The organism is Sphingomonas sp. PP-CC-1A-547, from assembly GCF_003610375.1.
Lineage (GTDB): Bacteria > Pseudomonadota > Alphaproteobacteria > Sphingomonadales > Sphingomonadaceae > Sphingomonas.
In genome coordinates this window covers 112570-226554 of the sequence record NZ_RAPZ01000011.1, presented here as the reverse complement: position 1 = coordinate 226554, position 113985 = coordinate 112570, and the positions used below count along the sequence as shown (strand labels likewise).

The 113985-nt window shown below is 65.8% G+C and carries 105 protein-coding genes and 1 pseudogene (2 of these 106 cut by a window edge); 57 read left to right on the top strand and 49 right to left on the bottom strand.

All coding sequences use genetic code 11. The features are described 5' to 3' along the window. On the top strand, positions 1–328 hold the end of the coding sequence (locus C8J39_RS07290; RefSeq protein WP_120299908.1) for a glycoside hydrolase family 130 protein. It extends 968 nt beyond the left edge of the window; only the last 328 of its 1296 coding nucleotides appear in the window; the start codon falls outside the window, past its left edge; its stop codon occupies positions 326–328. A 159-nt stretch (positions 329–487) separates the two neighbouring features. Here the strand turns inward: C8J39_RS07290 and C8J39_RS07285 are convergent, their stop codons facing one another. Next, positions 488–1075 carry a cysteine hydrolase family protein gene (locus C8J39_RS07285; protein ID WP_120299907.1) on the bottom strand — a complete coding sequence of 196 codons (588 nt, stop codon included), beginning with the start codon at positions 1073–1075 and terminating at the stop codon, positions 488–490. An 82-nt stretch (positions 1076–1157) separates the two neighbouring features. Here C8J39_RS07285 and pncB point away from each other — a divergent pair, with 82 nt between their 5' ends. Both pncB and C8J39_RS07275 read left to right on the top strand, forming a co-directional pair. Then, positions 1158–2462, top strand: coding sequence for a nicotinate phosphoribosyltransferase (pncB, locus tag C8J39_RS07280; protein ID WP_120300453.1), 1305 nt, complete (start codon positions 1158–1160; stop codon positions 2460–2462). A gap of 155 nt (positions 2463–2617) precedes the next feature. Continuing rightward, positions 2618–5545 (top strand): TonB-dependent receptor domain-containing protein, encoded by a 2928-nt coding sequence (locus C8J39_RS07275; RefSeq protein WP_120299906.1) that lies wholly within the window; start codon positions 2618–2620, stop codon positions 5543–5545. 152 nt (positions 5546–5697) lie between these two features. Here the strand turns inward: C8J39_RS07275 and C8J39_RS07270 are convergent, their stop codons facing one another. Continuing rightward, positions 5698–6036 (bottom strand): DUF2794 domain-containing protein, encoded by a 339-nt coding sequence (locus tag C8J39_RS07270; protein WP_056051400.1) that lies wholly within the window; start codon positions 6034–6036, stop codon positions 5698–5700. Between the two features lie 13 nt (positions 6037–6049). Next, on the bottom strand, positions 6050–6742 hold the full coding sequence (gene epsC / locus C8J39_RS07265; RefSeq protein WP_056057758.1) for a serine O-acetyltransferase EpsC: 693 nt from the start codon (positions 6740–6742) through the stop codon (positions 6050–6052). A 162-nt stretch (positions 6743–6904) separates the two neighbouring features. Here epsC and C8J39_RS07260 point away from each other — a divergent pair, with 162 nt between their 5' ends. Next, positions 6905–7672 (top strand): sulfite exporter TauE/SafE family protein, encoded by a 768-nt coding sequence (locus C8J39_RS07260; RefSeq protein WP_056052944.1) that lies wholly within the window; start codon positions 6905–6907, stop codon positions 7670–7672. Between the two features lie 115 nt (positions 7673–7787). Here the strand turns inward: C8J39_RS07260 and C8J39_RS07255 are convergent, their stop codons facing one another. Together C8J39_RS07255 and C8J39_RS07250 are read right to left on the bottom strand one after the other, a co-directional pair. Next, positions 7788–8306: a carboxymuconolactone decarboxylase family protein gene (locus tag C8J39_RS07255; RefSeq protein ID WP_056051403.1), complete on the bottom strand. Its 519-nt coding sequence runs from the start codon at positions 8304–8306 to the stop codon at positions 7788–7790. 130 nt (positions 8307–8436) lie between these two features. Next, positions 8437–8982: a peroxiredoxin gene (locus C8J39_RS07250; RefSeq protein ID WP_055879693.1), complete on the bottom strand. Its 546-nt coding sequence runs from the start codon at positions 8980–8982 to the stop codon at positions 8437–8439. Positions 8983–9130: 148 nt separating this feature from the next. On the opposite strand from C8J39_RS07250, the gene C8J39_RS07245 reads away from it, so the two are divergent. The 3 genes from C8J39_RS07245 to C8J39_RS07235 all read left to right on the top strand — a co-directional run bounded on the left by C8J39_RS07245 (position 9131) and on the right by C8J39_RS07235 (position 11715). Beyond that, entirely contained in the window at positions 9131–10033 is a 903-nt protein-coding gene (locus C8J39_RS07245; RefSeq protein ID WP_056057748.1) for a hydrogen peroxide-inducible genes activator, read from the top strand. 243 nt (positions 10034–10276) lie between these two features. Beyond that, a complete protein-coding gene (locus tag C8J39_RS07240; protein WP_056489292.1) occupies positions 10277–10909 on the top strand; it encodes a fasciclin domain-containing protein in 633 nt (210 codons plus the stop codon). Between the two features lie 134 nt (positions 10910–11043). After that, a complete protein-coding gene (locus tag C8J39_RS07235; RefSeq protein WP_107954014.1) occupies positions 11044–11715 on the top strand; it encodes a fasciclin domain-containing protein in 672 nt (223 codons plus the stop codon). A 112-nt stretch (positions 11716–11827) separates the two neighbouring features. On the opposite strand, the gene C8J39_RS07230 is transcribed toward C8J39_RS07235, so the two are convergent. From C8J39_RS07230 to pgsA, 3 genes are read right to left on the bottom strand one after another with little or no spacing between them, the layout of a single operon-like run. After that, entirely contained in the window at positions 11828–12277 is a 450-nt protein-coding gene (locus C8J39_RS07230; protein WP_120299905.1) for a molybdenum cofactor biosynthesis protein MoaE, read from the bottom strand. After that, entirely contained in the window at positions 12274–12531 is a 258-nt protein-coding gene (moaD, locus tag C8J39_RS07225) for a molybdopterin converting factor subunit 1 (protein WP_120299904.1), read from the bottom strand. Before moaD ends, C8J39_RS07230 begins: the two co-directional genes overlap by 4 nt. A gap of 2 nt (positions 12532–12533) precedes the next feature. After that, a complete protein-coding gene (pgsA, locus tag C8J39_RS07220) occupies positions 12534–13085 on the bottom strand; it encodes a CDP-diacylglycerol--glycerol-3-phosphate 3-phosphatidyltransferase (RefSeq protein WP_056489286.1) in 552 nt (183 codons plus the stop codon). Positions 13086–13199: 114 nt separating this feature from the next. On the opposite strand from pgsA, the gene C8J39_RS07215 reads away from it, so the two are divergent. Further along, the gene (locus tag C8J39_RS07215) at positions 13200–14525 is read left to right on the top strand and encodes an MFS transporter (RefSeq protein WP_120299903.1); all 1326 of its coding nucleotides are present in this window, start codon (positions 13200–13202) and stop codon (positions 14523–14525) included. Positions 14526–14662: 137 nt separating this feature from the next. Here the strand turns inward: C8J39_RS07215 and C8J39_RS18715 are convergent, their stop codons facing one another. Continuing rightward, the gene (locus C8J39_RS18715; RefSeq protein ID WP_165895150.1) at positions 14663–14827 is read right to left on the bottom strand and encodes a hypothetical protein; all 165 of its coding nucleotides are present in this window, start codon (positions 14825–14827) and stop codon (positions 14663–14665) included. Between the two features lie 195 nt (positions 14828–15022). On the opposite strand from C8J39_RS18715, the gene C8J39_RS07210 reads away from it, so the two are divergent. Together C8J39_RS07210 and C8J39_RS07205 are read left to right on the top strand one after the other, a co-directional pair. Continuing rightward, positions 15023–16141, top strand: coding sequence for a DUF47 family protein (locus C8J39_RS07210; protein ID WP_056057730.1), 1119 nt, complete (start codon positions 15023–15025; stop codon positions 16139–16141). A 195-nt stretch (positions 16142–16336) separates the two neighbouring features. Then, positions 16337–17335, top strand: coding sequence for an inorganic phosphate transporter (locus C8J39_RS07205; protein ID WP_056057726.1), 999 nt, complete (start codon positions 16337–16339; stop codon positions 17333–17335). A gap of 111 nt (positions 17336–17446) precedes the next feature. On the opposite strand, the gene C8J39_RS07200 is transcribed toward C8J39_RS07205, so the two are convergent. Further along, positions 17447–17893 carry a phasin family protein gene (locus C8J39_RS07200; RefSeq protein ID WP_056057723.1) on the bottom strand — a complete coding sequence of 149 codons (447 nt, stop codon included), beginning with the start codon at positions 17891–17893 and terminating at the stop codon, positions 17447–17449. A gap of 131 nt (positions 17894–18024) precedes the next feature. Between C8J39_RS07200 and C8J39_RS07195 the strand changes: the two genes are divergently transcribed. The 7 genes from C8J39_RS07195 to C8J39_RS07165 all read left to right on the top strand — a co-directional run bounded on the left by C8J39_RS07195 (position 18025) and on the right by C8J39_RS07165 (position 27091). Beyond that, on the top strand, positions 18025–19326 hold the full coding sequence (locus tag C8J39_RS07195; RefSeq protein ID WP_120299902.1) for a UDP-glucose/GDP-mannose dehydrogenase family protein: 1302 nt from the start codon (positions 18025–18027) through the stop codon (positions 19324–19326). A gap of 64 nt (positions 19327–19390) precedes the next feature. Next, entirely contained in the window at positions 19391–20005 is a 615-nt protein-coding gene (locus tag C8J39_RS07190) for a TetR/AcrR family transcriptional regulator (protein WP_120299901.1), read from the top strand. A gap of 311 nt (positions 20006–20316) precedes the next feature. Continuing rightward, on the top strand, positions 20317–20715 hold the full coding sequence (locus tag C8J39_RS07185; protein ID WP_107953860.1) for a hypothetical protein: 399 nt from the start codon (positions 20317–20319) through the stop codon (positions 20713–20715). Beyond that, positions 20712–21989, top strand: coding sequence for an efflux RND transporter periplasmic adaptor subunit (locus tag C8J39_RS07180; RefSeq protein WP_404969320.1), 1278 nt, complete (start codon positions 20712–20714; stop codon positions 21987–21989). Before C8J39_RS07185 ends, C8J39_RS07180 begins: the two co-directional genes overlap by 4 nt. Before the next feature lie 135 nt (positions 21990–22124). Continuing rightward, a complete protein-coding gene (locus C8J39_RS07175) occupies positions 22125–25301 on the top strand; it encodes an efflux RND transporter permease subunit (protein WP_107953858.1) in 3177 nt (1058 codons plus the stop codon). Positions 25302–25311: 10 nt separating this feature from the next. Then, entirely contained in the window at positions 25312–26724 is a 1413-nt protein-coding gene (locus tag C8J39_RS07170) for an efflux transporter outer membrane subunit (RefSeq protein ID WP_120300449.1), read from the top strand. Positions 26725–26815: 91 nt separating this feature from the next. Further along, positions 26816–27091, top strand: a complete 276-nt coding sequence (locus tag C8J39_RS07165) for a hypothetical protein (RefSeq protein WP_120299900.1) — start codon at positions 26816–26818, stop codon at positions 27089–27091. A 21-nt stretch (positions 27092–27112) separates the two neighbouring features. Here C8J39_RS07165 and C8J39_RS07160 read toward each other — a convergent pair whose 3' ends face one another. Beyond that, positions 27113–27370 (bottom strand): hypothetical protein, encoded by a 258-nt coding sequence (locus C8J39_RS07160; RefSeq protein ID WP_056489263.1) that lies wholly within the window; start codon positions 27368–27370, stop codon positions 27113–27115. Between the two features lie 131 nt (positions 27371–27501). Here C8J39_RS07160 and C8J39_RS18710 point away from each other — a divergent pair, with 131 nt between their 5' ends. After that, positions 27502–27660 (top strand): hypothetical protein, encoded by a 159-nt coding sequence (locus tag C8J39_RS18710; protein ID WP_183037951.1) that lies wholly within the window; start codon positions 27502–27504, stop codon positions 27658–27660. Between the two features lie 48 nt (positions 27661–27708). Then, complete coding sequence (locus C8J39_RS07155; protein WP_120299899.1) at positions 27709–28755, top strand: beta-propeller fold lactonase family protein; 1047 nt, start codon at positions 27709–27711, stop codon at positions 28753–28755. Here the strand turns inward: C8J39_RS07155 and C8J39_RS07150 are convergent. From C8J39_RS07150 to C8J39_RS18705, 7 genes are all read right to left on the bottom strand, one after another. Continuing rightward, positions 28752–29027, bottom strand: a complete 276-nt coding sequence (locus C8J39_RS07150; RefSeq protein WP_107953852.1) for a hypothetical protein — start codon at positions 29025–29027, stop codon at positions 28752–28754. The genes C8J39_RS07155 and C8J39_RS07150 overlap by 4 nt on opposite strands. A 133-nt stretch (positions 29028–29160) precedes the next feature. Continuing rightward, the gene (locus tag C8J39_RS07145; protein ID WP_107962793.1) at positions 29161–30705 is read right to left on the bottom strand and encodes a DHA2 family efflux MFS transporter permease subunit; all 1545 of its coding nucleotides are present in this window, start codon (positions 30703–30705) and stop codon (positions 29161–29163) included. A gap of 271 nt (positions 30706–30976) precedes the next feature. Beyond that, positions 30977–32140, bottom strand: coding sequence for an efflux RND transporter periplasmic adaptor subunit (locus tag C8J39_RS07140; protein ID WP_120299898.1), 1164 nt, complete (start codon positions 32138–32140; stop codon positions 30977–30979). Continuing rightward, entirely contained in the window at positions 32137–33546 is a 1410-nt protein-coding gene (locus C8J39_RS07135; RefSeq protein ID WP_120299897.1) for an efflux transporter outer membrane subunit, read from the bottom strand. The genes C8J39_RS07140 and C8J39_RS07135 overlap by 4 nt, the downstream gene beginning before the upstream one ends. Further along, positions 33543–34013: a MarR family winged helix-turn-helix transcriptional regulator gene (locus tag C8J39_RS07130; RefSeq protein ID WP_120299896.1), complete on the bottom strand. Its 471-nt coding sequence runs from the start codon at positions 34011–34013 to the stop codon at positions 33543–33545. Before C8J39_RS07130 ends, C8J39_RS07135 begins: the two co-directional genes overlap by 4 nt. 404 nt (positions 34014–34417) lie before the next feature. After that, positions 34418–37822 (bottom strand): autotransporter outer membrane beta-barrel domain-containing protein, encoded by a 3405-nt coding sequence (locus C8J39_RS07120; RefSeq protein WP_243649765.1) that lies wholly within the window; start codon positions 37820–37822, stop codon positions 34418–34420. A 224-nt stretch (positions 37823–38046) separates the two neighbouring features. After that, positions 38047–38196, bottom strand: a complete 150-nt coding sequence (locus C8J39_RS18705; RefSeq protein WP_183037950.1) for a hypothetical protein — start codon at positions 38194–38196, stop codon at positions 38047–38049. A gap of 131 nt (positions 38197–38327) precedes the next feature. Here C8J39_RS18705 and C8J39_RS07115 point away from each other — a divergent pair, with 131 nt between their 5' ends. Next, on the top strand, positions 38328–38678 hold the full coding sequence (locus tag C8J39_RS07115; RefSeq protein WP_120299895.1) for a hypothetical protein: 351 nt from the start codon (positions 38328–38330) through the stop codon (positions 38676–38678). A 204-nt stretch (positions 38679–38882) separates the two neighbouring features. Then, positions 38883–41567 (top strand): aconitate hydratase AcnA, encoded by a 2685-nt coding sequence (gene acnA / locus C8J39_RS07110; RefSeq protein WP_056051495.1) that lies wholly within the window; start codon positions 38883–38885, stop codon positions 41565–41567. A gap of 554 nt (positions 41568–42121) precedes the next feature. On the opposite strand, the gene mtnP is transcribed toward acnA, so the two are convergent. The 9 genes from mtnP to C8J39_RS07060 all read right to left on the bottom strand — a co-directional run bounded on the left by mtnP (position 42122) and on the right by C8J39_RS07060 (position 50792). Next, the gene (mtnP, locus tag C8J39_RS07100) at positions 42122–42994 is read right to left on the bottom strand and encodes an S-methyl-5'-thioadenosine phosphorylase (RefSeq protein ID WP_120299893.1); all 873 of its coding nucleotides are present in this window, start codon (positions 42992–42994) and stop codon (positions 42122–42124) included. Beyond that, the gene (locus C8J39_RS07095) at positions 42991–44382 is read right to left on the bottom strand and encodes an amino acid permease (protein ID WP_120299892.1); all 1392 of its coding nucleotides are present in this window, start codon (positions 44380–44382) and stop codon (positions 42991–42993) included. Before C8J39_RS07095 ends, mtnP begins: the two co-directional genes overlap by 4 nt. Before the next feature lie 306 nt (positions 44383–44688). After that, positions 44689–45042 (bottom strand): iron-sulfur cluster assembly accessory protein, encoded by a 354-nt coding sequence (locus tag C8J39_RS07090; protein ID WP_060523833.1) that lies wholly within the window; start codon positions 45040–45042, stop codon positions 44689–44691. A gap of 112 nt (positions 45043–45154) precedes the next feature. Then, complete coding sequence (locus C8J39_RS07085) at positions 45155–45616, bottom strand: SUF system Fe-S cluster assembly protein (protein WP_056057670.1); 462 nt, start codon at positions 45614–45616, stop codon at positions 45155–45157. Then, positions 45613–46827: a cysteine desulfurase gene (locus C8J39_RS07080; protein ID WP_120299891.1), complete on the bottom strand. Its 1215-nt coding sequence runs from the start codon at positions 46825–46827 to the stop codon at positions 45613–45615. The genes C8J39_RS07085 and C8J39_RS07080 overlap by 4 nt, the downstream gene beginning before the upstream one ends. Continuing rightward, positions 46824–47897, bottom strand: coding sequence for a SufD family Fe-S cluster assembly protein (locus C8J39_RS07075; protein ID WP_120299890.1), 1074 nt, complete (start codon positions 47895–47897; stop codon positions 46824–46826). Before C8J39_RS07075 ends, C8J39_RS07080 begins: the two co-directional genes overlap by 4 nt. A gap of 2 nt (positions 47898–47899) precedes the next feature. After that, positions 47900–48643 (bottom strand): Fe-S cluster assembly ATPase SufC, encoded by a 744-nt coding sequence (sufC, locus tag C8J39_RS07070; protein WP_120299889.1) that lies wholly within the window; start codon positions 48641–48643, stop codon positions 47900–47902. Positions 48644–48742: 99 nt separating this feature from the next. Further along, positions 48743–50233: a Fe-S cluster assembly protein SufB gene (gene sufB, locus C8J39_RS07065; RefSeq protein WP_060523826.1), complete on the bottom strand. Its 1491-nt coding sequence runs from the start codon at positions 50231–50233 to the stop codon at positions 48743–48745. Between the two features lie 130 nt (positions 50234–50363). Continuing rightward, positions 50364–50792 carry an SUF system Fe-S cluster assembly regulator gene (locus C8J39_RS07060; protein WP_120299888.1) on the bottom strand — a complete coding sequence of 143 codons (429 nt, stop codon included), beginning with the start codon at positions 50790–50792 and terminating at the stop codon, positions 50364–50366. A 298-nt stretch (positions 50793–51090) separates the two neighbouring features. Here C8J39_RS07060 and C8J39_RS07055 point away from each other — a divergent pair, with 298 nt between their 5' ends. The 3 genes from C8J39_RS07055 (at position 51091) to C8J39_RS07045 (ending at position 55968) form a co-directional block, all read left to right on the top strand. Beyond that, positions 51091–52119, top strand: coding sequence for a quinone-dependent dihydroorotate dehydrogenase (locus C8J39_RS07055; RefSeq protein WP_120299887.1), 1029 nt, complete (start codon positions 51091–51093; stop codon positions 52117–52119). Between the two features lie 164 nt (positions 52120–52283). Then, the gene (ggt, locus tag C8J39_RS07050) at positions 52284–54020 is read left to right on the top strand and encodes a gamma-glutamyltransferase (RefSeq protein ID WP_183037949.1); all 1737 of its coding nucleotides are present in this window, start codon (positions 52284–52286) and stop codon (positions 54018–54020) included. Positions 54021–54183: 163 nt separating this feature from the next. Next, positions 54184–55968, top strand: coding sequence for a long-chain fatty acid--CoA ligase (locus C8J39_RS07045; RefSeq protein WP_120299885.1), 1785 nt, complete (start codon positions 54184–54186; stop codon positions 55966–55968). 337 nt (positions 55969–56305) lie between these two features. Here the strand turns inward: C8J39_RS07045 and C8J39_RS07040 are convergent, their stop codons facing one another. Continuing rightward, complete coding sequence (locus C8J39_RS07040; protein WP_120299884.1) at positions 56306–59215, bottom strand: pitrilysin family protein; 2910 nt, start codon at positions 59213–59215, stop codon at positions 56306–56308. Positions 59216–59513: 298 nt separating this feature from the next. On the opposite strand from C8J39_RS07040, the gene C8J39_RS07035 reads away from it, so the two are divergent. The 15 genes from C8J39_RS07035 to C8J39_RS06965 all read left to right on the top strand — a co-directional run bounded on the left by C8J39_RS07035 (position 59514) and on the right by C8J39_RS06965 (position 71664). Further along, a complete protein-coding gene (locus tag C8J39_RS07035; RefSeq protein ID WP_120300447.1) occupies positions 59514–60251 on the top strand; it encodes an aspartyl/asparaginyl beta-hydroxylase domain-containing protein in 738 nt (245 codons plus the stop codon). 98 nt (positions 60252–60349) lie between these two features. Continuing rightward, the gene (locus tag C8J39_RS07030; protein ID WP_165895156.1) at positions 60350–61375 is read left to right on the top strand and encodes a patatin-like phospholipase family protein; all 1026 of its coding nucleotides are present in this window, start codon (positions 60350–60352) and stop codon (positions 61373–61375) included. Between the two features lie 152 nt (positions 61376–61527). Next, positions 61528–62100: a NifU family protein gene (locus tag C8J39_RS07025; RefSeq protein WP_093398839.1), complete on the top strand. Its 573-nt coding sequence runs from the start codon at positions 61528–61530 to the stop codon at positions 62098–62100. After that, on the top strand, positions 62100–62693 hold the full coding sequence (locus C8J39_RS07020; protein ID WP_120299882.1) for a malonic semialdehyde reductase: 594 nt from the start codon (positions 62100–62102) through the stop codon (positions 62691–62693). Before C8J39_RS07025 ends, C8J39_RS07020 begins: the two co-directional genes overlap by 1 nt. A gap of 114 nt (positions 62694–62807) precedes the next feature. Then, on the top strand, positions 62808–63425 hold the full coding sequence (gene tsaB / locus C8J39_RS07015; RefSeq protein WP_120299881.1) for a tRNA (adenosine(37)-N6)-threonylcarbamoyltransferase complex dimerization subunit type 1 TsaB: 618 nt from the start codon (positions 62808–62810) through the stop codon (positions 63423–63425). Continuing rightward, positions 63425–63913, top strand: a complete 489-nt coding sequence (locus C8J39_RS07010) for a GNAT family N-acetyltransferase (protein ID WP_120299880.1) — start codon at positions 63425–63427, stop codon at positions 63911–63913. The genes tsaB and C8J39_RS07010 overlap by 1 nt, the downstream gene beginning before the upstream one ends. A 74-nt stretch (positions 63914–63987) precedes the next feature. Further along, positions 63988–64410 carry a Fur family transcriptional regulator gene (locus C8J39_RS07005; RefSeq protein WP_056047123.1) on the top strand — a complete coding sequence of 141 codons (423 nt, stop codon included), beginning with the start codon at positions 63988–63990 and terminating at the stop codon, positions 64408–64410. 79 nt (positions 64411–64489) lie between these two features. Beyond that, complete coding sequence (locus tag C8J39_RS07000) at positions 64490–65128, top strand: 1-acyl-sn-glycerol-3-phosphate acyltransferase (RefSeq protein WP_120299879.1); 639 nt, start codon at positions 64490–64492, stop codon at positions 65126–65128. A 298-nt stretch (positions 65129–65426) separates the two neighbouring features. Then, the gene (gene miaB, locus C8J39_RS06995; protein ID WP_120299878.1) at positions 65427–66743 is read left to right on the top strand and encodes a tRNA (N6-isopentenyl adenosine(37)-C2)-methylthiotransferase MiaB; all 1317 of its coding nucleotides are present in this window, start codon (positions 65427–65429) and stop codon (positions 66741–66743) included. Positions 66744–67126: 383 nt separating this feature from the next. After that, the gene (locus C8J39_RS06990; RefSeq protein ID WP_056057614.1) at positions 67127–68131 is read left to right on the top strand and encodes a PhoH family protein; all 1005 of its coding nucleotides are present in this window, start codon (positions 67127–67129) and stop codon (positions 68129–68131) included. A 48-nt stretch (positions 68132–68179) separates the two neighbouring features. Continuing rightward, positions 68180–68437, top strand: a complete 258-nt coding sequence (locus C8J39_RS06985) for a type II toxin-antitoxin system VapB family antitoxin (protein ID WP_120300446.1) — start codon at positions 68180–68182, stop codon at positions 68435–68437. After that, the gene (locus C8J39_RS06980) at positions 68434–68829 is read left to right on the top strand and encodes a type II toxin-antitoxin system VapC family toxin (RefSeq protein WP_120299877.1); all 396 of its coding nucleotides are present in this window, start codon (positions 68434–68436) and stop codon (positions 68827–68829) included. Before C8J39_RS06985 ends, C8J39_RS06980 begins: the two co-directional genes overlap by 4 nt. A 9-nt stretch (positions 68830–68838) precedes the next feature. Continuing rightward, the gene (gene ybeY, locus C8J39_RS06975) at positions 68839–69348 is read left to right on the top strand and encodes an rRNA maturation RNase YbeY (protein WP_120299876.1); all 510 of its coding nucleotides are present in this window, start codon (positions 68839–68841) and stop codon (positions 69346–69348) included. Between the two features lie 8 nt (positions 69349–69356). Next, positions 69357–70256 (top strand): hemolysin family protein, encoded by a 900-nt coding sequence (locus C8J39_RS06970; RefSeq protein WP_120299875.1) that lies wholly within the window; start codon positions 69357–69359, stop codon positions 70254–70256. A 79-nt stretch (positions 70257–70335) separates the two neighbouring features. Further along, positions 70336–71664 carry a sorbosone dehydrogenase family protein gene (locus tag C8J39_RS06965; protein WP_120299874.1) on the top strand — a complete coding sequence of 443 codons (1329 nt, stop codon included), beginning with the start codon at positions 70336–70338 and terminating at the stop codon, positions 71662–71664. 211 nt (positions 71665–71875) lie between these two features. Here C8J39_RS06965 and C8J39_RS19285 read toward each other — a convergent pair. Beyond that, positions 71876–72072, bottom strand: a pseudogene (locus C8J39_RS19285) (DUF2007 domain-containing protein). Further along, positions 72069–72629, bottom strand: a complete 561-nt coding sequence (locus tag C8J39_RS06955) for a pyridoxamine 5'-phosphate oxidase family protein (protein ID WP_120299873.1) — start codon at positions 72627–72629, stop codon at positions 72069–72071. The pseudogene C8J39_RS19285 and the gene C8J39_RS06955 overlap by 4 nt, the downstream one beginning before the upstream one ends. A gap of 49 nt (positions 72630–72678) precedes the next feature. Here C8J39_RS06955 and C8J39_RS06950 point away from each other — a divergent pair, with 49 nt between their 5' ends. Both C8J39_RS06950 and C8J39_RS06945 read left to right on the top strand, forming a co-directional pair. Beyond that, a complete protein-coding gene (locus C8J39_RS06950) occupies positions 72679–72924 on the top strand; it encodes a type II toxin-antitoxin system CcdA family antitoxin (RefSeq protein ID WP_056047063.1) in 246 nt (81 codons plus the stop codon). Next, positions 72925–73221 carry a CcdB family protein gene (locus C8J39_RS06945; RefSeq protein ID WP_120299872.1) on the top strand — a complete coding sequence of 99 codons (297 nt, stop codon included), beginning with the start codon at positions 72925–72927 and terminating at the stop codon, positions 73219–73221. On the opposite strand, the gene tldD is transcribed toward C8J39_RS06945, so the two are convergent. Together tldD and C8J39_RS06935 are read right to left on the bottom strand one after the other, a co-directional pair. Further along, a complete protein-coding gene (gene tldD / locus C8J39_RS06940) occupies positions 73218–74645 on the bottom strand; it encodes a metalloprotease TldD (RefSeq protein WP_120299871.1) in 1428 nt (475 codons plus the stop codon). The genes C8J39_RS06945 and tldD overlap by 4 nt on opposite strands. 18 nt (positions 74646–74663) lie before the next feature. After that, complete coding sequence (locus C8J39_RS06935) at positions 74664–74897, bottom strand: zinc-finger domain-containing protein (protein WP_093398825.1); 234 nt, start codon at positions 74895–74897, stop codon at positions 74664–74666. Between the two features lie 273 nt (positions 74898–75170). On the opposite strand from C8J39_RS06935, the gene C8J39_RS06930 reads away from it, so the two are divergent. From C8J39_RS06930 to C8J39_RS06920, 3 genes are all read left to right on the top strand, one after another. Continuing rightward, a complete protein-coding gene (locus tag C8J39_RS06930; RefSeq protein ID WP_120299870.1) occupies positions 75171–76109 on the top strand; it encodes an ABC transporter ATP-binding protein in 939 nt (312 codons plus the stop codon). Beyond that, positions 76106–77683 (top strand): L-aspartate oxidase, encoded by a 1578-nt coding sequence (gene nadB, locus C8J39_RS06925; RefSeq protein ID WP_120299869.1) that lies wholly within the window; start codon positions 76106–76108, stop codon positions 77681–77683. The genes C8J39_RS06930 and nadB overlap by 4 nt, the downstream gene beginning before the upstream one ends. A gap of 118 nt (positions 77684–77801) precedes the next feature. Continuing rightward, positions 77802–78914, top strand: coding sequence for a serine hydrolase (locus C8J39_RS06920; RefSeq protein WP_120300445.1), 1113 nt, complete (start codon positions 77802–77804; stop codon positions 78912–78914). Positions 78915–79104: 190 nt separating this feature from the next. Here the strand turns inward: C8J39_RS06920 and C8J39_RS06915 are convergent, their stop codons facing one another. From C8J39_RS06915 to hflK, 5 genes are all read right to left on the bottom strand, one after another. After that, the gene (locus C8J39_RS06915; protein ID WP_120299868.1) at positions 79105–80349 is read right to left on the bottom strand and encodes a M20 family metallopeptidase; all 1245 of its coding nucleotides are present in this window, start codon (positions 80347–80349) and stop codon (positions 79105–79107) included. A 171-nt stretch (positions 80350–80520) separates the two neighbouring features. Then, entirely contained in the window at positions 80521–82164 is a 1644-nt protein-coding gene (locus tag C8J39_RS06910) for a helicase HerA-like domain-containing protein (protein WP_120299867.1), read from the bottom strand. A gap of 110 nt (positions 82165–82274) precedes the next feature. Then, the gene (locus C8J39_RS06905) at positions 82275–83831 is read right to left on the bottom strand and encodes a Do family serine endopeptidase (protein ID WP_120299866.1); all 1557 of its coding nucleotides are present in this window, start codon (positions 83829–83831) and stop codon (positions 82275–82277) included. A 114-nt stretch (positions 83832–83945) separates the two neighbouring features. After that, positions 83946–84812, bottom strand: coding sequence for a protease modulator HflC (hflC, locus tag C8J39_RS06900; protein WP_243649762.1), 867 nt, complete (start codon positions 84810–84812; stop codon positions 83946–83948). Then, positions 84809–85942, bottom strand: coding sequence for a protease modulator HflK (gene hflK / locus C8J39_RS06895; protein WP_056057565.1), 1134 nt, complete (start codon positions 85940–85942; stop codon positions 84809–84811). The genes hflC and hflK overlap by 4 nt, the downstream gene beginning before the upstream one ends. Before the next feature lie 70 nt (positions 85943–86012). Here hflK and C8J39_RS06890 point away from each other — a divergent pair, with 70 nt between their 5' ends. The 4 genes from C8J39_RS06890 to C8J39_RS06875 all read left to right on the top strand — a co-directional run bounded on the left by C8J39_RS06890 (position 86013) and on the right by C8J39_RS06875 (position 88323). Next, entirely contained in the window at positions 86013–86963 is a 951-nt protein-coding gene (locus tag C8J39_RS06890) for an Mrp/NBP35 family ATP-binding protein (protein ID WP_120299864.1), read from the top strand. Positions 86964–87061: 98 nt separating this feature from the next. Then, positions 87062–87493 (top strand): CoA-binding protein, encoded by a 432-nt coding sequence (locus C8J39_RS06885; RefSeq protein WP_120299863.1) that lies wholly within the window; start codon positions 87062–87064, stop codon positions 87491–87493. Between the two features lie 55 nt (positions 87494–87548). Further along, positions 87549–87884 carry a hypothetical protein gene (locus C8J39_RS06880; RefSeq protein WP_120299862.1) on the top strand — a complete coding sequence of 112 codons (336 nt, stop codon included), beginning with the start codon at positions 87549–87551 and terminating at the stop codon, positions 87882–87884. A 10-nt stretch (positions 87885–87894) separates the two neighbouring features. Next, complete coding sequence (locus C8J39_RS06875; RefSeq protein WP_120299861.1) at positions 87895–88323, top strand: hypothetical protein; 429 nt, start codon at positions 87895–87897, stop codon at positions 88321–88323. Between the two features lie 267 nt (positions 88324–88590). Here the strand turns inward: C8J39_RS06875 and C8J39_RS06870 are convergent, their stop codons facing one another. After that, positions 88591–89880 (bottom strand): homoserine dehydrogenase, encoded by a 1290-nt coding sequence (locus C8J39_RS06870; RefSeq protein WP_120299860.1) that lies wholly within the window; start codon positions 89878–89880, stop codon positions 88591–88593. 91 nt (positions 89881–89971) lie between these two features. Between C8J39_RS06870 and C8J39_RS06865 the strand changes: the two genes are divergently transcribed. Beyond that, the gene (locus tag C8J39_RS06865) at positions 89972–92719 is read left to right on the top strand and encodes a [protein-PII] uridylyltransferase (RefSeq protein WP_120299859.1); all 2748 of its coding nucleotides are present in this window, start codon (positions 89972–89974) and stop codon (positions 92717–92719) included. Between the two features lie 182 nt (positions 92720–92901). On the opposite strand, the gene C8J39_RS06860 is transcribed toward C8J39_RS06865, so the two are convergent. The 4 genes from C8J39_RS06860 to C8J39_RS06845 all read right to left on the bottom strand — a co-directional run bounded on the left by C8J39_RS06860 (position 92902) and on the right by C8J39_RS06845 (position 99886). Then, on the bottom strand, positions 92902–95814 hold the full coding sequence (locus C8J39_RS06860; RefSeq protein WP_120300444.1) for a TonB-dependent receptor: 2913 nt from the start codon (positions 95812–95814) through the stop codon (positions 92902–92904). A 560-nt stretch (positions 95815–96374) separates the two neighbouring features. Then, entirely contained in the window at positions 96375–96905 is a 531-nt protein-coding gene (gene infC, locus C8J39_RS06855) for a translation initiation factor IF-3 (RefSeq protein WP_031396176.1), read from the bottom strand. A gap of 98 nt (positions 96906–97003) precedes the next feature. After that, on the bottom strand, positions 97004–98995 hold the full coding sequence (gene thrS / locus C8J39_RS06850; protein WP_120299858.1) for a threonine--tRNA ligase: 1992 nt from the start codon (positions 98993–98995) through the stop codon (positions 97004–97006). Between the two features lie 75 nt (positions 98996–99070). Then, positions 99071–99886: an LD-carboxypeptidase gene (locus tag C8J39_RS06845; protein WP_120299857.1), complete on the bottom strand. Its 816-nt coding sequence runs from the start codon at positions 99884–99886 to the stop codon at positions 99071–99073. Positions 99887–99938: 52 nt separating this feature from the next. Here C8J39_RS06845 and murC point away from each other — a divergent pair, with 52 nt between their 5' ends. The 7 genes from murC (at position 99939) to C8J39_RS06810 (ending at position 104868) form a co-directional block, all read left to right on the top strand. Continuing rightward, the gene (gene murC, locus C8J39_RS06840) at positions 99939–101333 is read left to right on the top strand and encodes a UDP-N-acetylmuramate--L-alanine ligase (protein WP_120299856.1); all 1395 of its coding nucleotides are present in this window, start codon (positions 99939–99941) and stop codon (positions 101331–101333) included. 24 nt (positions 101334–101357) lie between these two features. Next, a complete protein-coding gene (locus C8J39_RS06835) occupies positions 101358–101612 on the top strand; it encodes a DUF6356 family protein (protein WP_120299855.1) in 255 nt (84 codons plus the stop codon). 177 nt (positions 101613–101789) lie between these two features. Further along, the gene (locus C8J39_RS06830) at positions 101790–102194 is read left to right on the top strand and encodes a hypothetical protein (protein ID WP_120299854.1); all 405 of its coding nucleotides are present in this window, start codon (positions 101790–101792) and stop codon (positions 102192–102194) included. Next, a complete protein-coding gene (locus C8J39_RS06825; protein ID WP_120299853.1) occupies positions 102191–102394 on the top strand; it encodes a helix-turn-helix transcriptional regulator in 204 nt (67 codons plus the stop codon). The genes C8J39_RS06830 and C8J39_RS06825 overlap by 4 nt, the downstream gene beginning before the upstream one ends. 1 nt (position 102395) lies before the next feature. Further along, positions 102396–103325 carry an alpha/beta fold hydrolase gene (locus C8J39_RS06820; protein ID WP_120299852.1) on the top strand — a complete coding sequence of 310 codons (930 nt, stop codon included), beginning with the start codon at positions 102396–102398 and terminating at the stop codon, positions 103323–103325. 20 nt (positions 103326–103345) lie between these two features. After that, a complete protein-coding gene (locus tag C8J39_RS06815; protein ID WP_120299851.1) occupies positions 103346–104101 on the top strand; it encodes an alpha/beta fold hydrolase in 756 nt (251 codons plus the stop codon). Beyond that, positions 104098–104868 carry a hypothetical protein gene (locus tag C8J39_RS06810; protein ID WP_120299850.1) on the top strand — a complete coding sequence of 257 codons (771 nt, stop codon included), beginning with the start codon at positions 104098–104100 and terminating at the stop codon, positions 104866–104868. The genes C8J39_RS06815 and C8J39_RS06810 overlap by 4 nt, the downstream gene beginning before the upstream one ends. A 45-nt stretch (positions 104869–104913) precedes the next feature. On the opposite strand, the gene C8J39_RS06805 is transcribed toward C8J39_RS06810, so the two are convergent. Next, entirely contained in the window at positions 104914–106023 is a 1110-nt protein-coding gene (locus C8J39_RS06805; protein ID WP_120299849.1) for a fatty acid desaturase, read from the bottom strand. Between the two features lie 177 nt (positions 106024–106200). On the opposite strand from C8J39_RS06805, the gene C8J39_RS06800 reads away from it, so the two are divergent. Next, entirely contained in the window at positions 106201–107352 is a 1152-nt protein-coding gene (locus C8J39_RS06800) for a GNAT family N-acetyltransferase (protein WP_120299848.1), read from the top strand. A 449-nt stretch (positions 107353–107801) separates the two neighbouring features. Here the strand turns inward: C8J39_RS06800 and C8J39_RS06790 are convergent, their stop codons facing one another. The 6 genes from C8J39_RS06790 to C8J39_RS06765 form a co-directional block, all read right to left on the bottom strand. Next, positions 107802–108590 (bottom strand): transporter, encoded by a 789-nt coding sequence (locus C8J39_RS06790; RefSeq protein ID WP_120300443.1) that lies wholly within the window; start codon positions 108588–108590, stop codon positions 107802–107804. Further along, a complete protein-coding gene (gene xth / locus C8J39_RS06785; protein WP_056057510.1) occupies positions 108587–109357 on the bottom strand; it encodes an exodeoxyribonuclease III in 771 nt (256 codons plus the stop codon). Before xth ends, C8J39_RS06790 begins: the two co-directional genes overlap by 4 nt. Before the next feature lie 7 nt (positions 109358–109364). Continuing rightward, positions 109365–109703, bottom strand: a complete 339-nt coding sequence (gene erpA, locus C8J39_RS06780) for an iron-sulfur cluster insertion protein ErpA (RefSeq protein ID WP_120299846.1) — start codon at positions 109701–109703, stop codon at positions 109365–109367. Between the two features lie 192 nt (positions 109704–109895). Further along, positions 109896–110666 carry a M23 family metallopeptidase gene (locus C8J39_RS06775; protein ID WP_243649760.1) on the bottom strand — a complete coding sequence of 257 codons (771 nt, stop codon included), beginning with the start codon at positions 110664–110666 and terminating at the stop codon, positions 109896–109898. Positions 110667–110935: 269 nt separating this feature from the next. Further along, positions 110936–111388, bottom strand: coding sequence for a peroxiredoxin (locus C8J39_RS06770; protein WP_120299845.1), 453 nt, complete (start codon positions 111386–111388; stop codon positions 110936–110938). A 1-nt stretch (position 111389) separates the two neighbouring features. Then, positions 111390–113985 carry the 3' portion of a bifunctional [glutamine synthetase] adenylyltransferase/[glutamine synthetase]-adenylyl-L-tyrosine phosphorylase gene (locus C8J39_RS06765; RefSeq protein WP_243649759.1) on the bottom strand. It continues 80 nt past the right edge of the window, so 2596 of the gene's 2676 nt are visible here — the last part of the coding sequence; its start codon lies off the right edge, out of view; it ends in the stop codon at positions 111390–111392.

Genomic DNA, 113985 nt, shown 5'->3' with positions numbered 1-113985 from the left:
GGAGTTCATCCAGATGGGCAATTGCGGATCCCCGATCGAGATCGACGAAGGCTGGCTGGTGCTGACCCACGGCGTCGGCAGCGTCCGCAATTATTGCATCGGCGCATGCCTGCTCGACAAGGCCGACCCGACCAAATTGCTCGCGCGGATGACTGATCCGCTGATCGTGCCGAGCCCGGCCGAGCGTGACGGTTATGTGCCGAACGTCGTGTATAGCTGCGGCGGAATCGTCCATGATCGCACGCTGTTGCTACCGTTCGGCGTGGCGGACAATTTCGCCTCGTTCGCGACGGTGGATGTCGGGCGGCTGCTTGCGGCGATGGCGTGAAGGCCCTCGCTGATCCTCCCCCGCTAGGGGGAGGTGGCTGAGACTTGTCAGACGGAGGGGGAGGACACGGAGCGACAGTTTGCTCTTACCTCCCCTCCGTCACCTTCGGTGCCACCTCCCCCTGGCGGGGGAGGATCGTTCGCCCAGCGCTACATCAGGTCAGACGACGAGTATCTTGCCGGCAAAATTCTCGCCCGCAACCGCGTCGATCTGTCGCTCGATACCGCGCGTGAGGCCCGCCGGCACGGTCACCACGAAACCCCGCGCGAGCAGGCCTTCAACGGCCCAGCGGACGCAGTAATCCGCCGCGACACCGATCACCGTGACCTCCGTAACGCCACTTGCCGCCAACGCCGAGAAGAAAGCCTCGCGCTCAATAGTCGGCCGCTCGGCATTCCGCGCATCCTCGATCACCAGACCCGGCTCGGCCCACATGTCGAACACGCCCTTCTCGATCCGCCACGCCGGGATCGCCGGGTCGACCGACGCGACGTCGAGCATGTTGCCCCACCCTTTCGTGCCCCGCACGCAGTGGATCGGAAACATCTGCGCCTCGGGAGACGCGGCGTAGGTCTCGACGAAATGCGTGTCGAACGTGAACAGGACGCCGGCAACCTCGTCAGGCGTGAGAGCCGACAGCCACGCCTGCATCGGCGCGACCAACTCTTCCGCCCCCGCCACGCTCAGCGCGCCCTCGCCCGCCATGAAATCCCACTGCGTATCCACCACGACCACGAACCGCGTCATCGCCCGTCTCCTTTGCCCACTGCTTGACACAAACGCGTCTTCTCGGACACCCGGCCCCTACGCAACGCAGGAGCCCATGCGCATGGCCGTGACCGATATCGCCACCCGGACGTACAATCACAATTTCCGGCTCGATCCGATCGTGCGCAGCCTGCTCGATACCGATTTCTACAAGCTGCTGATGCTGCAGATGATCCGGCAGGTGTATCCCGACGTCAGCGCCACTTTCGCGCTGATCAACCGGACGAAGACGGTGCGGCTGGCGGAGATCGTCGACGAGGCCGAACTGCGCGCGCAGCTCGATCACGCGCGGACGCTGCGGTTCGCGAAGAAGGAGCTGATCTGGCTCGCCGGCAACAGCTTCTACGGTAGACAGAAGATGTTCGGGCCCGAGTTCCTCGCGTGGCTCGCCGAGTTCCAGTTGCCTGCCTACGACCTGCGGAAGGTCGACGGGCAGTATGAACTGCATTTCGAGGGCCCGTGGACTCACACGACGATGTGGGAGATCCCTGCACTGACCATCATCAACGAGCTGAAGTCGCGCGCCGCGCTGCGTGATCGCGGCCGGTTCGCGCTCGACATCGTCTACGCACGCGCCAAGGCGAAACTGTGGGAGAAGGTCGAGCGGCTGCGCGAACTGCCCGACCTCGTGCTGTCGGACTTCGGCACGCGGCGGCGGCACGGGTTCCTGTGGCAGCGCTGGTGCGTCGAAGCGCTGAAGGAAGGGCTTGGCGACCGCTTCATCGGCACCTCGAACGTGCTGCTCGCGATGGACGCCGACCTGGAGGCGATCGGCACTAACGCGCACGAACTGCCGATGGTGACCGCCGCGCTGGCCGACAGCGACGCCGAGCTGGCCGAAGCGCCGTACCGCGTGCTCGAGCATTGGCGGCAACATTATAACGGCAATCTGTTGATTGCCCTCCCCGACGCGTTCGGGACGACCGCGTTCCTGCGCAACGCCCCGCACTGGCTGGCGGAGTGGACCGGCTTCCGTCCCGACAGCGCGCCGCCGATCGCGGGCGGCGAGCAGATCATCCGCTGGTGGGAGGAGCAGGGCGTCGATCCGAAGACCAAGCTGCTGATCTTCTCCGACGGGATGGACATCGACACGATCGAACAGACGTATCGCCATTTTCACGGCCGCGTGCGGATGAGCTTTGGCTGGGGGACCAACCTGACCAACGACTTCCGCGGCTGCGATCCCGATGGCGCGGCGGCGCTGGAGCCGATCTCGCTGGTCTGCAAGGTAATCGAAGCGAATGGCCGGCCGGCGGTAAAACTGTCCGACAATCCGGCGAAGGCGACGGGCGAACCCACGGAGATCGCGCGGTATCTGCGTGTGTTTGGGGAAGCGGATCGCGCCGCGGCACCCGTTTTAGTCTGATCACCTGCGTGTCCTGCGCGCAACACGCAGGACATATATCGCAACAAAATTGTCGCATCACGCAATCTTCCCTTGCTTCGTTACGCCCCTGAGCCATCATTCGCACACATAAGATAAGAGAGCGGATGTTTGCTGGGGCGCGGACAAGGGGAAAAATGTTGAAGCGTGGGATCAAGACGTTCACGGGCGCGAGCAAATATGCCGGCGCCAGCGGGTTGGCATTGGTGGCGATGCTCGCAGCGATGCCGGCCTTCGCACAAGCTGTGACGACACCGGCCGCCGAGGGCGTGCAGGCTGCCGACCCATCCGTAGACCAGGCTGGCGGAGATGAGATCGTCGTGACCGGATCGCGCATTCGCCGCAGTCCACTGGACCAGCCCTCCCCCGTCGTCACGGTCGATGCGCAGTCGATCCAGCGCACCGGGCTTTCGTCGGTCGCCGACGTCCTCCAGCGGCTGCCAAGCGCGGCCGGCGGGCTCAATTCGAAGGTCAACAATTCGGGTAACATCGGCAATCCGCCCGACGGCGGCGGCGTCGGTGCAGGGTCGGCCGAGATCGACCTGCGTTATCTGACGGCCAAGCGAACGCTGGTGCTGGTCGACGGCCTGCGCTTCGTCAACGGCGCATCGGCAAGCGGCATTCCCTCGACCGTCGATCTCAACACGATCCAGGTCGGCTCGATCGAGCGGATCGAAATCCTCCAGTCAGGCCAGTCGCCGCTCTACGGCTCGGACGCGCTGGCCGGCGTCGTCAACATCATCACCAAATCGCAGCAAAAGGGCCTCAAAGCGTCCGCGCAGTTCGGCACGTTCCGCCAGGGCGACGGCCATACGCAGGACTATAACGTCAGCTACGGCATCCAGGCGCCGCGGACGAGCGTGGTGTTCGGCGGCAGCTACGTGAAGCAGGAGGCGGTCAGCACGCGCGATCGCAGGATCTCGCAGTTTCCGAACCCCGGCCAGACAAGTTGCTCGGACGTCATTGGTGGCTGTTCGGGCGCTACCCCCAACGGATTCTTCCAGGTCGGTGGCCGGAACCTGACGCTGAAGTCCGCCCCCATCCTCGGGCGGCCACGCTACGACGCCGCCAATCCGACCGGCCCGAACAGCGATTTCAAGGAGTTCACCTCCGCCGACCGCTTCAACTTCTCGCCGTTCAACTATTTCCTGACCCCGTCCGAGCGCTACGGCTTTTTCGTCAGCGCCAAGCAGGAACTCACCGACAACGTGAACCTGCGCGTGAAGATGAACTACACGCGACGCAATTCGCAGAACCAGGCAGCGTTCCTGCCGCTGGTGATCGGGCCGGACGCTGGCAACGGCAACCTGCTCGACACTATCTCGGTCGATGCCACCAACCCGTATAATCCGTTCGGCTACACGCTGTCGGCGGGCGGCGCGGGCAATGGTCCGGCGAACTACTCGACGGTTCGCCGTCGCCTCGTCGAAGCGGGGCAGCGCACTTATTCGCAGACCGTCGACACGATGTCGGCGACCGCGACGCTCGACGGTTCGTTCAACGTCGGCAGCCATAAGTTCTACTGGGACGTCAACGCGGTCCTCGGCTTCAACGATGCCAAGCAGTTGTTCACCGGCAACATCAACGCGGCCAATCTGGCTCAGGCACTGGGCCCGGTCGCGAACTGCACCGGGGCATGCGTACCGTTCAACATCTTCGGCGGTGCAGGCTCGGTCACACCGGCGATGCTCGGCTTCATCGCGTTCGACGAGCGTGCACGCAGTTCGCAGAGCCTGGAGGACTATACCGCCAATATCTCGGGCGACCTGTTCGACCTTCCCGCCGGCGCCGTTGGTCTCGCCGCGGGCTATGAGCACCGTGTCCAATATGGCAGCTTCACGCCCGATCCGCTGATCACCGCAGGGCTCGGCGCGGATATCCCAGCGCAACCGGCGCGTGGGCACTTCAACTCGGACGAAGTCTATGCCGAGCTGCGGGTACCGCTGATCCACAATACGCCGCTCATCCAGTCGCTCGAGATCGGCGGCGCGGTGCGGCATTCGAGCTATTCGATCAGCGGCAGCAACACGACCTATACCGGCAGCGGCCTGTGGAAGCCGTTCAGCGACCTGCTGTTGCGCGCCTCCTATGCGCAGGGCTTCCGCGCGCCGAGCATCGGCGAACTGTTCGGCGCGGCATCGCGGTCCGACGCCGCGATCGACGATCCCTGCACCAACGTCGCCGGATCGCCGTTCCAGTCGTCCGCGACCGTCCGCGCCAACTGCATCGCCAACGGCGTTCCCGCGAACGGCAGCTATCAGGAGCCGAATGGCGGACAGCTGAGCGTGCTGACCGGCGGCAATGAGGCGTTGAAGCCCGAGACGTCGCGCACCTGGCTGTTCGGCGCGGTGTATGCGCCGAGCTGGGCACGGACCAGCGGGATCGCCAGCCAGCTGAGCATCGAAGGTAATTATTACGACATCAAGGTCGACGACGCGATCGCGGCGACCGACGCGACGCTGACGCTCAGCCGCTGCTCGCAGGCGGCGGACGCACTCAGCTGCGCGGCGATCTCCCGCACGCCCAACGGGATCATCTCGCGCATCAACGCGCAGTTGCAGAACATCGGCGGCATCCGCACCCGGGGCGTCGACGTGACCGCGGTCTATCGCTCGCCGCAGACCTCGGCGGGCACGTTCGGGCTTTCGCTCAACGGCAACATCCTGCTGAAATACGCCGAGAGCTTCCCGGCGACGGTCGGCTTCACCACCACCAACTATCAGGGCACGACACGCGGCTCGCCCGAGCAGTCCTATCCGAAGTTCAAGGGCAATGCGGTCGTCGATTGGGACATCGGCATGGCGCGCGCCTCGTTCACCGGCCGCTATATCAAGAGCGTGAAGGAAGCGGACGGCAAGACACTCGACAACACCTTCTACGGCGACGTGCAGGTTACGCTGGCGCCGGGCTGGCTGGAGAAACGGCTGGGGCTGACGATCGGCGTGAACAACGTCTTCAACCAGGATCCGCCAGCGTGCTTCAGCTGCACCGGGCCGAACTACGACCCGAGCACGTACGACGTCCCGGGGCAGTTCGGGTATGTCCGGCTGTCGTGGGGGCTTTGATCTAGCAGCATCCAGCCGCGTCGCCTTCTGCTCCCCTCCCTGAAAGGGAGGGGGCGGGGGTGGGTAGGTGTCCGTATCAGGCGATGCTAGCGGCACGAGCAGTCCTACCCACCCCCAACCCCTCCCTTCAAGGGAGGGGGGCAGGTTGCGGCTTAGTCTTCGACCAACTTCATGAAACGGCGCTCGACCGGGGCCAGCACCGGCCCCAGTTCATGCCCGCGCTTCACCACCGCACCGGCCTCGCCGATCAGCGCCCACATCCCCTGCTTGTTACGCAGCGACGGGCGTTTCTCGATCCGGAATTCGGGGCGTTCGGCGGCGCGGCGGAAGGCGGCGAAAACTGCCGCGTCCTTGCCAAGGTCGATCGCATAGTCGCGCCAATGGCCCGCTGCGACCATCCGGCCGTAGAGGTCGAGGATGCGGTTCAGTTCGAGGCGCTCGAAGCCGACCTGCGTCGCCTTGGACGGTGTGGGGAAAGGTACGACGCCCATCAGTTATCCACCATCATGCGCGGTCGCGGCGGTCCTCTGGATGCTCGTCGGCAAGCAGCGCATCGAGCCGCTTGCGCATCGTCTCCAGCTCGCAGCGCATGATCTCCATCTTCTGCGTCGCAGGATCGAACATCTCGCTGCAGGGCGTACCGTAGGGCACGAAGCGTGGCACCTCAGGCGCGTTGCCGCCCTCGATCGTCGTCGCGCGCGCGGGGATGCCTACCACCGTCGTGCCCGCCGGCACGTCACGCGTCACTACCGCGTTGGCGCCGACCCGCGAGCGCTTGCCGAGCGTGATCGGGCCGAGCACCTGCGCGCCCGAGCCGATGATCGCGCCGTCGGAGATGGTCGGGTGGCGCTTGCCCTGCACGCCGTTGTCGGGACTGGTGCCGCCGAGCGTGACGCACTGGTAGATCGTCACGTCGTCGCCGATCTCCGCGGTCTCGCCGATCACGACGAAGCCGTGGTCGATGAAGAAATTGCGGCCGATCGTCGCGCCCGGATGAATGTCGATCGCCGTCGTGAAGCGCGACCAGTGGTTGACGCAGCGCGCGAGGAAATAGAGCTTCGCCTTGTAAAGGCGGTGCGCGATGCGGTGATAGCCGAGCGCCCAGACGCCGGGGTACAGCATGATTTCGGCGCGCGAATGCGGGGCGGGATCGCGGGCGCGGATCGAATCCAGATAGGCCAGTAATCCGCTCGACATCCGCAGTCCCCTTCGCGATTTCCGTATCTAGGGTATCGAACGACCGATTTCCAGAACCGGGCGCAAGTGCAGCGTCGGCCTATCAGGATCGGGGTAAAGCCTATCTTTGTTGTGGGATAAGCCCGCGCGTTGCACTCTGCGCGCGATATTGAGGGGATGCCGATGTTCGACCTGACGACCTTGAGCTTCGAGACGCTCCTGCCCTTCATACTTGTCGGGTTCGCCGCGCAGATCGTCGATGGCGCGCTGGGGATGGCGTTCGGGGTGATTTCGAACACGCTGCTGCTGTGGGTCGGCGTGCCGCCGGCCGCGGCGTCGGCGGGCGTGCATACCGTCGAGACCTTCACCACCGCGGTGTCGGGGATCAGCCATGTGCTGCACAAGAACGTCAACTGGACGCTGTTCCTGCGGTTGATGATCCCGGGCGTGATCGGCGGCGTGCTGGGGGCGTACGTGCTGTCGAACATCGATGCGAGCACGGCGAAACCGTTCATCCTCGCGTATCTGACGTCGATCGGCGTGTACCTGCTGTACCGTGGGCTTCGCTATCCACCGAAGCAGAAGGAGCCGAAGATCGTCGAGCCGCTCGGGCTGGTCGGCGGGTTTCTCGACGCGGCGGGCGGTGGCGGCTGGGGGCCGGTGGTGACGTCGAACCTGCTGGTGCAGGGCGCATCGCCGCGCACCACGATCGGGACGGTGAATACCGCGGAGTTTTTCCTGACCGCGACGATCTCGGCGACGTTCATCACACAGCTCGGCTGGGCGGCGTTCACGCAGGCGACGGTCGGGCTGCTGATTGGTGGCGTGCTGGCAGCCCCGTTCGGCGCGATGCTGGCGAAGCGCGTGCCGGCCAAGACGCTGATGGTGCTAGTCGGCGTGATCCTGACGATCACCAGCCTCTTCGGCCTCTACCGCGCGATCTGGCACTGATCAAAATCCCCTCCCGCTTGCGGGAGGGGTCGGGGGAGGGCGTGCCAAATACGACGCCGTGCTTAAGGCCAGCCCCTCCCCTAACCCCTCCCACAAGTGGGAGGGGGACAGAGCGTCACAACGTCGCGTGGACCGTCGCAACCGCGGCCATAACCGCGCCGATGCGGACCGACGTCTGGATCGCTTCCGCCGTCACGCCGGCCTTCTTCAGGATCTGCTCGTGGCTGTCGATGCACATCCCGCAGCCGTTCATCGCCGACACGGCCAGGCTGAACAGCTCGAAATCGACCTTGTCGATGCCGGGCTGGCCGATCACGTTCATCCGCAACTTGGCGGGCATGTTGCGGTATTCCTGGTTCCCGGCGAGGTGCGTGAACCGGTAATAGACGTTGTTCATCGCCATCACCGCGGCCGCTGCGCGCGCTGCGTTGGCCGCCTCGGGCGAGAGTTTCGGCGCGCATTCGGCCTCGGCGGCCTCGACCAGCGGCTTGTAGCCCGAGCCGTGTGCGCACGTGAGCAGCAAGCCGTATTTGCGCTGATCGGTGAGGTGGGTCTCGTTTAGCAGCGAGCCGACGTTAAGACGGATGTCCTTGGCGTAGTCGGGCAGTTGCCCTGCGAATTCCTTGAGCGACATAGACTTTTTCCTTCTGCTCCCCTTCCGCCTGCGGGAGGGGTCGGGGGAGGGACTGGAGACAAAAAGAGAGGGCGGTCCGCGTGGACACGCCCTCCCCCAACCCCTCCCGCAAGCGGGAGGGGAGTTTCAGTTACGCAGCGAGCTGGAGGACGTCGTCGCCCTTGTTCCAGTTGCACGGGCAGAGCTCGTCGGTCTGCAGCGCGTCGAGCACGCGGAGCGTCTCGGCGGGGTTGCGGCCGACGTTCAGGCCGTTGACCTGGACCGCCTGGATGACGTTGTCCGGATCGATGATGAACGTCGCACGGAACGCGACATGCTCGTTCTTGTCGACGATGCCGAGCGCGTCGGCGAGCTTGGCGCCGTTATCCGCGAGCCACGGGAAGTCCGCGGCGGCAAGGTCCGCGTCCGACTTGCGCCAGGCGAGGTGGACGTGCGCGGTGTCGGTCGACGCGCCGATCAGCACGGCGTCGCGGTCCTCGAAATCGCCGCGGATGTCGCTGTAGCCGACGATCTCGGTCGGGCACACGAACGTGAAGTCCTTCGGCCAGTAGAACAGCACCTTCCACTTGCCGGGATATGCCGTCGTCAGGTCGAGCGTCTCGCCGGCGGGCAGCGCTGCGGTGCCCTGCTGGACGGGAATGGTCATCGAGGGGAACTGGTCGCCGATGGTCAACATGATGGAAGCCTCCTGGAAATAAACTTGGCTCCAGGCATCCTCAAGCGCGGCGGTTGTCCCGCTCGGTCGTTGTGCAATGCGGTATATGGGGGCTGGTGTAATCGATCCAACGCTCTATTTATCATCTGATGATCGATTGAGGCGATTAATGGCTGCGACCTACCTACCCACGTTGAAACAGTTGCAATATCTTGTTGCGCTGAAGGACCACGGCCATTTCGGACGCGCTGCGGAAGCGTGTTTCGTGACGCAATCGACGCTGTCGGCGGGCCTGCGCGAGCTGGAAACGCTGATCGGCGTGGTGCTCGTGGAGCGGACCCGACGAGTCGTGCGGTTCACGCCACTAGGCGACGGGATCGCCGACAAGGCGCGGCGCGTGCTGCGCGAAGCGGAGGAACTGGGCGACATGGCGCGCGCCGCCGGCCAGCCGCTTTCGGGCGACATGCGGATGAGCGTCATCCCGACGATCGCGCCGTTCATGCTGCCGAGAATCCTGCCGCGGTTGCGGAAGGACTATCCCGACCTGAAGCTGTTCCTCCGAGAGGAGCCAAGTGGTCCGGCGTGCGAGGGGCTGCACAATGGCCGCACCGACTGCGTGCTGCTGGCGCTACCCTACGCATGTGGCGAAGTGACGTCCGAGACGCTGTTCGAGGATCGACTGTTCGTCGCCTATCCGTCGGGCGAGGAGCCGACCGCACTGCCCGCGATCCCCGCGTCGGCGATCGACGAGACGCGGCTACTGCTGCTCGAGGACGGGCATTGCCTGAAGGACCATGCGCTCGGCGCGTGCAACCGGCCGGAGTTGCGTGCGGAGGCGACGATGCTGGGAACGTCGCTGCACACGATCGTCCAGATGGTCGACAATGGCCTTGGCATCACGATGCTGCCGGAAATGGCGCTGAAGGCGGGGATCCTCGACAACACCAACATCACAGCGAGGCCGCTCGACGAGAAGAATGCGGTGCGGCGGATCGCGCTCGTCTGGCGCCGCGCCAGTCCGCGCGAGAAGGACTTCCGGTTGATGGCAAAGGCGCTGGCCGACGTTCAGTAAGGTCGCACTTCTGCTCCCATCCCTGAAAGGGAGGGGTTGGGGGTGGGTCGGCCTCCGTATCGGGCAACGTGGGCGACACAATCCAGCCTACCCACCCCCTACCCCTCCCTTTCAGGGATGGGAGTCCGTTGCGGTCCGGGGGCCAGTCTTCCAAGCGCACCACCCCATCCCGAGATTGACACGCTTGCGCAACCAACTCGGCCTTCGATCGTATGTTTCCCAGTTCCCGCTGGAGATCGAACGATGTCGAAGACGCTTCCACTGCTGCTGATGACCAGCGCGCTGGCACTCGCCGCGTGCAGCGGCAAATCCAAGGACGACGTGGCCAGCGCCTCGACGACGCCCGCCAATCCCGCACTGGCGGTACCGAACGGGCCGCCCGCTGTCGCCAATCCGACCGTCGGCGGCGTGCCGATGATGGCGACGCGGACGATCGTCGACAACGCCTCGGCGGCGCCGAACCTGTCGACCCTGGTCGCCGCGGTGAAGGCCGCGGACCTGGTCGGCACGCTGTCCGGCCCCGGCCCCTTCACCGTATTCGCCCCGACCAACGATGCGTTCGGACGGCTCGCGCCGGGCATGGTCGACACCTTGCTGAAGCCAGAGAACAAGGCATCGCTGACCAAGGTGTTGACCTATCACGTCGTGCCGGGCGTCATCACTGCCGACGATCTGCGCCAGCGGATTGCTGCAGGCGGCGGCACCGCGACGCTGACCACGGTCGAGGGCGACCCGATCACGGCTACACTCGTCGGCGCAGTCATCGCGCTCACCGACGTCAACGGTAACAAGAGTTATGTAGAGACCGCAGATGTCCGCCAGTCGAACGGCGTCGTGCACGTCGTCAATGGCGTAATCGTCCCTAAACTGAGCTAAATCTGAGTTAGACAGGCTCGGTTCATCGTATAGTCGATACGGTCTGTCGGTCAAATAGTTGAGATTACCGCCTCGATCCCCAAATTCCACCGTTCAAGTTTCATCCGTCCCAATCACAATCTCTGGAGTTGCAGATGACTGTTAAGACCAACCTTATGATTGCTGCGGCAACGAGCCTGTTTATTGCCACGGGTGCGACTGCCCAGACGGCAGCGCCAACCGCGCCGCGGACTGCGGCACCGGCCGCACCGCAGACGGCGATGCCAGCGACGCCATCCACTCCGGCGGCACCTGGCACGGCGGTTGCTCCGCAACAGCCCGGCGCGCCCGTCGCCCCGACTGCTGCGGCAACGACGACCATTGCCGCTGCACTGCCGACGCTGCCGAACCGCGCGACGCTGGCGAAGCTGGTGACCGCCGCGAAGTTGCAGGCGACGCTCGCAGGCCCTGGCCCGTACACGCTGTTCGCGCCGAGCGACGAAGCCTTCACCCGCCTGCCCGCCGGTGCGCTCGACACGCTGTTGAAGCCTGAGTCGGCACCGACGCTTGCGACGATCATCAAGTATCACGTCGTCGCCGGTGCGCTGACCGCGGATCAGTTGAAGGCGCAGATCACTGCGGGCGGCGGCAAGGCCACGTTGACGACGCTGGCAGGCCAGCCTTTGATCGCAGGACTCGGGCCGAACGGAAACATCGAGTTGACCGACACGGCCGGTATCAAGTCGTATGTCGATACGGCGGATATCAAGGAGACGAACGGCGTCGTTCATCTCACCAACGGCATGAGTGTTCCGAAGCTCGGCTGATGCGACTGCGGGCCGCGATCCCATCCGGGAGCGCGGCCCGCACTACTTTGTTTCCCCGCGAAGGCGAGGATCCAGTCTGGGCTCCCGCCTTCGCGGGAGAACATTCTTTGGGTTAGCCCTTCGAGATATCCCAGCGTGCCGCGGCCGCGTGGTCGCCATCACGTGCTTCGACCCAGCTAGCTTCGATACCGCGCGTCTCGCGCTTCCAGAACGGCGCATCGGTCTTCAGCCGGTCGATTAGATACGCGCAGGCCTCGAGCGCGGCGCCGCGATGTGCCGCCGTCGCAGCGACGAACACGATCCGCTCGCCCGGATGCATCGGCCCGACGCGGTGTACGATGATCGCCGCACTCAGCGACCAGCGCTCGATCGCGCCCTCTGCCACCTTGAGCAGCGCAGCCTCGGTCGCGCCGGGATAATGTTCGAGTTCGAGCGTCCCCACACCGTCGTCAGCGCGTACCAGCCCGGTGAACGTCGCCACCGCGCCCGCCCCTGCCGCCTCGGCGCGCGTCATCTCGGCCGCGATATCGATCGGCAATTGCTGGACCGAGATATGGATCATCCGCCGGTCACCGGTGGGAAGATCGCGATTTCCTGCGCGCGACCGATCGGCGTATCGAGCGGCACGAAATCCTGATCGACCGCCGCGCGCAACCGCGAACGGTTCTCGAACGCTTCGGCGTGCCCGGAACTCGTTTCCGCCAGCCAATCGACCAGATCCGCCACCGTCACGACGCTTGCCGGCGGCTCGACCGACTCTTCGCCCGTGCCGATACGCTCACGCACCCAGGCGAAATACACCATTCGTACCGTCATGATCAGTCCATGTGCTTCAGGCCGACGCGGAGGTAATCCCACCCGGTCAGCAACGTAAGGACGGCCGCACCCCACAGCGCGACGATGCCGACGGTATGCACCCAGACCATTTCGGGCACGGAACCGCCAAGGATGATCCCGCCGAGCGACACGAGCTGCAAAGTCGTCTTCCACTTGGCCAGTTGCGACACGGGCACGGAGACCTGCACCTGCGCCAGGAACTCTCGCAGCCCCGACACCGCGATCTCTCGAAGAAGGATCACCAGCGCCGCAATCACGTGAATACCCGCGATATCGCGCGTGCCGACGAGGATGAGGATCACCGCCGCGACCATGATCTTGTCCGCGATCGGATCGAGGAAAATCCCCAATCGCGACACGGCGCCGCTCGACCGCGCGAGGTAGCCGTCGAAATAATCGGTGATGCCCATCAGGCAGTACAGCACGAAGGCGATGCCGTACCCTGCCTCCCAGTCGGGCCACCACAGGAACCAGACCAGTAGGGGCACCGCGACGATCCGCGACAATGTCAGGAGGTTAGGCAAGCTCAGCACCCACCACCCCTATACCGGTCGGTCGCGGGGCGAAACCGGTTTAACGTTGGCGTGCGGATGACGCTCGGCTAAGGGTTCGACACATTACCGCAACGATCAGGGCTATTTCCCGTCATGCTCAATGCCCTCGGGTTGCTGAAGCAACGTCGCTTCCTGCCCCTGTTCACCACGCAGTTTCTCGGCGCGTTCAACGATAATCTGTTCAAGACCTCGATGGTCCTGTTCGCGACCTATGCCGTCTTCAACGATCCGAAGATGGAGGCGAACTTCAACGCGCTGGCGACGGGACTCGGCATCCTACCGTTCTTCCTGCTGTCCGCGCTCGCCGGGCAATTGGCGGACAGCGAAGACAAGGCGCGGATCATCCGGATCGTGAAGACCGTCGAGATCGGCATCATGCTGCTCGGCGCGACCGGCCTGATGGTGGCACGCGCAGGGCATCCGTCGCTGGGCATCGGGCTGATGCTCGGCGCGGTGCTGTGCCTCGGCGTGCACTCGACGTTCTTCGGGCCGATCAAATACGCGATCCTGCCGCAGCATTTGAAACCGTGCGACGTGCTCGGCGGCACCGGGCTGGTCGAGGCCGGGACGTATCTCGCCATCCTTCTTGGCACGGTGACGGCAGGCTGGATCCCGATCGAGGGTGCGGCTGCCAGCGTGCTGGTTGTCGCGGTGATCGGTTGGTTCTCGGGGCGCCAAGTGCCGCCGGCACCGCGCGAAGGCCCGCCGTTGAAGCTCGACTACAACCCGTTCACCGCGTCGTGGCGGTTGATCAGCGCGACGCTGCACATCCCGCGACTGTTCCTCGCGATCGTCGCGATCAGCTTCTTCTGGACGATCGGCGCGGTGCTGATCATCGTCTTCCCGCCACTGGTAAAGAACGTGCTGACCGCCGACGAGCGAGTCGCGAGCTTCGTGATCGCGGTGTTCTCGGTCGGCGTCGCGATCGGTTCGGTGGTGATCAACTCGATGCTGCGTGGACGTATCTCGGCGAAGTTCTCGCCCGCATCGGTGATCGCGATGGGCGGCTTCGTCGTGCTGTTCTCGTTCCTCGCGCGCAACTGGACGCCGGCGGCTCCGGGGCATTATTACGATTGGGCCGGATTTATCCGTCAGCCAGGTGCGATCCCTGTGCTGGCCACGCTGCTGGCGATCGCGATCACCGGCGGGATGTTCGTCGTGCCGCTCTATGCGTTCCTGACGACCACCGTCGAGAAGGACCAGACCGCGCGCACCGTGGCGGCGAACAACGTCGTCAACTCGGGCGCGATGACGATCGGCTCGATCCTCGTCATCGGCATCACCGCGATGGGTGTCACGCCCGAGGACATGCTGTTTCTCGTCGCGGCTATGTGCCTCGTCTCGGCGTGGCTCGCGCAGAAGCTGCACCGGGCCTGCGACGACGACGCGATCGGGTGTCTGCCGACGCTTCGACACTGAAAATCCTCCCCCGCCAGGGGGAGGTGTCGCCGAAGGTGACGGAGGGGGAGGACACGGGACGGATGTTTTCCTTTCCTCCCCCTCCGTCTGGCAAGCCAGCCACCTCCCCCTGGCGGGGGAGGATCGACAGCTCAATCTCAGAAAATGAAGCTGTAGAAGCACGTGAAGAACGCGGCGAAGCTGAGCAGGAACAGCTTCACGTCCTGATCGTCGTTCCTCGCGCTCGCGATGACCGGTGGCGGCAGCGAACGGCGCATCGGATGGCGGGCGGCTTCGTTGGTGAGGACTAGGCGTCTGGTCATGATGCAAACGTTAACGTCGCGTTTACCAATTCGACCAGTGACAAAGGTGGTTAAGGTGACGGCGTCCGGCAATGGGACAGAAATGGACCCGCGGCGACGGTCCGAAAACTCTCCGCTGCGCCGCTATCCTTGCGTAAAAACCGGGTATAAGCTCGCGACTTTCCCCGCGATTTTGCGGGTGCGAGGACCCGGATCATCGAGCAGATCGGCGCACTTCCCTATGTAATCGACGAAGCCGGCCACGCTCGCGTGATGCTGATCACCTCGCGCGACACCGGGCGCTGGGTGATCCCCAAGGGCAATCCCATTGTAGGTCTCGCCAGCCACGAGGCCGCCGCGCAGGAGGCGTATGAGGAAGCCGGCATCCGCGGCATCCCCTGCCCCTCGCCTGTCGGACAGTTCGCGTACCGCAAACGCCGCCGCACCGGCCGCTACCGCGACATGATCGTCACCGTGTTTCCACTCGCATTCGTCGAGCAGGTGGAGGACTGGCCCGAGCGTCATCAACGCGACACACGCTGGTTTACGCTTGATCGCGCCGCGGAGGCTGTCAATGAGCCCGGCCTGAAGGCGCTGATCGCGGCCTTCCGTGAGCCGCCGATTCCGGCGTCGCTCGCGCAACGTATCTTACCCGTCGTGCGCACGAGTGCGAAAAGGAGAATTCCGATGCTGGGCTGGTTCCAGTCGCTGATGCCGAAGCAGGGGCGGTTCTTCGAACTGTTCGACGCGCATGCCGCGACTCTGGTCGCCGGTGCCGATGCGCTTGCACGGCTGCTTCACGGCGAAGGCTCGATCGAGGGTCAGATCGCCGAGATCGTCAAGCGCGAGCACGAGGCCGACGATATCACGCGCGAGGTTCTCCAGGACGTCCGCCGGGTGTTCGTGACGCCGTTCGACCGCAGCGCGATCACCGACCTGATCGGCGTTATGGACGACGCGATCGACCAGATGAACGGCACGGCCAATGCGATCGCGCTGTACGAAGTCACCGAGTTCTCGCCCCAGATGCGCGACATGGCCGGAATCATCGTCGAGGCCGCACGGATCACCGCGGAGGCGATCCCGCTGCTCCGCTCGCTCGGCACCAATGCAGGTCGGTTGCACGACCTGACCGCGCGGCTGATCCAGATCGAGGGTCATGCCGACGATATCCACGATACGGGCCTGCGCGCGCTGTTCCAGGCCTCGAAGATCAGTGCGGACCCGATGACGTTCATCATCAACCGCGAGATCTACAGCAGCCTGGAAAAGATCGTCGACCGCTTCGAAGACGTCGCGAACGAGATCCAGGGGCTGGTCATCGACCATGCTTGATGTGTCGTACGAGTCGCGACGCCCCAACGAAACGCCACCCCGGCGAAGGCCGGGGCCCAGTTGGGGGACGGCAATAACTGAGGGCGGTACGCTGTTACTGCGACCTCTCCAACTGGGCCCCGGCCTTCGCCGGGGTGGTGGAGTGGTTGAGAGAGCGGCGGTGCACCTTAACCGCGTTACCGCGGACGGCCGCGCATGATCCTCTCCCTCCCCCTCCTAATAGGGCTGATCGGCATCGCGCTGCTGTTCGACTTCCTGAACGGCCTCCACGACGCGGCGAACTCGATCGCCACCGTCGTCTCAACGCGCGTGCTGAAGCCGCAATACGCCGTCCTGTGGGCCGCGTTCTTCAACTTCATCGCGTTCGCGGTCTTCGGGCTCCACGTCGCGCAGACCGTCGGCACCGGGATCGTCCAGGCGCACGTTATCGATGCACAGGTGATCTTCGCCGCGCTGATGGGCGCGATCGCGTGGAACGTCATCACCTGGGTGCTCGGGATCCCGTCGAGCAGCAGCCATGCACTGATCGGCGGGCTGCTAGGCGCCGGCATCGCCAAGATCGGCTTCGGCGCGATCGTCTGGAGCGGCGTCATCAAGACCGTGCTCGCGATCTTCGCCTCGCCCGCGATCGGCCTGATGCTCGCGCTGGTTCTGGTGCTGATCGTTGCCTGGACGAGCCTCAAGCTCACCCCGCTCGGCGTCGACAAGCGTTTCCGCAAGCTCCAGCTGATCTCCGCCGCGCTCTACTCGCTCGGCCACGGCGGCAACGACGCGCAAAAGACGATGGGGATCATCGCCGTCCTGCTCTATTCACAAGGCCTGCTCGGCGGTGAGTTCCACGTGCCGCTCTGGGTCGTGCTGTCCTGCCAGGCGGCGATGGCGCTTGGCACGCTGTCGGGCGGCTGGCGGATCGTCCACACGATGGGCTCGAAGATTACCCGCCTCACCCCCGCACAAGGGTTCTGCGCTGAGACCGGCGGCGCGATCACGCTGTTCGCGGCGACCTTCTGGGGCATTCCCGTATCGTCGACGCACACCATCACCGGCTCGATCGTCGGAGTCGGCGCCGCGCGGCGCCTGTCCGCCGTCCGCTGGAACGTCGCGAGCAACATCGTCGTCGCTTGGACGCTTACTCTGCCCGCCGCGGGGCTGATCGGCGCCGGCACGTACTGGCTCGTCGGACTGTTCGTTTAAGCCGGAAATAGTTGAGGCTGATCCGCCGCCGCTCCGTCATAGTGTCGGAGCGGCGGCGTTCTTGCTCGTCCGTACGCCGCTCCACCGCAAAACGGGGAGCGGCGTATCGGCTTACTTGATCCCGCCGCCCTGCAACGGTGCGACCGCGTCCTTGCCGAACTTCATGATCAGCTCGCCGATCTCGCGTGCCTGGCTCATGCTTCGCTGGCTCTGCTCGCGTAGGTAATCGCCCTGGATCTTCATCACCTGTGTCAGGTCGCTGGCGCTCGCCGCCTCGCGCATCGCCGCGAAGGCCTCGCGCGCATTCTGCTCGGCCTGATCGATCATCGCCTTGCCGATCGTCGCGCCGCCCTCGGCAATCTTGCCGCCCGACTCCTTCATCGCCTCGCCTGCGCGCCGCGCCGGATCGACGACCTTCTCCGAGAACGCATCGCGCGCCTTCCCGGCATTCTCGCGCATCGCGTCCGCCGCGCCCTTGGCCGCATCCGCCGCGCGGTCGGTCGCCGCCTTGCTTGCGTTCGCACCGTCATCGACTGCCTGCTTGAAGTCGTCAGCCATCGTCTCTCTCCTGTTTTGCGATGCCATTTGGTCGAAGTTTCAACCGGTATGCTCCGCTTTGGTTGCGCCCGCCAGCTTGCACCCGCGCGCATTAGTCTCGATAGGTCGCGCGGCTTTTACGGGGAACGTCCATGCGCATCACGATGATCGGTTCTGGCTATGTCGGCCTGGTGTCCGGCGCCTGCTTTTCGGATTTCGGCCATGACGTGATCTGCGTCGACAAGGACCAGTCGAAGATCGATGCGCTGCATGCCGGCCGCATGCCGATCTTCGAGCCCGGTCTCGACCAGCTCGTCGCGTCAAATGTCGCCGCGGGGCGGCTGACCTTCACCACCGATCTCGCCAGCGCGGTCGCGGGCGCCGATGCGATCTTCATCGCGGTCGGCACGCCGTCGCGACGCGGCGACGGCCATGCCGACCTCAGCTACGTGTTCGCCGCCACCGAAGAGATCGCCGCTGCGGTGACCGGACCGACCGTGGTCGTGACCAAGTCGACCGTCCCCGTCGGCACCGGCGACCGAGTCGAGGCGATCTTCCGTGAAAAGCGTGCAGACGTCGACGTGGCGGTCGTCTCCAACCCCGAATTCCTCCGCGAAGGCGCCGCGATCGGCGACTTCAAGCGCCCCGACCGCATCGTCATCGGCACCGAGGACGAGCGCGCCAAGCAGGTGATGCGCGACGTCTACCGTCCGCTTTACCTTAACGAATCGCCGATCTTGTTCGTCGGACGTCGCACGTCCGAGCTGATCAAATACGCCGCCAACGCGTTCCTAGCGACCAAGATCACGTTCATCAACGAGATCGCAGACCTGTGCGAAGCGGTCGGCGCGGACGTGCAGGACGTGTCGCGCGGGATCGGGCTCGACAACCGGATCGGCAAGAAATTCCTCCACGCCGGGCCGGGCTATGGCGGCTCGTGCTTCCCCAAAGACACGCTGGCGCTGCTCAAGACCGCCGAGGATTACGACACCCCGGTCCACATCGTCGAAGCCGTCGTGAAGGTGAACGACAGCCGCAAGCGCGCGATGGGACGGAAAGTCCTACACGCGCTCGGCGACAATCCCCGCGGCAAGACGGTCGCGTTGCTCGGCCTCACGTTCAAGCCCAACACCGACGACATGCGCGACGCCCCCAGCCTCGCGATCGCGACCGCACTTGCGGACGCCGGCGTGACTGTCCGCACGCACGACCCCGAGGGCGTGGCGACCGCCAAGGCGATGATGCCCGACCTGGTCTACTGCACCGACGCATACGACGCCGCCGAGGGTGCCGACGCGGTCGTGATCGTGACCGAATGGGATGCGTATCGCGCGCTCGATCTCGCGCGGTTGAAGCGCGTGATGGCCGGGCCGGTGATGGTCGACTTGCGCAACGTCTATCAGCGCGCCGACGTCGAGCAGGCCGGGTTCGCCTACACCGCCGTCGGTCGGTGAGCGTCCCCGGCAACATATTCCAGTCACTGGACCTTTTGCGCGCTCTCACTATATACCGAACGGTATGAATAGGCTTTGCACGCTCACCGCCCCCAAGGGCCGCCCCCGCGAGTTCGATCTCGACCAGGCACTGGCGGGTGCGTTGCGCGTGTTCTGGCGTAACGGTTACGAAGGCGCATCAATGGCGGAACTGACCGCCGAGATGAAGATCACCAAGCCCAGCCTGTACGCTGCGTTTGGCAACAAGGAGGCGCTGTTCCACAAGGCGCTTGACCTCTACGAGCGCGAGAAGCTCGCCTATATGACGTCCGCGCTCGACGCGCCGACCGCGCGTGCCGTAGCGGAAAACCTGCTACGTGGTGCGTTGCAGATGCAGATGAGCACCTGCGACCCCAAGGGATGCCTGAGCGTCATCAGCAGCGTCGCGTGCAGTGCCGAAGCCGAGCCGATCAAGGCCGAGGTCGCCAAGCGCCGCGCGTCGTCCGAAGCCGCGCTCATGAAGCGGTTCGACGAAGCCAAGGCCGCGGGCGAGTTTCCCGAAGGCCTCGAGTCGCACGCGCTGATGCGCTACCTCTTCGCGATCATGCAGGGGCTGTCGATCCAGGCCGGCTCGGGCGCTAGTTGCACCGAACTCCAGCAGCTCGTCGAGACCAGCATGCTTATGTGGCCGACCAAATAGACACGGTTTCTACCGCGCCGCGGAAAAAAATACCGGCCGGTACAAAAGTCTTGTTGACTAGATGAACGCCAGGTTTATATACCGACTGGTATCGAAGCTCTCTCCTACTTCGGAGGGGGCAGCCGGGGACACCAACCCATGACCACGGTTCAAACCTAGGCTTCGGCCTGACTTTCGAAATTTCCAAGCGGGTAAGCGCGGCACGGTGATGTGCCGGCAACGACCGCGCACGCCTCGCGACCAGCTGACGTCGGTAGACCGTCCACCGCCGAAGGCCAGCGCTTGCCCAAGATCAAAAGGGGGACAATCCCATGGCTTATCTCGACCTCGACAACATGTTCGCTTCGCCCGTCACCAGCCGCACGCAGACGGTCGCCGCCCCAGCCCCGACCGGCTTCTCCGCGCTGGAATGGAGCGTCATCGCGCTCGCCAAGCGCGACACGCTGCGCAGCCTGTCCGGCCCGAGCCGCATGTCACGCGCAATGGGCAGCCTGTTCGGCCTGAGCACCGCGTCGCGGCTCGCCGATCCCCGGCTCGAGGCGTTGCGGCGGATGGCCGTATACGCCTGGCGCCGCGGCTTCGCGCTGCCGATGGCCGAGATCCAGGGCTTCCTCGCCGCCGGCTTTGCCGAGGCTCAGATCGAAACGCTCGTCGAGAGCGTTACCGGCATGCGCGTCGGCATCCAGCAGAAGCGGAGCATCGCAGCGTGAACCAACTTACCACGATCACGGCCGCAAACGACGCCGACGTCGTCGCGTCGCCGCCCGCGGACCGTCACCGACGGCCGGCCTGGCAGCGCGGCGCGATGGTGCTCGTGCCGATCGCGCTGCTCGGTGCGGTCGGCGTGAAGCTGTTCGATCATCCCGACGCGGCGATGGCGGCACCCCCGCCCGCCTCCGTCACGGTCGCGTCGCCGCTGGTGCGGCAGGTCAGCGAGTGGGACGATTATGTCGGCCGCTTCGCACCGAGCCGCACGGTCGAGATCCGTCCGCGCGTCGCGGGCGAAGTCACCGGCATTCATTTCCGCGACGGCGAGATCGTCAGCAAGGGGCAGTTGCTCTTCACGATCGATTCCCGTCCGTTCGCGGCTGCTCTGGCTGAGGCACATGCCAACGTCGCCAGTGCAAAGAGCGCTTTGTCGCTGGCTCGCACCGACCTTGGCCGCGCACAACGGCTGGTTGCCGATGAAGCGGTTTCGGCCGGCGAAGTCGACGCTTTGCGTGGCAAGCTCGAAGCCGCACAAGCCGCACTCGCCGCTGCGCAGGCTCGCGAGCGCGCCCGTGCTCTGGACGTCGGTTTCACGCAGGTTCGCGCGCCGATCGGCGGTCGCATTTCCGATCGCCGCGTCGATGCGGGCAACCAGGTCGCGGGCGGCGAGGGCACCGGCGGCACGGTGCTGACGACGATCAACGCGCTGGATCCGATCTACTTCACGTTCGACGGCTCCGAGGCGCTGTACCTCAAGACGCAACGCGCACGGCAGCCCGGCGCGACGCCGGCGGCGGTCGAGATCCAATTGCAGGACGAGACCGAGCATCGCTGGAAGGGCAAGCTCGACTTCACCGACAACGGCCTCGACCAGCGCTCGGGGACGATCCGTGGTCGTGCGGTCCTCGCCAACCCGGGGTATTTCCTGACGCCAGGGATGTTCGGCAACATGCGCCTCGCCAGTGCGGGAACGCGGCAGGCTCTGCTGGTACCCGACGACGCGGTGCAGACCGATCAGGCGCGGAAGGTCCTGCTGACGATCGATGCGAAGAACGTCGTGAGCCAGAAGCCGGTCGAACTCGGGCCGGTCGTCGATGGCCTGCGGATCGTGCGCTCGGGGATCGGGCCGAACGACCGGGTCATCATCCAGGGTACGCAGATGGCGATGCCGGGCGCGACCGTCGCGCCGAAGGTCGGCCGGATCGTGGTCGCCTCGGGTACGAGTGCGCCGGCGTCGGTCCAGCCGATCTCGGGTGAAGCCACCCTCGCGAGATAGACGCCACCCCGGCGAAGGCCGGGGCCCAATTGGGATAGCGTTTCGACTTAATCACTGCGGTTCGCCCAATTGGGCCCCGGCCTCCGCCGGGGTGGTGTTGGTGTGTGCCCGCGCCCCTCTACCGAGGAAATTCCCATGCGCTTCTCGCGCTTCTTCATCACCCGGCCGATCTTCGCAGGCGTGATCGCGGTGATCATCACGATCGTCGGTGCGATCGCCTACATGACGCTGCCGGTGTCGCAATATCCCGACATCGTCCCCCCCACCGTCACGGTCAGCGCGACCTATCCCGGCGCCTCCGCCGAGACGGTCGCCGAGACCGTCGCCGCGCCGATCGAGCAGGAGATCAACGGCGTCGACAACATGCTGTACCAGTCGTCGCAATCGACCGGCGACGGCAAGGTGACGATCACCGTCACCTTCAAGATCGGCACCAATCTCGACGCCGCGCAGGTGCTCGTCCAGAACCGCGTCGCGGTCGCCGTTCCCCGTTTGCCCGAGGACGTCCAGCGTCTCGGCGTGGTGACGCGCAAGACGTCGCCTGACTTCCTGATGGTGGTCAACCTCGTCTCGCCCGACAACTCGCTCGATCGCGGCTATATCTCCAACTACGCGCTGACGCAGGTTCGCGATCGCCTCAGCCGCATCGACGGCGTCGGCGACGTGCAGCTGTTCGGCGCACGCGACTATTCGATGCGCATCTGGATCGATCCCGGCCGTGCCGCCGCACTCGACCTCACCGCCGGCGAGATCGTCGCGGCGTTGCGTGCGCAGAACGTCCAGGTCGCCGCCGGCACGCTCGGCCAGCCGCCCTACGACAAGGGCAACAGCGCGTTCCAGCTCAACGTCGAGACGCAGGGTCGCCTGACCGATCCCAAGCAGTTCGCCGACGTCGTCATCCGCACCGACGCGCAAGGCCGCCAGGTCCGCGTCTCGGACGTCGCGCGTGTCGAACTCGGCGCGCAGGATTACGGCGCGAATACCTATCTCAGCGGCAAGCCCACGGTCATCGCCGCGGTCTTCCAGCGGCCCGGCTCGAACGCGCTCGGCGCGGCGCAGGCCGTCACCGCCGAGATGGAGTCGATGTCGAAGCGCTTCCCCAAGGGCCTCGAATACAAGGTCATCTACAACCCGACCGAGTTCATCGCGCAGTCGATCGACGCGGTGAAGCACACGCTCTTCGAAGCGATGGTCCTCGTCGTGCTTGTCATCCTCGTCTTCCTGCAGAAGTGGCGCGCAGCGATCATCCCGATCGTGGCGATCCCGGTCTCGCTGATCGGCACCTTCGCGGTGCTCGCCGCCGCCGGGTACAGCCTCAACAACCTGTCGCTCTTCGGCCTCGTCCTCGCGATCGGCATCGTCGTCGATGACGCGATCGTCGTGGTCGAGAATGTCGAGCGCAACCTCGAGCACGGGCTCTCCCCCTTGGAGGCGGCGCGCACGTCGATGGACGAAGTGTCGGGCGCGCTCGTCGCGATCGTGCTCGTGCTGTGCGCGGTGTTCATCCCGACCGTGTTCCTCACCGGCCTCTCCGGCGCATTCTACCGCCAGTTCGCGGTGACGATCTCGACCGCGACGATCATCTCGCTGCTTATCTCGCTGACGCTGTCGCCAGCGCTCGCCGCGATGCTGCTCAAGCCGACCGCCCCCGCCGACTCCGGCAACCGCCTGACCCGTACCGTGCGACGTGCCGGCGATGCCTTCAACCGCGGGTTCGAGCGGATGAGCGACAGCTATGCCCGCCTCACCGCGCGCCTAGTAACCGCGCCGCGCCGGATGATGATCGCCTATGCCGCGCTGATCGCGGTCACGGTCGGGGTGTTCACGATCACCCCGTCGGGCTTCGTCCCCGCGCAGGACCAGGGCTACTTCCTGACCGTCATCCAGCTTCCGCCGGGCTCGTCGGTCGAGCGCACCGATGCAGTGATGCAGAAGGTCGCGAAACGCATCCTGCCGCTCGCCGGCGTCAAGGGCGCGGTCATGCTCGCGGGCTTCGACGGCCCCTCGCAGACGCTCGCCCCCAACTCGGCCGCCGCGTACATCCCGCTGAAGAGCTTCGAGGAGCGCAAGAAGCTCGGCGTCACCCTCGCCAGCATCATGGCGGAATCGCAGAAGGCGACCGGCGACATCACCGAAGCGCGGCTGCTGATCGTCCCGCCACCGCTGATCCAGGGCATCGGTTCCGCCGGCGGCTATCGCCTGATGGTGCAGGATCAGGGCGGCCACGGTTACGCCGACCTCGGCAAGACGTCGTACGCACTGATCGGCCAGGCGAACCAGACCAAGGGTCTCGCCCAGATCTACACGTTCTTCGACACCGCCACGCCGCGCATCTTTGCCGACGTCGACCGCGCCAAGGCCAACCTCTTGGGCGTTCCACCCGAGCGCGTGTTCGAAGCGTTGCAGGTCTATCTCGGCTCGGCGTTCGTCAACGACTTCAACCTGCTGGGCCGCACCTACCGGGTCACGGCGCAGGCCGATGCGCCGTTCCGCAACACCACCGCGGACATTGCCAATCTGAAGACGCGCTCGAACTCGGGCCAGATGGTCCCGGTCGGCTCGGTCTCGACGTTCAAGGACAAGACCGGACCGTACCGCGTGGTCCGCTACAACCTCTTCCCCGCGGTCGAGGTCGATGGCGACACTGCCAAGGGCTATTCCTCGGGCCAGTCGCTGGTCGCGATGGAGAAGCTCGCCGATGCGTCGCTCCCGGCAGGCTACGCGCATGAATGGACCGGCATCGCCTATCAGCAGAAGGCAGCCGGCAGCACCGCCGCGCTCGTCTTCGGCATGGCGGTGGTGTTCGTCTTCCTCGTGCTCGCCGCGCAGTACGAGAGCCTGACGTTGCCGCTCGCGATCATCCTGATCGTGCCGATGTGCCTGCTCGCAGCGATGACCGGCGTGAACCTGCGGGGTATGGACAACAACGTCCTCACACAGATCGGCCTGGTCGTGCTGATTGCGCTGGCCGCGAAAAACGCGATCTTGGTCGTGGAGTTCGCCAAGCAGGCCGAGGAACAGGATGGCCTCACCCCGGTCGAGGCCGCAGTACGCGCGGCGAAGGACCGGTTGCGGCCGATCCTGATGACGAGCTTCGCGTTCATCCTCGGCGCGGTGCCGCTGGTGATCGCGACCGGTGCGGGTGCCGAACTCCGCCAGGCGCTCGGAACCGCGGTGTTCTTCGGGATGATCGGCGTGACCGGGTTCGGGCTGCTCTTCACCCCCACCTTCTATGTCGTCGCGCGAGCGCTGGCGCTGCGGTTCGAACGCCGCCGCCCAGCCCCCGCCGCGACTCTTCAGCCAGCCGAATAGGACCAGCATCATGAAGTCCGCCCTCCTCGCGAGCCTCTCGGCGCTGACGCTCGCCGCGTGCGCCGCCGGTCCCGACTATGTCGCGCCGATCACCCCACCCAAGGCGGCGGCATCGTTCGTTACCGCGAACGCTGCCATCGTAACCACGGCGCCCGACAACGACTGGTGGCGGATGTACCGCGACCCGGTCCTCGACGGCCTCGTCGCGGACGCGCTCGCAGCGAACACCGACCTGCGCGTTGCCGTCGCGCGGCTCGACAGCGCCCGCGCCTCCCTGCGCGGCGCGAAGACCGACCGCGAGCCGCAGGTGAACGCAGGCGCGAGCGGCAACTACGCTCGCACCTCGCAACTCCAGAACCTGCCCGGTCTCGACCGCGAGCGTGCCACCTACGACGTCGGCCTAGACGTCAGCTACGAAGTCGATCTCGCCGGCCGAGTCCGCCGCAACGTCGAAGCCGCCCGCGATGACGTCGGCGCCGCGCAGGCGGATACGGACGCCGTCCGCGTCTCGATCGTCGCCGCCACCACCCGCGCCTATGTCGATGCAGCGTCGTCCGCCGAACGTCTCGCCGTCGCCCGTCGGATCGTCGACCTGCTCGACAAGTCGAACACGCTGACCGGCAAACGCGTCGACGCCGGTCGTGCAGCCCGCCTCGACCAGGTCCGCATCGCAGCCCTGCGCGATCAGCGCGCCGCCAACATCCCGCAGATCGAAGCCGAGCGCCAGGCCGCACTCTTCCGCCTCGCCACGCTCACCGGCCGCACCCCGCAGGATCTGCCCGCAACCGCCGGCGCCCGCACCACCACGCCGCGCCTCGACCAGCCGATCCCAATCGGCGACGGTGCGGCGCTGCTCGCCCGCCGCCCAGACGTCCACGCCGCCGAACGCCGGCTTGCGGCGGCAACCGCGCGGATCGGCGTGCAGACCTCGCAGCTCTACCCGCAGATCTCGCTCGGCGGATCGATCGGCTCGACCGCGCTTAGCGTCGGCGACATCTTCACCGGCGGCCCAATCCGCTGGCTGCTAGGTCCGCTCCTCAACTGGTCGCTCAACCAGTCCGCCGCCCGTGCGCGCATCGCCGGCGCCGAAGCGGACTCGCGTGGCGCACTCGCCAATTTCGACGGCAGCGTCCTCACCGCACTCGAGGAAACCGAGACCGCGCTGTCCAACTACGCCCGCGAACTCGATCGCCGCACGCAGCTACAGTCCGCGCACGACAACGCCGCCACCGCCGCCCGCATCACCCGCGCCCGCCAGCGCGAAGGCCAGATCGACTTCCTCGACGTCCTCGACGCCGAACGGACGCTGGCCGACACGGACACGGACCTCGCCGCCGCCGACTCGCGGATCGCGGGGGCGCAAGTAGACCTGTTCCGTGCGCTGGGTGGTGGCTGGCAGGCGCCGAGCCGCCCCGCCGCATGAGGTAGATGCAGCCAGAAACGATACGTTAACAAACATAATGGTGTAAGGAGCGACTAAGATAGATCAAGTTTGACATCTGGCGGAATGCAGTATGACCGACGACATCGCACAGACGGATACGAACGCCGCAGCGTGGCGTGATCGGGCCACGTATCATGAAGACCGGGCTGCGCAGGAACGGGTACTTGCCGTTTCAGCCCGCTCGGACGCGGCCTATACCGCGCATCGGGTCCTGAGCGAGCGACATCTTCAACTCGCGGCGACCGCCGAACTGGTCGCCGAAATGCCGGATGCCGAACCACCGCAAAGCTCGTCGCTGGAGCAGACCGGCGACATGATCCGCCGGAGCTACGGTGATGCCGGATAGCAGCCCATCCGACCGGGAATGTCAGGCGATGTCGGCCTTGCCTAGGTTGATCTTGTCGTAGAGCGCCAGCAACGCGGTCACTTCCTCGACCACGGTCTCCTGCTCCGCCCGCCAGCGCGCGGTGGCGTCGTGCGACGGGATACCATCCTGCCCGTCATGCAGGGTAAACCCTTGGTCTATCAGCCAGATCGCGTCACTCGCCCGCGACCGCTGTCGTCGCAGGTGATAGACCCATTGCTCGATTATCCCCGAAGGTACCAGTCTATCCAGATCGCCCATGACGCCGCGGTAGGGCAACGCCGACGCCAATACCAGCCTTCGGAAATTTTGCCGCAACACACTCCTTCCGGGGAGGATTTCGAGATTAACCGTGTTGCGAAATCCGGCCGCAATATCGTGCGGCCAAAAGCATGGTAATGGATTTCCTCCCGCACCCTTCCGTGATCGAACGCCGGATGGACGACCAGTCCGTGCTCGAGATTCAGGCGCCAAACGCGATCATCGCGCGGATGCACGAAGAACTCGCTTTGCTGTACCGCGAGCAGTTGGTCGCGCTGATCGAGCGCTGATCTGAATTGGGATGCGATGCAGCACCGACCGCGGCTAGAAGCCGACGGATGCCCCGTCCCGACCCCCACCCCGACACCGCAAAATTCCTCTGGGTCGGCACCTATGCCGGCGGAGGCGGTATGGGCATCTATCCGCTTGATCAAATTGGCACGGTCGCCGCGCCCTACGCGGACGCACGCAACGCATCGTTCGGCACATATTCGTCGCGGTTCGATCTCCATTATCTAGTGGACGAGCAGGACGACGGCGCGCTCGGCGTCCACCGTCGCACCGCCTCGGGCTGGATCCGGCTAGCGCACGTCCCGGTTGGTGGCGCAGCGCCGTGCCACGTCGCGCTGGATCGCACGCGATCCTGCGTCGCGGTTGCGAACTACGCGAGCGGGACCGTCTCGCTGTTTCGGCTGGATCCACGGAGCGGCCTGCCGATCGGCCAGCCAACGGTGCACGCCAATGACGGCAGCGGCCCCGATCCCGAACGCCAGCAATCGCCGCACGCGCACTGGGTCGGGTTTGGTCTCGACAACCAATTCCTATATGTTGCGGATCTAGGCACCGACGAAGTGCTCGCGTTCGCATTCGACGCGGAACGGGCAACACTCGGAGAGCCGCACACGGCACTCAAGGCAGTGCCTGGATCAGGACCGCGCCACCTGTTTTTCCAAGAGCGTCATCCACGATCGGCGTATCTTATCTGCGAACTCGACAGCACGCTTCTCGCGCTCGACGTTCAAGGTCGCGATCTGAAGCCCCGCATGTCACTATCGACCCTCCCCGCAGGCTGGCACGGCGCGAACATCGTCGCGCACATCGGTGCCAATGCCGCGGGCGACCGCCTGTACGTCTCCAACCGCGGCCATGACAGCATCGCGGTCTTCGCGGTGAACGAAGGCGGCGATCCCACCCTCCTCCAGCATATCGCCAGCGGAGGCGTGTCGCCGCGCTTCTTCATGGTGTTGGAAGAGGAAAACCGAATGATCGTCGTCCACGAACGCGATCAGCGCGTGACGATGCTCGATATCCTGCCGGACGGGACGCTCGCCCCGACCGACTTCGCGGTGCACGTCCCCGGCGCCGCGTATGCCTTCGTCGCTTAGCTGACGCTGGCGATCAGCAGCGTCAGTTCGGTACGGACCGGGTTGTCGTCGATGCGGATCGGCTTCACGGCACGGCGCTTGACGGGATAGGACGCGCGCACGGCGTCGCACAAATCCTTGACCGAGACGCGCACGCACGCCCCTTCGTCGCAGACCAGGCGCGGCGTGCTGATCGACTGTATGCAGGTCGTCGGCGTACCGGCCCAGGCTGGCGCCGCGCTCGACAAAAGGCATGCGGCTGCGATCCGCAAAACGGTGTTCTTGGTCATCATGGTAGCTGGCCCCCCACAGGCAGTTGGTATCTGGTAAAGCGACCGTTAGGGGCGAAGTGGTTGCGATAACGTTTCAATCAGCGGGCAATCGTACGACGGCCCTCTTGTGGTAAGAAAACGACAACCGGAGCGATCAATCCGCTGCGATCGGGCCTTGCGGGGGGCTCGCGCGGCGCGTGAACCAGACGATGATCACCATCGCGAGGCACAGCCAGGCCGAGACGCGGAACAGGTCGGTCGACGCGAGCAGATACGCCTGCGCCACCATCTGCCGCGTGATCGCACCCGCCGCCTGCACGTCGGTCAGCCCCATCCGCGTCAGCGCACCCTGCGCCATCTGGTAGGGCGAACCGGTCCCGATCGCTTCCGACAACCGGCTCTGGTGGAGCGTCTCGCGGCGATCCCAGGCGGTCGTGATGATCGACGCGGCGAAGCTGCCCGAGGTTATGCGCGCAAAGTTCGAGATGCCCGTCGCCGACGGCAGCCGCTCCGCCGGGATACGGTCGAGCGAGATCGTCAGCATCGCGAGGAAGAACGTGCTCATCGCGATCCCCTGCACCATCAGCGGCAGCATCAAATCGTAGAAGCTCGCGCCCGTCGTATAGCCCGAGCGGAGGTAATAGGAGTAGCCGAACGACGCGAACGCCACCGTGGCGAGGATGCGCGCGTCGATCTTGCCGCTCAGTCGCGCGACGAACGGCGTCAGGATCACCGCCACCGCGCCCGATGGTGCGGCGACCAGCCCCGCCCAGGTCGCGGTGTAGCCGAGCTGCGTCTGCAACCAGAGCGGCAGCAGCAGCGTGTTGGCGAAGAACACAGCATAGCCCAAGCAGAACGCGATCGTGCCGATGGTGAAGTTGCGGCTCTTGAACAGCGACAGGTTCACCGCCGGGTTGGCGTCGGTCAGCTCCCAGATGATCCAGCCCACAAAGCCGATCGCGGCGACGACCGCGGCGATGACGATGCGGTCGGCGGCGAACCAGTCGTCGTTCTTGCCGAGATCGAGCACGATCTGCAGCGCACCGACCCAGATCACCAGCAGGATCAGCCCGACCTGGTCGATCGGCAGCTTCCGCGTCGGCGTGTCGCGCTTGCCGAGCTTGTTCCAGCACACGAACGCGCAGAACATCCCGAACGGCACGTTGATCAGGAAAATCCAGCTCCAGTGATAATTGTCGGAGATGTAGCCGCCGAGGATCGGCCCCATGATCGGCGCGACCAGCGTGGTCATCGACCAGATGCCGAGCGCGGTAGAGCGCTTATGGACGGGGAAGATCGCGATCAGCAGAGCCTGGCTGCCCGGGATCATCGGTCCGGATACCGCGCCCTGGAGGATGCGGAAGCCGATCAGCGACGGCAAATCCCATGCGATCCCGCACAGGAACGACGCGATCGTGAACAGGAAGACGGAAACGCAGAACGTCCGCACCACGCCGAACCGGCCCATCAGCCACCCGGTCAGCGGCACCGCGACTCCGTTGGCGACCGCAAACGCCGTGACGATCCAGGTCGAATTGTCACTCGATACGCCGAGATTGCCGGCGATGGTGGGGAGCGAAACGTTGGCGATCGTCGTGTCGAGCACCTGCATGAACGTGCCGAGCGCCAGCGCGAACGCGGTGAGGGCGAGCGAACCGCCGACGAGCGGGGCAGGACCGGCGCCGGAGGGGGCTGCCATCAGAGAGCGTCCCGCTGAGAGCGAACTGCTGCACCCCAACCACCCCGGCGAAGGCCGGGGCCCAATTGGGCAACGTCGCTGACGGGAGGCAGCGCCTCGTTAGGACCACCTTTCCAGTTGGGCCCCGGCCTCCGCCGGGGTGGTGTTCCCAACAAAGCGGACCGCCCGTTCCTTGTTTCCCCGCGAAGGCGGGGACCCAGACTGGGCTCCCGCCTTCGCGGGAGAACAAGAAGTGCAGAACCGCACCGGAGTAATGGCCACCGCACAATCATCACCGGTTAGCCGCAATGATCTGGCCGATCTTTGCATCGACCGCAGCATCCCCCTGCCCGGTCGCCAGCCCCTTATACGCCGCCACCGCAGGCCGCCCGACCATCGTGCCCGACTTGTCCGCGGTATCGACAATCGCGTTCACCGACAGCCCGACCCGCAACGGATTGCGCCGCAGCTCACCCTTGTCGAGCGCGATCCTAACCGGCACGCGCTGCGTGATCTTGATCCAGTTCCCGCTCGCGTTCTGCGGCGGCAGCAGCGCGAACGCGTTCCCGCTACCCGCGCCAAGCCCGACCACGTGGCCATGATAGACCAGGTCGTCGCCGTACATGTCCGCCGTCACCGTCGCCGCCTGCCCGATCCGCAGATCGCGCAACTGCGTCTCGCGGAAGTTCGCATCGACCCACACCCGGTCGAGCGGCACCACAGCCATCAGCGGCATCCCCGCAGAAACCTGCTGCCCAAGCTGCACCGTGCGTTGCGCGACAACGCCGTCGATCGGCGCCACCACGTGCATGTGGCTGCGCGTGATCGCCGCGCGACGATAGGCCGCGATCGCCGCCAGCACCGCCGGGTTGTTGGACACCGTGGTGCCCACGACGCCGTTCTTCGACTGCGCCTGCTGGCTCCGCGCGAGTTGCAGCGTCGCGCTCGCCACCTTCACCTGGTCCGCCGCGTGGCTCAGTTCCTCGCCCGAGATCGCGCCCTCCGCAGCAGCCCCACGACGACGCGCAAGATCGTTCCGCGCCCGCGCCAGTTCGGCCTCCGCCTGCACGACCGCGGCCCCGGTCTCGTTCACCTTCGAAAAGTCCGACCGCGTCGCGCGCACCGCGCGCGCGAGTTCCGCCTCCGCCGACGCAACACCGACATCGGCAGTCGCCGCGTCGAGGTCGATCAACGGCTGGCCCGCCTTCACGACCTGCGTGTTGTCCGCATGGATCGCAGTCACCTGCCCCGGATCGCGCGCGGTGATCGCCACCACGTCGCCCGCGACATAGGCATCGTCGGTCTCCTGCTCAGGCGCGGCGAGCAGGAAGTGGAACACCGCCCACACGATCGCGCCGATCACGACGACCACGCCTAGGATCGTCAGCGCGCGCTTGCGTGCGCGCGGATTGCCGGTCGGAGCCGCGGCGGGCGCCGGCGTTTGCGTATCGGTCATCGCGTCATCCCCTGAAAATCATAACCACCACCCAGCGCCAGCACGAGCTGCACGCGCTGTTGCGCGGCATCGGCGGCGAGGTCGGCATCGGCCTGTTCGGCGGCCAGCGTGCGAACGTCGTTGTCGACGAGGTCGAGCCGGCTATCGAGGCCGCTCGACACGCGGATCGCGTTCAGCCGCCCGGTCTCTGCATAGCCGCGCACCACCTCGCGCTGTCGCTGCCGGTCTGCATCGAGCGCCCCGATCCGCGCGACCGCGTCCCCCGCCTCGCGCACCGCACCGATCACCCAGTCGTTGTAATCCGCGGTCGCCAGGTCAACCGCCGCGGTCGCGCCCGCGAGATCCGCCTTCAACCGGCCATTGTCGAAGATCGGCAGATGGACCGCCGGCCCGACGCCGACCGTGCCCGCATCGAGCGAGAACAGATTGCCGAGCCCGACCGCCTGGAACCCCGCGAGCGCCGCCAGATTGACGTTCGGATAGAACGCTTTCCGCGCGACCTGACGCCCGGCGGCCGCAGCCTCGATCCGTGCCTGCGCCGCCGCGATATCGGCACGTCGCGCGAGCAGGTCGGCGGGTACGGTCTTCGGCAACGGCAACGCCGCGTCGAGCCGCAACGCGGTCAGTCCGATCGTCGCGGGATAATCCGCACCACGCCCGGCCAGCGCCGCCAGCGCATTCTTCGCGAGCACCTGCGCCGCCTGCGCGCGCAGCAACGCCTGCCGCGCCTGCGCCAGCAGCGTCGTCGCGGCCTGCGCGTCGAGCTTGCTCGCCAGGTTGTTGCGGATCCGCACGTTCACCAGCCGCAGCGAATTCTGGCGCGTCGCGATCGTACGCCGGGCGATCCCCGCCTGCGCCTCGGCGCGTTCGAGATCGATATACGTCTGCACCACCGCCCCCGACAGCGCCATCCGCGCCGCCGCGACGTCGAGCGAAGCCGCACGCACCGACGCCCGCGCGCCCTCGATCGCAGCCTTTTGCCGCCCGAACAGATCGAGGTTCCAACTGAGGTTCGCCGCGGTCGACCCGACAAACCGCGTCGACCCGGCATAGGGCGGCGGGATCGTGTAGCGCCCGCTCAGCCGCGCCAATTGCTCCTGCGCATCGAGCGTCACGTCGGGGCCATTGTCGGCACGCCGCGTCGACAGCACCGCCTGCGCCTGCGCGACCCGTGCCAGCGCCGCATCGAGCGACGGGCTGCCCGCGACCGCATCGCGCACCAGCCGATCGAGTTGCGGATCGCCGAACGACCGCCACCAGTCCGACGCGATCACCGGCGCCGCGTCCGGAGCCAGCCCTAGCGCAGTGGCCGATACCGGCTCCACGACGGCCTTGGACGCCGGGATCGCGCACCCCGCGAGCAGCCCCGCCACCGTGAGCGGGGCCAGGGCAGTGCCAATCTTCATGCGCGGCGTCCTTCGGTCAGAGCGTCGTCCAGCGTCGTTCGGAGTTTCTGCATCAGTTCGATCAACTTCTCGATTTCGACCCGGTCCCAGCCCGTCAGCAGGGTATTCCAGTATTCTATGATCTTATCGCGACACCGGATCGCGACCGCCTCGCCGTCGGGCGTCAGCTCGAGATTGAGCACCCGCCGGTCGTCGCTCGCCCGCGACCGCGTGACCCAGCCGCTCTGCTCCATCGCGTCGACCAGCCGCGTCGTCGCGCCCTTGTCGTGCGACAGATCCCGCGCAAGGTCGCCACACGTCGCCGCCCGACCCGCCATCATCGACATGAGCGCGGACCATTGTGTCCCCGACAGGCCCTCCGCCGCGAACACCGGCTCGATCAGGCTCTGCCCGATCTGGTGGATGCGCCGCGCGAGGTAGCCGAGCGAACAGTCCGGCCCGAATTCCGATTTGGTGTAGAACGTCATATCGTTGCCATGGCAACCATTGCTCAGGCAGTCAATTGCGCGTTTTGCATGTTGAGCTGAGGACGGCGGACGTTCGCGGTGCGCGCGTTAGCCTGATGTGGCACTACCCATTCGACCTGGTCCGACGGCAGCCCGGCCATCGCTAGCGACGCGGCACGATAGGTCGTCCACGCGCGCTTCCCCCTCCGTCATCCTGACGAAAGTCAGGATCCAGGGTAACGGAGGACCGCCCCTCACGGCGCTGGATCCTAAATTTCGCCAGGATGACGGACTTAGGGATGGCCGCGCCCTGGAAGCGCTCGGTCCCCCGGACCTCAGGCAGGCTCGGCCGCGAATACGAAAAAGGGCCACCCGCATGAGCGGATGACCCTTTCGCCATTTCAACGATCTGGAACTGCTCCCGATCAGAAGCGGATCTTGATCGAGCCCTTGTACGACTGGTTCGACACGTCCTTGCGCTCGACGGTGGTGTCCGCACCGACCGAGATGTCGACGCTGTCACCGACCAGCGTCAGCCCCGCGCTGATCTCGCCCCAGTTCTTGTCCTGCCCGGCCAGCCCGAACAGTGCGTTCGGACCGATCCCGCCGACGAAGTTCGCACCGAACACGCCCGGCGTCGACTGGAAGTCATGGACGTAGTTCGCCGCGGCGTAAGGCCGGATCGAGGTGCCGCCGCTGAGCGTCAGCCCCGCGCGACCCTGCAGGCTGTCGAAGCTGTCGCGATCGACGAACAGGGCTGGTCCGCCGCCATTCTCGATCGACTTGCCGAAGCCGATATGGCTCGCGCGCATCGACACGCGCGGGCCGACCTTGAGCATCGACAGGTCGAACGCCTTGCCGAGCCCGACCTCGCTGACGACGGTCAACGCGTTGTCGGTGCCGCGCAGGCGGTAGCTGGTGCCGACGAAGCCTACATTGCGATCGGTCTTGGCGACGAACGCGCCCGCGCTGAACTGCGTATCGAGGACGATCCCCGATGCGGTCTCCAGCTTGCCGTACAGCGTGCCCTGGAACAGCTCGCCCTTCGCGCGCTGCGCGATCCCGCCGGTCGTTCCGTCGGTGTTGGTGTACGAGAACGAGAAGCCGATCACGCCACCCTCGCCTGCCTGCTTTTCAAGACCGGCAGCCGCGAAGTAACCGTCGAACTTGTCATGCCCGCCGAACGGATTGGTCCCCGGCATCGACCGGCTCTTGCCGTCGATATAGCCGCCCGCGATGAAGCCGCTCATGTCGTCGGGCAGACGACCCTGCTGCAACACGGTGCCGCTCGAGTCGCTCATCGTGTCCTGCCCGCCGGGAAGGTCGCTCGCCATCAACGAGGCGACCTGGACCGGCTTGCCGATCAGCGCCAGCGTACCGCCGAGTCCGCCACGCGTATCGATCTGCGCGATGTGATCACGGTAGAAGCGCGACATCGTGTCGATCGACGCGACGCCCAGGCTCGACTTGAGCGTCTCTGCCCGCGGCGCAAGGCCCTCGAGCGTCGAGCGGATCGTCGCCGCATTCTGCAGGTCGAGCGAGCCATATACCCCACTCAGCGCCGCATAGTTGGAGCGGTTCTGGTCGAGCAGCCCGGCATAGGCCGACTGGACCGGCGTTGCATCGACGACGTTGCGATACTGACCCGCGAGGATCCGGACCTGCACCGCATTGGCACTGTAGACGTAGCTCGGTGTCAGGATCGCGCTCAGCGGGGTCGCCGCACCGAACGCGCCCGTGATGCCGCCCTGTGCGGTCAGGATCGTGTAGAGATCGTTATACCGCACGGTATAGCCGGCGACCGGCGCGAACCCGACGCGACCGCTGAGGCTGACGATGCCGTTGGTCGCGGCCCCTGCCGCATTGAACGTCGTCGCCGCGAAGGCGAGCTTGTCCGAGGTGCCGTTCGGGCCGAGATCGACCAGCAGGTTGGTGCTCGAGGCGAGCACGCCGTTGCCGCCGATCGTCAGCGTGCCGATCGTGCCCGTCGTGCCGGGTGCGATCATCCCGGCGACGCTGGTGAAGAACGGCGTGTTGATCCGGCCCGATCCGGTGAGCATGCCCGACAGCATGAAGTAATCGCCGGGCGTCGAGATCACGCCGTCGTTCTGGACGACGCCGGTCACCTGGTTGATCGCCATCAGGCTGGTGAGCGACCCGGCCGACGTTACCGCCAGCTTCGCCGTGCTGCCCGCGACGGTGAACTTGTCGACCGTCACCGCGGAGTTCAGCGTGGTCGTGCCTGCCGCCGACAGCGTAACGTCGTAATAGCGCGCGCTGCGCTGCGTCGTGCGATCGGGGTCGATGTTGTTGGGCACGAAGTTGCTCGCGCCCGGCAAGCCGTTGGCAAGCGTGGGCGACAGCGCCGCTAGCGCAGGTCCAGCGGCAGGACGTGGCCCGTTGGCCACCGGTACGCCGCCGATCGTCTCGACGCCGGTCTTCACATCGAGACAGTCAGTCTCAAAGCAGACCTGACCGAACTTGTTGCCATCGCCTGCGATGCCCGCACCGACGGTGGTGGGAACGCCGTTCACGAGCTTGCCGTCGACGATGATCTGGTAGTTCGGATCGAGCGCGGTCACCCAGTGCGACGCATCGGTCCACAGGCCGTCGCCGGTCTTGGTCTGCGCATAGCGATAGGGGTTGTTGGCAGCGATATAGTCCGCGAACAGATACAGCGGCTGGTAGAAACTCGCCGTCCCGTAAGCGCCGAACGGTGTCTCGTTGTAAAAGCGGTTACCGCCCGACAACACGCCGATCACGACCTGCTTGGCGAAAGTCCGGTCGAGGATCAGCGGCCCACCCGAATCCCCACCTGCGGTCGTTCCCTCGTTGGGTAGTGCGTTGTCCTTGAAAATGTTGAAGTCGTACGGGCTGGCAGCGGCGGTGCCACGGCGGGGATCGTCGAAATCGAGCTGATACAGGTTCTGCGGCATCCCATCGATCGAGCCGTAGAGGAAGCCGTTGAGGTCGTCGAACGAGCCGAGGATGCCGATCGTGTTCTCGGCGATGCGACGGCGGTAATCGATTCCGTTGGTGTCGCCGACGAGCGTACCGCCCTGGCCGTTGCGACCATAGCCGGTGATCGTGACGTGGTAGCCGGTGCCGGTGGTGTCGCTGATCGCGGCAGGCGCGGGCAGTGCCGACAGCAGCAGCGCCCAGGTCGGCACGTTGGCAGCCGGCGTGTCCAGCGTCGCGATCGCAACGTCGCCCTGAAGAAAGTTCTGGGCCAGCCCGAGCTTCAGCGAGTCGGCGTTATAGACGACCTGGTTGACGTTATAGAGGAAGTTGGCGGTGTTGGTCTTGTACTGCTGCGTGTTGACCGCGCCGGTCGCGGTGGTCGGTAGGAACCAGTCGAGCAGCGCCGGACGGTTGTTCTGCTGGAAACCGAACGCGATCGGAATGCCGCCGCCCTGCGCGCCGTAGCCCCAGGGGTTCTGAGCGCCCGTGCCGGCGGCGTTCTCGTTCACGCAGTGCGCGGCGAAGATCACGGTGCGCGGATTGATCAACGTCCCCGTGCACAGGCCGACGCCGCCGCCACCCGTCGAGATCGTCATCTGGCCGACGCCGTTCACGCCGCCAGCGATATCCTGCGCCGTGGTCGGCGTGCCCGGTGCCGAGATCACGATGTTGGGTTCGGAAACGACATCGACCGGGTTCAGCGTGCTTCCGTAGGCGATCGATTCCATGCGCGGCAGGCGGTCCTGCGCGGCAGCGATCGACGGCAGCGCCGCCGCGGCGAGCAACGCCGTCGAGGTCAGCAAAGCCGCGCGCGCATGGCGCGATCCGGTGCGTGCGCCGCGCGTGCGCAAGGTAGCGATAGTCGTCACGTTACATCCCCTTGTTCGCGCCACCCGCTCTGGGACGTACGCCAATATGGAGAGGGTATGCAGACCATTTTGGGAACGCAATCAATGACTACGCCTTATTCAGGGAACTGTAACATTCTGTCTTAAACGTTGTAAAATTGTCACCGCTCGGCCGGTTTGGACGCTTCGGTGTTTCGTGACGACAGCGGCGATAATGAACAGAGGCGGTGCCCGGCTTGGCACCATCACGCGCTTGTTGGAGGGTTGTCCGCCAGTTCGTCGAGGCAATGTGCCAGCAACGCCGCCATCAGATACCGTCGCTGCGCATCGGCAATTGCCAAGGCATGTTCGATGGCATCGCGCAGAATCCGCGTTTCTTCGGTATCGGAGCCCATACCCCCACGTTCGCCGCCGGAGCGATCGTGCGCAATGCGCTAGGTTATCACGGCGCTCGACAACCTGTGTTAGCCACGAAATCGCGCTATTTTTGCTAGCGCGTCGCAACCGCGATCTGTCATGTTAGCGTATGGCAATCGACACCGACTCGGCCCGCACCGCGGAAAACCTCCTCACGGTACGCGACATGCGCGGGGACATATTTCCCAGCGAGATCTTCGACGAACACGCGTGGAACATGCTTTTGCGGCTGTTCGTCGCCGAAGCCAGCGATGAGGCCATTACCGCACCCGACCTGATGGCGCTCACGAAGACGCCGCCAGCGGTGGGCCAGCGCTGGCTCGCCCATCTCGTCGCCGATGCGCAGATCGAGCCCTATTCGGACGGCAGCACGATAACGCTCACCCGTTCCGCGGTCGATCGCATGAACCTGTTCCTGCGACGCGCGGCCGGCGTCCACGAAAGCGATGGTCCCGCCTGACGCTTCAGCGCGCTCGTCCACTCGGCAACGCGAAGGCGGAATAACCGGCCCACGGCACTCCCGTGCCCTTCCCCGATGCGCTCCCCCTTGCTAAGGCCCCTCGGGTAACAGCATTTTTCGCTCGGTCCCCGACGCGCCCGCGTGGCCTATACGGCTGCTTTCCCCTCGGCGCCCGGCGGCCCGACGCCCACGGGAAGGACCCCTATGACTGCCATTGGCCAGGATACCCTCAAGACCCGCACCAGCCTCTCCACCGGCGGCAAGTCGTATGACTATTACAGCCTCGCCAAGGCGTCGGAACAGCTCGGCGACATCAGCCGCCTGCCGTTCTCGATGAAGGTGCTACTCGAGAACCTGCTGCGCTTCGAGGACGGCGTGACGGTCACGCGCGAGGATATCCAGGCGATCGTCGACTGGCAGAAGGAGCGTCGCAGCGACCGCGAGATCCAGTATCGCCCGGCGCGCGTGCTGATGCAGGACTTCACCGGCGTGCCCTGCGTGGTCGATCTCGCCGCGATGCGCGACGCGATGACCAAGCTCGGCGGCAACCCCGAGAAGATCAACCCGCAGGTTCCCGTCCACCTCGTCATCGATCACTCGGTGATGGTCGACGAGTTCGGCACGCCCCAGGCGTTCCACGACAACGTCGACCTCGAATATGAGCGCAACATCGAGCGCTACGAGTTCCTCAAGTGGGGCAGCAAGGCGCTCGACAATTTCCAGGTCGTCCCCCCCGGCACCGGCATCTGCCACCAGGTGAACCTCGAATATATCGGCCAGGCCGTCTGGTCGTCGGCGTCGTCGGGTGACCATGGCGACGGCACCATGATCGCGTATCCCGACACGCTCGTCGGCACCGACAGCCACACGACGATGATCAACGGTCTCGGCGTACTCGGCTGGGGCGTCGGCGGGATCGAGGCCGAGGCCGCGATGCTCGGCCAGCCCGTGTCGATGCTGATCCCCGAGGTCGTCGGCTTCAAGCTGCTCGGCAAGCTCAACGAGGGCATCACCGCCACCGATCTGGTGCTGACCGTCACGCAGATGCTGCGCGCCAAGGGCGTGGTCGGCCGCTTCGTCGAGTTCTTCGGCCCCGGCCTCTCGTCGATGACGCTCGCCGATCGCGCGACGATCGCCAACATGGCGCCAGAATACGGCGCGACCTGCGGCTTCTTCCCGATCGACGACAAGACGCTCGACTACATGCGCCTCACCGCGCGTTCGGATGAGAATGTCGAACTGGTCGAAGCCTATGCCAAGGCGAACGGCTTCTGGCGCGACGAGAACGCCGAGGACCCCGTCTTCACCGACACGCTCGAACTCGACATGGGCACCGTCGTCGCATCGCTCGCAGGCCCGAAGCGCCCGCAGGACCGCGTCAGCCTCAACAAGGTCGACGAGGTGTTCAACAGCGACCTCCACAAGCTGTACCACAAGGAGCAGCCCGCCCGCGTCGCGGTCGAAGGTCGCGAGCATGACATCGGCGACGGCGACGTCGTGATCGCCGCGATCACCAGCTGCACCAACACCTCGAACCCGTCGGTGCTGGTCGCTGCCGGTCTGGTGGCCCGCAAGGCCAACGCGCTCGGCCTGAAGTCGAAGCCGTGGGTGAAGACCTCGCTCGCCCCCGGTTCGCAGGTCGTCACCGACTATCTCGACAAGGCAGGCCTCACCGCGGACCTGAACGCGCTCGGCTTCAACCTCGTCGGATACGGCTGCACCACCTGCATCGGCAACTCCGGCCCGCTCGCGCCTGCGATCTCGGCTGCGATCAACGAGAACGACCTCGTCGCCGCGTCGGTCCTGTCGGGCAACCGCAACTTCGAAGGCCGCGTGTCGCCCGACGTTCGCGCCAACTTCCTTGCCTCGCCGCCGCTCGTCGTCGCCTATGCGATCAAGGGCACCGTCACGACCGACATGATCGAGACGCCGCTGGGTCAGGGGTCGGACGGCCAGGACGTGTATCTGCGCGATATCTGGCCGACCAACGAGGAAGTCCGCACGACGATGGACGCCAACATCGACGCCGGCATGTTCGGTGCGCGCTACGGCGACGTCTATGCGGGCGACGCCAAGTGGCGCGAGATCGACGTCACGGGCTCGGACACCTACGCATGGCGCGCAGGGTCGACCTATGTCGCCAACCCGCCCTATTTCGAGGGCCTCAGCATGACGCCGTCGCCGGTGCAGGACATCATCGACGCCAAGCCGCTCGCGATCCTCGGCGATTCGATCACCACCGATCACATCTCGCCGGCCGGTTCGATCAAGGCCGACAGCCCCGCTGGTCGCTTCCTGCAGGAGCACCAGGTCAGCAAGGCGGACTTCAACAGCTATGGCGCACGCCGCGGCAACCATGACGTGATGATGCGCGGCACCTTCGCCAACATCCGCATCAAGAACGAGATGGTCCCCGGCATCGAGGGCGGCATGTCGAAGTACGACGGCGAAGTCATGGCGATCTACGACGCCGCCATGCGCTTCAAGCAGGACGGCACGCCGCTCGTGATCGTCGCGGGCAAGGAATACGGCACCGGCTCATCGCGCGACTGGGCGGCGAAGGGCACCAACCTGCTCGGCGTCCGTGCGGTCATCACCGAGAGCTTCGAGCGCATCCACCGCTCGAACCTGGTCGGCATGGGCGTGCTGCCGTTGCAGTTCGCCGAGGGCACCGATCGCAAGACGCTCGGCCTCGACGGGTCTGAAACGTTCACGATCCTCGACGTCGCGAGCATCCGCCCGCGCCAGGACGTCACGGTCAAGATGACCCGCGCCGACGGCAGCAGCGAGACGTTCCAGACCAAGTGCCGGATCGATACCGTCAACGAGCTGGAATATTTCCTCAACGGCGGCATCCTCCACTACGTCCTGCGCAAGCTGGCCGCGTAAGACTGCGCCCTATTGATCCTCCCCCGCAAGGGGGAGGTGGCGCCGTAGGTGACGGAGGGGGAGGACATCGGAACAGAGGTTCCCCTTACCTCCCCCCTCCCTCAGGCAACCGCCTGCCACCTCCCCCAAGCGGGGGAGGGTCGATAGACTTCCAAAATCTCAAGCTATTGCCGCGCGGCTTTCGCCGCGATTCCCCGCACTCCCAATCGAAAAAGGCGGGGCGATCGCAAGGATCGCCCCGTAGTTCAGGGAAAAGACCGGGACAGGGGAGACCCGGTCAAATCGCCGTCCACAGGGGGAGAGGGAGCGGCGACGCACTCCCCTTCGCCCCGATATGTTGCAGGGATATGTCGAACGCGGCGAATGACGAACTTTTCACGAACCGCCGGTCAACCTTGTTCTCCCGCGAAAGCGGGAGCCCAGGGTTCCAAGCGCCATCGCTAGCGCCCCCTGCCCTCACCCTCGCCGCCTTCGCCGTCTCCCCCTCTCCCATCGGGAGAGGGAAGGGGCCCGCCGGCTCTTGCCGGTGGGAAAGGTGAGGGCAAGGCCAAGCTTCAGCCCCTAGAAAGCGCCCGCCCCGCCACAGCATCCAGCTTCGCCACCAGCGCGGGATCGCGAGCCTCCCGCGCCGTAATGATCGCGCTATCAAGGCACGTATCGATCGGCGAAGCCTCCCGCTCCGCCGGCAACGCGCGCAGCAACGCCATCACCATCGCCCGAGCCTTCGCCGCATTCGCACCAAGCTGCGCCACGACCTGCGCGACATCGACGCCCACCTCGTCCTCGCGCCAGCAATCGTAATCCGTCACCATCCCGACCAGCGCGTACGGAAGCTCCGCCTCCCGCGCGAGCTTCGCCTCAGGCATCGCGGTCATCCCGATGACGTCGCAGCCCCATTGGCGGTAAAGCCGGCTTTCCGCCCGCGTCGAGAATTGCGGGCCTTCCATCGCGAAATACGTGCCCACGTCGTCGACCTGCGCGCCCGCCTCCCGCGCGGCGTCGGCGGCATAACGCGACAGGCGCGGGCAGACCGGGTCGGCCATCGAGACGTGCGCGACGAGGCCGGTGCCGAAAAAGCTCGACGGCCGCCCTTTGGTACGATCGATGAACTGGTCGACCACGGTGAAACTGCCCGGCGGCCGCTGCTCGACCAGCGAGCCGACCGACGACACCGCCAACACGTCCGTTACGCCCAGCCGCTTCAACGCATCGATGTTCGCCCGCGCGTTCAGCTCCGACGGCGAGATCCGGTGCCCCCGCCCATGCCGCGGCAGGAACGCCACGCCGACATGCCCGACCCGCCCGGTATAGATCGCATCCGACGGCTCGCCACAAGGCGTCTCCATCGTCTGCCAGCGCCCGTCCTCGATCCCATCGACCGCGTACAGCCCCGACCCGCCGATGATCCCGATCGTCCAACCACTCATTCGGCGAGCGCTCTCGGCCGCGCGTAAACGAAGTAGATCACCAACCCGAGCAGGTTCCATAGTCCGAAATATAGCTGCGTCTTCGAAGGCAGGCTAAAGAACAGATACAGGCACCCAAGGATACCGATCGTCCCAACCAGCGTTGCCGCAGGCGCCCGGAAAGTCCGCAAGGCGTCAGGCGCACGGCGACGCATCACCAGCATGCACGCACAGACCGCGACGAACGCCGCGAGCGTTCCCGCATTGGCCAGCGCGGCGATCTCGGCCAGCGGCAACAGCCCCGCAATCACGGCGACGATCGCAGCAGTGATCCACGTGATCCGCACAGGCGCGCCACGGCGCGACACCTTGGCGAGGCTCAACGGCAGCAGTCCGTCGCGCGCCATCGTGAAAAAGATGCGGCTCTGCCCGAACAGGAACGCGAGCAGCACCGTCGGCAAGGCGATCACGGCGGAGGCGCCGAGGAAGGTCGCGAACCCGGGTCGGCCAATCTCGCGCAGGATCAGCGCGAGCGGCTCGGCGCTGCCGGCGAACTTGGTGTACGACAGCGCGCCGACCGCGGCGACCGCGACGAGGATGTAGATCGCGATGCACGCCACCATCGACCCGACGATGCCGATCGCCAGATCACGGCCGGGGTTCTTCGTCTCCTCCGCCGCCGTGGAGATCGCGTCGAAGCCGTAGAACGCGAAGAAGATAATCGCGGCAGCGGCCATCACGCCGCGCTCGGCGCCGTCGGGCTGGACGGCCTTGGGGAAGCCGTAGGGCATGAACGGGTGGAGGTTGGCGCTGTTGAAATAATGCAGCGCGATGAACACGAACACGGCCAGCGCGATCATCTTCACGCCGACCAGCACCGCGTTCAACGTCGCACTCTCGCGCGTACCGAACGACAGCACGCCCGCCACGACCGCGATGATGAAAATCGCCGGAACGTTGAGAATACCGCCAAGCTCAGGGCTGAGCGTCAGCGCCTCGGGGAAGCCGAACGCGCCGCGCAGCAACGGCGCGGCATAGCCCGACCAGCCGACCGCGACGGTCGACACTACGAGGGAATATTCGAGGATCAGCGACCAGCCGATCACCCAGGCGATCAGCTCGCCGAGCACGACATAGCTGTAGGTGTACGCGCTGCCCGAGGCGGGGATCATCGTCGCCATCTCGGCATAGGCGAGCGCGGCGCAGGCACAGATCCCGCCGGCGATGATGAAGGACAGGATGACGGCCGGCCCCGCGAGCCCCGCGCCGACGCCGATCAGCGTGAGGATACCGGTGCCGACGATCCCACCGACGCCCATCGCCACCAGATGCGGCCACGACAAGGTCCGCGCGAGCTGATGCTCGGGCGGCTGCTCGGTGACGATTTTTCGGCGAAACAGACTGGCCACGTATATCCCCTCTTGTTGCGCGGGGAGTGGCACAGGACGAGACCAGGGGGCAAGGCCAGCAGCCCAACCACCTACCTCGGCAAATCTGCTCCCCGGCGGAGGCCGGGGTCCAGTTGGCAAGGTGATTGTGACGATGTGCAGCGCTATGTCCACAGCGTCTCCCAACTGGGCCCCGGCCTTCGCCGGGGTGGTAGAGGGGCTCGCGGCAACAGAACGGCAGTCCGCTATTCCTTGTTCTCCCGCGAAGGCGGGAGCCCAGCCTGTGTCCCCGCCTCCGCGGGGACACAAACTAGCTAACGCTGGAACTCAAACGGTGAAGCTTTCCCCGCACCCGCAAGCGCCCTTGGCGTTAGGATTCTGGAACACGAACCCCGCGGTGAAATCGTCCTCCACCCAGTCCATCGTCGACCCGATCAGGTACAAAATCGAGCCGCCATCTACGAACAGCGTGCCCCCGGGCGTATCGATCCGCTCATCGAAAGGCTTGGCCTCGGTGACGTAATCCACCGAATAGGCCAGCCCCGAACACCCACGCTTAGGCGTCGACAGCTTCACCCCGATCGCATCCTCCGGAGCCCGGGCCATCAGGTCGGCGATCCGCGCATGCGCCGTCTCCGTGAGGTTCAGCGCCGCCGGCCGTGCTCGCAATGTCGTCGCCATCACCAATTCCTTCTGCTCCCCTCCCGCCTGCGGGAGGGGTCGGGGGAGGGCTTGAACAGCAGCGTTCCGCTCTCCCCTCCCCTAACCCCTCCCGCAAGCGGGAGGGGAATGATTACAGCATGCCGAGCTCTAGCTTAGCCTCGTCCGACATCTTCTGCGGATCCCAGGGCGGATCCCAGACCAGGTTCACTTCCGCAAACCCGACCCCCGGCACCGACCCGACGCGCATCTCGACCTCCGCCGGCATCGACTCCGCGACCGGACAGTTCGGCGTCGTCAGCGTCATCGCCACCACCGCATGCCCGTCCTCGGTCACCTCGACGCCGTAGATCAGCCCCAGATCATAGATGTTCACCGGGATTTCGGGATCATAGATCTCCTTCAGCGCATCGATGATCGCATCGTACACCGCGCCACCGGGCTCGCCGGGCGAATCCACCTGCGGCTTCTGCGCGAGGAAGCCCGCGAGATAATCGCGCTTGCGCTCCGCGTCGGAGTCCGTCTCCATCACGACGCGCGCCTTGGGTGGCGATGCGACGGCATCCACTTCCTCGATCTCGAACCGATCGCTCATTTGAAGATCCTCGTTACTCGCTCGATACCGCGCACCAGCGCCTCGACGTCCGCCGGCCCGTTATACACGCCGAAGCTCGCGCGTGCCGTCGCCTCGACGCCCAGCGCCTCCATCAGCGGCTGTGCGCAGTGATGGCCGGCACGGATCGCGACGCGCTCCTCGTCTAATATGGTGCCGATGTCGTGCGGATGAACCCCCTCGATCGTGAAGCTCACGATCCCCGCCGAGTCCGCCGGACCATAGAGGCGCACCGAATTTATCCGCGACAGCGCATCACGCGTCGCCGTTACCAGCGCCGTCTCATGCGCGTGAATCGCATCGAGCCCGATGCTCTCGACATAGTCTATCGCCGCATGCAGCCCGAGCGCACCGACGATATGCGGCGTCCCCGCTTCGAACCGCCCCGGCGGCGGCGCGTAGGTGGTCTTGGCGAACGACACCTTGTCGATCATCGATCCGCCACCCTGGTACGGCGGCATCGCATCGAGCAATTCCGGCTTCGCCCACAGCACGCCGATCCCGGTCGGACCGTAGAGCTTGTGCCCGGAGAACACGTAGAAATCGCAGCCGATCGCCTTCACGTCGACCGTAATCCGCGGCACCGACTGGCAGCCGTCGAGCAGGATCTTCGCCCCGACCGAATGCGCGATCTCGGTCGCGCGCTTGGCGTCGAGCACCGAGCCGAGCACGTTCGAGACATGCCCGAGCGCGACCAGCTTGTGCGCCGGCGTGATCATCCGCTCCATCGCGTCGAGATCGATGCGGTGGTCGGACGTGAGCGGCAACACGTCGATCGCGACGCCGAGGCGCTCGGCGATCATCTGCCACGGCACGATGTTGGAATGATGCTCGAGCAGGGAAAGCAGGATGCGGTCGCCCGCCTTCAACTGCGTCCCCGCCCAGCACTGCGCGACGAGATTGATCGCCTCGGTCGCGCCGCGCACAAACACGATCTCGTCGGCCGAACCCGCGCCTATGAACCGCGCGACGGCCTTACGTGCCGCTTCGTAGGCGACCGTCATGTCGGCCGAGCGCTGGTACACGCCGCGGTGCACGGTGGCGTAGGTCTCGCCGTAAGCGCGCGTGATCGCATCGACCACCACCTGCGGCTTCTGCGCAGTCGCAGCGGTATCGAGATACGCCCAGCCCTCCGGGATCGCCGGGAAATCCGACAGGCGATCCAAGGGACGAATGTCGGCGATCACGCTCACAACGCCCGCTCCAGCCACGCGTCCGCATCCGCCACGAAAGCCTCGCGCACCATCTCGTCCGCGATCTGGACGAACGCATCGCCGACGAACGCGCGCGTAAGCAGCGCCTGCGCCTTGGCATGAGGGATCCCGCGGCTCTGCATGTAGAACAGCGCGCGCTGGTCGAGTTCGCCGACCGTGGCGCCATGCGCGCACTTCACGTCGTCCGCGAAGATCTCCAGCTCGGGCTTCAGATTCACCGTCGCGGTGCGCTGCAACAGCAACCCGCGCAACGACTGCACCCCGTCGGTCTTCTGCGCATCGCGCGCGACCTCGACCCGCGCCGCGAGGCTGGCCGTCGACTTGTCCGCCGCGACCGCACGCCAGATCTGCTTGCTCTGCCCGTTCAGCGCGGCATGCCGCACCGACACCGCGCATTCCTGCCGCTGGTCGTTCCGCGTCAGCAACGCGCCGCCATATTCGGCAAACGCATCGTCACCCGTCACCGTGATCGCCCCATCGATCCGCGTCCCGGCATCGCCCGCGCCGAGCACCGTGACGATCAGGCTCGCCTCGGCACCGATCTCGACCTCGTCGCGCAACGACACGAAGCCATCGGCCTGAAGCAACCGCACCGCTCGCGTCAGCTTGGCACCCATGCCAAGCATCATCCGCGTCGACCGGTTCGACCAGCCGGCCCCGACATAGGTCTCGACGACCGAAGCGCTCGCGCCATCGGCCAGCACGATCTCTGCCGGAAGCTGGTTCTCACCACCGGTCGCGATGTGGACGATCTGGAGAAGCTCAACGCCGGTGTTCGCCTCGACTTGTATCGACCAACCGCTACCCGTGGTGCGACGACCAAGCGCATGCTCGCCACCATCGATCGCCGTCATCGTGACATGGCGCAGATCGCTCCGACCCTGATCCAGCACGCCGTCGACGAACAGAGCCCGCGCACCCGGCAGGTCCATAAACCACGCATCGGCGTCCAGCGCGGCGCCGCGCGGCAGTCCGGCCGCCGCCGCAATCGCCGCCGGATCACCCCAGCGCCACGATTCCGCGCGCGTCGAGGGGAGGTCGAGCAGCATCGTCACGCGGCGATCCCCACATAGCCTTCGCTCTCGAGCTGCTTGGCCAACTCCTTGCCGCCCGAGCGGACGATCTTGCCGTCCGCCAGCACATGCACGAAGTCCGGCTCCACGTAATCGAGCAACCGCTGATAGTGCGTAATCAGCAGCACAGCCTTGTCGGGCGCGCGCATGATGCGGTTGATGCCGTCGCCGACGACGCGCAGCGCATCGATGTCGAGCCCCGAATCGGTCTCGTCGAGGATCGCGAACTTCGGGTTGACGATGCCCATTTGGACCATCTCGTTGCGCTTCTTCTCGCCGCCCGAAAAGCCGACGTTCACCGGCCGCTTGAGCATGTCGTAATCCATGCCGAGCAGATCCGCCTGCCCACGCGCGAGCTTGAGGAACTCGCCGCCGGACAGCGGCTTCTCGTCCCGCGTCGCGCGCTGGGCGTTGAGTGCTTCGCGGAGGAACTGAACGTTCGACACGCCGGGGATCTCGACCGGATACTGGAAGCCGAGGAACACGCCCGCCGCGGCGCGCTCATGCGCCTCCAGCTCGAGCAGGTCGACGCCGTCGAACGTCACCGAGCCCGCAGTGACCTCGTAGCCGGGCCGCCCGCCGAGCACGTAGCCCAGCGTCGACTTGCCCGCCCCGTTCGGCCCCATGATCGCGTGCACCTCGCCCGCGTTCACTTCGAGCGACAAGCCCTTGAGGATTTCCTTGCCGTCGATCTCGGCGTGGAGGTTTTCAATTTTCAGCATCGAATGTAGCCCAATTCCAAATCTCTAAAATGCGCGGCGCCGACTGCCCCAACCCCATCCCGTCATTCCTGCGAAGGTGGGAATGACGGGAGCAAAGGGTCACCCCACGGAGCCTTCCAGCGAAATCCCCAGCAGCTTCTGCGCTTCCACCGCGAACTCCATCGGCAGTTGCTGCAGCACCTCGCGCGCAAAGCCGTTGACGATCAGCGCCACCGCCGCCTCCTGGTCCAGCCCACGCGACATCGCGTAGAACAGCTGGTCCTCGGAGATCTTCGACGTCGTCGCCTCGTGCTCGATCTGCGCGGACGGGTTGCGGACCTCGATATACGGCACGGTATGCGCGCCGCACTGGTCGCCGAGTAGCAGGCTGTCGCACTGTGTGAAGTTCCGCACGCCCTCCGCAGTGGGCGCGACGCGCACCAGCCCGCGGTACGTGTTGTCCGAACGCCCCGCCGAAATCCCCTTCGACACGATCGTCGAGCGCGTGTTCTTACCGAGGTGGATCATCTTCGTGCCGGTATCGGCCTGTTGGCGATTGTTCGTCACCGCGACCGAATAGAACTCGCCGACCGAGCCATCGCCAAGCAGCACGCACGAGGGGTATTTCCACGTGATCGCGCTGCCGGTCTCGACCTGGGTCCAGCTGACCTTCGAGTTCTTGCCCTGGCAGAGCGCACGCTTGGTGACGAAATTGTAGATCCCGCCGACACCGTTCTCGTCGCCCGGATACCAGTTCTGCACGGTCGAGTATTTGATCTCGGCATCGTCGAGCACGACCAGTTCGACCACCGCGGCATGCAGCTGGTTCTCGTCGCGCATTGGCGCGGTGCAGCCCTCGAGATACGAGACGTACGACCCCTTGTCCGCGACGATCAGCGTTCGTTCGAACTGCCCGGTATTCTCCGCGTTGATGCGGAAGTACGTCGACAGCTCCATCGGGCAGCGCACGCCCTCCGGGATGTAGACGAACGTGCCGTCGGAGAAGACCGCCGAGTTCAGCGTCGCGAAATAGTTATCGCGCTGCGGCACGACCTTACCGAGCCACTTGCGGACGAGCTCGGGATACTCCTTGATCGCCTCGGAGATCGAGCGGAAGATCACGCCCGCGGCCTCCAGCTCCTTGCGGAACGTGGTCGCGACCGAGACGCTGTCGAACACCGCATCCACCGCGACGCGACGCTTGGGCGTGCCGTCCTCGTTCAGCGGATCCTCGACCACGCCCGCCAGCATCTTCTGCTCGCCGATCGGAATGCCGAGCTTCTCGTAGACGCGCAGGATTTCCGGATCGACCTCGTCGAGCGACCCGAGCTTCGGCTTCGCCTTGGGCTCCGCGTAATAATACGCGTCCTGGTAATCGATCGGCGGCACGTTGAGCTTCGACCAGTCGGGCGCCTCCATCGTCTGCCACAACGCGAACGCCTTCAGCCGCCAATCGAGCATCCACTGCGGCTCGCCCTTCTTGGCGGAAATGAAGCGCACCGTGTCTTCCGACAGACCCTTCGGCGCGAATTCCTGTTCGATGTCCGAGGAGAAACCCCACTCGTACGTCTTGTTCGCGGCGGCGTAAGCCTCAGCGTTCCGGGTAGCCATTATCTGTCCTCGGCCGCAAAGCGGCTCTCTAAAATCTCCGCGTCTCCGCGTCTCCGCGTGAACAAAACTGATTCACGCGGAGACGCGGAGACGCGGAGGAAAAGGTGAAGCGCTGCGCGCGATGTGTTCTTCATGCGGGCACCTGTAAAACCGGGGTTTGCGAAAGGCTGGCGAGCGACACGCCGGCGAGCGCACCGCGGACCGCGCCGTTGACGGCGTTCCAGTGCGGCTTGACCTTGCACGTCTGCTCGACGCAGCAATCCTGCGATGCACCATCGACACACGACGTCAGTGCGATCGGGCCTTCGACCGCCTCGATGATGTCGGCGAGCGAGATCATCGCGGGCGGTCGCGACAGGCGAAACCCGCCGCCGGTGCCGCGCGTGCTCTCGATCAGCCCCGCGGCGGACAGCCGGCTCACCAGCTTCTGCACCGTCGGCAGCGGCACGCCGGTCTCCTCGCTAAGCAGCGTCGCGTTCAGCCGCGCGATACGGCCGCAATGACGCGCCGCGGCGCTCATCATCACGACCGCATAGTCGGCTAGGCTGGAAAGACGCATGGTGGCTTCGAAAGTCCAATCGGACCGATATGATCCGATTGGTCAAATGGGCTTTGTGCAGTGCATCGTCAACCCGGCGGGCGGTGCTAACGACTCGCAACTGAGCGCTGGTTTTGTGTGTCGTGGATGTCCCGAAAGCTTGACTCCCCCCTCCCTGGAAGGGAGGGGACGGGGGTGGGTCGGCTGCTGACGTCAGGGAGCACCAGCCAACGGACCAACCCACCCCCAGCCCCTCCCTTCCAGGCAGGGGAGCAAGAATGACCCTTCCCGACAGGTGGAAGGAGCAAGGACGACGCGCATGGCCTTCTACCACCCGGTCCTCTTCCGTCTGGACGCCGAGCGCGCGCATACCCTCACCATCGCTGCGCTCGGCGCATGGGGGAAGGCCGGCGCGCCGCTCGCCCCCAGCGTGCCGCGGCTCACGACGACGGTGGCGGGGATCGCCTTCCCCAACCCGGTCGGCCTCGCGGCAGGCGTCGACAAGGACGGGCGGGCGATCGACGGCTTCTTCGGGCTGGGCTTCGGCAGCGTCGAGATCGGTACGCTCACACCACTCGCGCAGCCCGGCAACCCCAAACCCCGCATCTTCCGCCTCCCCGAAGACCGCTCGATCATCAACCGCCTAGGCTTCAACAACGGCGGCCTCGATGGCGCGCTTCCCCGGGCACAGAGCGCGCAGCGGAACGGCGTTCTCGGCATCAACGTAGGCGCGAACAAGGACGCCACCGATCGCACCGCCGACTACGTCCACGGCGTCACCCGAGCCGCCCCCCACGCCGACTACATCACCATAAACATCAGCTCCCCCAACACCCCCGGCCTCCGCGATCTCCAGCACGGTGCAGCCCTGCGCGATCTCCTAGCCGCATGCACCGCCGCTAAGGGCACGACGCCGATCTTCCTGAAGGTCGCCCCCGACCTCGAGCCCGCCGACATAGACGACATCGCCCGCGCCGCACTCGACAACCGGATCGACGCGCTGATCGTCAACAACACGACGATCTCCCGCCCCGGCCTGCGCTCGGCCAATGCCCAGGAAACCGGCGGCCTCTCCGGCGCGCCGCTCGTCCCGCTAGCCCGCGAACGCCTGTCGGATTTCCGCAAGGCGACCGGCGCAGCGATCCCGCTGATCTCGGTCGGCGGCGTAGACAGCGGCGCCGAAGCCTATGCCCGCCTCCGCGCCGGCGCGAGCCTCGTCCAGCTCTACACCGCGCTGGTGTACGAAGGCCCCGGCCTCCCCGCCCGAATCCTCCGCGAGCTGGACGCGCTGCTCACCCGAGATGGCTTTACGTCTGTCGGCGACGCGGTGGGTGTCGACGCGCGCTAAGTCGCTTCCGTCATCCCGGCTCCTCCCGTCATCCCAGCGAACGCTGGGATCCAGAGCCACAGATGTCGCCCTGAGTGGCTCTGGATCCTGGGTCGAGCCCAGGATGACGGGAAGTTCGAGGTGAATGCTTGCCTCGTATCCGAACCGCGCTACGCTCGCGCTCGATGAAGACCTCTCTCCTAGCGCTCGCCCTCCTCGTTCCCACAGCCACCGTAGAGGCGCGCCAACCCGCCCCAGCCAAAGACCAAGGCATGGTCAGCGCCGCAGACCCGCGCGCAGCCGCGGCCGGCGTCGAGATCCTCCGCGCCGGCGGCAGCGCCACCGACGCCGCCATCGCCACCATGCTCGCCCTCAACGTCGTCGAACCGCAAAGCTCGGGCATCGGCGGCGGCAGCTTCTGGATCTCCCACGCGGCCGGCGGCGCCCTCAGCACGATCGACGCGCGCGAAGAGGCACCCGCCGCCGCCGACGCGCGCTGGTTCTACGCCCCCGACGGCACGCCGCTGAGCCACAGCGACGCGGTCCCCGGTGGTCGCAGCGTCGGCATCCCCGGCGCACTCCGCGGCATGGCGCTCGCGCACCGCGCCTCGGGCAAGCTCCCCTGGGCGCAACTGTTCGCCCCCGCGATCCGGCTCGCGACGAACGGCTTCCAGGCCTCCCCCCGCCTCGTCAACGGCATGAAGGCATACGGCGACCACATCACGCCCGAGACGCGCAAACTCTTCTCCGCCCCCGACGGCTCGCCGGTCGCGATCGGCGCGGTCATCAAGAACCCCGCCCAGGCCGCGCTCCTCCAGCGCATCGCCACCCAGGGCCCCGACAGCTTCTACGTCGGCCCCGAAGCGCAGAAGATCGTCACCGCGGTCAACACCGCCGCGCGGAATCCGTCGAAGATGACGCTCGGCGATCTCGCCAGCTACGACGCCAAATCGCGCCCGCCGGTCTGCGTCAAATACCGCGTCTACCGCGTCTGCGGGATGGGCCCGCCCTCGTCCGGCGGAATCACCGTGCTGATGATCCTGAAGCAGCTCGAACGCTTCGACATGGGCAAGCTCGGCAAGGACAGCGCGCAAGCCTGGCACCTGTTCGCCGAGTCCTCGCGCCTCGCCTATGCCGACCGCGACCTCTACGTCGGCGATCCCGATTTCGTCCGCGTGCCGGTGCAGGGCATGCTCGACACCAAGTATCTCGCGTCGCGCTCCGCACTGATCTCCCCTACGAAGACGATGGCGACCGTCACCGCCGGCACGCCCCCCGGCGCCCCCGCACGCACCCGCGCACCGGTCAGCGAAGTCCCCGGCACCACCGACATCGCGACGGTCGACGCCCGCGGCAACGTCGTCGAGGTCACCACCACGGTAGAGGGCTATTTCGGCTCCGGCATCACCGTCGACGGTACGGTCCTCAACAACCAGCTCACCGACTTCGACATTGTCCCCGTCAAGAACGGCGCCCTCGTCGCCAACCGCGTCGAGGGTGGCAAGCGCCCCCGCAGCTCGATGAGCCCGACAATCGTCTACGGCCCCGACGGGACGGTGCGCCTCGCGGTCGGCGCGGCGGGCGGCTCGACGATCATAGCGCAGGTAGCCAAGGCGATAATCGGCGTGGTGGATTGGAAATTGTCGGCACAGGACTCGATCGCGCTCGGACTGCTCTACGCCCCCGGCCACGTCGCCGCTGCCGAAAAGGGCACGGAGCGCGAAGCGATGGTCCCCGCGTTGCAGGCGCTAGGCGAGACCGTCCAGGTCGCAGCGCTAGGCCTGAAGGCAAACGCGATCGAGCGCGTCGGCGGCAAGTGGGTCGGCGCCGCAGACCCCCGCAGCGAGGGCGTCGCGATCGCGGAGGACGGTACCGTCACCAAGATCCAGCGCGTCGGCGCCCTCCAGCGCGCACCGGAGTAAACCGCCCGCCCCTTCCTTGTTCTCCTGCGAAGGCGGGAGCCCAGTCTGGGTCCCCGCCTTCGCGGGGAAACAAGGTTGGAGCGTGACACGCCAAAGGGCTATACCACCCCAAAGATCGAGCACCCCCGCCAAGGCAAGCTCGCAGCGCAGTTCAGGAGAGACAATGGCCCGCCAGCTCGAACGCTTCCCGAACCTCGTCACGATGTTCTTCACGCGCGCCGCCGAGAAAGGCGACGCCCCGTTCCTCTGGACCAAGACGAGCGGCACATGGGTCGCTACCAGCTGGGCGGACGCCGCGCGTCAGGTCGCCAGCCTATCCACCGCCCTCACCGCGATAGGCCTAAAGCGCGGCGACCGCGTCATGCTGGTCGCCGAGAACCGCCCCGAATGGTGCCTCAGCGACCTCGCGATCATGGCCGCCGGCTGCATCACGGTGCCGACCTACGTCACCAACACCGAGCGCGATCACCTCCACATCATCGAGAATGCCGGTGCCTGCGCGATCATCGTCTCGACCGCCAAGCTGGCCAAGACTTTGCTCCCTGCAGTCATCCGTTCGAACCAGGCGCAGACCGTGATCGGGTTCGAGGACATGAAGGTCCCTGCCGGGATCGACTTCCACAACTGGCACGCGTTGATCGCCGCGCACCAGACCGCGCCCGAGACCGCCGCCGCCCGCGCCGACTTCACGCGCGACGAGCTCGCGTGCATCATCTACACCTCGGGCACCGGTGGCGCCCCGCGTGGCGTGATGCAGCACCACGGCGCGATCCTCCACAATTGCGCCGGCTGCGCGTCGGTCATCTCGGAGGATTTCGGCTGGGACGACGAGGTCTTCCTGTCGTTCCTGCCCTTGAGCCACGCCTACGAACACACCGGCGGCCAGCATTTCCCGATCTCGCTAGGCGGCCAGATCTACTACGCCGAGGGCCTCGAAAAGCTCGCCGCGAACATCGAGGAAACGCGCCCGACGATCATGTTCGTCGTCCCCCGCCTGTTCGAAGTCCTTCGCACGCGCATCTCGAAGGCCATCGAGAAGCAGGGAGGCGCGTCGGCCTACCTCCTGCGCCAGGCGCTCGACATCGGCGGCAAACGCTATGCTGGCCGCCTCCGCCTGATCGACCGCCCGATGCAGGCTGCCGTCGCCACGCTCTTCAAGCCGAAGATCTCGAAGAAGTTCGGCGGCCGGCTGAAGGCGATGATCTCCGGCGGCGCGCCGCTCAACCCCGAGGTCGGCCTGTTCTTCGAGGCGCTCGGCCTCACCTTCCTGCAAGGCTATGGCCAGACCGAGGCCGCCCCCGTCATTTCGTGCAACCGCCCCAAGGCCGGCGTCCGGATGGACTCGGTCGGCCCGGCGCTCAACGACACCGAGGTCCGCATCGCCGAGGACGGCGAGATCCTGGTCCGCGGCGAACTCGTCATGCACGGCTATTGGCGCAACGACGCCGAGACCGCCAAGGTGCTTAAGGACGGCTGGCTCCACACCGGCGACATCGGCGAGATCGACGACCGCGGCCGGATCCGCATCACCGACCGCAAGAAAGACCTGATCATCAACGACAAGGGCGAAAACGTCGCCCCGCAAAAGGTCGAGGGGATGCTCACGCTCCAGCCCGAGATCGCGCAGGCGATGATCGCCGGCGACAAGCGCCCCTACATGGTCGCGCTGATCGTGCCCGATCCCGAGTGGACGCAGGAATGGTGCGCGGGCAACGGCGACGCGTGCAGCTTCGCGCGGCTGGCGGAGAACAGCGAGTTCAGGACGGCGATCGGGCATGCGGTCGAACGGGTGAACAAAGACCTGACCGTAACGGAGCGCGTACGGCGGTTCGTGCTCGCGGATGGGCCGTTCACGATCGAGAACGAGCAACTGACACCCAGCCTAAAGATCCGCCGCCACGTCCTGAAACAGGCTTACGGCGAGAGGCTGGACACGCTCTATAAATAACCCTCTCCCCTCCGGGGAGAGGGAGGGGCCCGCACGCCTTGCGTGTGGGAGGGTGAGGGGAATGAGGCTCGGAACGCTCGCCCCAACGCCCCTCGCCCTTCCGTCGCCAAGTGGCTCCTCCCTCCCTCTTCCCGGCGGGGAGAGGGACTAGGGTCATGTCCTTGGTCGAATATCGGCAACGGCAGGTAAAATCCCCTCTCCCTTCAGGGGAGAGGGAGGGGCCCGCGCGCCCTTGCGCGTGGGAGGGTGAGGGCACGCTTGCCAAACCACGTGCCCTCACCCTCCCGTCGCCAAGCGGCTCCTCCTTCCCTCTCCCCCTAAGGGAGAGGGTCGAAGATCACTTCTTCGCGGGCGCCGCAGTCGGCACCACGGCCATCGTCCAGTCCTTCTCCGGCCGCAGATACTTCGCAGCCGTCGCCTGCAACTCCACCGGCGTGGTCGCCACCAGATCGCTCGCGATCCGCTGCGTCGCCGCGATCCGCCGCGGATCGAACGTCGCGCCGCCGAGCTGCTGCAACCAGAACTGGTTCCCGGTCGACGCGCGCAGGATATACTGCCCCATCGGCTTCTTGATCCGGTCCAGCTCGTCCGCCGCGATCGGCGTCGACACCAGTTCCGCCGCGATCTGGCGCGCGATCTGGAAGAAGAACGCCACCTTGTCCGGCGCCACCTGCCCGATCGCGACCATCCGGCCGCCGGTGTTCATGCCCACCGGCCACTGGCTCGACACGTTCGGGCTGTAGCTCGCGCCCGCCGCCTGCCGGAGCCGCTCGAACAGCCGATCGCTGAACACCTGCGCCAGCACGTCAAGACGCCGCGCCTCGACGATGTTGTCGATCCCGCCACCGGTCGGCCAGGCGATCACCGCCGCCGCCTGGTTCTCGGGGCCGGTATGCGCGCGCATAACCGGCGTCGCGTTGTGCGCAGGAAAGCCGACCGGCGCGCCAACCGTCGACACCGCCGTCCGCGGCTTCATCGCCCCGAACGACTTCGCCACCGCGGCGATCGCATCCTCGGTCTTCACATCGCCGAAGATCGAGACCTCGATCGGCCCGGTCTTCAGGATCGGCTCCCAGAACGCGCGGAAGTCCTTCGCATTCAGCGCCTCGACGGTCGGCTTCGACGGCGTCCCCCAACGCGGATCACCCGCCCGCAGCAGACCTTCCAGGTCGCGCGACAACACACCGTCCGGCGACGAGTCATACCCGGCAAACCCCGCCAGCGCCGCCACACGAGCACGCGCCACCGGTGCCGGATCCCACGCCGGGAACGCGAGTTTCGCCGCCATCAACCGCAACTGATCCGAATAATCCGCCGGCGACGTGATCGCGCTCAGCGTGAACGCATCGTCGTCGATCCCGAAGTCGAGCCCGATCCGCCGACCCGCGGTGAGCTGGTCAAGATCGCCCTGGTCGAGCTTGCCGATACCACCCGCGACCAGCGCGAGATCACCCGCCCAGGCCGGCGTAGGCCGGTTCGACGGGATCGCGGTATAGCCGCCGCCGAACCGCACGCGCACATACACGCGCCCGGTCTCGCCCGCGTTCGGGAACAGCAGCACGCGCGTGCCATTGGCGAAGTTCACCTGCTCCATGTCGAACGCGGCGATCTTCTCTCGGCTCGCGACGACACCCGGCTTGCCGAGCGACGGCAGCTTCGAGAAATCGACCGCAGCCTGCGCACGCCGCTTGCCGGCGAGACCCGAAACGTCCGCCTTCAAAGCGGTCGCCAGCTTGTTCGCAGCCCCCGCATCGGGCGTTTGCGTATTCACGAGAGCGCGCGTCGTACCTTCGAAAATAGCCTTGCTCGACGCGAGTAGCGTGGCAGGCGTGAACATGCCCTTCGCCTTGGCGTCCTGCAATATCTTGTACGACGTCTCGGGCCCGGCCACGGTCTCGCGAATATCGAGCGCGCCGACCATGTCGTCCGCCTGCTTCGACCCCGCCTCGACCTTCGCCGTCTCGACGCTGGTCCGCATGATCGTGTCGAAATCGGCATATTCGCGGTCGACTTCGGCCTGGCTCGGCGCGTTGGTCTGCGCGTCGGCGATTACCGCGCGGACGTCCTTCAACGCCGCTTCCCAGTCGGTCCCGATCGGCACGATATTGACGCTCGTCAGGTTCGCCGAGCGCGACACGTCGTCGATCGACACGCCTGCCTGCAGGAAGCTCCCGCCCGCGCGCGCCCGCGTCTCGAGGCGCCGACTGATCAGCCGGGTGGCCAGCACGTCGACCAGCCGCTTCTGGTTCATGATCGCAGTGTCGTCCTTATACTCCCAGGGCCGCACCACGCCGAGTGTCACCACCGCCGGAATCGCCGGCTCGGCGATCGTCGCGGAGACCGGCGCCTTCGGATCGGGCTTGCCGAAATCGGGCGCAGGCACGACCGGGCCGACGCCCTTCCAGTCCGCGAAGTTCTTGACGATCAACCGCCCGAACAACGCCGGATCCATGTCGCCCGAGATGATGACGACGGTGTTCTCGGGCCGATACCAGCGATCGTGGAACGCCTTCACCGTGGCACCGGTCGCCGCCTCCAGCGTCTTGATGTTGCCGATCGGCGAACGATCCGCGAGCGGCTGCGCGGCGAAGAACGTCGCGCGGATCGCATCGCCGAACCGCACCTGCGGCCCCGGCTGCTCGCGCTGTTCCGCCAGTACGACCGGCCGCTCGGCGGTGACGGAAGCGTCGGTGATGACCGGCTTCTCCATCATCCCCGACATGATCTTCAGGCTCTCGTCGAGGCCAGACTCGGTCGCGGACGGAAGATCGAGCTTGAACGTGGTCGAGGTCGGCGTCGTCTGCGCGTTGGTATCAGACCCGAAGGTCGCCCCGAACCGCTGCCACACGCGCTTGGCCTCACCGTCCGGCACGTATTCCGAGCCGCGGAACGACAGATGCTCGATGAAATGCGCGAAACCCCGCTCGCTGTCGGTCTCGTTCAGCGACCCCGCATCGATCCGCACGCGCACCGACACCTGGCCCGGTGGCACGCCGTTCTTGCGCACCGCAAAGCGCATGCCGTTGGGCAATGTGCCGAACTTCCACTCCGGATCCCGCGTGAGATCGCTGCCCTTGTAGAGCCACGCGGTCGTATCGATCCCCGGCAGCTCGGGAAGCGTCGGCGCTTCCTTTGCAGGGGTGGATACGGCCTGCTGCGTCGCCATCTGGCCGCTCGCCGGAATGGCGAGGCCGAGGATGACGGGGATGAGGACGGGAGCGCGGTACAAGCGCGAAAAGGACACCATGGCTCACCTGTAGCGGTCGCGGGCGTCACTCGCCAGTGCCCTGCCTCCGCACCGGGCGCGCGGTGCCATCATTTCGTCCAACACTGCCGGTATATCGTGTCCGAACAACGGGATCGGCGCCGCCGCGCGCCTGGATACTAGGGTAGAAATGACGGTCGAAGCCGAACTGGGGCACGAACTGAGCCACGATCTGGGGCAGTGTTCATTGTGGCGGGATTCGGGCGAACCGGCAGTACGCCGCAGCACCCGCGTGCCCGATCTCAACGTCATATCCGGCGCGCCCAAACCCGGTGCGCCGATGGTCGCCGAGGCCAACCGCCCGCTGATCATCCGCGTCGGCAAGCACTTGCGCGGCGTGTTCGACCGGATGATCGCGTCGTCCTCGCTGGTCGCCAACGATCCGGTACTCGACGTCCGCGACTTCACCTGGACCGCAGGCCTGCGCGAGAACTGGGCCGCGATCCGCGACGAGGCGGTCCGCGTCGCGTTGCAAGGCGAAGCGTCGCCCAGCCTCGCGACGATCTCGCCCGATCACCGCTCGATCGCCGAGGTCGACAAGTGGCGCTCGTTCTTCCTCTACGGCTACGGCTATCCGATCGAGGAGAGCCTAGCACGCTGCCCGCACACGGCAGCGGCGGTTGCGCGCATTCCCGGCCTCAACAGCGCGTTCTTCTCGATCCTCGCGCCGGGCACGCACATTCCCGAGCACCGCGGCGTGACCAAGGGCCTCATCACTTGCCACCTCGGCCTGATCGTCCCGCGCGACGGCGACGTCCGCATGCGCGTCCACGACCGCGTGGTACGTTGGGCGGAAGGCGAGACGCTCGTGTTCGACGACACCTACCAGCACGAGGTCTGGAACGACACGACCGGCACCCGCGTCGTGTTGCTGATCCAGTTCGAACGCCCCCTGCGCAACCCCGGCAAGTGGATCGCCGACCTGTTCCTCGGCGTCGTCCGCCGCTCCGCCTTCGTCCAGGACGCGGTCCGCAACATCGGCAGCTGGAACGCCGCGGTGAAGCAGCTCGACGTCTGAGCGATCCCGCGTGAGAGGTTGCACCGATCCGGACCGATCTCCGGACGTCGTTGTGGTCGTCTACTGATACGCTCAGGCCAGCAGTGGGAGAGGGCGCCGTGGACAGTGATCGTGCGAGACCGAGATACATCCTGACGATCGATGGCGGCGGGACGCGCGGGCTGATCCCCGCACTGATCCTCGCCGAGCTGGAGCGTCGGATCGGCCGGCCGCTGCACGACTGTTTCGATCTGATCGCCGGTACGTCGACCGGTGGAATCATCGCCGCCGGCCTCACCGCACCCAGCGAGGCGGATCCGAAACGGGCCGCCTGCACGGCAAGCGACCTCGTCGATCTCTACCGCAACGAGAGCAAGCGGATCTTCCCGCACGTCTTCGGCATCCCCCTTCGCATACCGGGCTGGCCCTATAGCGCCCGGCCGCTGGAACGGATCCTGGCGGCGCGGATCGGCACGCGCGTGACGACGCGCGATGCGCTGACGAATATCGTCATTCCGGCGTATGACCTGCTGGCGCGCAAGGCGGTGTTCATGGCCGGCGGCCCCGATTATAACCGCAAGCTCGGCATCCCCGAGCGGGTTTTCCCGCTGCATATCGCGGCGCGCGCGACATCAGCCGCTCCGACGTTCTTTAAGCCGGCCGCGATCGACGATCCCACCAAATTGGAACCGGATCTGCTGATGGTCGATGGCGGCGTGTTCGCCAATGATCCGACGATCGCGGCGATCATCGAGGGGCGCAAGCTTGGCTGGCATCTCGGCGACATCGAGATCCTGTCGCTGGGTACGGGCCGGTCCGATCGACCCTATCCCTCCGCGCGGAACTGGTCGTCCCTGGGCTGGGTGAACCCGTTCCGGGGCGTGCCGATCTTCTCGATCCTGATGCAGGCCAGTTCCAGTACGATCTCCTATCAGGCCCGGCGGCTGGACATCGCCGCATATGACCGCGCCGATTTCGCGTTGCCCTCTGGTGATGGCGGACTGGACAATTCGAGTGCCGCGTATCTCGCCGCTCTCACCACGCTGGCCGAGGACTGGATCGTCGCCAACGATGCCGTGCTCACCCGCTGGGCCGACAAGCTACGGACCAAGCAGTCAGGTCCACCGCTGCCGCTCGCAGCGTAAGCCCCCTGACGCAATTTACGTGGGTCGCGTCGCCGGACAGCCAGGGCGCAGTACCGGCGCGAACGAGTTAGCCGGAATGCCCTCACCCCCCGAAAGAAACCGTTTCCCGTTCCGCGCTTGATCCCCCGCCCCCTTCGGGCCACATGCCTCTCATGCTCATCGAAACGGAATCCACTCCCAACCCGTCGACGCTGAAGTTCCTGCCGGGACGCACCGTCATGGAAGCCGGCACGCGCGACTTCGCCACCCCCGAGGAAGCCGAGGTGAGTTCGCTCGCCGATGCGATCTTCGGTCTCGGCGACGTCACCGGCGTGTTCTTCGGCCGCGATTTCGTCTCGGTCACCGCCGCGCCAGGCACTGCCTGGTCGGACCTGAAGCCAGACGTGCTGGCGATCCTGCTCGATCACTTCTCCGCCGCGATGCCGCTGTTCAAGCCCGCGCGCGCCGGCTTCTCGGTGCCGTCGGACGAACCGGCTCTGTCCGACGATCCCGCCGATGCCGACATCGTCGCGCAGATCCGCGAACTGATCGACACGCGCGTGCGGCCCGCGGTCGCCAACGACGGCGGCGACATCGTCTATCGCGGCTTCGACAAGGGCAAGGTGTTCCTCCAGCTCCAGGGCGCCTGCGCCGGTTGCCCGTCGTCGAGCGCCACGCTCAAGAACGGCATCGAGCAGCTGCTGAAATACTACGTCCCCGAAGTCACCGAAGTGAGAGCCGTCTGATGCGTCAGAAACTCGACGACACCGTCCTCGACGCCGTCTTCCGCGATGCCCGCAGCTATAACGGCTACACCAACCAGCCGGTCGCCGAGTCCGAGCTGCACGCGATCTGGGACCTGATGAAGTGGGGCCCGACGTCGGCCAACCAGCTCCCCGCGCGCCTGATCTGGGTCACCAGCGACGAGGCCAAGCAGAAGCTCGCCGATGCGTGCAGCGCGCAGAACCAGCCGAAGATCCTCAACGCCCCCGTGTCGGTAATCATCGGCATGGACACCAATTTCCACGAGCACCTGCCCGAGCTGTTCCCGCACGCCGATGCGAAGTCGTGGTTCGACGGCAATGCCGAACTGCGCGAGGCGTCCGCGTTCCGCAACTCGACGTTGCAGGGTGCGTATTTCATCATCGCCGCGCGGATGCTCGGGCTCGATACCGGGCCGATGTCGGGCTTCGACGCGGGCAAGGTCGATGCGGCGTTCTTCCACGACACGCCCGCGGTGCGGACCAACTTCATCTCGACGCTCGGCCACGGCGATCCCGCGACGATCTACGCCCGCTCGCCCCGCCCCGACTTCGCAAAGTTCAACAGCATCGCTTGATAAATAGCCCTCTCCCCCTCGGGGAGAGGGTTGGGTGAGGGGCTGTTCCAGGCGACGCACTGCTTGGCTGCCCCTCACCCTAGCCCTCTCCCCGAGGGGGAGAGGGAATAAGACGTGCGCACTTTAGTCATCGAAACATCCACCACCGCCTGCTCCGTCGCCCTGATCGAAGACGGCGCCGTCATCGCTCGCGCGCACGAAGTCGTCGGCCGAGGCCACGCCGAGCGCCTCATTCCGATGATCGCCGAGCTCCCCAACGGTGGCCGAGCCGACCGCATCATAGTCGATTGCGGCCCCGGCAGCTTCACCGGCGTCCGCGTCGGGATCGCCGCCGCCCGCGGCCTGGCGCTCGGCTGGGGCGCGGAAATCGCCGGTTTTTCCTCGCTTCCGCTCATCGCCGCCGCCGGTTTCGCCGACCGCTTAACCGACGATATTGCGGTGATCATGGAAGGCGGGCATGGCGAAGTCTTCATGCAGGCTTTCTCCGCCGATCTGTCGCCGCGATCCGACATGGTATCGCTGAAGCCCGAGGCCGCGCTCGCCGCGCTGGCAGGACGGCGCGCAGTCGGCAACGGCATCCGCTGGCTCGCCGCACTCGACGACGGCTTGGACCTCACCGAAGCACTCCCCGACGCAGCCTCCGCGATCCTGCTGCCCGCGGCGCTGACCGCGCTCGCGCCAAGCCCGATCTACGGCCGCGCGCCCGACGCCAAGCCGTCGGTCCCGAAATAATGGCCACGCGCCAGGCCGCCACGCGCATTGTCAAGCTCCGCACCGGCGACGCGCGCGATCTCGCGATCGTCGACGCGCTGATGACCGACGCGTTCGACCCACGCTACGGCGAGGCGTGGACGCGCAGCCAGTGCCTCGGCGTGCTCGCACTGACCGGCGTCCACCTCACCATCGCCTTCGTCGATGACTTCCCCGCCGGGTTCACGATGACGCGGTCGGTCGCCGACGAAGCCGAACTGCTGCTGATCGCGGTCGCGCCCGACTATCGCCGTCGTGGCGTCGGCACCGCGCTGATCCGTGCGGCGATTGCCGATTGCTCGGTCGGTAGCATCGCCAAGCTCCACCTCGAGGTCCGCGCCGGCAACGACGCGGTCAAGATGTACGATGCGCACGGCTTCACCAAGGTCGGCGAACGCCGCGCCTACTACCGCGGCAAGACCGGCGTCGCGTATGACGCACATACATACTCTAAAGATATCAACAGCTAAGGCTTATTGCGAGTCACTATCCCTTTTCGCAACAGCGCGGAGGCCCTACATGGCACTCAACGAGGGAACGACACATGCCGCGCAAAATCGATCTGGAAGCACTCTGCAACGAGAAGGGCCTGCGCATTACCGAGCAGCGCCGCGTCATCGCGCGCGTGCTGTCCGAGGCGGACGACCACCCCGACGTCGAGAAAGTCTATGAGCGCGCGTCGCAGATCGATCCCGGCATTTCGATCGCGACGGTGTACCGCACCGTCCGCCTGTTCGAGGAAGCCGGCATCCTCGACCGCCACGATTTCGGCGACGGCCGCGCGCGCTACGAGCCTGCGCCCGAGGCACATCACGATCACCTGATCGACGTCGAGAGCGGCAAGGTGATCGAATTCGTCGATCCCGAACTCGAGCAGTTGCAGAAGGCGATCGCCGAGAAACTGGGCTTCCGGCTGGTCGATCACCGCATGGAACTCTACGGCGTCGCGCTCACCCGCAAGGACTGAAACGATCGGCGCGATCCGCCTCGGCGCGCGACTTGCTGCGCTGCTGCTCGCGCTGATCTTGGCGCTGCCATTGCACGGTATGTGGCGGCTGCTCGGCCGCAAATCGCCTTGGCCACCGCGATTCCTGGGGCTGGTCGCGCGCATAGTCGGCGCCCGCCACCGCATCGTCGGCACGCCGCTTCGCCACGACGTCGTCTTCGTTTCGAACCATCTGAGCTGGATCGACATCCTCCTCCTGTCCGGCGCGACGGGCAGCGCGTTCGTGGCGAAATCGGAACTCCGCAGCGCCCCGCTGGTCGGCTGGCTCTGCACGCTCAACCACACGATCTTCGTAAGCCGCGCCGACCGCATGGCAGTAACCGCCCAGATCGCCCAAATCCGCGACGCGTTGGCGGCTGACTGGCCCGTAACCCTTTTCCCCGAGGGAACGACGGGAGACGGCACCACCCTCCTCCCCTTCAAGGCCGCACTGCTGGCGGCCCTGGACCCGCCCCCACCCGGCGTCCGCGTGCAACCCGTCCGCATAGACTATGGCTTGGCCACGGACGAACTCGCCTGGGTCGGCGACGAGCCCGGCCAACACCACGCCGCCCGCGTCCTGAAGCGGCGGGGCACATTCGTCGCGACGCTGCACTTCACCGAACCCTTCGACCCTGCACAATACGGCGACCGCAAAGCCATAGCCGCCGAAGCCCGCCGCCGCATGGAAGCGCTCTAGCCACGACCAAAGAGTGTTTCCCCACGAAGGCGGGGACCCAGACTGGACTCCCGCCTTCGCGGGAGAACAAGGGCGCGCCACCGCTTCCCCAGTTTCCTTAACAGAGGAACACCACCCCGGCGAAGGCCGGGGCCCAGTTGGAAAGGTCGCTGTAACGGACGCGGACCTTAGTCAGCAACGTCCCCCAACTGGGCCCCGGCCTCCGCCGGGGTGGCGCCCATTTCAAGCGTTGCCGCAGTGTGACAAGCAGGAGCAACGCCCCCTCCCCCAACCCCCACAAATCCGCTACACGCCCCGCATGTCTCCCCCCAAAACCTTCCACGTAAAATCTTTCGGCTGCCAGATGAACGTCTACGACGGCGAGCGCATGGCCGAGCTGATGGCGGCCCAGGGCCTCACGCAAGCCGACGCGGTCGACGCCGACGTCGTCGTCCTCAACACCTGCCACATCCGCGAACGCGCCACCGAAAAGGTCTATTCGGACATCGGCCGCCTCCGGAAGGACCAGCGCCGCAAGTCCGGCAAGACGCCCATGATCGCGGTCGCCGGCTGCGTCGCGCAAGCCGAGGGCGAGGAGATCTTCACCCGCGCCAAGGTCGACATCGTCGTCGGCCCGCAAGCCTATCACAACCTCCCTGATCTGGTTGCGAAGGCAGCCGCCGGCACGCCCTCACTCGACACCGACATGCCGCTGCTGTCGAAGTTCGGCGCGCTCCCCGCCCGGCGGAAGGTCGCCCCTTCCGCCTTCCTCACCGTGCAGGAAGGCTGCGACAAATTCTGCACCTACTGCGTCGTCCCCTACACGCGGGGCGCGGAAATCAGCCGCCCGTTCGCGGCGATCGTCGACGAGGCGAAGGCGCTGGTCGATGCCGGCGCGCGCGAGATCACGCTGCTCGGCCAGAACGTCAACGCGTGGTCCGAGGATGAGCGCGGCCTCCACGACCTGATCCGCGACCTAGACCGCATCCCAGGCCTCGCGCGCATTCGCTACACCACCAGCCACCCCAACGACATGACGCAAGGCCTGATCGACGCACACCGCGACATCGAAAGCCTGATGCCGTTCCTCCACCTCCCCGTGCAGGCCGGCAGCGACCGCGTGCTGAAGGCGATGAACCGCAGCCACACCCGCGACTCCTACCTCCGCCTGCTCGACCGCGTCCGCGAAGTCCGCCCCGACATCGCACTCTCGGGCGACTTCATCGTCGGCTTCCCCGGCGAGACCGATGCCGAGTTCGAGGACACGCTGAGCCTGGTCGACGCGGTAGGCTACGCGCAGGCTTACAGCTTCAAATACAGCCCCCGCCCCGGCACGCCTGCCGCCTCGATCGTCGAGCAAGTCCCGGAATCGGTCATGGACGAGCGCCTCCAACGCCTCCAGGCCGCGCTCAACCGCGACCAGCACGCCTTCAACGCCGCCACCGTCGGCCGCACCTGTTCGGTCCTGCTCGAGCGCGCGGGCAAACTCCCTGGCCAGCTGATCGGCAAGTCCCCCTGGCTGCAATCGGTCCACCTGATCGGCAACCACGCTATCGGTGACCTGGTGGAGGTGACGCTAGCCGCTGCTGGCCCGAACTCGCTCACCGGCATCGAACGGGTCGCCGAGGCAGCCTAAGCCCCGATCTGATCCTCCCCCGCCAGGGGGAGGTGGCAGGCACTTGCCTGACGGAGGGGGAGGGCGCGATAACCGCAGTTGCGCGTCCTCCCCCTCCGTCACCTGCGGCGACACCTCCCCCTTGCGGGGGAGGATCGCAACGGCGTCCCTGAGGCTTCAAAACAATACGCGCGGATCGCGAAACCACCCCCGCGATTTCGCTGTCCTACACCCCGATCGCCTGTCACACTCACCCCCGATGCAGCTTCGCCCACGCGACTCGAATCATCTGTCGGCCAGCGCCCCGGCGCGGCTTGAACGCGTCGCTTGGCGTGCTCATCTTCCTTTCAAAGGTTACGGTTCGACGCTTCCAGGCGTAACCTTTGACACCCTGAAAGGACCGTATGAGCCGTAAACCCGTTCCCGCCCAGTCCGGTGACCGCGCCCGAGTCGAACTGCTGTTCGACAAGCCCCAATTGCTCGTCCGGCTGTTCGGCCAGTACGACCAGAACTTGGTAGCGCTCGAAAATCGCCTCGGCGTCTACATCACCGCACGAGGGAACAAGATCGGCTTGGAGGGCACCGCCGAACAGGTCGCTAAGGCCCGCGACGTGCTCCACGATCTCTACGCCCGCATCCAGCGCGGCGAAGATGTCGACGCAGGCTTGGTCGATGCGTCGATAGCGATGGCGGACGAACCCGTGCTCGAAGGCATCATCCGCGCCGATGCCGGTGGCGGCGGTGCGCCCCCGATCATGATCCGCACACGTAAGAAAACGATCGTCCCCCGCACGCCGGCGCAGGCGCACTATATGCGCGAGCTTGCCAACAACGACATGATCTTCGCGCTCGGGCCGGCAGGCACCGGAAAGACCTATGTCGCGGTCGCGCAAGCCGTGCAGCAGCTCATCAACGGCAGCGTCCAGCGCCTGATCCTGTCACGTCCCGCAGTCGAAGCCGGCGAACGCCTCGGCTTCCTCCCCGGCGACATGAAGGAGAAGGTCGATCCGTACCTTCGCCCGCTCTACGATGCGCTCTACGACTGCCTCCCCGCAGAGCAGGTCGAACGCCGCATCGCATCGGGCGAGATCGAGGTCGCCCCCATCGCCTTCATGCGCGGCCGCACGCTAGCTGACGCGTTCGTGATCCTCGACGAGGCGCAGAACACCACACCCGCGCAGATGAAGATGTTCCTCACCCGCTTCGGCCAGAACAGCCGCATGGTGATCTGCGGCGATCCGAAGCAGGTCGACATCCCCGGCGGCGTCGCGGCGTCCGGTTTGGCGGATGCGGTCCGGCGGCTGGAAGGCGTCGAGAGCATCTCGATGTGTCGCTTCACCGTCGGCGACGTCGTCCGCCATCCGATCGTCGGTCGCGTCGTCGAGGCCTACGAAGGAACCGATGGTTGATGCTCGGGATATCCCGGAGTATATCCGGGATATCCCAGGAGGATGACGATGGCGTCTCTCTACATCAAGGACAACGAAACCGCCGAGCTCGCGACGGAGCTTGCGGCACGTCTGGGTGTGACCAAGACCGAGGTCGTTCGTGATCTCCTGCGTAAGCGAAAAGCGGAACTGGCACCGGAAGCTCCTCCGCTGAGCATGCGAGAACGACTGCGCGCATGGCGCGAGGCGCATCCATTAGGCGAGTCCACAGGACTTGAGGCCGACAAGGCCTTCTACGATTCGTTGAACGATGAGGACGATGATTGACCATTCTCGTCGACGCATCCGCTATCGTCGCAATCGTTCACGGCGAGCCGGAAGCGGACGATTTCGCCGATGTGATCGAGGCGCATGTCGACCGCTATTATTGCGCGGTCGGCGCGTGGGAAGCGGCGCAGGCGATCGCAAGGTTGAAAACCGTCAGCCTCCAGCAGGCGGCCGACCTCATTTCGAGCTTTGCGTATGAAGCCGGACTTCGTCTCGTGCCGATCGGCCACAGCGAAGGCCAGCAGGCGATTGTCGCGGCGGCACGCTACGGCAAGGGCCGCCACCCCGCGAAGCTCAACATGGGCGATTGTTTCGCCTATGCCTGCGCGAAAACCCATGGTGCGGAACTTCTCTACAAGGGTAATGATTTCGCCCTCACCGATCTCGCCTGAAGGACCTGCATGCTCGAAATCGCGCTCTCTTCCGACGCCCCCTGGCCTGAGCAGGATTGGGACGCGCTTGCTCTGCGTGCAGCAACGGCAGCGATCCAGCGGACCCCGCACGGCGAACTGCTGACCAGCGCCGCGACGGTCGAGATTTCGATCCGCCTCGCCTCCGACGAGGAGGTCCACACGCTCAACAAGCAGTATCGCCAGAAGGACAAGCCGACCAACGTCCTGTCCTTCCCGATGGTCCAGCCCGACCTGCTCGCCACGGTCAGCCAGAATTCGGATGACGGCGAGGTGCTGCTCGGCGACATCATCCTCGCGCACGGCGTTTGCGTCGCGGAAGCGGCCGAGCGCGGGATTTCGGTCGAGGATCACGCGATGCATCTGATGGTGCACGGCACGCTGCATCTGCTAGGCTATGACCATATCGACGACGACGAGGCCGAGGGCATGGAGCAGATCGAGCGCGATGCGCTCGCGGCGCTCGGTCTCCACGATCCTTACTTGATAACAGAGGACTGACGACCACGATGGCCGATGGCCCCAATGCCGGTAACGGCGATAGTAGCGACAGTATTTGGCGCGGGCTCAAGGGCCTGATCTTCGGTGCTCAAGACGAATCCCTTCGCGACCAGCTCGAGGATGCGATCGACCGGCACGAGGGCGATCCCGCCCCCGATGCGAAGGGCGATCTCACCCCGCTCGAGCGCCAGATGGTCCGCAACCTGCTCCACTTCAGCGAGCGCGACGCCGGCGATGTCGGCGTGCCGCGCGCGGACATCATCGCGGTCGAGGAGGACACGCCGTTTGCCGATCTCGTCAAGCTGTTCGCCGAAGCGGGTCACAGCCGCCTCCCGGTGTACCGCGACAACCTCGATACGATCATCGGCATGGTCCACATCAAGGACGTCTTCAACATTCTCGCGACCGGTGCCGAGCACCCGACGTCGATCGCCGGGCTGATCCGCGAGCCGCTCTACGCGCCTATGTCGCGCGGCGCGCTCGATCTGCTCGCGGACATGCGGCAGAAGCACGTCCATTTGACGATCGTGCTCGACGAATACTCCGGCACCGAAGGACTCGTGACGTTCGAGGACCTGATCGAGGAGATCGTCGGCGAGGTCGAGGACGAGCATGACGAGGCGCCGCAGGTGCTGATGACGCCGATCGAGGGCGGCGCCTGGGATGCCGACGCACGCGCTGAGCTGGAAGACGCCGCAGAACTGATCGATCCACGTCTTGCGGAAGTCGATGGCGATATCGATACGCTGGGCGGATTGGCGGCGCTTCTGGCGGGGCATGTCCCGCAGATCGGCGAATGCGTCGACCATCCAAGTGGCTGGAAGCTGGAGATTATCGACGCCGACGAACGCCGTATCAACCGGTTGCGCCTGCATCCGCCGGTGGTGCCGGTCGAGGACGACGACTGACACAGCGTCTGCAATGGATCGGCGGGCCTTTTACCCATGATCCATTGCCCCGGCCCTGCCTCCGTTCTAACTTCCCTTCATGCGCAAACACATCCTCATCGTCCTTGGGCTGATCCTGCTCGTGATCGCCGCGGGCGTCACCTATCTCGCCTGGCCCGACACGGCGGAATTGTCGGTCGACCAGGTCGCCGGCAAGCTGCCCAAGATCACCGATCCCCGCATCCAGACGATCCCGACCGTCAAGGTCGCCAAGGTCGTCGGCTGGCAGAACGGCGCGATGCCGACGCCTGCCGCCGGCCTCAAGGTCCAGCCGTTCGCGACAGGGCTCGACCACCCGCGCTGGATGTACCGCCTCCCCAACGGCGACGTGTTGGTCGCCGAGACGAATTCGCCCCCGCGCGAGGGCGGCGGGATCACCGGCTGGGTGATGAAGATCCTGATGGGCCGCGCCGGCGCCGGCGTGCCGTCGGCCAACCGCATCACGCTGCTTCGCGACGCGGACGGCGACGGCGTGGCGGAAACGAAGTCGGTGTTCATGACCGGTCTCAACTCGCCGTTCGGCATGACGCTGCTCGATGGCCAGCTCTACATCGGCAACACTGACGCGCTCGTTCGCGTGCCGTACACCGATGGCGCGACCAAGATCACCGCCAAGCCAGAGCTCGTCATCAAGCTCAACCCGGGCGGCAATCACTGGGCCCGCAACGTCATCGCCGCAGCCGACGGCAAGACGCTCTACGTCGGCGTCGGCTCGTCGTCGAACATCGCCGAGAATGGCATGGACGCCGAGAAATATCGCGCCAACATCCTGCAGGTCTGGCCGAAGGACAAGAACTGGCGGATCTACGCCGCCGGCCTGCGCAACCCCAACGGCATGGCGATCAACCCCAAGTCTGGTGGGCTGTGGACCGTCGTCAACGAACGCGACCAACTCGGCTCCGATCTCGCCCCCGACTACCTGACTCAGGTCGAGTTCGGCGATCATTTCGGTTGGCCCTGGTATTATTGGGGCGGCTATCCCGACACCCGCGTCGAACCGAAGAACCCCGCGCTACAGCAATACGCCAAGCGCCCCGACTACGCGCTCGGACCGCACGTTGCCGCGCTCGGCCTGACCTTCTCCGCGGACGCGAAGCTCGGCGCGAGATTCGCCAACGGCGCATTCGTTGGCGAGCACGGCTCGTGGAACCGCAAGCCGGTGTCGGGCTACAAGGTTGTCTACGTACCCTTCGGCGACACCGGCTTCCCGGCGGCAAACGCGAAGCCGGTCGACGTGCTCGGCGGATTCCTGAACAAGGACGGCGACGCGCAGGGTCGCCCGGTCGGCGTCATCACCGACAAGACCGGTGGCCTGCTGGTCGCCGACGACGTCGGCAATGCGATCTGGCGGGTCAGCGCTGGGGGGTGATCTCGGCGGAGGGCGGCAAAGGCCCGTCCTCGATACGCTCGGTAATTGGGGCACACGATCGTCTGCACGTCATCCCCACGGAGGCGGGGATCCATATCCCCAAGGGGTATCGCGTAAACCGTAAGGTTTGCCAGTATGGATTCCCGCCTGCGCGGGAATGACGATTATGGGTTTAAGTCGGTGGTTTCCTGCCAGCACCTAACGCACCCGCTCACCCCGCCAAAATTCCCCGGGCCTCGTCGAGATCATCCTCGTCGACCATCACCCGGACGGGGATCAGCAACCAGCTCCCCTCCATGATCGACATCCCGCTATCGAATGCGATCGCCGGGATGCCTTCGCTCTCCAGCCGCCCGACGATGATGTGCGCCTCATTGCGCCCATACCGCCCAGTTCGACCAGGCTCATGCGCCGACGCGGTCCGGCAGGACGGTGCCGAACCGAACCGGCAACCCGTCGATGCTCGCGGTCGGCCCCGCCAGTTCCTCGATCCGCTGGGCGTCGGTCTGCTTCGCGTGATATTTCGACAAGGTCTGCCGCTCACGGTCCAGCGTCATGAACGGCACGCCCCAACCACAACTCGTCTGCACCTCGTCGACATCGATCACGAAGATCTGCCGCGTGCCCGGCAACGGCGTGAACTGCGCGTAGAGGTCAGCCCAGCCATCATCCTGCGGCAACACCGCACGCCCGTTGCCATAGATGCGGAAGATCAGCGCTGGCTGGTCGAACGCGCAGAACATGATCGTGATGCGCCCGTCCGCGCCTAGATGCGCGTTCGTCTCGTTCCCTGACCCGCCGACATCGAGATACGCGACCGTCTTCGGATCAAGTACGCGAAAGCTGTCCATGCCCTTGGGACTGAGATTGATCCGCGCACCCTCCGCGGCTGTTGCAACGAAGAATACTGGTTGCCGCATCACGAACGCGAGATGATCGTCGGTGAGCGCGGGGAAGAAGTCCATCGTTCGGCTCCGAATTGACGCGCGTCGTCAACGCGCATACTTTATGCGCATGAAACATGATCCTATCGCTACCGGCAAGCGCAAATCGGTAAATATGTCCGTCGATACCGGCATTGTCGCCGCTGCCAAGGAAGCGGGCGTCAACCTATCTCGCGTCACGGAAGCCGCACTCCGCGGCGCAATCAAGACCGAGCGCGAACGACGGTGGAAGGAAGAGAACCGACAGTGGATCGAAGCACAGAACCGATGGATCGACGAGAACGGAATTCCGCTTTCCGGCCTCGAGCCGCTCTGAATGGCGCAATTCGACGTCCATTCGATCGACGGTCACGGGCTTGTCGTGAATTGCCAGAGCGACCTTTTGAGCGACTTGCGTTCGCGGGTCGTTGCCCCATTACGCCAGCCTGACGAACCGTCGGTTTCACAGTCCAGGCTCAATCCACTCGTGACGGTGAATCAGACGGAATATCGGGTCGCCGTCCAGTTTCTACGCGCCGTCGATAGCCGACAACTCGGCGAGAAGATCGGTTCGCTTCTCGACTACGAATATGATCTAAAGGCCGCAATAGACATAGTCGTCGGCGGACTTTAAGCCGCCGTTCCACCGACCGTAAGCCCATCGACCAGCAACGTCGGCTGGCCCACACCAGCCGGCACCGACTGTCCGCCCTTGCCGCAGATCCCGATGCCCTCGTCGAGCGCGAAGTCGTTGCCGATCCCACGGACCTTGGTCAGCGAACTCGGGCCATCGCCGATCAGCGTCGCGCCCTTGATCGGCGCACCGAGCTTGCCGTCCTCGATCAGATACGCCTCGGTGCAGCTGAACACGAACTTTCCGGACACGATATCGACCTGCCCGCCACCGAACGCCTTTGCGAAGATGCCCTTCTTCACGCGCGACAAAAGCTCGGCCGGATCGTCGTTGCCGGCCTTCATGAAGGTGTTGGTCATCCGTGGCATCGGCGCGTGTGCATAACTCTCGCGCCGCCCGTTGCCGGTGGCCTCGACGCCCATCAGCCGCGCGTTGAGCCGGTCCTGCATATAGCCCTTGAGGATGCCGTCCTCGATCAGCACGGTCTCGCGCGTCGGCGTGCCCTCGTCGTCGATCGTCAGCGACCCACGGCGGTCCTGAAGCGATCCGTCGTCGACCACCGTCACACCCTCCGCCGCGACCCGCTCGCCGATGCGACCCGAGAACGCCGACGTGCCCTTGCGGTTGAAATCGCCTTCGAGGCCGTGGCCGATCGCCTCGTGCAGCAGGATGCCGGGCCAGCCATTGCCGAGCAACACGGTCATCTCGCCTGCCGGTGCCGCGATCGAGTCGAGGTTGACCAGCGCCTGCGACAACGCCTCATCGATCGCACGGTTGTACGTCGCGGGTTCGAACAGGTCGTTGTAAAGATAACGTCCTCCGATCCCGTAGCTGCCCGTCTCGCGACGACCATTCTGTTCGGCGACGATCGATACGTTGAGCCGCACCAACGGCCGCACGTCGGTCGCTACGAAACCATCCGCGCGGACGATCTCGACGACCGACCACGTTCCCGACAAGCTGACCGAGACCTGCGCGACGCGAGGATCACGCGCGCGCGCCGCAGCGTCGATTGTCTGGCACAGGTTCACCTTGTCGGCGAACGGCACGAGGTCGAGCGGATCGGCGGCGGTATAGCGACGTTGGTTAGTGCCCTGCGGCGGACCGGCCTTCGCGGCGACGCCCGGTTCGATCAGCGCCATCGTCTCGGCGGCGCGACGAATCGCAGCCGGGGTCATCTCGTTCGAATGCGCGAACGCGGTCATCTCGCCCGATACGGCGCGGAGGCCGAAGCCCGAACTCGTGTCATAGGAGGCGGTCTTCAGCCGGCCGTCGTCGAACCCGAAGGCCTCGGCCTTGCGGTACTGGAGATACAGCTCGCCGTCATCGGCCTTGCCGAGCGCCTTGGCGGTCAGCGCCTGCGCCTGTTCGGGGTCCAGGGTATCGCGGTAGAGGAACGAACGGGGGTCTGCTGCTATCGTCATCCGATAGATATAAGAGGCTTAGCGCCCTGCGCCATCCCCGTGATCGCGCAATGTCGCTTGGTCCGCGCCATCGGCGGCGCCGCCGACCAGGATGAAGCGGCGGTCGCAATAGCCGCAATCGACATAGCCGGTCTCGTCGATCTGCAACCAGACGCGCGGATGGCCGAGCGCTGCGCCGCCGGGGATGTCGGTGGCGCCATCGCAGGCGACGCGGGCGTGGGTGACGCGGGTGGTTTCGAGCGGCGGATGCATGAGGCGGCGATAGCAAGCGCGCGCGGGCCGGGCAATTGGTTCTTCCGCGCAGGCGAGAAGGAAGAATGGGTTCACGCGCAGACGCGGAGACGCGGAGGTGTTGCTTCCAGCCTGTCGGTCGGGAGACCGCATGATCTGTTCCGTAGGTAGATGATGAACGATCGCTACGCGACAAAGGCAACACCTCCGCGTCTCCGCGCCTCCGCGTGAACAAATCTTCTTTGCAACGCCCGAGGGGATGACCAGCCCCGCCGGCCCCGCTATGCCGCAGCCATGACCGAAGCCGCGATCGCCATCAAGAACCTCAGCAAGACCTACGCGCCCGTCGGCACCGCCCCGCCCAAGCGCGCGCTCGACGGGGTAACGTTCGACGTCCCCCGCGGCCAGATTTTCGGACTGCTCGGCCCCAACGGCGCAGGCAAGTCCACGCTGATCAACATCCTCGCCGGCCTCGTCAACAAGACCGACGGCAGCGCGGCGATCTGGGGGTTCGACATCGACGAGCACCCGCGCAACGCCAAGGCGTCGATCGGCATCGTCAACCAGGAGATCCTGTTCGACCCCTTCTTCTCGCCCTTCGAGACGCTGGAGATCCAGGCCGGACTCTACGGCGTCCCCAAGGCGAAGCGCCGCACGATGGAACTGCTCCGCGCGGTGCATCTGGAGGACAAGGCGCACGCCTACGCCCGCACGCTGTCGGGCGGCATGAAGCGTCGCCTGATGGTGGCGAAAGCGATGGTCCACTCGCCCCCTGTCCTCGTCCTCGACGAGCCGACCGCGGGCGTCGACATCGAACTCCGGCAACAACTCTGGACCTATGTCCGCAGCCTCAACCAGGCCGGCGTAACGGTGGTCCTTACCACGCATTACCTCGAGGAAGCCGAGGAACTCTGCGACCGGATCGCGATCATCAACAATGGTCGCCTGATCGCGAACGAGCCGACGCGCGAACTGGTCGGCAAGGCGCAGGAGAAGATCGTCGCCGTCACCGTCGATCGCGACGTGACCGACATCCCCGCCAACGCCTGCTTCCAGAAGATCGCGCTCAAGGGCACGCGCACCCTCGAAATCACCTACAAGAAGGACCGCGTGAACGCCGGCGAAGTCCTCGCTGCGATCCAGTCCAGCGGCTTCGGCATCGTCGACGTCTCGACCAAGGAACCCGATCTCGAGGACGTCTTCCTCAGCCTGACCCGCGCCGCCAACGCATGACGAGCGACATCCTGATCGTCGGCTCGGGCGCCGCAGGTCTAACCGCGGCACTCAACCTTGCCGACCGCTTCAAGGTCACGGTGTTAGCGAAGGGCGCGCTCAACGAAGGCTCGACTGCCTGGGCGCAGGGCGGGATCGCCGCGGTGCTCGAACCCGGCGACACGTTCGAGAACCATGTGGAGGACACGATGGTCGCCGGCGCCGGCCTCAACGACCGCGCGATCGTCGAGATGGTCGTGGAGGGTGCCCCCGCCGCGATCGAACGCTTGACGCATCTCGGCGTGCCGTTCGAGACCGAGGGCAACGCGCTCCACCTGACTCGCGAGGGCGGCCACTCGCATCGCCGCATCGTCCACGTCGCCGACGCGACCGGCTGGGCGGTGCAGGAGGCGTTGCAGAAGGCCGCCGAAGCACACCCGAACATTACGCTGGTGCCCGACCAGATCGCGATCGACCTCGCCACCGGCCGTCACGAAGAGCGCTATTCGGGCTCGGGCAACGTCTGGGGCGTCTACGCGGTCGACCGCAAGACCGAGCGCGTCGCCCTCTACACCGCGCGCGCGACGATCCTCGCAACGGGCGGCGCGGGCCGCACCTATCTCTTCTCGACCGCCCCCCGCGGCGCGACCGGCGACGGCATCGCGATGGCGTGGCGCGCGGGCGCTCGCGTCTCCAACATGGAGATGATGCAGTTCCACCCGACCTGCCTCTACAATCTGGAGGTCAAGAATTTCCTGATCACCGAGGCGGTCCGCGGCGAAGGCGGGCGGTTGATCAACCCGTCGACCGGCAAGCGCTTCATGACCTATTACGACCCTGCGCGGATGGAGCTCGCCCCCCGCGATATCGTCGCGCGCGCGATCGATGCCGAGATCAAGCGCTACGGTCTCGATTACGTCCATCTCGACATCAGCCACATGCCGGCCGAATTCATCCGCCATCACTTCCCCAACATCCACGAAAAGCTGCTCGGTCTCGGCATCGACATGACGACGCAGTCGATCCCGGTCGTCCCCGCGCAACATTACACGTGCGGCGGCATCGTCATCGATGAACACGGCAAGACCGATCTGCCCGGTCTGTATGCGGCAGGCGAATGCACCGAGTCCGGCCTGCACGGCGCCAACCGGCTAGCGTCCAACTCTCTGCTCGAATGCTTCGTGTTCGGCGAGGCAGCGGCGGACAGCATCGCCGCTTCCTGGGATAGCCTGCCCCCGCCCCCGCCGATCCGCCCGTGGGACGAAAGCCGCGTCACAGACTCCGACGAAGAGGTCGTCATCAAGCAGACCTGGACCGAAATTCGCCGCTTCATGTGGAATTACGTCGGCATCGTCCGCACCACCAAGCGGCTCGAACGCGCCAAGCACCGCATCGAACTGCTCAACGACGAGGTCGCGGAATATTACCAGCATTTCCGCGTGACCCCCGACCTGATCGAGTTGCGCAACCTCCTCCAGACCGCCGAACTGATCGTCCGATCCGCGTTGCATCGGCACGAAAGCCGCGGGCTGCACTTCACGCTCGATTACCCGGAGACGCTGCCGGAGGCGGTCGATACGGTTCTCGTTCCATAGGATGACGACGGCTCGGCGCATCGTCGGCGCGCTTCGTCGCAGCGACGTGCCGCCGCAGTTTCGCGTGGCCGATCAACGGATAAGGGTCGATGCTTCAGTGCAGGGCGTTCAATCCATCATGACATCGGCGAGTGCGTTCAAGCGTCTTCTGGCAACCGCCCTGTTCGGCACGGCGCTCGCCGGATGTGGATCGGCGTCGCGGCCCACCCCGCCCGCCGTTTCCCCGGTGCATCAGTCCGAGGGGTTCGTGTCGATCCCGGTGCCGCCGCCCCTGCCGCGGACGCCGCGCCCCGCGCCCGCCGGTCTCGTCAACGCGATCTCCGAACTGCAGAGTGGGTTCCAGGGCAAGGCTGGCATCGCGATACGCGCGGTCGACGATGGCTGGACGGTGGAGGCCGGCGGGCGGCAGTTGCTGCCGCAGCAGTCGGTCAGCAAACTCTGGGTCGCGATTACCGTGATGGACCTGCGCGACCAGGGCAAGATCCGCCTCGACGAACCGATCGTCGTGCGGCCGCAGGATCTGACGCTGTTCCACCAGCCGATCGCGATGCTGGTCAAGGGTGATGGCTACCGGACGACGGTCGGCGAATTGCTGACGCGCGCGCTGACGCACAGCGACAATACGGCGAACGACCGGTTGCTCACGCGTGTCGGTGGGCCATCCGCGGTGCGGTCGATGATCGCGCGCAAACAACTCGGCGCGATCCGGTTCGGGCCGGGCGAGCGGCTGTTGCAGAGCGGCACGGCGGGGCTCGTCTGGCAGCCGTCCTACGCGGTCAATGGTGGCTTCATGACCGCACGCAACAGGCTGTCGCCCGCCGTCCGTGAGGCTGCGCTGAACGCGTATGTGCGCAATCCACCCGATGGTGCCGCGCCGATCGCGATCGCCGATGCGATTGCCCGGCTGGCGAAGGGCGACCTGTTGTCGGAGACCTCGACGAAGATCTTGCTCGACACGATGGGTCGCTCGGTCACGGGCCGCGCTCGCCTGCGCGCCGCACTCCCCGGCGGCTGGGAGATCGCGCACAAAACCGGCACCGGCCAGGACCTCGGCCGCCGCAACGCCGGCTTCAACGACGTCGGCCTCCTCACCGCCCCCGATGGACGTCGTTACGGCATCGCAGTGATGATCGGCGACACTATCCGGCCAATGCCCGAACGCCAGAAATTGATCCAGGCAGCCGCGGCGGCGGTGGCCAACTATGCGGGCACCACGCGCCCAAGAGGCTGATGCTCCCGCGCTGCAGTGCAGCATGGGGTGGCCGAGACCGGGTGCCAGTGCGCTACTCGGACGCAGCCTGAAACATCGTCTTGGTGTGACTTTATCGTAACCTTTGGGACTGCGCGGGCTGGCCAGCCGCGAGCGGCTCGCCCCAAACCGCTACGTCCAGCCGTTCCACGCAGACCGAAGCAACGGCCGGTCAGTCGAATCCGTTCGCCAGAAACCGCTCGGCCACCGCGCAGTGCATCGCGATGCCGTGCGCCATCACGCGTTCGTCGATCGTCATCTTCGTGTTGTGCAGCGGCGGGTTGGTACGCGGATCGCTACCCTCAGGCGCCGCACCGATGAACGCCATCGCGCCAGGCAGCTTCTGGAGGACGTAGGAGAAGTCCTCCGCGCCCATCATCGGCGGCATCACCTGATATGCGCCCTCGCCACCGATTGCGGTTGCGCACGCCTTCATCAGGTCGGTGGCGCGTTCGTCGTTGACGGTGACGGGGTAGCCTTCCTCGATCGTCGGCGTGCCGACAGCGCCGTGCGCAGCCGCGATGCCCTCGACCATTCGGATGAACGCCGCACGGACCTGCTCTCGCGTCCGCTCCGACAGCGTCCGCATCGTGCCGAGCATCTCGACGGTCGACGGGATGACGTTGTGCGCGCAACCCGCGTTGAGCTTGGTGATCGAAAGAACGGCAGGGTCGGTGACCGCCACCTGACGAGCGACATAAGTCTGGAGCGCGGTGACGATCTCGCAGGCGATCGGCAGTGGGTCGAGGCAGTCGTGTGGCATCGCGGCGTGCCCCCCGCGACCGGTGATCGTAGCGCGCAGCGTATCTGTCGACGCCATCAGCGTGCCGGCGCGGCTGACGACATGGCCCATCGGCATGTTCGGCGAGATGTGCAGCGCGAAGCCCGCCTCGGGCAGCGGCGCATCGAGCAGACCGTCGGCGATCATATGGCGGGCGCCGTGATGTCCTTCCTCGCCGGGCTGAAACATGAAGACGACCGTGCCTGGGAGTTCGTCGCGGCGGGCGCACAAGGCCTTGGCCGCGCCGACCAGCATCGCGGTGTGCGAGTCGTGGCCACAGGCGTGCATCGCGCCGTCGATCTTCGACGCGAACGGCAGGCCGGTTTCCTCCTGCATCGGGAGGGCGTCCATGTCGCCGCGGAGCAGCACGGTGCGGCCGTTGCCGCCGGCATTGCCTGCACGGCCGCCGCGGAGGATCGCCACGAAGCCGGTGGTCGAGGTCCCCTCGCGAATTTCGAGCGGGAGCCCGGCGAGCGCGGCCTTCACCTTGTCCGAAGTGCGGGGGCAGTGGAGGCCGACTTCGGGATCGGCGTGGATCGCGCGGCGCAGCGTGATCGCATCGTCGAGGCTGTCCTGGCCGATGGCGGTCCAGTCGGTCGGGGTCCAGTCGGTAGTGGATTCTAAATCGAGGGACATCGGGAACTCCTGTCTAGTATTTGAGCCCCACCCCGGCGGAGGCCGGGGCCCAGTTGGGGAACAGCGGTAACGGCGGACGGTGCTCCGTTACATCGACCTTGCCAACTGGGCCCCGGCCTTCGCCGGGGTGGCGTTTGTGTGGGGCAGCCCGCCCCCGATCGCTGAGGTAGTCTACCCCCGGAAGATGCCGCCTAACACCCCGCGCAGGACTGTGCCCACCAATCCACCGCTCGACGACGAGCGGCGGGACTTGGTGCCGAAGACTTGCTTGCCGATCTCGTTAGCGACCTGGCGGCCAATCGAGGAGCTTGCCGCGCGTGTCGCCGAAGATGCCATCTTGGTCCAGGGCGAGTTTGCCGCCTCGCGGTCGGCCTCACGTTGCTGGCGATCCGCCTCGCGCTGGTCCGCAACGCGGGCACGTTCCGCCTCTTTCGCTGCCTTCGCATCCGCTTTCGCTTGCGCGGCCGCAGCCTTCTCCGCCTCGGTCGTCGCCTTCGCCTCAGCGGCAGCAGCACTCGCCTCCTGCGTCTTCGCGGCCAGCAACTCCTCCGCCGATTCGCGATCGACCAGCGTGTCGTATTTCGCGCCGATCGCATCGGTCTCGATCATCACCTTCCGCTCGGCAGGGGTGATCGGGCCGACGCGCGAGGCAGGCGGCTTGACCAGCGTCCGCTCGACCGGCGTCGGCGCACCGTCCGCCTGAAGCAGCGACACCAGCGCCTCGCCCACCTTAAGCTCGGTGATGATCATCGCGACGTCAACGCCGGGGTTCGCGCGGAACGTCTCCGCCGCCGAGCGCACCGCCGCCTGATCGCGCGGCGTGAACGCGCGTAAAGCATGCTGGACGCGGTTGCCGAGCTGCCCCGCCACCGTATCGGGAACGTCGATCGGGTTCTGCGTGATGAAATACACGCCCACCCCCTTCGAGCGGATCAGCCGGACGACCTGTTCGATCTTCTCCAGCAGCGCCTTCGGGGCCTCATCGAACAGCAGATGCGCCTCGTCGAAGAAGAAGCACAGCACCGGCTTGTCGGGATCGCCGATCTCGGGGAGATGCTCGAACAGCTCGCTCATCAGCCACAGCAGGAACGTCGCGTAGAGCTTCGGCGAGGCCATCAGCTTGTCGGCGGCGAGGATGTTGACGATGCCCCGGCCCCGATCATCCACGCCGATGAAGTCGTTCATCTCTAGCGCAGGCTCGCCAAAGAAATTCTCCGCACCCTGCGCGCGCAACTGGAGCAGCGAGCGCTGGATCGCGCCGATCGATTGCTTCGAGACGTTGCCGTACGTCACCGTCAACTCATCGGCACGGCCGGCGCATTCGGCCAGCATCGCCTGGAGATCGTCGAGGTCGATCAGCAGCAGCCCCTCCTTGTCGGCGACGTGGAAGGCGATCGTCAGCACGCCCTCCTGTACCTCGTTGAGGTCCATCAGCCGCGACAGCAGCAGCGGCCCCATCTCGCTGATCGTGGTGCGAATCGGATGACCCTGCTCGCCGAACAGGTCCCAGAACTGCACCGGATTGTCTGCATAGGCCCAGCTATCGTCGCCAATCGCCTTGGCGCGCTCAGCAAAGGTGGCGTGCGTCTTCGCGGTCGGCGAGCCGGCCATCGCGAGGCCCGACAGGTCGCCCTTCACGTCGGCGACGAAGCACGGCACGCCGTTTGCGGAGAAGCCCTCGATGATCCCCTGCAGCGTCACCGTCTTGCCGGTGCCGGTCGCGCCCGCGATCAGGCCGTGGCGGTTGGCGCGCTTCAATTCGAGCGTCTGCGGCTTGCCGTCCACGCTCGCGCCGATGAAGATGCCGTCGCCCATGATTTCGTCCTCGTTATCCGAAAGCGACCCTAACCCCGCACGCCAGAAAGAAAAAGGACCGCCGCTCGGGTGAGCGACGGTCCTTTTCGGTCAATCGTGTCGGTCGTGGACTACTTGATCTTGACCGGCAGGAACGTTGCGGGGCTGCGACCGCGCTTGACCTGTAGCAGGACCTGCGGGCGGCCAGCGGCCTTGGCGACGTTGACCGCGTTCTGGACATCAACCGCGGTGCGGACGGGCGTGCCGTTGACCGAGATGATGACGTCGCCGCGCTTGAGCTTGCCGAACGCATCGCTGGTCTGCGCAACCACGGCGATCACGACGCCCTGCGTGCTGGCTTCGACGCCGACCGCCTGCGCGATCGCCGGGGTCAGCGGCTGGACGCCGATGCCGAGCGCCGCGCCCGCCGTCGGTGCGGCGGGGGTAGCCGAGTCGTCGCCGTCATCACCGTCGTCGCTGCCGAAACCCTGGGCATCACCGCCGACCACCGCCGCCAGCTTGTCCGCGCTCGGGCGTGGCACGACGACTACATTTGCGACCACCGGCTTGCCGTTGCGCAGGATGTCGAGGCGAGCCGTCGCACCTGGCTTGACGTTCGAGACGAGGTAGGACAACGACTGGTCGACCGTCACGGCCTGACCGTTGACCTTGGTCACCACGTCGCCCGCGCGCACGCCGGCCTTTGCCGCCGGGCCGCCCGCGGTGACGTCGTTGATCAGCTCACCCTGGTTCTTGGCGATGCCGAGTGCCGCGGCGGTATCCTCGTTGATCGTGCCGCCCGGCTGCAGCTGCACGCCGATATAGCCGCGCTCGATCGTTCCACCCTTCATGAAGGTGGCGATGATCGGCTTGGCGACGGCTGCGGGGATTGCGAAGCCGATGCCGATATTGCCGCCCGACTGGCTGAAGATCTGCGAATTCACGCCGATCACGTTACCGTTGAGATCGAACATCGGGCCACCCGAGTTACCCTGGTTGATCGACGCGTCGGTCTGGATGAAGCGATCATACGCGCCGCCCTGGCCGGTGACGCGGTTGATTGCCGAGACGATACCCGCCGTGACCGTACCGCCGAGACCGAACGGCTCGCCGATCGCGACGACCCAGTCGCCCACGCGCGCGCCGTTCGAATCGCCGAACTTCACGAACGGCAGGTTCGCCGCGTCGATCTTCAGCAGCGCGAGATCGGATTCCTGATCCTTGCCGATGACCTTGGCGACATATTCCTTCTTGTCGCTCAGCGTCACGGTGATCGAATCGACCGTGGCGCCCTGCGCGCCGGGCGAGATCACGTGGTTGTTGGTGACGACATAGCCGTCCGGCGAGATCAGGAAGCCCGACCCGAGCGAGGCGCCTTCGCGCTTCACCGGCGCGCCACCCTGGCCGCCGCCGCCCATGCCGCCGAACAGGTCGCCGAACGGCGTGCCCGCGAAGGGATTGGCCTGCTGCTTCTGGACGATGGTCTGCTTGGTCGAGATGTTCACGACCGCGGGCTGGAGCCGCGCGACCATGTCAGCGAAGCTCATCGGCGCGCCGGGCTTCGGCGAGACGGCCTGGATCGCACCGGGTTCGTTCTGCGCGACCTGCGCGCCGCTCGGCTGGAGCGCGAGCGTCGCGGTCGCGCCGCCGAGGAGAAGAGCACTGGTAATGGCGTAGGCGTAACGCACTAGATGTTGTCCTCTCGTTTCATCAATCGAAACAGGTACCCCGTAGGGACGCCGTCCTGAATGATGCTTGAATATGGTCTTGAATATGGCTCGGCGTTCAAAGGTTCCGCAGGCTCAACGCCCGCGGCCCTCGAATTCCCTCAGGTAACTGTTGTTCGGCGACAGAATGATCGAAGTCGATCCTTCCGGTGCCGGGCCACCGTCGGCACCAAACGTGTGCCGATACGACTGCATCGCACGGTAGAAGTCGTAGAAATCCGCGTCCTTGCCAAAGCTCTCGGCGTAGATCTTCGCGGAATCCGCATCCGCCTGCGCACGGACGATCTGCGCCTGCTTCTGCCCCTCGGCACGGATCGTGATCGCCTCCTGCTGGCGCGCGCTCGACATACGTTTGAGCGCGCTTTCGAGTGGGAGGCCGACGGGAAGATTCGCCTGCTTGATACGGACGTCGACGATCTCGACGCCGTACTGGCTGGCAACGCGCTGGAGACCCTTCTGGATGTTGTCCATCAGTTCGGACCGCTCAGGGCTCAGCAATTCGACGAAGCGCCGCTTGCCGAGTTCGTTACGCAGCGCCGAGCCGAGGATCGGGCGAAGCTGATCGGGAATGCGGTCCTCACTGCCGACCGCATTGCGCATCTTGCGCGGATCGACGATCCGGTAGCGCGCATAGGCATCGACCTCGAGCCGCAACTGATCGGTCGACAGCACCAACGTGTTGTCCAGCTCCAGATCCTGCACGCGCTTGTCGATCCAGACGATCCGGTCGACGAACGGGATGCGCGCGATCAGGCCCGCTCCGGTCTGGCCGAACGGCGTGTTCGGCTGCCATGCGTTGACCGTGCGGATCGGCTGGCCGAAGCGCAGGATCACCGCCTGCTTGGTCTCGGGCACGATCGCAAACGTCGATGCAGCGAGGATCACGAGCAATAGCGCGCTGATGCCGGCGACGATCGGGTTGCGGAAACTCACGGCGTTCACTGGGCAGCTCCAGGCTGGGGGGCAGCCGCCGCCGCGGCAGGCGCTGGTGTCGACTGGACAGCCTCGGGGTTCGGCAGGCGCTTGGCATTCGACAGCGGCAGATACGGCACCACCCCGCCCGGCGTCTCGACGATCGTCTTGTCGCTCTTGGCGAGGACCGCCTCCATCGTCTCGTAATACATGCGGCGACGCGTCACCTCAGGCGCAAGCTTATACTGCTCGTAGACCTTGTCGAACGACGCGGCCTCACCCTGCGCGCGCGCCACCACCTGCTGCGCGTAAGAGCGCGACTGGTTAAGGTTGGCGATTGCCTCCTGCTGCGCGGCAGTGACCGCGTTGAAGTCCTCGACGATCCGCGCGGGCGCCGCGGCCTGCTTGATCGCGACGCCCTGAATACGGACGCCGGACTTATAGTCGTTGAGGATCTGCTGCGTGAGTTCAGCGACGCGCTGCTCGATCACGGTACGACCCGTGCCGATCGCCTGGTCTAGCGTCGTCGTCGCAACCACCGCGCGCATGGCGCTCTCGGCAGCGGCACGAACAGTGTCGTTAGGCTCGGCGAGCTGGAACACGTAATCGCGGGGATCCGAGATGTCCCAACGGACCGAATACGCCAGGTCGATAATGTTCTGGTCGCCGGTCAGGGTCAGGTTCTCACCGTCACCGACGGGGAAGTTGTCGGTGCGAATCTTCTGCACGTCGACCACCGTCACGTCGGCGATTGGTGCTGGCATCGTCAGGCGAACGCCCGGATCGAGCGTGCCTGCGTATTTGCCGAAATAGGTGACGACTCCGCGCTGCTGCGGGCCGATCTGATGGACCGAGGTGAACAGGATCCAGACGACCGCGATGATCGCGACGCCGATCGCCCAGAGTGCGCGGGCGTTAGCGCCCGAGGGCAGGCCGCCGAAGCCGCCCGTGCCGCCACCGCCGCCGCCCGAGCCGCGCGCTTTACGCAGGAACTCGTCGAGCGCGGTCGGCTTGGCGGCAGGCTTGCGGCCACCTGGAGGTTGCGCCCAGGGATTACGCGGGCCGCTGTTACCGTCGTCGCCCGAGCCGCCCCAGGGGCCTTTCGGTGTTTCGGTGGCGAGGATATCGGGGCGCCGGAACCAGCGCGAGAAGATCGTCATACCAACCTTTATAGGTGTGCGCTGGCGGAAAAACAGTGCCAAGCGGCCTTAGCGGTCCTATCTGGCGCGGATGATCGACATCGAAGGCGTAAAGGCGGCGGTTGCTGCAGTAGCGGGCAAGCGGGCGACCGTCCGGCTAGAGGGAACCCGAGCGGGCATCATCATCGATGCAACCGGGCTCGACCCGCAAGCACGTGATGCGCTGGAAGCGACCGTGCGGATGGCCGCGACCCAGCCCGGCATCTCCGAAGTACGGATCGCCGTAACGGCCGAACGCTCCACGCGGAGGCTCATCGCGGTGGCCAGCGGCAAGGGCGGCGTCGGCAAATCCACGCTCGCGGCCAACCTCGCCATCGCGATGTCGCGTGCGGGTCGCCGCGTCGGGCTTGTCGACGCCGATATCTACGGTCCGTCGCAGCCCCGGCTGATGAACGTCGAGGGCACCCGGCCAACTGCAAAGGACAAGGTCCTCGACCCCGTCCCCACCCCGTACGGTGTGCCGCTATTGTCGATGGGCCAGCTTGTCGAGCCGGGCAAGGCGATCGCATGGCGCGGGCCGATGGCGGCGGGGGCGCTCGGCCAGCTGGTCGAGGCGGACTGGGGCGTGACCGATACGCTCGTGCTCGACCTCCCGCCCGGCACCGGCGACGTCCAGCTGACGATGGTCCAGAAATACCGGCCGGCGGGCGCGGTGATCGTCTCGACCCCACAGGATCTCGCGCTTATCGACGCACGCCGCGCGATCGACCTGTTCGAAAAGGCCGGCATCCCGATCATCGGGCTGGTCGAGAACATGGCCGGCTATATCTGCCCGCATTGCGGCGAGGCATCGGACCCGTTCGGCAATGGTGGCGCAGAGGCAGCGGCGCGCGAACTCGGCATCCCGTTCCTCGGCCGCGTCCCGCTGACGATCTCGATCCGTACCGCGTCTGATGCCGGCACGCCGCCCGCCTCGAACCCGGACGATATGATTTTCATGCCGATTGCGGCTCAGGTCGTCGCATGGCTCGGAAAACTGTGAAACCCGCAGGCCTGATCCACGTTGTCTGATTACCGGTCGTACCCGACGCGTAGAGTCGCGGTACGAGCGGACCAGGTTTCTTCTCGCAGGAGGCATCGATGCCGTTGACCGCCGATGCCGACATCAAGTCTTTGCTCGAAAACGCCCGCACGATCGCGATGATTGGCGCCTCGGACCGCCCCGATCGTCCTTCCTACGGCGTGATGGCCAAGCTCCAGGCGCATGGTTACCGCGTAATCCCGGTAAACCCGCAGATTACCGGCGAGCATGTCCATGGAGAGTTCGTTTTCCGAGACCTATCGCAACTCGGTGACCCGATCGACATCGTCGACATCTTCCGCAACTCGGCCGCGGCCGATGAAGCGGTCGATCAGGCGATCGCGGTGGGCGCCAAGGCGGTGTGGATGCAGCTTGGCGTCGTCAATGAAGAAGCGGCGGCGCGTGCCGAAGCCGCAGGATTGCAGGTCGTCATGGATCGCTGCCCAGCGATCGACATCCCCCGGCTCGGGGTCGCCAAGATCGAGCAATGACGCTTGCTCCTTCGGACGATCGCGGCCAGTCTGCGTGTCAGTCCGGGAGACGCCGATGCTGGTCACGCTGTTGTCGATACTGATCGAAGACCCGCTGATGGCAACCGCGAAGGCTCGCATGGCGGCGGAGCAACCTTGTATCCAGAGCGCCGACGAGACCGACATCACCGTCTGCGGATTGCGAACCGCCGACCGTTTTCGCGTTCCATTAGTGGTACATGATGCCGGCGACCCAAAGCACGAAAGCATCCGCAACGAACGTACTCGCCTGCTCAATCGCACCTCGCCGCTCGCCGATCTCAGCCCATTTCAGGTCGGCGGCGGGATGGCGGGTGTCACCATGACCGTCGGCGGTGAAGGCGGCACGTCGTTCCGCAAGCCCGCGCCGTAAGGACCTGACCATGCTCGCCATAATCCTGTCTGCGCTGCTCCAGGCGTCCGCCACCACCGCTGCGCCTGCGGCACCGCCAGTGCCGGAGCGCTTTTCGATCCTCGTCGACCCCTGCGCAACGCAGACGAAGGACGGAAACGAGGTCGTCGTCTGCGGCAAATCCGCGACGACCACCCCACGCCTGCCGATGCGCGACGATCGCGGCCCGTCCGATCACGCCGTCGCCTCCAACCCCAACCTGAGCGCCGTCCGTGCACTGGAATTGTCGGATACACCGTGTGCGGCGCGGCAGGGAGGATGCCAGGTCGGCTTCGGCCCGCCAATCGCCCCAATCGCCAAGGCCGCGGTCGGACTGATCAAAAGCGCCCTCGCGAAGAAACCCGACAAGCGCGGCCGCGTGCCGATCGATCTCGATGGCCCCGTTGGCACGGTCAACTAGGCGGATGACGCGGCAAAGTAAGGTAGCGCGGCGCCGCACTTCCGCACGATCGCTCTTCACTTGTTTCCCCGCGAAGGCGGGGACCCAGTCTGGGCTCCCGCCTTCGCGGGAGAACAAGGGGGAGGTAGCTTTGCTGTCCACCACCCCGGCGAAGGCCGGGGCCCAATTGAGGGACGGCGCTAACGAAGCACGCGTATCGTTACTGCGACCTTTCCAATTGGGCCCCGGCCTTCGCCGGGGTGGTGGTGTTCGAGGACTGGCAGACCCTCAATCCAGAATATGCATCCACATCGGCTGCCCCACGAGGCTCTGCGACCCCCGTAGCTTCTCCAGCGCCTGCGCGATCGAGCGTTCCGGGCTCTCGTGCGTCACGATCGCGACGAGAACGCTGCCGTCCGCAATCGCCCCGCGCTGGATCAAGCTCTCGATCGAGACACCCGCGTCGCGCATCGCCGCCGCGATCTCCGCAAGTACCCCGACTCGATCCGCCACGGTGAAGCGCAGATACGCACGCCCCCGCCGCTCGCCGCTGTCCGCCTTGGGTGCCGCCGTCAGCGAGACGACCGGCATCGCGAACGGCGGGCCGAACTCGCCGCGCGCGATGTCGATCAGGTCCGCCACTACCGCACTAGCGGTCGGACCATCGCCCGCACCCGCACCCTGGAACAACAGGCGACCGACGAAATTGCCTTCCGCCACGACAGCGTTGAGCGATCCGGTGACGTGCGCCAGCGGATGATCGATCGGCACCAGATGCGGATGGACACGCTGGAACAGTCCGTCCGCGCCCGCTTCCGCCAGCCCGAGCAGTCGCACCCGATACCCCAGCGCCGCCGCCTCGGCGATATCGGCGCCGAGCAGATGCCGGATGCCACTGATCGCGACGTCGTCGAACGCCGGCTGCGTCCCGAACGCGACCGCCGCCAGGATCGACAGCTTGTGCGCCGCATCGACGCCGTCGATGTCGAAACTCGGATCGGATTCCGCAAACCCCAGCGCCTGCGCCTCGGCGAGAACCTCGGCGAAATCGCGACCTTCCGATTCCATCTTCGAGAGGATGAAATTGCAGGTGCCGTTGAGGATCCCGTAAACACGCGCGATCTCGTTCGCCGCGGCGCCTTCACGCAGGCCTTTGATGACCGGTATGCCGCCCGCGACCGCGGCCTCGAACTTCAGCGCGACGCCTGCCCCTTCGGCTGCCTGCGCGAGTTCGAGCCCGTGGTGCGCGATCATCGCCTTGTTCGCGGTGACGAAACTCCGCCCCGCCCCCAGTGTGCTCCGCGCGAGCGTCAGCGCTGGTCCGTCGGATCCCCCAATCAGTTCGACCACGACGTCCGCCCCCGGCTGTTTCGCCAATGCGGTCGTATCGTCGACCCACGCGAACCGCGACAGATCGACGCCGCGATCCTTGCCGCGATCACGCGCGGAAACCGCGACGATCTCAATCTCGCGACCTGCCCGCCGTGCAATCAACTCGCGGTTCGCATTCAGCAATCGGATCACACCGCCGCCGACGGTTCCCAGCCCCGCAAGGGCCACGCGCAATGGTTCGCTCATTTTCGTCCTCCACTCGCGCGTCCGGTTACGTTTCGGCGGGCGTTTGCGCAATCCTGATGACGCACGCGCGCGGCGCCCCTATCTGGGCGCTATGTCCGGCCGCTTCGATCACCTCCCCAACCGTCGCGCGATCATCGATCGCCGCGCCGTCGCCGAAACCATCGCCGCGCTGGAGGGTGTCGACCCCACCGCGCTACGCCGCGAAGCGACCACGCTTCTGAAGGCCGCGCTGGAGAAAGGCCGGGTAGAAGTCGAACGTCGTCTCGTCGAACACCCATCGCGCGGGTTGGAAGCATCGAGTGCGCAGGCATACCTGATCGACGCGCTGCTCCGCATCCTGTTCGATTTCACGACACAGCGGCTCTACCCCCTGCCCAATCCCACCTCGGGCGAGCGCCTCACGCTTATCGCGGTCGGCGGCTATGGCCGCGCGGAAATGGCGCCGCATTCGGACGTCGACATCGGCTTCCTGACCCCCGGCAAGCAGACGCCCTGGGCCGAGCGCGTGATCGAATCAATGCTCTACGCGCTATGGGATCTCGGACTGAAGCTCGGCCAGTCCAGCCGCTCGCTCGACGAAATGGTCCGCCAGGCCAAGAGTGACGTCACCGTCCGCACCGCGTTGCTCGAGGCACGCTACGTCTGCGGCGACACCGACCTGTACGAGCAGGCATCGCACCGCTTCAAGACGGAAGTCCAGGCCGACACCGCACGCACCTTCATCGCAGACAAGCTCGCCGAACGCGACGCACGACATCGGAAGATGGGCGACACGCGCTACGTCGTCGAACCCAACGTCAAGGAAGGCAAGGGCGGCCTGCGCGATCTCCACGCGCTCTTCTGGATCGGCAAATACATCTACGACGTCCAGCGCGCCGCCGAACTGGTCGAGGTCGGGCTGTTCACCAAGGCCGAATATCGGCTGTTCCACCGCGCCGACAATTTCTTCCAGGCGGTGCGCTGCCACCTGCACAGCATCACCGGCCGCGCCGAGGATCGGCTGACCTTCGACCTGCAACGCGAGATCGCCGACCGAATGCGGTTCTCCGACCGACCCGGCAAGTCGAAGGTCGAGCGGTTCATGCAGTTCTATTTCCTGCAGGCGAAGACTGTCGGCACGCTCAGTGGCGTCTTCCTCGCGCATCTCGACGAGAAATTCGCGGCGCGGGGACGGCGTTTCGGCCTGCCGACGATCCGTCGCTCACCGCGCAAGCTCAACGGCTTCGTGCTCGATCGCGGGCGGCTCGCATTGCCGAGCGACGACTTCTTCCGAGCCGATCCCGAACGGCTGATCGAGATCTTCCAGCTCGCCGACAAGCACGGCGTCGAGATCCACCCGCTCGCGATGCGCGCCGCCGCGCGGGATGCCAAGCTGGTCGACGACGTCCGCAACAGCCCGACGGCGAACGCGCTGTTCCTCGACGTGCTGACCTCGCCCCGCGATCCAGAACTCGTGCTCCGCTGGATGAACGAGGCTGGGGTGTTCGGCCGGTTCGTACCCGATTTCGCGCGCGTCGTCGCGCAGATGCAGTTCGACATGTATCATCACTACACCGTCGACGAGCACACCATCCGCGCCATCGGTCTGCTCGCGCGGATCGAGAACGGCACGCTAAAGGAGGACCACCCGCTCGCCAGTGCGATCTTCGAGCAGATCGTGTCGCGGCGCGCGCTGTACGTTGCGGTCTTGCTGCACGACATCGCCAAGGGCCGCGGCGGCGATCATTCGATCCTCGGGGCGGAGGTGGCGCAGCGCCTGTGCCCACGCTTCGGCCTGACGCCTGCCGAGACCGAGACCGTCGCATGGCTGGTGCGCTGGCATCTGCTGATGTCGGCGACCGCGTTCAAGCGCGACCTCAGCGACTTCAAGACGATCCTCGATTTCTGCGACGTTGTGCAGAGCCCGGAGCGCCTCCGCCTACTGCTCACGCTGACGATCGTCGACATCCGCGCCGTCGGGCCGGGCGTGTGGAACGGCTGGAAACGCCAGTTGCTCGGCGACCTCTACGAATCGGCGGAGGAAGTGCTACGACTCGGTCACAAGCAGAAAGGCCGTGCCGAACGCATCGCGGCCAAGCAGGCGCATCTTCGCGAGGAACTCGGCTGGAGCGAGGAGATCTTCGCAACGCTCGTCCACCGCCTGCCCGAAGCCTATTGGATCGCCGAACCCGAGGACGTACTCGCACACAACGCGCGCTTCCTCGCCAATACCGGCGACGCGCAGCTTGCGATCGATGCACACGTCTATCCAGGGCGCGGTGCGACGCTGGTGACGATCTATGCGGCCGATCATCCAGGGCTGTTCTACCGCATTGCCGGCGCGATCCATGTTGCCGGCGGCAACATCATCGATGCGCGGATCCACACCACCCGTGACGGAATGGCGATCGATAATTTCCTCGTCCAGGACCCATTCGGGCGGCCGTTCGACGAGTCCGGCCAACTCTCACGACTGAAGACCGCGATCGAAGATGCACTCGCAAACCGCGGCAAGCTCGCCGATCGGCTGGTAGCCAAGCCCCTGCCCCGCACGCGTGCCGAGGCGTTCGACATCGTGCCGAATGCGCTGGTCGACAACAAGGCGTCGAACCGGTTCACCGTGGTCGAGGTCAATGCGCGCGATCGGCCGGCATTGCTCAACCAGCTCGCCAACGCGCTGTTCCAGTCGAAAGTGACGATCCACTCCGCGCACGTCGCGACCTATGGCGAGCGGGCCGTGGATACCTTCTACGTCACCGACCTGACCGGCGATCGGATCACCCAGCCCGCGCGGTTGAGGACGCTGGAGCGACGCCTGCTGGCGGCGGCGGCAGGCGAAGAGATCGATCTGGCCGCTTAGCGCCTCGGTGTTCTCCCGCGAAAGCGGGAGCCCAGGGTAAAGGAACGGGGCGCTTGGAATCCTGGACTCCGGCGTTCGCAGGAGAACAAGGAGTGTTCAGGGGGATTTCCCGATCACAGACTCGAGCACGAAAAAGCCGGCCCGCAGCGAACTGCGGGCCGGCTTTTCATTCAATCACCCGATCAGAAGCGCGAGCGCAGCGTCAGGCCGTAGGTGCGTGGCTCGGCGAGGAATGCCGAGTAGAGCGCGTTGCCGGTGCCACCATAGGCTGCGACGTTGGCCGAAGACCCGGCACCCTGGAACGGCGTGTTGAACGCGACCTGGATGTAGTTCTTGTTGAACACATTCTGTGCCCAGAACTCGAGTGCCCAAGCCTGGTCCTTGCCGCGCAGGCCAACGCGGGCATTCACCACGGCGAAGCCGTCCTGCTTCTTCTCCGGCGCCAGATCGGAACCGGTATTATAGTCCGACGACAGGCGGCTATCGACATAGATCAGCCCCGACATACCGTTCGAGCCGAGATCCGGCGTCCAGGCGAACGACGTCGTGACGACGTTCTTGGGGGCGTTCGACAACTGGCTGCCCGGCAGCAGGAAGAGTGCGCGGTCGAGCGGCTCGCCGGTGGTCGAGCTGCCGATCAGGTTCTTGCGGAAATGGGTATCCGCGTAGGTATAGCCTGCCGTGAACGTGACCTGCTTGATCGGCGACATCGTCGCTTCCAGCTCAACGCCCTGCGAGATCACGCCCGGCTTCTTCGAACGGTTGGTCGGGCACCCTCCGGTCTGCGCACCAGTGACCGGATTGAACCCGTTGTCGCTATCGAGGCCGCCCAGGCTGTCCTTGCACGCTTCGATGTTCTGCACGACGAAGATCGAGCCGTTGAAGGTGTTGAGCTGGAAGTCGGTGAACTCCTCGCGGAACGCGGCGACATTGAACGTGAAGCCGCGCGTGTTGAACTTCGCCCCGAGCTCGTAATTGTTCACCTTCTCGGCGTTGAAGCGCAGGCCCGGTGCGTCGGCATTGGTCCGCGGCGTCAGCACGCCGTTTACCCCGCCCAGATCCGAGCGGTCGAGGTTGTAGCCGCCCGCCTTGTAGCCCTTGGCGAACGACGCGTAGGTCAGCAGCTTGGTGAACGGCTTCCACGACAGGACCGCCGTGCCGGTGAACTCGCCATCGCCGAAGCTGTCGTTGAGGTTCAGCGCGTTCAACGCCGGGCTGGAGTTGCCGGTGCAGGTCAAGGTCACGATGCCCTGCGCGAACGCCGTGGCGCCGCTCTGCGACTGCGTGAGGGGCGCGAGTGCCGCCTGCTGGATCGGGCAGACCGTGTTGTTGTTGTTGAACTTCGCGTTGAACTTCTTCGTTTCGTGCGTGTAGCGAAGACCGCCGGTCAGCGACAACGTGTCGGTCAGATGCAGGATGTTGTGCGTGAAGAACGCGTAGTTCTCGCTCTTCTGGCGGTAGATCGAGCCGGAGTCGCCGACGTTGTTGACCCCGCCACCGAGACCGACCCCACCGGTCAGGCGGTCGAGCGCCGACGTGATCAGGCCGCCAGCTGGGCCAAAGGCGCCGGCGATCGTCGCGCGTCCGGCCGCGCTCATGCAGCCTGGATTGTTCTGGTTCTGCAGCACGGCATTCGGGCTGACCGTCGCGACGAGGCGGCAGGCCGCGAACTGCCCGTATTGCGCGCCGAAGACGACGTTATCGACCAGCTTGAGCTTCTCGTTCGAGTAGAAGCCGCCGACCAGCCAGTCGAGCTTGTCGTTGAACAGCGAACCCTGGAGGCGGGCTTCCTGTGTGAAGGTCTTGAACTGGCGGTAGGCATTGCCGTCCGCCGCACGGTGCGTGAGATCGACATTGGTATAATCGACATCGCCCGCATTGCCCGACTTGTACTGGCGATACGCAGTGATCGACGTCAACGTCGCGCCACCGAGATCCCAGTCGGCCTGCAGCGAGCCGCCGTAATCCTTGGTCGTATTCCGGAAGGTCTGGCCGGGCGTGATCGCGACGTCGCGGCTGAACGGATCAGGCGTGTTGCCGGCCAGCGGGAACACCGCACCTTGGCGACGCAGGATGTCGACGATGCGGTTCGTCGTGTTGTTCGTGACCGCGCCATCGGTGTTGACGGTGGCGAAGAACGGCGCGACGCCGGCTGCGTTCGGGGTGGGATCGGTCGTCTCGACCTGGTTGTAATAGACCGCGCCGCAGCAGCTTTCCTTGCGGTGCGAATAGTCGCCGATCAAGCGGAAGCTCAAGGTATCGGTCGGCTTGAACAGCAACTGGCCGCGGACGAAATACCGATCGCGGTCGTTGACCCGGCTCTCGCTGCCGTTGGCCGCGGTGACGTTCTTGTAGAAGCCGTTGCGATTCACGTAGACGCCGTCAACCCGGAAGGCGAGCGTGTCGGCGATCAACGGGCCGGTGATGCCGCCCGCAAGGCGCTTCTGGTCGTAATTGCCATAGGTCGCCTCGGCGTTGCCATGCCAGTCGAACTCGGGCGACCGTGTAATGATGTTGATCAACCCCGCCGAAGCATTACGCCCGAACAATGTGCCCTGCGGTCCGCGAAGAACTTCAACCCGGTCGATCTCGCCCAGTTCGTTGAGACCGACGCCGGTGCGGCTGCGATAGACACCGTCGATAAAGACCGCGACCGAGCTTTCGAGGCCGGGATTGTCGCCGACCGTACCGATTCCGCGAATACGCGCGGACGCGTTCGATTCGTTACCGGTCGAAGAGATCAGCAACGACGGCGCAAGCTGGTTGAGCGAGCGGATGTCGCTGCCGCCCGAATTCTGCAGTGCTTCCTGACCGACTGCCGAAACCGCGATTGGCACGTTCGACAGACGCTCGGAACGGCGCGTCGCAGTGATGACGATGTCGCTGGCGTTACCCTGAATCCCGGCGTTGGCGCTCGCCGCCCGCGTGGTGTCGGCGTCCGTTGCAGCGTTGGTCTGGCCGGCAACCGATGCGTTGGCGGTACCCTGCGAGGGCGACGCCTGCGCTTCGACGGTGGACGTCGCCTGTTGCGCGAATGCCGGCGTGACGATGGCCGCAGTCGCGACGGCGGACAACAGATATGCGGTCATACGCATCGGCATTCTCTCCCTGACGTGTTCGAATGTTTTCGAACTTATGGTTTGGCCGTTAGGTAGAGATATTCCACCCTTCACGTCTAGTGATTTCCGCATACGGAAGTCTATTTTTGAACATTGTGTCTCCAAACCGCCACATAGTGACAGGCACCAAACCCTAGTTTCAAATCGCAACTGTTTCAGGAAGGGACAGCCCAAAGATGGCTCTAGTGATTTCGATGTCGGTCGCGTCTCGCCGGCAACGCAGGCAAGATCGTTTCCACGGCGATGGCCCGCAGGGGTGGGAGAAGTCGCCGCAATGACACCCCATCCGCCGCCATCCTGCATTCGCAAATTTGGAGAGCAGGCCCTGTCGAGATGGCCTGCTCCAAGCCTCTAGCCACTCCGCCGATACCCATGTCGATGCCGGCTTGCCAAGCTGCTGGATCGTGAGAGACGGCGGACTTGCATGCGTGAGGGCGCGCCGCAAACATGCCATACGCAAAAAAAAAGGCCGGCCGATCCCTCGGGACCGACCAGCCTTCAAACTCACAAAATAGCAGCCTTAGGCTACTCGGCCGTTACTTCGGTGCGAGCACCATCAGCATCTGGCGGCCTTCCATGCGGGGATACGCCTCGATCTTGGCGATCTCCGCAACGTCGTCTTGAACGCGCTTCAACAGGTTCATGCCGAGCTGGCCGTGGCTAAGCTCGCGACCGCGGAAACGCAGCGTGATCTTGACCTTGTCGCCCTCGCCGATGAAGTCGTTCACCTTCTTCATCTTCGTGTCGTAGTCATGGTCGTCGATGTTCGGACGCATCTTGATCTCCTTGATCTCCTGCGTCTTCTGCGACTTGCGTGCGAGGTTCGCCTTCTTCTGCGCCTCGTACTTGAACTTGCCGACATCGAGGAACTTGGCGACGGGCGGATCGGCGTTAGGCGACACTTCGACCAGGTCGAGGCCATGCTCGGCTGCCTGCTCGATCGCTTCGCGCGTGTACATCACGCCCAGATTCTCGCCCTCGTGATCGATCACGCGGACCTTCTGGCTCTGGATGAATTCGTTGAATCGCGGGCCGTTCATTGCGGGCGTCTGCATCGGCCGGCGCATCGTGGGAGGACGTATGGGGTTTGCTCCTGAAGTTTCTGACAATATTTGGGCCGGCGTATAGCGCAGAAACCCGCGCTCGGAAAGCCGGCCCCGTTGGATCACATATCGGGTGCGCGAGCCTCGTCCGCAAGACGCGCGATCGCTTCGTCGAGCGTCAGGATGGTCTGCGCCTGGCTGCCAAGCGTGCGCAGCGCGACCTTGCCCTCCTCGGCCTCGCGCTTGCCGACGACCAGCAGGTTCGGCACCTTCGCCAGGCTGTGCTCGCGCACCTTGTAATTGATCTTCTCGTTGCGCAGATCGGTTTCGACGCGGATCCCCGCCGCCTTCAGCTTGGCCGCAACCTCCAGCGCATAGTCGTCGGCATCCGAGACGATCGTCGCGACGACCGACTGCACCGGCGCCAGCCAGAGCGGGAAGCGGCCGGCATGATGCTCGATCAGGATGCCGATGAAGCGCTCGAACGTGCCGAGGATCGCGCGGTGCAGCATCACCGGGCGATGCCGCTCGCCGTCGGCACCAACATAGGACGCGTCTAGGCGCTCGGGCAGCACGCGGTCCGACTGGATCGTGCCGACCTGCCACGTCCGGCCGATCGCGTCGGTCAGGTGGAATTCGAGCTTCGGCGCATAGAACGCGCCCTCACCCGGCAGTTCCTCGAAGTTCGCCTTGATCGTGTCGCTCAGGCCCGACTGCATCACCGCCTCGCGCAGTTCCGCCTCGGCCTTGTCCCACATCGAATCTTCGCCGAACCGCTTCTCGGGGCGCAGCGCGAGCTTCACCGCATAGTCTTCGAAGCCCAGGTCCTTGTAGACGCTGTTGAGCAGCTCGCAGAACTTGCGCACTTCCTCGACCAGCTGGTCTTCGCGGACGAAGATGTGCGCGTCGTCCTGCGTGAACTGGCGGACGCGCATGATGCCGTGCAGCGCGCCGTGCGGCTCGTTGCGGTGGCAGCAGCCGAACTCGGCCATCCGGATCGGCAGGTCTCGGTACGACTTGATCCCCTGCTTGAAGATCAGGACGTGCGCCGGGCAGTTCATCGGCTTGAGCGCCATCAGCTCGCCCTTGCCGGACAGGACTGCGCCCTCATCCTCGCCGTTCGGGATCTCGTCGGGGACGACGAACATGTTCTCGCGGTACTTGCCCCAGTGGCCCGACTGCTCCCACTGCTTGGCGTCCATCAGCTGCGGGGTCTTGACCTCGGCATAGTCGGCAGCGTCGAGGCGACGGCGCATATACGCCTCCAGCTGGCGCCAGAGCACGAAACCGTTAGGGTGCCAGAACACCGACCCCTGCGCCTCGGACTGGAGGTGGAACAAGTCCATCTCCGCGCCGATCTTGCGGTGATCGCGCTTGGCGGCTTCTTCGAGGCGGAAGAGATGCTGGTCGAGCTGCTTCTTGTTGAGCCAGCCGGTGCCGTAGATGCGTGACAGCATCGCGTTCTTCTGGTCGCCGCGCCAATACGCGCCCGACACGCGCGTCAGCTTGAACGCGGCGGGGTCGAGCTTGCCGGTCGACGCCATGTGCGGCCCGCGGCACATGTCGAGCCACTCGCCCTGGCGGTAGATCGTCAGCTCCTCGCCCTCGGGCAATTCGGCGGCCCATTCGGCTTTGAAGCTCTCGCCCTGCTGCGTCCAGCGGTCGATCAATTGCTGGCGCGACCAGACCTCGCGCAGGAACGGCTCGTTCCGGGCGATGATCGCGCGCATCTCGGCTTCGATCGCGGGCAAGTCCTCGTCGGTGAACGGGCGGTCCTTCGGCGCGAAGTCGTAATAGAAGCCGTCGTCGGTTGCAGGACCGAAAGTGATCTGCGTGCCAGGGAAGAGGTGCTGGACCGCTTCGGCCATGACGTGCGCGAGATCGTGGCGAACGAGTTCGAGCGCATCGGCCTCGTCGCGCGCGGTCACCAGCGCGAGTGCGGTGTCGCCCTCGAACGGCCGGTTGAGATCGCGCACCTGCCCGTCGATGCGCGCGGCGAGCGCGGCCTTAGCGAGACCGGGGCCGATCGCGGCGGCGACGTCCGCGGGGGTAGTCCCGGGCGCAACCTCGCGGACGGAACCGTCGGGCAGCGTGATTCGGAACATGGCGGACATGGAGGACTTTCTGGTGTTGGAAGAGCCGCGGCTTATGCAGTCGCACACCCTATATAGGCAAGCCGGCGTCGAACGTCACGCCACCCCGAACGGGACGACATGGTTTGCCTGCGTGTGGCCGACCTCGGCGCGACCGAGATACGGCACGCCCATGTCGCGGCTCCACCGCACCATCATGTAATCGAGCGTCTCGCCCCAGGGTGGATCGTTCTCCTGGACCGCGGTCACGGCGCCGAGGCGCAGGCCGGCGATGCCCTTCAACTGCGTGGCGTTGGCGACTTTGAACAGCATGCGGTCGATCGCGTACATCGGTTCGGACACCTCTTCGACGATCAGGACGTGGTCGGTCAGGTCGGGCAGCCACGGCGTACCGATCAGCGAGGTGAGGATGCTGAGGTTGAAGGCGGCCGACGGTTGCCCGTTCAGTCCCGGCTCCAGCCCGGCCCGATCGCCGCGCACCATCCAGTCGAGCGATCGCGCGACCGTCGCCTCGCCGTCGTGGCGGTTGATGTCGCTGACCATCGGGCCGTGCACAGGCCTGCCAATCCGCCGGGCGTAGAGTGCGCCGAGCAGGAAGCCGACGTCGGAATAGCCGAGATAGGTCTTGTGGCGAGCGGCGCGGCCGAGTTCGGACATGACCATCGCCAGGATGCGATTGGAGCCATAGCCTCCGCGGAGGAACCAGATCGCGTCGAATGTGGGATCGTTGGCATATTCGAGGAATGCCGCCGCCCGTCGAAAGTCGGAACCGGCGAAGTGGCCGTCGGTCTCCAGGCATTGCGGGTGGAAGACGAGTTCGACCTCCGGGAACGCGGTGGCGGCGTAGGCGGTGATCTTGGGGATCGCCGCGGGATTGGCCCGGCTCGACGCGGCGAGGACACCGATGCGCATTGTTCGTGTTCCCGACCTTGCCCCGTTTCCAAACCGCCCATATCGCGGGCCGATGGATATCAGCAAACCCTGTTTCTTCGTCGGCATCGGCGGCAGCGGCATGATGCCGCTCGCGATGATCCTCGCGGGCCGCGGCGCGACCGTCGCGGGCTCGGACCGCAACCTCGACCAGGGCCGCGTGCCGGCGAAGTTCGACGACCTCGCGGCGAAGGGCGTTGCGCTGTTCCCGCAGGACGGCAGCGGGATCGTCTCGGCCGACCAGCTCGTCATCGCTTCCGCGGCGATCGAGGCGACCGTGCCCGACATGATCGCGGCGGATGCGCTCGGCTGCACCCGCTCGACCCGTGCGGCGATGCTGGCCTCATTGTTCAACGACAGCCGGTTGCCGATCGGTGTCGCGGGCACGAGCGGCAAGTCGACCGTCACCGGGATGATCGGGTGGATCCTTCACGCCGTCGGGCGCGATCCGACGGTGATGAACGGCGCGGTGATGAAGAACTTCGCCACGCCTGACGCCCCGTTCGCCAGCGCGCTCGTCGGAGAGGGCGAGGCTTTCGTCAGCGAGGTCGACGAGAGCGACGGGTCGATCGCCGGCTATGCGCCGAAGATCGCGGTGCTGAACAACGTTAGCCTCGACCACAAGTCGCTGGAGGAACTGCGACTGCTGTTCGGGGACTTCGTCGCCAAGGCCGAGACGGCGGTGGTGAACGCGAACGATCCCGATGCGGCGGCACTCGCCTCGCGGCTACCGCGCGGTCAGATCACCACCTTTGCGATCGATGCGTCGGCCGATCTTCGTGCCGAGAATTTGAAGCCGGAGCCATTCGCTATCCGCTTCGACATCGTCTCGCGTGGCGTTCGGACGCCGGTGAAGCTCGCCGTGCCTGGGCGGCATAACGTGTCGAATGCGCTGGCCGCGATCGGAGCGGCGATGGCGGCCGACGTGTCGTTGGCCGATGCGGTGAAGGCGATTGCTGGGTTCACCGGTCTGCGTCGTCGCTTCGACCTCGTGGGAGAGGCTGGCGGGATCGCGGTGATCGACGATTTCGGGCACAACCCAGACAAGATCGCCGCCACGCTCGACACGCTCCATGCGTTTCCGGGGCGGCTGCTCCTGTTCTTCCAGCCGCATGGCTATGGACCGTTGAAGGTGATGGGGCGCGAGCTGGTGGCTACGTTCGTCGAACGGATGGCGGAGGACGACGTGCTCGTCCTGCCCGACCCCGCCTATTACGGCGGCACCGTCGCGCGGGAGGTCACCAGCGCGGACATCGTCGGGCAGATCGTCGAGGGTGGTCGCGATGCGCGGCACATCGCCGACCGCGCCGAGGCTGCCGCGGCGTTGGTCGCCGAGGCACGGCCGGGCGACCGGATCGTGGTGATGGGCGCGCGGGACGACACGCTGAGCGTGCTGGCGGCGGGGATGGTCGACGCGCTCGCCACCTGATACAAAGCAAGCAGGAGACCGCCCATGTTCCGCCGCCTGTTCCTCGACCACCCCGCCACCGTCGGGGAGAGCTATGTCGAGCATTTCGGCGTCGCCGGGCGCTTTGGCATGACGATGATCAAGGGCGGTCTGGGCGCTCTGGTCCATGCGTTCGTGCCGGCGCTGTGCAAGACGCGCGGGAGCGAGACGGTCGCCGAGCTGCACCGCCAGATGGTGCTGAAGCGCGGCGCGGTCGCGGCCGATCAGACGCAGATGAAGACGGTCGAATTCATTATTTGACGATCTTTCGGAAGCCCGCCGGCTTCCAAAGGTCAGGATAAAGTCACACCAGGACGCGTTCGCCCGCGTCTGGCAACGATGCCTCATGACAAGCCAGCCTCTCTTAGTGTAAAGTTCGGTTGACACCTTTAGGCCTAGGTGACAAGTTCCCTTTACTGATTCGAAAGGGTGCTTTCCATGGCTAACAGTGCAGCGGTTCGGCGATACAGCCAACGGGTCATGGTGTTGATGTTCCTGTATGCGGCGAGCCTGATGGCGGTCGTCTTCAGCTTCAGCCGGCATCTTTTGACGGGTCCCCCGGCCTATGCGGCGGCGATCCTGCCCGCCCTGCCGATCATCGGCATATTCGTTGCGATTGGCCGCTACCTGATCGAGGAAACCGACGAATATCTCCGTATGCTGATGATCCGGCAGTCGTTGATTGCCAGTGGTTTCATGCTCAGCATCGTCACTGCCTGGGGGTTTCTCGAAGGGTTCGGCCTCGTCCCGCACATCGTTTCCTATTACGCTGCGGTGCTCTGGTTCGCGGGCATGTGGGTCGGCTTTGGGTATAATATCGTGGTGACGCGGCGCTCGGCATGAAGAACCGCCTCAAGGTGTTGCGCGCCGAGCGGGACTGGAGCCAGGGCGACCTCGCCGACCGTCTCGACGTGTCGCGGCAGAGCGTCAACGCGATCGAGACGGGGCGCTATGATCCGTCGCTGCCGCTCGCGTTCAAGATCGCCGAACTGTTCGACCTCAGCATCGAAGACATTTTCACTAGCCCGTCGAAGGAGTCGTGACATGATTTCGCAGTTCAAAGCTCGTCTTGCCGCTACCGCCGTAACGCTGATGATCGTCCTGAATCCCGCGGCGAGCCACGCGCAGGCTGCGACCAATGCCGCGCTGAAGGTCGATGCGGCCGAGACGCAGATGCAACATATATCGGTGCAGGCCATCGGCAAGGGGACGCCCGTGATCCTCGTTCCAGGGTTGTCGTCGCCGCGCGCCGTCTGGTCAGGCGTCGTCCCTGCTCTCGCAAAGTCGCACCGGGTGTTTGTCGTGCAGGTCAACGGCTTTGGCGGCGACGATCCGCGCGCGAACCTGTCGCCCGGCATTCTCGACGGGATCGTCGGCGACCTGCACACGCTCATTGCCCAGTCGAAGCTCGGCAAGCCGGCGATCGTCGGGCATTCGATGGGCGGGCTGGTCGCGCTGATGCTGGCGAAGGCGCATCCGGAGGACGTCGGCAAGCTGATGATCGTCGATTCGCTGCCGTATATCGGCGAGATCTTCGCACCCGGCGCGACGGTGGCGGCGCTCGAACCGCAGGCCAGCGCGATGCGCGCCGGGATGGCCGCGGCGTACGGGAAGCCGGCGAACCCCGCGGCGAACGCGGCGCTTGCCGCGCGCATGGCGCTGAAGCCCGCGTCGCGCGCGGCGGTTGCCGACTGGGCGGCGAACGCGGATGCGCGCGTCTCGGCGCAGGCGATGTACGAGGACCTGACCACCGACCTGCGTCCCGACATCGCGTCCATCGCGGTGCCGATCACGCTAGTCTATCCGTGGAACGCGGTGGGGCCGACCAAGCCCGCGGCCGACGCGCTCTATCGGAAGGCTTACGCCACGGCGCCACACGTAACCTTCGTCGATATCGGCGATGCGGCGCATTTCGTGATGCTCGATCAGCCTGCCGCGTTCCAGGCTGCACTCGACGCCTTTCTCCGGCGCTGAGGGGCGGCTAAGGTGTCGGCATGACCGATACCGCCACGCCGCCTGCACCGACGCCGCCCGCCAAGGAGCGCCCTCGCCTCGCCTATCACCATACACCGGGAACAGGCCCGACGATCGTGTTCCTGTCCGGCTACGCTTCCGACATGATGGGGACCAAGGCCGTGACGCTGGAGGCGTGGGCGAAGTCCGAGGGGCGCGCGTTCCTGCGGTTCGACTATGGTGGCTGTGGGCAGAGCGAAGGCGCGTTCGAGGCCCAGACGCTGGTCGACTGGCGCGACGACGTGCTGGCGATGATCGATGCGCTGGTGGAGGATTCGGCGATCCTCGTCGGATCGTCGATGGGCGGGTGGCTGATGCTGCTGGCGGCGAAGATGCGGCCCGATCTGGTCAAGGGTCTGGTCGGGATCGCGCCGGCGCCCGACTTCACCGACTGGGGCTTTACCACCGACGAGAAGATGGCACTGCTTAGCAACGGGCGGATCGAGCGCAAGAACCCCTATGGCCCCGAGCCGACGGTCTATACGCGTCCCTTCTGGTCGTCGGGCGAGGCCAACCGGCTGATGTTCGGCGAGATCGCGTTCGACGGCCCGGTCCGGCTGGTACAAGGGCAGCGCGATCCGGACGTGCCGTGGCATCGTACCGCGCGCCTTGCCGAGCTGTTGCGTTCAGCCGACGTGCAGACATGGCTGGTCAAGGACGGTGACCACCGCCTGTCGCGTGACAGCGACATCTCCCTCATCATCCGGGCGGTGGAGGATGTGATCGCCGCCTTATGATACTGATAGTGTTGCTTGCCGCTGCGCAGGCCGCCGCCCCCAGTCCAGCCGCCGCTCCTGCTGCCGGCCCCGTCGATGCGCAGAGCGGTCGGTTCGCTCGCTGTGCTGCCCTGGCGCAGAGCGACCCCGCCGGCGCACGGGCCGCGGCGGGGCGCTGGCGAATCAGCGGGGGACGGTATTTCGCGCGGCAATGCGCCGGGCTCGCCTTCGCCGCCGAAAAGAATTGGCCGTCGGCGGCGGCCGAATTCGAGGAAGCGGCGCGGGAGGCACAGATCGCGAAGGACACGCGAGCAGCCAATTATTGGGCACAGGCGGGCAATGCATGGCTCGCCTCGGGGCAGCCCGCCAAGGCGCGTGTCGCACTCGATTCCGCGCTTACCGCGGGGTCGCTGACCGGACTGCCGCTCGGTGAAGCGCAACTGGATCATGCGCGCGCGCTGGTCGCGGCGGGCGAGCTTGATGCGGCGCGGAGCGATCTCGATCTTGCGCTGACGACCGCCGGCGCCGACCCGCTCGCGTGGCTGTTGTCGGCGACGCTAGCCCGTCGGATGAGCAACATTCCGCGCGCCAAAGCAGATATCGCACAGGCCTTGAAGCGCTCGGCCGACGATGCGTCGGTTCAGTTGGAAGCGGGGAACATCGCGGCGTCGGCTGGCGACGAAGCGGCTGCGCGGGAGGCATGGGGAACGGCTGCGAAATTGTCGCCGACGACCGATGTCGGACGCAACGCGGTCATGGCGCTCAAGCAGTTCGACGCTGCGAAATAATCTGGACTGTTGGGCCAGTCACTCGGGACCGGCCCGGCATTCTGATCAGCGGCGGACCATCGTGCTGCGTGCGATCTTACTCACCAGACCGGGCAGACCGGGATAGCTCGCCTTGTGATACGGCGAGAGCGCGTCGAGTTCGGCGGTGATCCGCCGGTGAGCCTCGCCCAGTGCGTGGTAGGGTAGACCCGGCAACAGGTGATGCAGCGCGTGGTAGCGCAGACCCACAGGTGCCCAGAGCGCGGGCAGCAACGCCGGCGGCGGGACGTTGACCGTGTCGAGATACTGCGCGGTCACCGTCATCGGCTCGCCGTCATTCTCCCACAGATGCGCAACCAGCGTACGGACCTGGTTGAGTACCGCGAACGCCGATGCGACCGCGAAGATCGTGACGAACGCACGCAGGGGCAAAACGCCGGTCACGGTGATCGCGATCAGCGTGATTGCCCACAGGCTCGCGGCAATCTCGAGTCGATCCCAATATACCTTCGCCTCGCCTTCGGGGGCGCGACGGCGGAACTGCGGGTTGATCGCAAGGGCCGAATAGCGCTCGACGATCATCGTCCGCAGCTTGGGCGACAGCAGCGAGATCGGCGACAGGATCGCGAACCGGATCAGCAGCGCGAGCGGCGCCAGCGCCGATACGACGATGAACAGCGGCAGCGTCCACGGCTTCATGAGCGCGAGCGGCAAATATTCGGGATCCTCGACCGTGCCGTACCGCGTCTTGGCGTGGTGGAGGTTGTGGACGCCCTCGTACATGAAGGACGGGGTCAACAGCGGAATGCCGACCAGTACGTTCCAGCCGAGCCGGAAGTTCGGCACGGAGGCGTGCTTCATGTGGCTGACTTCATGGATGAAGCTCAAACCGCGGTATAGGCCCAGCATTGCCACGATGCCGGCAACGATCACCACCGGCGTCGCCGTCGAGGTGGCCGCCACTGCCAGTGCACCGTAGCCGACCACCATCGACGCGATCAGGTCGGCCCAGTAGATCGCCGGACGCGGCTTCACCAGATCGCGCGTCAGGTCTGCGGCTGCACGCAGCATCGCCTTGTCGTCGGCAACGCGCTCGATCCCTCCGACACGGGGCGAACCCGCGGGAGTGGAAGCTGGAGCGGCCGTGCCGCGAGCGAGGCTGAGCGATGTGTCCATGGGCATATCCATTGCCCGAAGATAGTGGCGGTACCGTGGCATTTACAGGCCGCGCCGATGCCGCCGTGCCGGAGGAAACCCGATCACTCTGACAGGGTCTTGCGATGACGCACGTGTCACTCGCCTTTATTCGCTTCGCTGGGTAGACACGCGCAACTGCGTATTTGGGAACACGACATGGCCAACCTCATCATTCGACCGGTCGAGACCAAGAAGGACCGCAAGATCTTCATCGATCTGCCGTTTCGTCTCTATGCCGACGACCCAAATTGGGTACCGCCTTTGAAGTCGGAAGCGCTCGGACTGATCACGCCCGAGAAGAACGGCTGGTTCAGCCATGCCAAGGCGCAGTTGTTTCTTGCAGAAGAGGACGGCCGCGTCGTGGGGCGGATCTCGGCGCATATCGATACGCTCGCGCTGACGATGCCCGCCGAGCAGGGGTTCGGGCCCGGCGTCGGCCAATGGGGCTTGATGGAAGCGGAGCGGCAGGACGTGTTCCAGGCGCTGCTGGAGCGCGCCGAAGCATGGCTGCGCGAGCAGGGCATGACGCGCGCGCTCGGGCCGATCAGCATGTCGATCTGGGAGGAGCCCGGCCTACTGATCGACGGTTACGATCATCCGCCGACGATCATGATGGGGCACGCCAAGCGCGAATATCGCGGCTGGATCGAATGGGCGCAGTACCGTCCGATAAAGCAGCTGATGACCTATGAGGTCGACGTCACCAAGCAGTTCCCGCCGATCGTCCAGCGCATCATCAAGTCGGGTGAGAAGAACCCGCGGATCAGCGTGCGCAACGTCGACAAGACGAAGTTCGAGGAGGAGGCAGCAATCATCCTGTCGATCCTCAACGACGCGTGGCGCGACAATTGGGGATTCGTGCCTTTGACCCCGCCGGAGATCAAGGACGTGGGCGTGAAGCTGAAGCCGATCGTGTTCAACGACCTGATCCGGATTGCCGAACTCGACGGCAAGCCGGTCGCGTTCATGATTACGTTGCCGGACCTCAATGAGGCGATCAAGCCGCTGAACGGGAACCTGCTGCCGTTCGGTTGGGCAAAGCTGTTGTGGTGGTTGCGCAAACCCAAAGTGCGGACGGTGCGCGTGCCGTTGATGGGGGTGGTGAAGGAACTGCAGGCGTCGCGCATGGCGAGCCAGCTGGCCTTCATGATGATCGAATATATCCGTCGTGCTTCGGTCGAGAATTACGGGGCGCAGCGCGCGGAGATCGGCTGGATCTTGGACGACAACCAAGGGATGCGGTCGATCGCCGAGACGATCGAGAGCCGGGTAAACAAGGTGTACCAGGTGTACGAGCGGGTGCTTTAGGGCGAGGCGGCGACATTCTTCCACCGAAGAACAGCGTGTTTCCCCGCGAAGGCGGGGATCCAGACTGGGCTCCCGCCTTCGCGGGATAACAAGAAGGCTGAAACCGACGGTTGTTGCTGCCCCTACTCCCGTTTCCTATTGCCGAACGGAAGCTTGAGGGTGACCGCAGCCCCCTGCCCGCTTGCGCCGGGTAGCTGCGTTCGGATCGCGTGAACATTCCCCTTGCCACCACCCGGCAGCCGGAACGACAGCGGGTCACCCCGCGGAGGCTGGACCGGTTCGGGAAGCGTCGCCAGCCTTTGGTCGGTTGGAAGGGCGCAGACGACGATCTCGCCATCGGGGTCCGTCTGGACGGGACACGGCATCGTCGGCCGAACAGGCCGCTTGCGAAATTCGGGTGGAAGCGGCGGCCCGGCTACCGCTTGAAGCAGGAGCAGGCCGGCCAGCATCTAGAAGCGCCGGGAAATGCCGGCGTACACCCGCGCATCGGGGGTGTTCGCGTTCAACCCCGCCGCACCGAATAGGTCGAACTGGAGATTGTCGTTCGCCATCCATGCGAGCGACAGCGCCGCGACCGCCTGCGTCTCATGCTCCTGCGGATCGTCGTCGCGGAGCGCCTGCATCTCGCCGGTCAGCGTGAAGGCCTTGTCTAGTTTCACCGCTAGGCCAGCGGTCGAACTGTACGCGAGATGCCGGCCATTGCCGTCCTGATCGACCGCCCCATCGATCTCCGGTGTGAAGTCGAGCGAGACCGTGTCGGAGATCTCGTAGGTCACGGGAACCAGGAACCCTGCGCCCCAATCACCGGCACCGATCGGCGAGCGGCCAACCGGCAGTGTTACGAACGGCAGCACCGATACCGACAAGCCGGCGCCGTCGGGATTATGGAGGTTCGCCTTCATCCCGAGCGACACGTCGCCGACACCGTTCACCGTATCGATGCCGGTCGAATCACGCATCCGGTCGTGCCCGAACGGCGTCCAGCCGATCCGCGCCTCGATCGAGTCGCTCACGCCGACGCGAACCAGCGTGTCGCCGAACAGAATATTATCCTCGCGCGAGCCGGGCTGATCGTCGCGCGTCCAGTCCGCGATCGACGTCTCGACCGAAATTTTCCCGGGCGCGATCGTGCAGGCGGGCGTGTCGATGCCAGGACGATCGGGGCAATATTCGCGGTCCTGCGCCATCGCCGCGCCGGACAGGCTCGCCAACGCGATACCGATCAGTAGCTGTTTCATCGCAGGCGGACCCAAGTCGGCGCATGATCGCTCGCTTTTTCGCGGCCGCGATAGGCCTTGTCGACGCCGGCATCGATCATTCGGTCGGCTGCCTGAGGACTGAGCAGCAGATGGTCGATACGGAACCCGGCGTCGCGCTGCCAGGCGCCGGCCTGGTAATCCCAGAACGTCCAGACGCCACCCTTGGGGAATTGCGTCCGGAGCGCGTCGGTCCAGCCCTGTGCGACGAGCGCGCGGTAATGCTCGCGGCTTTCCGGTTGCATGAGCGCGTCGTCCTGCATCGCGCGGACGGAGAAGGTGTCGTCGTCATTGGCGATGACGTTGTAGTCGCCCGCAAGGATGGCTGGCTTTTCCTCCGCAAGCAGGACGCGCGCACGGGCGGCGAGGCGGTCCATCCAGCGGAGCTTGTAGTCGAACTTCGGACCAGGCTGCGGGTTGCCGTTGGGCAAGTAAAGCGCGGCGACGATCAGGCCGTCGATCTCCGCCTCGATGTAGCGGCTATGCTCGTCCTCTGGTTCGCCTTCGAGACCGCGCTGGCGGACGACGGGCGTGCCGCTCTTCGCGAGGATCGCGACGCCGTTCCAGGCCTTCTGGCCGTGCCAGACTGCCCCGTATCCGGCGGCCTCGATGTCGGCGATCGGGAAGGTATCGTCGCTCGACTTCAGTTCCTGAAGGCAGACGATGTCGGGCTGGTCTTCGGTGAGATATTCGATCAGCCGCGGCAACCGCGCCTTGATGCCATTGACGTTGTACGTGACGATTTTCATGGGAACGTCAGACCGAGAAGCTGGAGCCGCAGCCGCAACCCGACGCGGCATTGGGGTTCTCGACCTTGAACGCGGCGCCGGCGAGCGACTCGACGTAATCGACCGCACAGCCACGGACGAGGTCGATGCTGACGCTGTCGACGACGAGCTTCACGCCGTCATGCTCGGCGATCACGTCGTCTGGCTCGACCGAATCGGCGAACCCGAACTTGTACTGGAACCCGGAGCAGCCGCCGCCGTCGACCGAGAGACGCAGGATCGCCGGCTTCCCCTGCTTGACGGCGATCGCCGCGACACGTGCCGCGGCGGAGGGGGTGAGGATGATGTCTTGGACCAGCGTTGCCATGCGCTGGAGATAGGAGGTTGCGGTAGCGGCGGCAACCTTGGGGTTTGGGAGGGCTGAACCAGCGCGTGCTTCTCCCCTCTCTGGAAGGGAGCGGTCGGGGGTGGGTCGGCTTCCGCATGGTGGACGGTGGTGGCCTAAGCTGGCCTACCCACCCCCAGCCCCTCCCTTTCAGGGAGGGGAGCTAGATGGGGTTCAGTCCTGCGCGGCGGGGCCGCTGGTCGAAACCGGGATCGCGTTTACCGAGCGGTCCTGCGCGGCGAGGAGGTAATCCGCGGTCGTCAAGAACGGCACCGGGTTGACCGCGTGGCCATCGATGCGAACTTCGTAATGGAGATGCGAGCCGGTCGAGCGGCCGGTCGAGCCCATCAGCGCGATCAGCTGGCCGCGAACGACGCGGGCGTTGTCGCCGACGAGGATCTTCGACAGATGGCCGTAGCGCGTCGCGATGCCCTTGCCGTGGCTGATCTCGACCATGTTGCCGTAGCCGCCCTGGCGACCGGCGTGTGCGATGATGCCATCGGCGGTGGCGTAGATCGGCGTGCCGACCGGGCCGGGAATGTCGACGCCGGCATGCATCGCCGCGGTCCCGCGGAACGGATCGGAGCGGATACCGAAATTGCTGGTGAACGAGAGCGAGTGGACCGGCTGCACTGACGGGATCGCGATCACGCCCTGCTGCATCGCATCGAGCTTCTTCCAGGTCTGGAACAGCGTGCGGAACTGCGCGTCGGCGCGGAGATCCGCGGTGGCTTCCTCGGTGTTCGCGGCGATCATCGGACCACCGGTTGCAGCGACGTGGTGCGCTACCTTGGAGGCGACGACCTGAGCCTCGGCAGTGGCGCCGACCGTGGCCATTCCCATCACTGTTGCGGCAATCGCCAACCGGCGAAACGTAAACGACTTCGACACCATCGACACCGCCTTGAGGCGCGTCACGATGGCTGCTGCGGTAAATTCGACCATTGGTCCCCGACACAAAAATGCAGGGCCGTTCGCTTCAAGGCGGACGGCTCCGAAACTCTGTCCTGACTCGCAGCCCCTCCGCGCACCAGACACTCTGGGTTAGGCCGGATACCGCCGTTCCGGGCAATAGCTCCGCGCAGTCGGCGCGGCGGAGCGGCAGGTTGCTGCGGCGAGTTGATGCGAATTGGGACGATTGCGAGGGAACAGGAAGCCGCCGACGACATCGGACGTGAAATGTCGGCGAATCTCCGAACGTTACTGCGCCCTGTTCAGAGCGCCTTGGCGGCGGCCAAAACCGCCTCGGCATGGCCCGCCACGCGCACCTTGTGCCAAGCCTTGGCCAGCGTGCCGTCGGCGCCAAACAGGAACGTCGCGCGCTCGATGCCCATGTACTTGCGACCATACATCGTCTTCTCGACCCACACGCCGAAAGCCTCGCAGGCGACACCTTCGACATCGCTGGCAAGCCGGACCGCAAGTCGATGTTTTGCCGTGAATTTTGCGTGCGACGCGGCGTTGTCTTTCGATACGCCGACGACGGTTACGCCTGCCGCTGAGAACACGTCAGAGAGTGCGGAGAAGTCCTTCGCTTCGGTGGTGCAACCGGCCGTGTCGTCCTTCGGGTAGAAATACACCACCAGCGGCGCGCCGAGGCTCGCGAGCGAAACCACGGCGTCATCGATCGTCACCGATATGTCGGGGATCTTCGAACCTTCATTCATCCTACTCTCCCGTCACCTGCGCCCAGAACTGGCGGACCTCCTGCCGCGTCGTTTCGAGCGTGGCAACCACCGCCGGCCAGTCCGTCACGCCGATCGCGCGGGCGATGAGATCCTCCGTGGCATGCCCTGGCGGCGCGGCATCGGGTGCGACGAGCCGCAACGTCACGAGCAAACGCGTGAGGACGTCGTGCGCCGGTCGAAGTGACGGCGGGACCAGCTCCTCCCGGATCAATGCATCGATCGCGCCGCCTAGATTGGGATCGAACCCGGCCTTGTTCACGAGCTGGACGACATGGGTCGCGAATTCGAGATCGACGAGGCCACCGGGAAGCAGCTTGGCGTCGAGTGCGCCCTTGGGCGGTTTGTGCGCGGCCATGTCGCTCCGCATCGTTCGCGCGTCGGCGATCACGTCGCGCGCCGGGCGATCACCTTCGAGCACGCCGCGGACGATCGCCGCCACCGCATCCCGAGCTACGGCCGATCCGAATACCGGGCGGGCGCGGGTGAGCGCCATGTGCTCCCAGGTCCAGGCATCCTCGCGCTGGTAGCGGGCGAAGCTGTCGAGCGTGACGACCAGTGGCCCCTGCCCGCCCGATGGCCGCAACCGGGTGTCGATCTGGTACAGCGGGCCTGCTGCGGTCGCGACCGACAGAGCGCCGGTCAGCCGCTGTGCGAGACGATTATAATAGAGCGTTGCGCCAAGCGGTTTGGGGCCATCGGACTCTGCGGCAAAATCGCCCGTAAACAGATAGATGAGATCGAGATCGGACGCGTGGGTGAGCATCGCGCCACCCATTCGACCTAGCGCCAGCACGACGAGTTCGCTGTTCGGCACGCGGCCATGGACCTTGGCGAACTCCTCTATCGTCGCGGTTGCGAGGACGCCGATCGCCGCCTCCGCGACGCGCGCATAGCCCGCCGCGACGTCTAGCGGATCGGACACGCCAGCGACGATCTGTGCCCCGAGCGCGAATCGAAGCTCGCCGACGACGCGCCGGACGTGATCGAGCCGAGACTGATAGTCGCCGCCCGCCTCGCCCGCACGCATGATGGCTTCGAGCGCGGCGACGTCGCCGACGGGTTCGAACGCGGTCGCATCGATCAGTCCGTCAAGCAGGTCGGGGCGGCGACCGAGATCATCCGCGAGCGTCGGAGCATGGCTAAGGATGGCGGCAAGCAACGTCGCCAAGCCCGGTCGCGCCTCCAACAAGCGGAAGATGTTGATCGCGCTCGGCAGGCGTTCAAGCAATGCGTCCAGTCGGAGAAGCGCCGCCTGCGGGACGGGCGCAGTCGCCAACGCGGGGACGAGCGTGGGCAACACCGCCTCCAGCGCCTCACGCGCGGCCGGACTGCGCAGCGCGGGATACGCGCCACCCCGCCACACCTCGATCCGCCGACGTGCCGATTCGGGCTCGTCGAACCCGGCCGCGGCTAGGTCGGCTTCGAGCTTCACCGCGTCATGCGAGAAGGCCGGGCGAACGGTGTCGTCGAGCGCGTCGTAGATTCGGCCAGTCGCCGTGACGCGCGGTTCGAGCAGCGCCAGCAGCGCGCCCGAATCGTCCAGCCCGTGCAATTTCGCCACGCGGTCTAGCGCCTCACCGGTCGGCAAGGCGTGCGTCTGGCGATCGTCGATCATCTGGACGCGGTGCTCGATCGTTCGGAGCAGCGTGTAGCCCTCGATCAACGCAGTCGATTCATCAGTGCCGATCCAGCCTGCTTCGGCCAGTCGGGATAGGGCATCGCGGGTTGCGGGCGCGCGCAGGGCGGGATCGCGACCGCCGTGAATCAGCTGATGAATCTGCGCGAAGAACTCGGCCTCGCGGATGCCGCCACGACCGCGCTTCAGGTCATAGCCGGGGCCGAATGCCTGGCCTTGCGAATGATGATCGCGGATCCGCGCGGAGATGCCGCGGATTTCGCCGATCGCGCCGAAATCGAGCGCGCGACGCCACACGAACGGACGAATCGCGTCGAGAAATCGCTGGCCGAGCGCGATGTCACCGGCGGCTGCGCGCGCTCTGATGAAGGCGGCACGCTCCCACGGCAGCGCTTGTGCTTCGTAATAGCCGATCGCCGCATCGACCGGCAGCGCGATCGGGGTGATCTCGGGTGATGGTCGCAGGCGAAGGTCGACGCGCAGGACATAGCCGTCGCCGTCGCGCGCCTGGAGCAGTTCGACGACGCGCTTGCCGATCCGGACCGCCGCCTCTTCAGGCTCCTCGCGCGGACGTCGGGGCAGCGTCGCCGGGTCGAACAACAGGATCGGATCGATGTCCGACGAATAATTGAGTTCGCTGCTGCCCTGCTTGCCGAGCGCGATTGCGACGAAGCCGCGTGGTTCGGCGCCGGGGGTCCGCTCCTCGATCGCGGTGCGGATCGCGGTGTCGAGCGCATAGTCGGCGAAGCGGGTCAGCGCGTCGGTCACTGCGGTGAGATCGAGAACACCCGCCAGATCGCCGATCGCGACGTTGAGCGCCATTGCGCGCCGTTCGATCCGCAGGCGACGCGCGACCGGCATGTCGGCTTCGGCACTCGACAAGGAGAGGTCCAGCTTTCCGGCCGCCAGCGATCGCGCCAAGTCCGGCTCACGGTTGAGG

Excerpts from the sequence above, each read along its gene's own strand:
- C8J39_RS07285 (WP_120299907.1), bottom strand. The coding sequence starts at position 1,075 with ATGACGCGGTTCGTGGTCGTGGTGGATACGCAGTGGGATTTCATGGCG.
- pncB (WP_120300453.1), top strand. The coding sequence starts at position 1,158 with ATGGCCGTGACCGATATCGCCACCCGGACGTACAATCACAATTTCCGG.
- C8J39_RS07275 (WP_120299906.1), top strand. The coding sequence starts at position 2,618 with ATGTTGAAGCGTGGGATCAAGACGTTCACGGGCGCGAGCAAATATGCC.
- C8J39_RS07270 (WP_056051400.1), bottom strand. The coding sequence starts at position 6,036 with ATGGGCGTCGTACCTTTCCCCACACCGTCCAAGGCGACGCAGGTCGGC.
- epsC (WP_056057758.1), bottom strand. The coding sequence starts at position 6,742 with ATGTCGAGCGGATTACTGGCCTATCTGGATTCGATCCGCGCCCGCGAT.
- C8J39_RS07260 (WP_056052944.1), top strand. The coding sequence starts at position 6,905 with ATGTTCGACCTGACGACCTTGAGCTTCGAGACGCTCCTGCCCTTCATA.
- C8J39_RS07255 (WP_056051403.1), bottom strand. The coding sequence starts at position 8,306 with ATGTCGCTCAAGGAATTCGCAGGGCAACTGCCCGACTACGCCAAGGAC.
- C8J39_RS07250 (WP_055879693.1), bottom strand. The coding sequence starts at position 8,982 with ATGTTGACCATCGGCGACCAGTTCCCCTCGATGACCATTCCCGTCCAG.
- C8J39_RS07245 (WP_056057748.1), top strand. The coding sequence starts at position 9,131 with ATGGCTGCGACCTACCTACCCACGTTGAAACAGTTGCAATATCTTGTT.
- C8J39_RS07240 (WP_056489292.1), top strand. The coding sequence starts at position 10,277 with ATGTCGAAGACGCTTCCACTGCTGCTGATGACCAGCGCGCTGGCACTC.
- C8J39_RS07235 (WP_107954014.1), top strand. The coding sequence starts at position 11,044 with ATGACTGTTAAGACCAACCTTATGATTGCTGCGGCAACGAGCCTGTTT.
- C8J39_RS07230 (WP_120299905.1), bottom strand. The coding sequence starts at position 12,277 with ATGATCCATATCTCGGTCCAGCAATTGCCGATCGATATCGCGGCCGAG.
- moaD (WP_120299904.1), bottom strand. The coding sequence starts at position 12,531 with ATGACGGTACGAATGGTGTATTTCGCCTGGGTGCGTGAGCGTATCGGC.
- C8J39_RS07215 (WP_120299903.1), top strand. The coding sequence starts at position 13,200 with ATGCTCAATGCCCTCGGGTTGCTGAAGCAACGTCGCTTCCTGCCCCTG.
- C8J39_RS18715 (WP_165895150.1), bottom strand. The coding sequence starts at position 14,827 with ATGACCAGACGCCTAGTCCTCACCAACGAAGCCGCCCGCCATCCGATG.
- C8J39_RS07205 (WP_056057726.1), top strand. The coding sequence starts at position 16,337 with ATGATCCTCTCCCTCCCCCTCCTAATAGGGCTGATCGGCATCGCGCTG.
- C8J39_RS07200 (WP_056057723.1), bottom strand. The coding sequence starts at position 17,893 with ATGGCTGACGACTTCAAGCAGGCAGTCGATGACGGTGCGAACGCAAGC.
- C8J39_RS07195 (WP_120299902.1), top strand. The coding sequence starts at position 18,025 with ATGCGCATCACGATGATCGGTTCTGGCTATGTCGGCCTGGTGTCCGGC.
- C8J39_RS07190 (WP_120299901.1), top strand. The coding sequence starts at position 19,391 with ATGAATAGGCTTTGCACGCTCACCGCCCCCAAGGGCCGCCCCCGCGAG.
- C8J39_RS07185 (WP_107953860.1), top strand. The coding sequence starts at position 20,317 with ATGGCTTATCTCGACCTCGACAACATGTTCGCTTCGCCCGTCACCAGC.
- C8J39_RS07175 (WP_107953858.1), top strand. The coding sequence starts at position 22,125 with ATGCGCTTCTCGCGCTTCTTCATCACCCGGCCGATCTTCGCAGGCGTG.
- C8J39_RS07170 (WP_120300449.1), top strand. The coding sequence starts at position 25,312 with ATGAAGTCCGCCCTCCTCGCGAGCCTCTCGGCGCTGACGCTCGCCGCG.
- C8J39_RS07165 (WP_120299900.1), top strand. The coding sequence starts at position 26,816 with ATGACCGACGACATCGCACAGACGGATACGAACGCCGCAGCGTGGCGT.
- C8J39_RS07160 (WP_056489263.1), bottom strand. The coding sequence starts at position 27,370 with ATGGGCGATCTGGATAGACTGGTACCTTCGGGGATAATCGAGCAATGG.
- C8J39_RS18710 (WP_183037951.1), top strand. The coding sequence starts at position 27,502 with ATGGTAATGGATTTCCTCCCGCACCCTTCCGTGATCGAACGCCGGATG.
- C8J39_RS07155 (WP_120299899.1), top strand. The coding sequence starts at position 27,709 with ATGCCCCGTCCCGACCCCCACCCCGACACCGCAAAATTCCTCTGGGTC.
- C8J39_RS07150 (WP_107953852.1), bottom strand. The coding sequence starts at position 29,027 with ATGATGACCAAGAACACCGTTTTGCGGATCGCAGCCGCATGCCTTTTG.
- C8J39_RS07145 (WP_107962793.1), bottom strand. The coding sequence starts at position 30,705 with ATGGCAGCCCCCTCCGGCGCCGGTCCTGCCCCGCTCGTCGGCGGTTCG.
- C8J39_RS07140 (WP_120299898.1), bottom strand. The coding sequence starts at position 32,140 with ATGACCGATACGCAAACGCCGGCGCCCGCCGCGGCTCCGACCGGCAAT.
- C8J39_RS07135 (WP_120299897.1), bottom strand. The coding sequence starts at position 33,546 with ATGAAGATTGGCACTGCCCTGGCCCCGCTCACGGTGGCGGGGCTGCTC.
- C8J39_RS07130 (WP_120299896.1), bottom strand. The coding sequence starts at position 34,013 with ATGACGTTCTACACCAAATCGGAATTCGGGCCGGACTGTTCGCTCGGC.
- C8J39_RS18705 (WP_183037950.1), bottom strand. The coding sequence starts at position 38,196 with ATGGGCTCCGATACCGAAGAAACGCGGATTCTGCGCGATGCCATCGAA.
- C8J39_RS07115 (WP_120299895.1), top strand. The coding sequence starts at position 38,328 with ATGGCAATCGACACCGACTCGGCCCGCACCGCGGAAAACCTCCTCACG.
- acnA (WP_056051495.1), top strand. The coding sequence starts at position 38,883 with ATGACTGCCATTGGCCAGGATACCCTCAAGACCCGCACCAGCCTCTCC.
- mtnP (WP_120299893.1), bottom strand. The coding sequence starts at position 42,994 with ATGAGTGGTTGGACGATCGGGATCATCGGCGGGTCGGGGCTGTACGCG.
- C8J39_RS07090 (WP_060523833.1), bottom strand. The coding sequence starts at position 45,042 with ATGGCGACGACATTGCGAGCACGGCCGGCGGCGCTGAACCTCACGGAG.
- C8J39_RS07085 (WP_056057670.1), bottom strand. The coding sequence starts at position 45,616 with ATGAGCGATCGGTTCGAGATCGAGGAAGTGGATGCCGTCGCATCGCCA.
- C8J39_RS07075 (WP_120299890.1), bottom strand. The coding sequence starts at position 47,897 with ATGCTGCTCGACCTCCCCTCGACGCGCGCGGAATCGTGGCGCTGGGGT.
- sufC (WP_120299889.1), bottom strand. The coding sequence starts at position 48,643 with ATGCTGAAAATTGAAAACCTCCACGCCGAGATCGACGGCAAGGAAATC.
- sufB (WP_060523826.1), bottom strand. The coding sequence starts at position 50,233 with ATGGCTACCCGGAACGCTGAGGCTTACGCCGCCGCGAACAAGACGTAC.
- C8J39_RS07060 (WP_120299888.1), bottom strand. The coding sequence starts at position 50,792 with ATGCGTCTTTCCAGCCTAGCCGACTATGCGGTCGTGATGATGAGCGCC.
- C8J39_RS07055 (WP_120299887.1), top strand. The coding sequence starts at position 51,091 with ATGGCCTTCTACCACCCGGTCCTCTTCCGTCTGGACGCCGAGCGCGCG.
- ggt (WP_183037949.1), top strand. The coding sequence starts at position 52,284 with ATGAAGACCTCTCTCCTAGCGCTCGCCCTCCTCGTTCCCACAGCCACC.
- C8J39_RS07045 (WP_120299885.1), top strand. The coding sequence starts at position 54,184 with ATGGCCCGCCAGCTCGAACGCTTCCCGAACCTCGTCACGATGTTCTTC.
- C8J39_RS07040 (WP_120299884.1), bottom strand. The coding sequence starts at position 59,215 with ATGGTGTCCTTTTCGCGCTTGTACCGCGCTCCCGTCCTCATCCCCGTC.
- C8J39_RS07035 (WP_120300447.1), top strand. The coding sequence starts at position 59,514 with ATGGTCGCCGAGGCCAACCGCCCGCTGATCATCCGCGTCGGCAAGCAC.
- C8J39_RS07025 (WP_093398839.1), top strand. The coding sequence starts at position 61,528 with ATGCTCATCGAAACGGAATCCACTCCCAACCCGTCGACGCTGAAGTTC.
- C8J39_RS07020 (WP_120299882.1), top strand. The coding sequence starts at position 62,100 with ATGCGTCAGAAACTCGACGACACCGTCCTCGACGCCGTCTTCCGCGAT.
- C8J39_RS07010 (WP_120299880.1), top strand. The coding sequence starts at position 63,425 with ATGGCCACGCGCCAGGCCGCCACGCGCATTGTCAAGCTCCGCACCGGC.
- C8J39_RS07005 (WP_056047123.1), top strand. The coding sequence starts at position 63,988 with ATGCCGCGCAAAATCGATCTGGAAGCACTCTGCAACGAGAAGGGCCTG.
- C8J39_RS07000 (WP_120299879.1), top strand. The coding sequence starts at position 64,490 with ATGTGGCGGCTGCTCGGCCGCAAATCGCCTTGGCCACCGCGATTCCTG.
- miaB (WP_120299878.1), top strand. The coding sequence starts at position 65,427 with ATGTCTCCCCCCAAAACCTTCCACGTAAAATCTTTCGGCTGCCAGATG.
- C8J39_RS06990 (WP_056057614.1), top strand. The coding sequence starts at position 67,127 with ATGAGCCGTAAACCCGTTCCCGCCCAGTCCGGTGACCGCGCCCGAGTC.
- C8J39_RS06985 (WP_120300446.1), top strand. The coding sequence starts at position 68,180 with ATGGCGTCTCTCTACATCAAGGACAACGAAACCGCCGAGCTCGCGACG.
- ybeY (WP_120299876.1), top strand. The coding sequence starts at position 68,839 with ATGCTCGAAATCGCGCTCTCTTCCGACGCCCCCTGGCCTGAGCAGGAT.
- C8J39_RS06970 (WP_120299875.1), top strand. The coding sequence starts at position 69,357 with ATGGCCGATGGCCCCAATGCCGGTAACGGCGATAGTAGCGACAGTATT.
- C8J39_RS06965 (WP_120299874.1), top strand. The coding sequence starts at position 70,336 with ATGCGCAAACACATCCTCATCGTCCTTGGGCTGATCCTGCTCGTGATC.
- C8J39_RS06955 (WP_120299873.1), bottom strand. The coding sequence starts at position 72,629 with ATGGACTTCTTCCCCGCGCTCACCGACGATCATCTCGCGTTCGTGATG.
- C8J39_RS06950 (WP_056047063.1), top strand. The coding sequence starts at position 72,679 with ATGAAACATGATCCTATCGCTACCGGCAAGCGCAAATCGGTAAATATG.
- C8J39_RS06945 (WP_120299872.1), top strand. The coding sequence starts at position 72,925 with ATGGCGCAATTCGACGTCCATTCGATCGACGGTCACGGGCTTGTCGTG.
- tldD (WP_120299871.1), bottom strand. The coding sequence starts at position 74,645 with ATGACGATAGCAGCAGACCCCCGTTCGTTCCTCTACCGCGATACCCTG.
- C8J39_RS06935 (WP_093398825.1), bottom strand. The coding sequence starts at position 74,897 with ATGCATCCGCCGCTCGAAACCACCCGCGTCACCCACGCCCGCGTCGCC.
- C8J39_RS06930 (WP_120299870.1), top strand. The coding sequence starts at position 75,171 with ATGACCGAAGCCGCGATCGCCATCAAGAACCTCAGCAAGACCTACGCG.
- nadB (WP_120299869.1), top strand. The coding sequence starts at position 76,106 with ATGACGAGCGACATCCTGATCGTCGGCTCGGGCGCCGCAGGTCTAACC.
- C8J39_RS06920 (WP_120300445.1), top strand. The coding sequence starts at position 77,802 with ATGACATCGGCGAGTGCGTTCAAGCGTCTTCTGGCAACCGCCCTGTTC.
- C8J39_RS06915 (WP_120299868.1), bottom strand. The coding sequence starts at position 80,349 with ATGTCCCTCGATTTAGAATCCACTACCGACTGGACCCCGACCGACTGG.
- C8J39_RS06910 (WP_120299867.1), bottom strand. The coding sequence starts at position 82,164 with ATGGGCGACGGCATCTTCATCGGCGCGAGCGTGGACGGCAAGCCGCAG.
- hflK (WP_056057565.1), bottom strand. The coding sequence starts at position 85,942 with ATGACGATCTTCTCGCGCTGGTTCCGGCGCCCCGATATCCTCGCCACC.
- C8J39_RS06890 (WP_120299864.1), top strand. The coding sequence starts at position 86,013 with ATGATCGACATCGAAGGCGTAAAGGCGGCGGTTGCTGCAGTAGCGGGC.
- C8J39_RS06885 (WP_120299863.1), top strand. The coding sequence starts at position 87,062 with ATGCCGTTGACCGCCGATGCCGACATCAAGTCTTTGCTCGAAAACGCC.
- C8J39_RS06880 (WP_120299862.1), top strand. The coding sequence starts at position 87,549 with ATGCTGGTCACGCTGTTGTCGATACTGATCGAAGACCCGCTGATGGCA.
- C8J39_RS06875 (WP_120299861.1), top strand. The coding sequence starts at position 87,895 with ATGCTCGCCATAATCCTGTCTGCGCTGCTCCAGGCGTCCGCCACCACC.
- C8J39_RS06870 (WP_120299860.1), bottom strand. The coding sequence starts at position 89,880 with ATGAGCGAACCATTGCGCGTGGCCCTTGCGGGGCTGGGAACCGTCGGC.
- C8J39_RS06865 (WP_120299859.1), top strand. The coding sequence starts at position 89,972 with ATGTCCGGCCGCTTCGATCACCTCCCCAACCGTCGCGCGATCATCGAT.
- C8J39_RS06860 (WP_120300444.1), bottom strand. The coding sequence starts at position 95,814 with ATGCGTATGACCGCATATCTGTTGTCCGCCGTCGCGACTGCGGCCATC.
- infC (WP_031396176.1), bottom strand. The coding sequence starts at position 96,905 with ATGCGCCGGCCGATGCAGACGCCCGCAATGAACGGCCCGCGATTCAAC.
- thrS (WP_120299858.1), bottom strand. The coding sequence starts at position 98,995 with ATGTCCGCCATGTTCCGAATCACGCTGCCCGACGGTTCCGTCCGCGAG.
- C8J39_RS06845 (WP_120299857.1), bottom strand. The coding sequence starts at position 99,886 with ATGCGCATCGGTGTCCTCGCCGCGTCGAGCCGGGCCAATCCCGCGGCG.
- murC (WP_120299856.1), top strand. The coding sequence starts at position 99,939 with ATGGATATCAGCAAACCCTGTTTCTTCGTCGGCATCGGCGGCAGCGGC.
- C8J39_RS06835 (WP_120299855.1), top strand. The coding sequence starts at position 101,358 with ATGTTCCGCCGCCTGTTCCTCGACCACCCCGCCACCGTCGGGGAGAGC.
- C8J39_RS06830 (WP_120299854.1), top strand. The coding sequence starts at position 101,790 with ATGGCTAACAGTGCAGCGGTTCGGCGATACAGCCAACGGGTCATGGTG.
- C8J39_RS06825 (WP_120299853.1), top strand. The coding sequence starts at position 102,191 with ATGAAGAACCGCCTCAAGGTGTTGCGCGCCGAGCGGGACTGGAGCCAG.
- C8J39_RS06820 (WP_120299852.1), top strand. The coding sequence starts at position 102,396 with ATGATTTCGCAGTTCAAAGCTCGTCTTGCCGCTACCGCCGTAACGCTG.
- C8J39_RS06815 (WP_120299851.1), top strand. The coding sequence starts at position 103,346 with ATGACCGATACCGCCACGCCGCCTGCACCGACGCCGCCCGCCAAGGAG.
- C8J39_RS06810 (WP_120299850.1), top strand. The coding sequence starts at position 104,098 with ATGATACTGATAGTGTTGCTTGCCGCTGCGCAGGCCGCCGCCCCCAGT.
- C8J39_RS06805 (WP_120299849.1), bottom strand. The coding sequence starts at position 106,023 with ATGGACACATCGCTCAGCCTCGCTCGCGGCACGGCCGCTCCAGCTTCC.
- C8J39_RS06800 (WP_120299848.1), top strand. The coding sequence starts at position 106,201 with ATGGCCAACCTCATCATTCGACCGGTCGAGACCAAGAAGGACCGCAAG.
- C8J39_RS06790 (WP_120300443.1), bottom strand. The coding sequence starts at position 108,590 with ATGAAACAGCTACTGATCGGTATCGCGTTGGCGAGCCTGTCCGGCGCG.
- xth (WP_056057510.1), bottom strand. The coding sequence starts at position 109,357 with ATGAAAATCGTCACGTACAACGTCAATGGCATCAAGGCGCGGTTGCCG.
- erpA (WP_120299846.1), bottom strand. The coding sequence starts at position 109,703 with ATGGCAACGCTGGTCCAAGACATCATCCTCACCCCCTCCGCCGCGGCA.
- C8J39_RS06775 (WP_243649760.1), bottom strand. The coding sequence starts at position 110,666 with ATGGTCGAATTTACCGCAGCAGCCATCGTGACGCGCCTCAAGGCGGTG.
- C8J39_RS06770 (WP_120299845.1), bottom strand. The coding sequence starts at position 111,388 with ATGAATGAAGGTTCGAAGATCCCCGACATATCGGTGACGATCGATGAC.